Annotated in this window: 92 protein-coding genes, 2 tRNA genes, 4 pseudogenes and 1 riboswitch (1 of these 99 running past the window's edge); of the genes and pseudogenes, 45 read left to right on the top strand and 53 right to left on the bottom strand. The window is 63.9% G+C overall.

Going from position 1 to position 115,343, the window contains the following annotated elements:
* The 3 genes from CR103_RS07485 to CR103_RS07475 all read right to left on the bottom strand — a co-directional run.
* Positions 1 to 1,079, bottom strand: the 5' portion of a protein-coding gene (locus CR103_RS07485; RefSeq protein WP_099915362.1) for a tetratricopeptide repeat protein. 103 nt of this gene lie to the left of the window's left edge; the window shows 1,079 of its 1,182 coding nt (coding positions 1-1,079); it begins with the start codon at positions 1,077 to 1,079; its stop codon lies off the left edge, out of view.
* 86 nt (positions 1,080 to 1,165) lie between these two features.
* Positions 1,166 to 1,405, bottom strand: a complete 240-nt coding sequence (locus CR103_RS07480) for a hypothetical protein (protein ID WP_099915361.1) — start codon at positions 1,403 to 1,405, stop codon at positions 1,166 to 1,168.
* Between the two features lie 33 nt (positions 1,406 to 1,438).
* Positions 1,439 to 2,935 carry a DUF4331 domain-containing protein gene (locus tag CR103_RS07475; protein ID WP_370659427.1) on the bottom strand — a complete coding sequence of 499 codons (1,497 nt, stop codon included), beginning with the start codon at positions 2,933 to 2,935 and terminating at the stop codon, positions 1,439 to 1,441.
* Between the two features lie 126 nt (positions 2,936 to 3,061).
* On the opposite strand from CR103_RS07475, the gene ybiB reads away from it, so the two are divergent.
* The 9 genes and pseudogenes from ybiB (at position 3,062) to CR103_RS07430 (ending at position 12,427) form a co-directional block, all read left to right on the top strand.
* Positions 3,062 to 4,069, top strand: coding sequence for a DNA-binding protein YbiB (gene ybiB / locus CR103_RS07470; protein ID WP_099915359.1), 1,008 nt, complete (start codon positions 3,062 to 3,064; stop codon positions 4,067 to 4,069).
* Positions 4,053 to 4,513: pseudogene (locus tag CR103_RS07465) on the top strand (SAM-dependent methyltransferase). The gene ybiB and the pseudogene CR103_RS07465 overlap by 17 nt, the downstream one beginning before the upstream one ends.
* 394 nt (positions 4,514 to 4,907) lie before the next feature.
* Positions 4,908 to 6,128, top strand: a complete 1,221-nt coding sequence (locus CR103_RS07460; protein ID WP_099915358.1) for a BaiN/RdsA family NAD(P)/FAD-dependent oxidoreductase — start codon at positions 4,908 to 4,910, stop codon at positions 6,126 to 6,128.
* A gap of 127 nt (positions 6,129 to 6,255) precedes the next feature.
* Positions 6,256 to 6,468, top strand: a complete 213-nt coding sequence (rpsU, locus tag CR103_RS07455; protein WP_008451879.1) for a 30S ribosomal protein S21 — start codon at positions 6,256 to 6,258, stop codon at positions 6,466 to 6,468.
* Between the two features lie 138 nt (positions 6,469 to 6,606).
* Positions 6,607 to 7,050 carry a GatB/YqeY domain-containing protein gene (locus tag CR103_RS07450; RefSeq protein ID WP_099915357.1) on the top strand — a complete coding sequence of 148 codons (444 nt, stop codon included), beginning with the start codon at positions 6,607 to 6,609 and terminating at the stop codon, positions 7,048 to 7,050.
* Positions 7,051 to 7,154: 104 nt separating this feature from the next.
* Positions 7,155 to 8,951, top strand: coding sequence for a DNA primase (dnaG, locus tag CR103_RS07445; protein WP_099915356.1), 1,797 nt, complete (start codon positions 7,155 to 7,157; stop codon positions 8,949 to 8,951).
* Positions 8,952 to 9,489: 538 nt separating this feature from the next.
* Positions 9,490 to 11,682: an RNA polymerase sigma factor RpoD gene (gene rpoD, locus CR103_RS07440; RefSeq protein ID WP_370659426.1), complete on the top strand. Its 2,193-nt coding sequence runs from the start codon at positions 9,490 to 9,492 to the stop codon at positions 11,680 to 11,682.
* Positions 11,683 to 11,783: 101 nt separating this feature from the next.
* Positions 11,784 to 11,862: transfer RNA gene (locus CR103_RS07435), tRNA-Ile, on the top strand.
* 283 nt (positions 11,863 to 12,145) lie between these two features.
* Positions 12,146 to 12,427: a hypothetical protein gene (locus CR103_RS07430; RefSeq protein ID WP_099915354.1), complete on the top strand. Its 282-nt coding sequence runs from the start codon at positions 12,146 to 12,148 to the stop codon at positions 12,425 to 12,427.
* Positions 12,428 to 12,565: 138 nt separating this feature from the next.
* Here the strand turns inward: CR103_RS07430 and CR103_RS07425 are convergent, their stop codons facing one another.
* The 3 genes from CR103_RS07425 to CR103_RS07415 form a co-directional block, all read right to left on the bottom strand.
* Positions 12,566 to 12,772: a 4-oxalocrotonate tautomerase gene (locus CR103_RS07425; RefSeq protein ID WP_267873978.1), complete on the bottom strand. Its 207-nt coding sequence runs from the start codon at positions 12,770 to 12,772 to the stop codon at positions 12,566 to 12,568.
* 9 nt (positions 12,773 to 12,781) lie between these two features.
* Positions 12,782 to 13,546 (bottom strand): class II aldolase/adducin family protein, encoded by a 765-nt coding sequence (locus CR103_RS07420; protein WP_099915352.1) that lies wholly within the window; start codon positions 13,544 to 13,546, stop codon positions 12,782 to 12,784.
* A 224-nt stretch (positions 13,547 to 13,770) separates the two neighbouring features.
* The gene (locus CR103_RS07415; protein WP_099915351.1) at positions 13,771 to 14,367 is read right to left on the bottom strand and encodes a CHRD domain-containing protein; all 597 of its coding nucleotides are present in this window, start codon (positions 14,365 to 14,367) and stop codon (positions 13,771 to 13,773) included.
* Between the two features lie 354 nt (positions 14,368 to 14,721).
* Between CR103_RS07415 and CR103_RS07410 the strand changes: the two genes are divergently transcribed.
* Positions 14,722 to 15,309 carry an NnrU family protein gene (locus tag CR103_RS07410; protein WP_099915350.1) on the top strand — a complete coding sequence of 196 codons (588 nt, stop codon included), beginning with the start codon at positions 14,722 to 14,724 and terminating at the stop codon, positions 15,307 to 15,309.
* A gap of 34 nt (positions 15,310 to 15,343) precedes the next feature.
* Here the strand turns inward: CR103_RS07410 and CR103_RS07405 are convergent.
* The 3 genes and pseudogenes from CR103_RS07405 to CR103_RS07395 form a co-directional block, all read right to left on the bottom strand.
* Positions 15,344 to 15,601: pseudogene (locus CR103_RS07405) on the bottom strand (sensor domain-containing diguanylate cyclase); the annotation flags it as partial.
* Positions 15,602 to 15,742: 141 nt separating this feature from the next.
* Positions 15,743 to 17,146 carry a M20/M25/M40 family metallo-hydrolase gene (locus CR103_RS07400; RefSeq protein WP_099915349.1) on the bottom strand — a complete coding sequence of 468 codons (1,404 nt, stop codon included), beginning with the start codon at positions 17,144 to 17,146 and terminating at the stop codon, positions 15,743 to 15,745.
* 97 nt (positions 17,147 to 17,243) lie between these two features.
* The gene (locus tag CR103_RS07395) at positions 17,244 to 20,060 is read right to left on the bottom strand and encodes a TonB-dependent receptor (protein WP_099915348.1); all 2,817 of its coding nucleotides are present in this window, start codon (positions 20,058 to 20,060) and stop codon (positions 17,244 to 17,246) included.
* Positions 20,061 to 20,301: 241 nt separating this feature from the next.
* Between CR103_RS07395 and CR103_RS07390 the strand changes: the two genes are divergently transcribed.
* The 4 genes from CR103_RS07390 to CR103_RS07370 all read left to right on the top strand — a co-directional run bounded on the left by CR103_RS07390 (position 20,302) and on the right by CR103_RS07370 (position 22,687).
* Positions 20,302 to 20,784, top strand: coding sequence for an Lrp/AsnC family transcriptional regulator (locus CR103_RS07390; protein WP_099915347.1), 483 nt, complete (start codon positions 20,302 to 20,304; stop codon positions 20,782 to 20,784).
* Between the two features lie 347 nt (positions 20,785 to 21,131).
* On the top strand, positions 21,132 to 21,596 hold the full coding sequence (locus tag CR103_RS07385) for a cupredoxin domain-containing protein (protein ID WP_229442854.1): 465 nt from the start codon (positions 21,132 to 21,134) through the stop codon (positions 21,594 to 21,596).
* Positions 21,597 to 21,690: 94 nt separating this feature from the next.
* Positions 21,691 to 22,062: a P-loop NTPase family protein gene (locus tag CR103_RS23975; protein ID WP_307719687.1), complete on the top strand. Its 372-nt coding sequence runs from the start codon at positions 21,691 to 21,693 to the stop codon at positions 22,060 to 22,062.
* Between the two features lie 7 nt (positions 22,063 to 22,069).
* Positions 22,070 to 22,687 carry an LON peptidase substrate-binding domain-containing protein gene (locus CR103_RS07370; RefSeq protein WP_099915346.1) on the top strand — a complete coding sequence of 206 codons (618 nt, stop codon included), beginning with the start codon at positions 22,070 to 22,072 and terminating at the stop codon, positions 22,685 to 22,687.
* 54 nt (positions 22,688 to 22,741) lie between these two features.
* On the opposite strand, the gene CR103_RS07365 is transcribed toward CR103_RS07370, so the two are convergent.
* Positions 22,742 to 23,422 carry a hypothetical protein gene (locus CR103_RS07365; RefSeq protein ID WP_099915345.1) on the bottom strand — a complete coding sequence of 227 codons (681 nt, stop codon included), beginning with the start codon at positions 23,420 to 23,422 and terminating at the stop codon, positions 22,742 to 22,744.
* 103 nt (positions 23,423 to 23,525) lie between these two features.
* Entirely contained in the window at positions 23,526 to 24,869 is a 1,344-nt protein-coding gene (locus tag CR103_RS07360) for a S8 family serine peptidase (protein ID WP_229442852.1), read from the bottom strand.
* A 139-nt stretch (positions 24,870 to 25,008) separates the two neighbouring features.
* Between CR103_RS07360 and CR103_RS07355 the strand changes: the two genes are divergently transcribed.
* Together CR103_RS07355 and CR103_RS07350 are read left to right on the top strand one after the other, a co-directional pair.
* A complete protein-coding gene (locus CR103_RS07355; RefSeq protein WP_099915344.1) occupies positions 25,009 to 25,512 on the top strand; it encodes an RNA polymerase sigma factor in 504 nt (167 codons plus the stop codon).
* Positions 25,512 to 26,261, top strand: a complete 750-nt coding sequence (locus CR103_RS07350; protein WP_099915343.1) for an anti-sigma factor family protein — start codon at positions 25,512 to 25,514, stop codon at positions 26,259 to 26,261. The genes CR103_RS07355 and CR103_RS07350 overlap by 1 nt, the downstream gene beginning before the upstream one ends.
* A gap of 8 nt (positions 26,262 to 26,269) precedes the next feature.
* Here the strand turns inward: CR103_RS07350 and CR103_RS07345 are convergent, their stop codons facing one another.
* Entirely contained in the window at positions 26,270 to 29,413 is a 3,144-nt protein-coding gene (locus CR103_RS07345) for a ligand-binding sensor domain-containing diguanylate cyclase (protein WP_099915342.1), read from the bottom strand.
* Positions 29,414 to 29,490: 77 nt separating this feature from the next.
* On the opposite strand from CR103_RS07345, the gene CR103_RS22545 reads away from it, so the two are divergent.
* The 6 genes from CR103_RS22545 to CR103_RS07320 all read left to right on the top strand — a co-directional run bounded on the left by CR103_RS22545 (position 29,491) and on the right by CR103_RS07320 (position 35,847).
* On the top strand, positions 29,491 to 29,847 hold the full coding sequence (locus tag CR103_RS22545) for a hypothetical protein (protein ID WP_180279311.1): 357 nt from the start codon (positions 29,491 to 29,493) through the stop codon (positions 29,845 to 29,847).
* Positions 29,847 to 31,355 carry a DEAD/DEAH box helicase gene (locus CR103_RS07340; RefSeq protein WP_099915394.1) on the top strand — a complete coding sequence of 503 codons (1,509 nt, stop codon included), beginning with the start codon at positions 29,847 to 29,849 and terminating at the stop codon, positions 31,353 to 31,355. The genes CR103_RS22545 and CR103_RS07340 overlap by 1 nt, the downstream gene beginning before the upstream one ends.
* 183 nt (positions 31,356 to 31,538) lie before the next feature.
* Positions 31,539 to 32,519, top strand: a complete 981-nt coding sequence (locus CR103_RS07335; RefSeq protein ID WP_218968452.1) for a glycosyltransferase family 2 protein — start codon at positions 31,539 to 31,541, stop codon at positions 32,517 to 32,519.
* Positions 32,512 to 32,892, top strand: a complete 381-nt coding sequence (locus tag CR103_RS07330) for a GtrA family protein (protein ID WP_099915340.1) — start codon at positions 32,512 to 32,514, stop codon at positions 32,890 to 32,892. Before CR103_RS07335 ends, CR103_RS07330 begins: the two co-directional genes overlap by 8 nt.
* 38 nt (positions 32,893 to 32,930) lie before the next feature.
* Positions 32,931 to 34,991, top strand: coding sequence for an ArnT family glycosyltransferase (locus CR103_RS07325; RefSeq protein WP_099915339.1), 2,061 nt, complete (start codon positions 32,931 to 32,933; stop codon positions 34,989 to 34,991).
* Between the two features lies 1 nt (position 34,992).
* Entirely contained in the window at positions 34,993 to 35,847 is an 855-nt protein-coding gene (locus CR103_RS07320) for a class I SAM-dependent methyltransferase (RefSeq protein WP_099915338.1), read from the top strand.
* Positions 35,848 to 35,917: 70 nt separating this feature from the next.
* On the opposite strand, the gene CR103_RS07315 is transcribed toward CR103_RS07320, so the two are convergent.
* The 8 genes from CR103_RS07315 to CR103_RS07280 all read right to left on the bottom strand — a co-directional run bounded on the left by CR103_RS07315 (position 35,918) and on the right by CR103_RS07280 (position 47,377).
* A complete protein-coding gene (locus CR103_RS07315) occupies positions 35,918 to 39,724 on the bottom strand; it encodes a glycosyltransferase (protein WP_099915337.1) in 3,807 nt (1,268 codons plus the stop codon).
* Positions 39,724 to 41,043: a class I SAM-dependent methyltransferase gene (locus CR103_RS07310; protein WP_099915336.1), complete on the bottom strand. Its 1,320-nt coding sequence runs from the start codon at positions 41,041 to 41,043 to the stop codon at positions 39,724 to 39,726. Before CR103_RS07310 ends, CR103_RS07315 begins: the two co-directional genes overlap by 1 nt.
* On the bottom strand, positions 41,040 to 42,260 hold the full coding sequence (locus tag CR103_RS07305) for an ABC transporter ATP-binding protein (protein ID WP_099915335.1): 1,221 nt from the start codon (positions 42,258 to 42,260) through the stop codon (positions 41,040 to 41,042). The genes CR103_RS07310 and CR103_RS07305 overlap by 4 nt, the downstream gene beginning before the upstream one ends.
* Positions 42,260 to 43,060 carry an ABC transporter permease gene (locus CR103_RS07300; RefSeq protein WP_099915334.1) on the bottom strand — a complete coding sequence of 267 codons (801 nt, stop codon included), beginning with the start codon at positions 43,058 to 43,060 and terminating at the stop codon, positions 42,260 to 42,262. Before CR103_RS07300 ends, CR103_RS07305 begins: the two co-directional genes overlap by 1 nt.
* Before the next feature lie 103 nt (positions 43,061 to 43,163).
* Positions 43,164 to 43,931 (bottom strand): Crp/Fnr family transcriptional regulator, encoded by a 768-nt coding sequence (locus tag CR103_RS07295; RefSeq protein WP_099915333.1) that lies wholly within the window; start codon positions 43,929 to 43,931, stop codon positions 43,164 to 43,166.
* A 30-nt stretch (positions 43,932 to 43,961) separates the two neighbouring features.
* Positions 43,962 to 44,276 carry a VanZ family protein gene (locus CR103_RS07290; protein WP_229442850.1) on the bottom strand — a complete coding sequence of 105 codons (315 nt, stop codon included), beginning with the start codon at positions 44,274 to 44,276 and terminating at the stop codon, positions 43,962 to 43,964.
* Between the two features lie 42 nt (positions 44,277 to 44,318).
* Positions 44,319 to 45,545, bottom strand: a complete 1,227-nt coding sequence (locus CR103_RS07285) for a tetratricopeptide repeat protein (protein WP_099915331.1) — start codon at positions 45,543 to 45,545, stop codon at positions 44,319 to 44,321.
* The gene (locus CR103_RS07280) at positions 45,542 to 47,377 is read right to left on the bottom strand and encodes a CHASE2 domain-containing protein (RefSeq protein ID WP_099915330.1); all 1,836 of its coding nucleotides are present in this window, start codon (positions 47,375 to 47,377) and stop codon (positions 45,542 to 45,544) included. Before CR103_RS07280 ends, CR103_RS07285 begins: the two co-directional genes overlap by 4 nt.
* A gap of 258 nt (positions 47,378 to 47,635) precedes the next feature.
* Between CR103_RS07280 and CR103_RS07275 the strand changes: the two genes are divergently transcribed.
* The 5 genes from CR103_RS07275 to CR103_RS07255 all read left to right on the top strand — a co-directional run bounded on the left by CR103_RS07275 (position 47,636) and on the right by CR103_RS07255 (position 57,587).
* The gene (locus tag CR103_RS07275) at positions 47,636 to 48,958 is read left to right on the top strand and encodes a FecR family protein (RefSeq protein ID WP_099915329.1); all 1,323 of its coding nucleotides are present in this window, start codon (positions 47,636 to 47,638) and stop codon (positions 48,956 to 48,958) included.
* 400 nt (positions 48,959 to 49,358) lie between these two features.
* Positions 49,359 to 52,751, top strand: a complete 3,393-nt coding sequence (locus tag CR103_RS07270) for a beta strand repeat-containing protein (protein WP_099915328.1) — start codon at positions 49,359 to 49,361, stop codon at positions 52,749 to 52,751.
* A 365-nt stretch (positions 52,752 to 53,116) separates the two neighbouring features.
* Positions 53,117 to 54,874: a type I secretion system permease/ATPase gene (locus tag CR103_RS07265; RefSeq protein ID WP_307719686.1), complete on the top strand. Its 1,758-nt coding sequence runs from the start codon at positions 53,117 to 53,119 to the stop codon at positions 54,872 to 54,874.
* A 2-nt stretch (positions 54,875 to 54,876) separates the two neighbouring features.
* Positions 54,877 to 56,232: an HlyD family type I secretion periplasmic adaptor subunit gene (locus tag CR103_RS07260; RefSeq protein WP_099915326.1), complete on the top strand. Its 1,356-nt coding sequence runs from the start codon at positions 54,877 to 54,879 to the stop codon at positions 56,230 to 56,232.
* A gap of 2 nt (positions 56,233 to 56,234) precedes the next feature.
* The gene (locus tag CR103_RS07255) at positions 56,235 to 57,587 is read left to right on the top strand and encodes a TolC family outer membrane protein (protein WP_099915325.1); all 1,353 of its coding nucleotides are present in this window, start codon (positions 56,235 to 56,237) and stop codon (positions 57,585 to 57,587) included.
* On the opposite strand, the gene CR103_RS07250 is transcribed toward CR103_RS07255, so the two are convergent.
* Positions 57,584 to 58,483, bottom strand: a complete 900-nt coding sequence (locus CR103_RS07250) for a sulfurtransferase (protein WP_099915324.1) — start codon at positions 58,481 to 58,483, stop codon at positions 57,584 to 57,586. The two genes, CR103_RS07255 and CR103_RS07250, sit on opposite strands and share 4 nt — an antisense overlap.
* A 161-nt stretch (positions 58,484 to 58,644) precedes the next feature.
* Entirely contained in the window at positions 58,645 to 59,001 is a 357-nt protein-coding gene (locus CR103_RS07245) for a hypothetical protein (protein ID WP_099915393.1), read from the bottom strand.
* Between the two features lie 202 nt (positions 59,002 to 59,203).
* Here CR103_RS07245 and dnaE point away from each other — a divergent pair, with 202 nt between their 5' ends.
* Positions 59,204 to 62,749 carry a DNA polymerase III subunit alpha gene (gene dnaE, locus CR103_RS07240; RefSeq protein ID WP_229442849.1) on the top strand — a complete coding sequence of 1,182 codons (3,546 nt, stop codon included), beginning with the start codon at positions 59,204 to 59,206 and terminating at the stop codon, positions 62,747 to 62,749.
* A gap of 581 nt (positions 62,750 to 63,330) precedes the next feature.
* On the opposite strand, the gene CR103_RS07235 is transcribed toward dnaE, so the two are convergent.
* Positions 63,331 to 64,584, bottom strand: coding sequence for an O-antigen ligase family protein (locus CR103_RS07235; RefSeq protein ID WP_180279310.1), 1,254 nt, complete (start codon positions 64,582 to 64,584; stop codon positions 63,331 to 63,333).
* 266 nt (positions 64,585 to 64,850) lie between these two features.
* Here CR103_RS07235 and msbA point away from each other — a divergent pair, with 266 nt between their 5' ends.
* Together msbA and waaF are read left to right on the top strand one after the other, a co-directional pair.
* Complete coding sequence (gene msbA, locus CR103_RS07230; protein WP_099915391.1) at positions 64,851 to 66,575, top strand: lipid A export permease/ATP-binding protein MsbA; 1,725 nt, start codon at positions 64,851 to 64,853, stop codon at positions 66,573 to 66,575.
* On the top strand, positions 66,572 to 67,609 hold the full coding sequence (gene waaF / locus CR103_RS07225; protein WP_229442847.1) for a lipopolysaccharide heptosyltransferase II: 1,038 nt from the start codon (positions 66,572 to 66,574) through the stop codon (positions 67,607 to 67,609). Before msbA ends, waaF begins: the two co-directional genes overlap by 4 nt.
* A gap of 22 nt (positions 67,610 to 67,631) precedes the next feature.
* On the opposite strand, the gene CR103_RS07220 is transcribed toward waaF, so the two are convergent.
* The 7 genes from CR103_RS07220 to CR103_RS07190 are packed head-to-tail and all read right to left on the bottom strand — an operon-like array spanning position 67,632 to position 74,796.
* A complete protein-coding gene (locus tag CR103_RS07220; protein WP_099915389.1) occupies positions 67,632 to 68,333 on the bottom strand; it encodes an ABC transporter ATP-binding protein in 702 nt (233 codons plus the stop codon).
* Entirely contained in the window at positions 68,320 to 69,039 is a 720-nt protein-coding gene (locus tag CR103_RS07215; RefSeq protein WP_099915322.1) for an ABC transporter ATP-binding protein, read from the bottom strand. The genes CR103_RS07220 and CR103_RS07215 overlap by 14 nt, the downstream gene beginning before the upstream one ends.
* Positions 69,032 to 70,000, bottom strand: coding sequence for a branched-chain amino acid ABC transporter permease (locus CR103_RS07210; RefSeq protein ID WP_099915321.1), 969 nt, complete (start codon positions 69,998 to 70,000; stop codon positions 69,032 to 69,034). The genes CR103_RS07215 and CR103_RS07210 overlap by 8 nt, the downstream gene beginning before the upstream one ends.
* Positions 69,997 to 70,881 carry a branched-chain amino acid ABC transporter permease gene (locus CR103_RS07205; protein ID WP_099915320.1) on the bottom strand — a complete coding sequence of 295 codons (885 nt, stop codon included), beginning with the start codon at positions 70,879 to 70,881 and terminating at the stop codon, positions 69,997 to 69,999. Before CR103_RS07205 ends, CR103_RS07210 begins: the two co-directional genes overlap by 4 nt.
* A gap of 6 nt (positions 70,882 to 70,887) precedes the next feature.
* Positions 70,888 to 72,060, bottom strand: a complete 1,173-nt coding sequence (locus CR103_RS07200) for an ABC transporter substrate-binding protein (protein WP_099915388.1) — start codon at positions 72,058 to 72,060, stop codon at positions 70,888 to 70,890.
* Entirely contained in the window at positions 72,060 to 73,631 is a 1,572-nt protein-coding gene (locus CR103_RS07195; protein WP_099915319.1) for a class I adenylate-forming enzyme family protein, read from the bottom strand. Before CR103_RS07195 ends, CR103_RS07200 begins: the two co-directional genes overlap by 1 nt.
* Positions 73,632 to 73,641: 10 nt before the next feature.
* On the bottom strand, positions 73,642 to 74,796 hold the full coding sequence (locus CR103_RS07190; RefSeq protein ID WP_099915318.1) for an acyl-CoA dehydrogenase family protein: 1,155 nt from the start codon (positions 74,794 to 74,796) through the stop codon (positions 73,642 to 73,644).
* Between the two features lie 328 nt (positions 74,797 to 75,124).
* Here CR103_RS07190 and CR103_RS07185 point away from each other — a divergent pair, with 328 nt between their 5' ends.
* From CR103_RS07185 to CR103_RS07165, 5 genes are all read left to right on the top strand, one after another.
* Positions 75,125 to 76,756 carry an OFA family MFS transporter gene (locus CR103_RS07185; protein ID WP_099915317.1) on the top strand — a complete coding sequence of 544 codons (1,632 nt, stop codon included), beginning with the start codon at positions 75,125 to 75,127 and terminating at the stop codon, positions 76,754 to 76,756.
* A 177-nt stretch (positions 76,757 to 76,933) separates the two neighbouring features.
* On the top strand, positions 76,934 to 77,800 hold the full coding sequence (locus tag CR103_RS07180) for a formate dehydrogenase accessory sulfurtransferase FdhD (RefSeq protein ID WP_370659425.1): 867 nt from the start codon (positions 76,934 to 76,936) through the stop codon (positions 77,798 to 77,800).
* Entirely contained in the window at positions 77,800 to 78,507 is a 708-nt protein-coding gene (locus CR103_RS07175) for an ABC transporter permease (RefSeq protein ID WP_099915316.1), read from the top strand. The genes CR103_RS07180 and CR103_RS07175 overlap by 1 nt, the downstream gene beginning before the upstream one ends.
* Entirely contained in the window at positions 78,504 to 79,157 is a 654-nt protein-coding gene (locus CR103_RS07170; protein ID WP_099915315.1) for an energy-coupling factor ABC transporter ATP-binding protein, read from the top strand. Before CR103_RS07175 ends, CR103_RS07170 begins: the two co-directional genes overlap by 4 nt.
* Before the next feature lie 31 nt (positions 79,158 to 79,188).
* Entirely contained in the window at positions 79,189 to 80,046 is an 858-nt protein-coding gene (locus tag CR103_RS07165) for an ABC transporter substrate-binding protein (RefSeq protein WP_099915314.1), read from the top strand.
* Positions 80,047 to 80,289: 243 nt separating this feature from the next.
* Here the strand turns inward: CR103_RS07165 and CR103_RS07155 are convergent, their stop codons facing one another.
* The 9 genes from CR103_RS07155 to CR103_RS07115 form a co-directional block, all read right to left on the bottom strand.
* Positions 80,290 to 80,853: a DUF4402 domain-containing protein gene (locus tag CR103_RS07155; RefSeq protein WP_180279309.1), complete on the bottom strand. Its 564-nt coding sequence runs from the start codon at positions 80,851 to 80,853 to the stop codon at positions 80,290 to 80,292.
* 124 nt (positions 80,854 to 80,977) lie between these two features.
* Positions 80,978 to 81,065: riboswitch (cyclic di-GMP riboswitch) on the bottom strand.
* A gap of 797 nt (positions 81,066 to 81,862) precedes the next feature.
* Positions 81,863 to 83,326 carry a ribonuclease G gene (rng, locus tag CR103_RS07150; RefSeq protein WP_099915386.1) on the bottom strand — a complete coding sequence of 488 codons (1,464 nt, stop codon included), beginning with the start codon at positions 83,324 to 83,326 and terminating at the stop codon, positions 81,863 to 81,865.
* A 177-nt stretch (positions 83,327 to 83,503) separates the two neighbouring features.
* A complete protein-coding gene (locus CR103_RS07145; RefSeq protein ID WP_099915312.1) occupies positions 83,504 to 84,124 on the bottom strand; it encodes a Maf family protein in 621 nt (206 codons plus the stop codon).
* Between the two features lie 22 nt (positions 84,125 to 84,146).
* On the bottom strand, positions 84,147 to 84,617 hold the full coding sequence (gene rlmH / locus CR103_RS07140) for a 23S rRNA (pseudouridine(1915)-N(3))-methyltransferase RlmH (RefSeq protein WP_099915311.1): 471 nt from the start codon (positions 84,615 to 84,617) through the stop codon (positions 84,147 to 84,149).
* A gap of 4 nt (positions 84,618 to 84,621) precedes the next feature.
* Positions 84,622 to 85,329, bottom strand: coding sequence for a ribosome silencing factor (rsfS, locus tag CR103_RS07135; RefSeq protein WP_099915310.1), 708 nt, complete (start codon positions 85,327 to 85,329; stop codon positions 84,622 to 84,624).
* Positions 85,329 to 86,015, bottom strand: a complete 687-nt coding sequence (locus CR103_RS07130) for a nicotinate-nucleotide adenylyltransferase (RefSeq protein ID WP_099915309.1) — start codon at positions 86,013 to 86,015, stop codon at positions 85,329 to 85,331. Before CR103_RS07130 ends, rsfS begins: the two co-directional genes overlap by 1 nt.
* Positions 86,012 to 86,923: an oxygen-dependent coproporphyrinogen oxidase gene (gene hemF / locus CR103_RS07125; protein ID WP_099915308.1), complete on the bottom strand. Its 912-nt coding sequence runs from the start codon at positions 86,921 to 86,923 to the stop codon at positions 86,012 to 86,014. Before hemF ends, CR103_RS07130 begins: the two co-directional genes overlap by 4 nt.
* Positions 86,924 to 87,076: 153 nt before the next feature.
* Positions 87,077 to 88,345 carry a phosphoribosylamine--glycine ligase gene (purD, locus tag CR103_RS07120; protein WP_099915307.1) on the bottom strand — a complete coding sequence of 423 codons (1,269 nt, stop codon included), beginning with the start codon at positions 88,343 to 88,345 and terminating at the stop codon, positions 87,077 to 87,079.
* 7 nt (positions 88,346 to 88,352) lie between these two features.
* Positions 88,353 to 89,078, bottom strand: coding sequence for a YebC/PmpR family DNA-binding transcriptional regulator (locus tag CR103_RS07115; RefSeq protein ID WP_099915306.1), 726 nt, complete (start codon positions 89,076 to 89,078; stop codon positions 88,353 to 88,355).
* 263 nt (positions 89,079 to 89,341) lie between these two features.
* Between CR103_RS07115 and CR103_RS07110 the strand changes: the two genes are divergently transcribed.
* Together CR103_RS07110 and CR103_RS07105 are read left to right on the top strand one after the other, a co-directional pair.
* Positions 89,342 to 89,737: a methylglyoxal synthase gene (locus tag CR103_RS07110; RefSeq protein ID WP_099915305.1), complete on the top strand. Its 396-nt coding sequence runs from the start codon at positions 89,342 to 89,344 to the stop codon at positions 89,735 to 89,737.
* Between the two features lie 4 nt (positions 89,738 to 89,741).
* On the top strand, positions 89,742 to 90,716 hold the full coding sequence (locus CR103_RS07105; RefSeq protein ID WP_099915385.1) for a quinone oxidoreductase family protein: 975 nt from the start codon (positions 89,742 to 89,744) through the stop codon (positions 90,714 to 90,716).
* Positions 90,717 to 90,874: 158 nt separating this feature from the next.
* Here CR103_RS07105 and CR103_RS07100 read toward each other — a convergent pair whose 3' ends face one another.
* Positions 90,875 to 91,513, bottom strand: coding sequence for a DUF4136 domain-containing protein (locus CR103_RS07100; protein WP_099915384.1), 639 nt, complete (start codon positions 91,511 to 91,513; stop codon positions 90,875 to 90,877).
* Positions 91,514 to 91,788: 275 nt separating this feature from the next.
* Here CR103_RS07100 and pepN point away from each other — a divergent pair, with 275 nt between their 5' ends.
* From pepN to CR103_RS07085, 3 genes are all read left to right on the top strand, one after another.
* Entirely contained in the window at positions 91,789 to 94,431 is a 2,643-nt protein-coding gene (pepN, locus tag CR103_RS07095; RefSeq protein ID WP_099915304.1) for an aminopeptidase N, read from the top strand.
* Positions 94,432 to 94,473: 42 nt separating this feature from the next.
* Positions 94,474 to 95,475: a class 1 fructose-bisphosphatase gene (locus CR103_RS07090; RefSeq protein WP_099915383.1), complete on the top strand. Its 1,002-nt coding sequence runs from the start codon at positions 94,474 to 94,476 to the stop codon at positions 95,473 to 95,475.
* Positions 95,476 to 95,557: 82 nt separating this feature from the next.
* A tRNA-Thr gene (locus CR103_RS07085) sits at positions 95,558 to 95,633 on the top strand.
* A gap of 144 nt (positions 95,634 to 95,777) precedes the next feature.
* On the opposite strand, the gene CR103_RS07080 is transcribed toward CR103_RS07085, so the two are convergent.
* The 6 genes from CR103_RS07080 to CR103_RS23005 all read right to left on the bottom strand — a co-directional run bounded on the left by CR103_RS07080 (position 95,778) and on the right by CR103_RS23005 (position 101,014).
* Positions 95,778 to 96,977, bottom strand: a complete 1,200-nt coding sequence (locus CR103_RS07080) for an ATP-binding protein (protein ID WP_099915303.1) — start codon at positions 96,975 to 96,977, stop codon at positions 95,778 to 95,780.
* A 322-nt stretch (positions 96,978 to 97,299) separates the two neighbouring features.
* Positions 97,300 to 97,599, bottom strand: a complete 300-nt coding sequence (locus CR103_RS07075; protein WP_267873977.1) for a peptidylprolyl isomerase — start codon at positions 97,597 to 97,599, stop codon at positions 97,300 to 97,302.
* Positions 97,600 to 97,619: 20 nt separating this feature from the next.
* Positions 97,620 to 98,897 carry an NAD(P)/FAD-dependent oxidoreductase gene (locus tag CR103_RS07070; protein ID WP_099915301.1) on the bottom strand — a complete coding sequence of 426 codons (1,278 nt, stop codon included), beginning with the start codon at positions 98,895 to 98,897 and terminating at the stop codon, positions 97,620 to 97,622.
* A 4-nt stretch (positions 98,898 to 98,901) separates the two neighbouring features.
* Positions 98,902 to 99,882, bottom strand: a complete 981-nt coding sequence (locus tag CR103_RS07065) for a quinoprotein relay system zinc metallohydrolase 2 (protein ID WP_099915300.1) — start codon at positions 99,880 to 99,882, stop codon at positions 98,902 to 98,904.
* Positions 99,839 to 100,657, bottom strand: a complete 819-nt coding sequence (locus tag CR103_RS07060) for a quinoprotein dehydrogenase-associated SoxYZ-like carrier (RefSeq protein WP_218968451.1) — start codon at positions 100,655 to 100,657, stop codon at positions 99,839 to 99,841. Before CR103_RS07060 ends, CR103_RS07065 begins: the two co-directional genes overlap by 44 nt.
* A gap of 93 nt (positions 100,658 to 100,750) precedes the next feature.
* Positions 100,751 to 101,014, bottom strand: coding sequence for a hypothetical protein (locus CR103_RS23005; RefSeq protein WP_218968453.1), 264 nt, complete (start codon positions 101,012 to 101,014; stop codon positions 100,751 to 100,753).
* Between CR103_RS23005 and CR103_RS07055 the strand changes: the two genes are divergently transcribed.
* Positions 101,001 to 101,351 carry a LysR substrate-binding domain-containing protein gene (locus CR103_RS07055; RefSeq protein ID WP_229442845.1) on the top strand — a complete coding sequence of 117 codons (351 nt, stop codon included), beginning with the start codon at positions 101,001 to 101,003 and terminating at the stop codon, positions 101,349 to 101,351. The two genes, CR103_RS23005 and CR103_RS07055, sit on opposite strands and share 14 nt — an antisense overlap.
* A gap of 22 nt (positions 101,352 to 101,373) precedes the next feature.
* Here CR103_RS07055 and CR103_RS23270 read toward each other — a convergent pair whose 3' ends face one another.
* The 3 genes and pseudogenes from CR103_RS23270 to CR103_RS07040 form a co-directional block, all read right to left on the bottom strand.
* Complete coding sequence (locus CR103_RS23270) at positions 101,374 to 101,892, bottom strand: hypothetical protein (protein WP_229442860.1); 519 nt, start codon at positions 101,890 to 101,892, stop codon at positions 101,374 to 101,376.
* A gap of 124 nt (positions 101,893 to 102,016) precedes the next feature.
* Positions 102,017 to 102,477 (bottom strand): annotated as a pseudogene (locus CR103_RS07045) (dihydrodipicolinate synthase family protein); the annotation flags it as partial.
* 379 nt (positions 102,478 to 102,856) lie between these two features.
* Positions 102,857 to 103,204: a FadR/GntR family transcriptional regulator gene (locus tag CR103_RS07040; RefSeq protein ID WP_229442843.1), complete on the bottom strand. Its 348-nt coding sequence runs from the start codon at positions 103,202 to 103,204 to the stop codon at positions 102,857 to 102,859.
* 131 nt (positions 103,205 to 103,335) lie between these two features.
* Here CR103_RS07040 and CR103_RS07035 point away from each other — a divergent pair.
* The 4 genes and pseudogenes from CR103_RS07035 to CR103_RS07015 all read left to right on the top strand — a co-directional run.
* Positions 103,336 to 104,379: pseudogene (locus CR103_RS07035) on the top strand (UxaA family hydrolase); the annotation flags it as partial.
* Between the two features lie 35 nt (positions 104,380 to 104,414).
* Entirely contained in the window at positions 104,415 to 105,242 is an 828-nt protein-coding gene (locus CR103_RS07030) for an NAD-dependent epimerase/dehydratase family protein (protein WP_099915296.1), read from the top strand.
* A 616-nt stretch (positions 105,243 to 105,858) separates the two neighbouring features.
* Positions 105,859 to 106,389 (top strand): ElaB/YgaM/YqjD family protein, encoded by a 531-nt coding sequence (locus CR103_RS22540; RefSeq protein WP_180279308.1) that lies wholly within the window; start codon positions 105,859 to 105,861, stop codon positions 106,387 to 106,389.
* Between the two features lie 209 nt (positions 106,390 to 106,598).
* Positions 106,599 to 109,013 (top strand): catalase, encoded by a 2,415-nt coding sequence (locus CR103_RS07015; protein ID WP_099915293.1) that lies wholly within the window; start codon positions 106,599 to 106,601, stop codon positions 109,011 to 109,013.
* A 56-nt stretch (positions 109,014 to 109,069) separates the two neighbouring features.
* On the opposite strand, the gene CR103_RS07010 is transcribed toward CR103_RS07015, so the two are convergent.
* The 4 genes from CR103_RS07010 to CR103_RS06995 form a co-directional block, all read right to left on the bottom strand.
* Entirely contained in the window at positions 109,070 to 109,747 is a 678-nt protein-coding gene (locus tag CR103_RS07010) for a ribonuclease T2 family protein (RefSeq protein WP_099915292.1), read from the bottom strand.
* Positions 109,748 to 109,784: 37 nt separating this feature from the next.
* Complete coding sequence (locus CR103_RS07005) at positions 109,785 to 112,910, bottom strand: efflux RND transporter permease subunit (protein WP_099915291.1); 3,126 nt, start codon at positions 112,908 to 112,910, stop codon at positions 109,785 to 109,787.
* A gap of 9 nt (positions 112,911 to 112,919) precedes the next feature.
* The gene (locus CR103_RS07000; RefSeq protein ID WP_099915290.1) at positions 112,920 to 114,062 is read right to left on the bottom strand and encodes an efflux RND transporter periplasmic adaptor subunit; all 1,143 of its coding nucleotides are present in this window, start codon (positions 114,060 to 114,062) and stop codon (positions 112,920 to 112,922) included.
* Positions 114,063 to 114,130: 68 nt separating this feature from the next.
* The coding region (locus tag CR103_RS06995) for an efflux transporter outer membrane subunit (protein ID WP_099915289.1) at positions 114,131 to 115,343 on the bottom strand (1,213 nt) is incomplete at its 5' end.

Here is a 115,343-nt window from a genome sequence, read left to right as displayed (position 1 = left end):
CCCGCATGCAGCGCAGCTTCAAGCAGCACGCGCATGTCGGCCGATTCCTTTTGCACCGTCCAGTTTTTTTGCGCCAGCACGAGCGCCGTTTTGCTGTCGCCGCGCAGCTGCAGTTCATAGCGCGCCTGTTCGCGTTGGTGCACACTGTCGCCGCGCTGCATGGCGGCGCCGAAGCGCGCGCGCAATTCGTCGTCGGCGCGGCGCAATGCATCCTGCTGTCCGGGGATTTGCTGCAAAGCCAGCGCGTAGCGCAGCAGCAGGGCGTCGATGCGTGTCTGCTCCTGCACCAGCGGCAGTACGTCGCGCGGACGACCCTGGTCGAGCAGAAAGTCGCAGTAGGCGCCGACCAGGTAGCTGTCGCGCGGCGTCAGTGCCAGCGCGCGTCGGTAGCGCTGCTCGGCCAGTGCCGCCGCGCCGCGCCGGCCGGCCATTTCGGCCAGCAGCGTCAGCGACCACGACCGCACTGCCGGGTCGGCGTCGCCGCCGCGTTCGAGGGTGGCGTCGAGCAGCGCTTCACGGGCCGCCGCGCGCCCATTCATGCCCGCTACATTGGCGATGCAGGTGATGGCCACCAGTTCGTTGGCCAGCGATGACAGGCGCGCGCAGCTTGCGGTAGCAGCGGCGTACTCGCCGCGCACGGTCTGCACCGTGGCGCGCGTCAGCCATGCCTGTCCGTTGGCCGGATCGGCGGCGACGACAGCGTCAAGGTCTTGCATCGCTTCGGAGAAATGATGGGTGCTTTGCAGCAGCGTGGCGCGCAGCAGGCGCACCGCGTGCGGCGGTGCCGGGCTGCTCCACCAAGGCGCCAGCGCGGCCTGCGCGTAGCCAAAATAGCGCGGATCGGTTTCGGCGCGCGCGGTGACTATGTAGCGTTGGGCGATGCTGGTGGCCAGCTCCAGGTCGCGCGGCTTGGCCGCCAGTTGCGCGCGCAGCTGGCGCAGCGCCAGTTGCGCCGGATCAGTGCGCATTGGCAGTTGTTCGATGATGTCGTCGCCGCGCTTGGGCGTGTAGGGGGCGGCGTGGAGCGCCGTCGCCAGCAGCGTCAGCACACAGGCGAAGTATGCAAATCGGGTCGACATGGTGTATCCGGTGAATTTGGGAAGGGAAGGGAAGGGAAGCCAATACCGGCCGGGCAACGCTGCCCGGCCGGTCATGCTACTGCGCCTTACAGCGGCGCCGGCTCACTGTCTTCCGGCGCGGTCGCCACCAGAGCGTCGATGTTGCCCGCTTCGGTATCGTCCGGCGCCGCTGACACTAGCCCGCTGATGGCAGCGGAGAAGGCGTCCAGCATGGCGGCCAGCGGCACGCTCGGCGTCGGCGTTGGCGTCGGCGCGGTGTAGGTACCGCTGCCGCTGCCGCAGCCGGCGATCAGCAGCGCGGCGCAGATCAGGCTCAATTTTTTCATGGTGTTTTCCTGGTTAAGTGATTGATGCCGTCCTTATTTCTGCGGCGAGCCTGGCAACGGCGTCTTCAAATACGGAAAAGTCGGATTGAAGAACGTCTCGTCGAGATAGGCGCCGTCGGTAAAGCGGATGGCGCCGGCCGGCGCGTCGGCAGGCACGCAGCCGATGCTCAGCGTGCATAGCTTGCCCATTACCACGCGCAACGCGATGTCGACGACGTCGTCGCCCGGACGACGGCCGTTCGGAAAGCCAGCATTGTCGCCGCCGATCACGCCAAGGCGATGCTGTGCACCGACCGCGGTAGCGGCGATCGAGGTATTCAGGCGCAGCATTTCGGACGCTGTAACCGTCTTCGGCTGGTTCACGCCCTTGATCCCGGTGAGGAAGGCGGCCACCAGGTCATTGCGCGGGAAGTTGGTCGGCGCCTTGACGCCGGCCGAACCGTACAGTACTTCGACCAGCGCCGGCAGGGTCGGGTTGGTGACGTAGTCGGCGAACTGCGCATCGGCCGACGGTTTGCTGTGGTTGAACTTGTCCTTGTCTTTCAGGCCGATCACCACTTCATTCACCAGCGGCATGCCCAGGCGCGATACCTGGGTCCAGGCGCCGCCTTCGCGCGAAACGTCGGCGTCCGACTTGGGCGTCGGATTGATCAGGCGACCCTGGCGCAGGCTGGCAGTGGTCCAGCCGCCGATCACCGGGTCGCCGGCAGTGGCGCTGAGCAGGCAGGCGGTCGGCACTTCCAGTTCGATCGCGGTGACGTTCTTGAAGGCGAGGTCGTCCTTGGCGCCTTTCTCGGCATTAGCGTCGAACTCGACGGCCGGCGCCTTGATGTTGATAAGGTCGAACGTTTCGCCCAAGTTGACCGCGAACGAGTCCTTACGCTGGCCGACGAACATGCGCGCCGGCGTCGCGCAGCCGGGGATGTTGACGGCATACACGTGCTTGGCGGCATAGGCTTCGTAATTGGGAATGGACTTGTTGCCGATGTTGTCGATCGGCTTGTCGAAGGTGCTGCCGCTGCCGTCGGCGTTGGTGACGGCGGCGCGGCTGCCGGCACGGCGATCGCCCCGCACCACGCTGACGGTGTAGGTTTCGCGCAGGTTGACGCCAGCTGCATTGGGGCCGTCGATGGCGCCGCCGTTAATCACCAGCGGGATCGACACCTTCTTGCCGCCGATGGTGAACTGGGCATCCTTGTTGGTGTTCTTGAAGCGAAACTGGAACGTCAGGTCTTCCTTGGCGTCGCCATTGTTGTCGATGTGGATCTCGTAGAGCGCGTCCGGGTCCATCGAAAAATAGTTAGGGCCGCCGTAGGCATCTTGCAACGGCATGTAGTTGGCGACCAGCGTGGTGTACTCGGCGCGCCCAGTCTGGTAGCTGCGGAACATGTAGAAGTCGGTGCCGTCGACTTTCGGCTGGCGGGTAATAAACGGCGCTTCACGGTGGCTCGACGCCATCGCCGACGGTGCCAGTCCGACGGCCAGCAGGTTGCCGACGATCAGGGCGCCGATGCTGGCTCTTTTGCTCATCTGTTTCATTTATTGCTCCTAGAATGGTTTGGTCGCCGTGTGGTGGCGCCTGGTTATACGAGGTGGTTTAGGCAATGGATTCACTTTTTAACAAAAATATTGCGCCGCCCGGTGTAAGCTTTGTCCATGGACACTTCTTTTACTACCTCTGCTGACCCCGGTTCCTTTGCCGCCGCCCACTTCATCAAGGAAATCGGCCGCGGCAAAAAAGGCGCGCGCAGCCTGGCGCGCAATGACGCCCGCGCGCTGTACGGCGCCATGCTCGATGGCCGCGTGCTTGAGCTCGAAATGGGCGCCATCATGCTGGCCATGCGCATCAAGGGCGAGTCGGTCGACGAGATCGCCGGCTTTCTCGACGCGGCCGAAGCTTCCTTTCCCTTGCTGCCGACGCCGCCTGGCCCATACGCGCCGGTACTGATCCCGAGTTACAACGGCGCGCGCAAGATGGCCAATTTGACGCCCCTGCTGGCGATGCTGCTGGCGCGCGAGGGCGTGCCGGTGCTGGTGCACGGCGTCAGCCGCGACCCGGGCCGGGTCACCAGCGCCGAAATCTTCGCCGAACTCGGCTTAGGCCTGGCCGCCTGCGCGGCCGACGTCGAAGCGGCCCATGCACTCGGACGTCCATGCTTCATGCCGGTCGAGCAGCTGGCGCCTAAAATGGCTTATCTGCTGTCGCTGCGCCGGCGCCTCGGCGTGCGCAACTCGACCCATACGCTGGTCAAAATCCTGCAGCCATACCAGGGGCCGGCGTTGCGCCTGGTGTCGTACACCCATCCCGAATACCTGGCGACGCTGGGCGACTATTTTACGACTGCGGCGCCAAGCGGGCGCGGCGACGCCTTCCTGATGCGCGGCACCGAAGGCGAGACGGTCGCCAACGCCAACCGCGCCAACCAGATCGACTGGTTCCACGCCGGCGAGCGCACGATCCTGGTGCAGCGCGACGCGCCGACGGACGAATTGGCGCAGGTTCCGCCCGACCGCGATGCAGCCACCACCGCCGCGTGGATTCGCCGCGCCCTGAGTGGGGAGGTACCGGTGCCGCCGTCGATCCTCGAACAAGTGGCACAGTGTTTGCTAGTCTCCAAGGCAATACAGGCAAACACTGGCGGCAATCATGCAGAGAACAGCTAAGGTATGGCTGGTGGGGGCAGGACCGGGCGATCCGGAGCTGCTGACGTTAAAGGCGACACGGGCGATCGCCGCGGCTGCCGTTCGACCGCCCAGGATTTTATCGAGCGCCTGATGGTGCCGGAGGCGCAAGCGGGCCGCTGCGTGGTGCGGCTCAAGGGCGGCGATCCGTTCGTCTTTGGCCGCGGCGGCGAGGAACGCGCTTTTTTGATGGCGGCCGCAATCGAGGTCGAAGCGGTCAACGGCATCAGCAGCGGACTGGTGGCGCCGTCCTCGATCGGCATACCGCTGACGCACCGCGACTGGAGCTCGGGCGCGATTTTTGTTACCGGCCACGAGCGCCAGGATCAACACGATACATGTGATACATCTGATCGACGACCTGGCGGCCTCGGGGCTGGGCAGCCCGAGCATTATCGTCGTGGGGGACGTGGTGCGTTGCGCTGATCAGGCAAATGGGGTCCCCGCGTGCGCGAGGACGACGGCTATTGATGCCCTATGCCGGTCGTCCCCGCGTGCGCAAGGACGACGGCTATTGATGCCCTATGCCGGCCGTCCCCGCGTGCGCGAGGACGACGGCTATTGATGCCCTATGCCGGCCGTCCCCGCGTGCGCAAGGACGACGGCTATTGATGCCCTATGCCGGTCGTCCCCGCATGCGCAAGGACGACGGCAATTGATGCCCTATGCCGGTCGTCCCCGCGTGCGCAAGGACGACGGCAATTGATGCCCTATGCCGGTCGTCCTCGCGCACGCGGGGACCCCATTCAGCTCGCTTAGCCAACAAGCTCCGCGCAGTTTACAATCACGCCTTTAGTGATTAGCGGAATCGGCAGCAACCATGGCAAAACAATTCGATGTAGCGGTAATCGGCGCCGGCGCCGCCGGCATGATGTGCGCGGCTGTGGCCGCCCAGAACGGCAAGCGCGTGGTGTTGATCGATCATGCCGCCAAGCTGGCCGAAAAAATCCGCATTTCCGGCGGCGGGCGCTGCAATTTTACTAACATCAACACGGCGCCGGCCAATTTCCTGTCGGCCAATCCGCACTTCGCCAAGAGCGCGCTGTCGCGCTACACGCCGCATGACTTCATCGCGCTGGTGAAAAAACACCGCATCGGTTATCACGAGAAGCATCGCGGCCAGCTGTTCTGCGACGATTCGGCCGAATTGATCATCGGGATGCTCAAGGACGAGTGCGCCGCCGGCGGCGTCACCTGGCGCATGCCGACCAAGGTCGAGTCGATCGACAAGACGCTCGAGGGCTTTTTGCTGGCCACCGACACCGGCGACATCTTGGCCGACAACGTGGTGATCGCCACCGGTGGGCTGTCGATCCCGAAGATCGGCGCCACCGACTTCGGTTTGCGTATCGCCACCCAATTCGGCTTAGGCGTCGTCGAGCCGCGCCCGGGCCTGGTGCCGCTCACGTTTGACGGCCCGAGCTGGGAGACTTTCGCGCCGCTGGCCGGCATCGCCCTTGAAGTCGAGGTCGAGACCGGCTCCGGAAAAGGCAAGGGCAATGTAAAAGGCAAGTTCCGCGAAGACTTGCTGTTCACCCACCGCGGCCTGTCCGGCCCGGCCATCCTGCAAATTTCCAGCTACTGGCAGCCGGGCACGCCGATCATCGTCAACCTGCTGCCGGAAATCGACGTGGCCGAGGCGCTGATCGAGGGCAAGGCGACGCTGAAAAAACAGATGGGCAACATCTTGTCGCAGTGGCTGCCGGCGCGCCTGGCCGAAGGGCTGCTGGCAGCGCACGGCTTCGCCCTCGACGCGCGCCTGGCCGACATGCAGGACGCCCGGCTGCGTAAGCTCGGCGACGCCATCAACCGCTGGTCGATCGTGCCGGCCGGCTCGGAGGGCTACCGCAAGGCCGAGGTCATGCTGGGCGGTGTCGACACGCGCGAACTGTCGCAGCAGACCATGATGGCCAACAAGGTGGCGGGCCTGTATTTCATCGGCGAAGCGGTCGACGTGACTGGCTGGCTGGGCGGTTACAATTTCCAGTGGGCATGGGCGTCAGCCGCTGCCGCGGGGATTGCGCTGGCCGGCGAAAGGTGACACAAACCCGGCAAAACGGCGCCGCAACCAGGGGGCTATGGCAAAATAGCTCAGTAAAAAGCTTCCCCTGCGCGGAAAACGATGCTAGAATCTCGTTCCTCCCCTAATCTAACGGTTTGATTTTTACATGACCACTATTCGCCTTAAAGAAAACGAGCCGTTCGAAGTCGCCATGCGTCGCTTCAAGCGCACGATCGAAAAAACCGGTCTGCTGACAGAACTGCGCGCCCGCGAGTTCTATGAAAAGCCAACGGCTGAGCGCAAGCGCAAGCTGGCAGCTGCCGTGAAGCGTCACTACAAGCGCATTCGCAGCCAACAACTGCCTAAGAAATTATTCTAAGATTGCTAGTCCAGTGATCCGGTGACGGCGATTGCCTCCCCGGATGATGGTCTGAAGCGTCGCAGGCCCGCTCCGGTATAACCGCAGCGGGTTTTGCCATTTGTACTTCATCAGTAAGACTTTCAAAGTGAGGATGACATGAGCTTAAAAGAACAAATCACCGAAGACATGAAAACCGCGATGCGGGCCAAGGATGCCGGCAAGCTGGGCACCGTGCGCCTGATCCTGGCTGAAATCAAGCGCAAGGAAGTCGACGAGCGCATCGAACTGAACGACGAGCAGGTGCTGGTGATCCTTGAAAAAATGATCAAGCAGCGCAAGGATTCGATCACCCAGTTCGAAGCGGGCAACCGGGCCGACCTGGCCGACATCGAAAAGGCCGAACTGGCCGTACTGGCGACCTACATGCCGGCCGGCCTGTCGGAAGCCGAGATCGGTGCCGCTGTCGCCGAAGCAGTTGCTGCCTCGGGCGCCGCCGGTCCGCAGGACATGGGCAAGGTGATGGCGATCATCAAGCCGAAAATGCCGAAGGGTACCGACATGGGGCTGGTCTCGACCATGATCAAAAAGGCGCTGACGTAGGGGGCTGCCCCCTGGAAGCCGCCGGAGCCCGTCAGTTGTCCTAAATCAAGCTGATGCGACCCCGGCGGTATAGTCTGACTTTCAATAAAGACTGTTCATCGACCGTGATTCCACAATCATTTATTACCGATTTGCTCAACCGGGTCGACATCGTCGACGTGGTCGGCCGTTACGTCCAGCTGAAAAAGGGCGGCGCCAATTTCATGGGCTTGTGCCCGTTCCACAACGAAAAATCCCCCAGCTTCACGGTCAGCCCGACCAAGCAGTTCTACCACTGCTTCGGCTGCGGCGCCCATGGCACCTCGATCGGCTTCCTGATCGAATACTCCGGCATGGGTTTCGTCGATGCGGTCAAGGACCTGGCGCAAAACGTCGGCATGGTGGTGCCGGAAGCCGACGACAAGATCGCGCCGGCCCAGCGCGCCGCCAACCAGGCCCAGTCGCTGGCGCTGACCGACGCCATGACGCAAGCGTGCGACTTTTACCGTGGCCAGCTGCGCGGCGCCGACAACGCCATCGCCTACCTGAAGAAGCGCGGCCTGACGGGCGAAGTGGCGGCCCGCTTCGGCATGGGCTACGCGCCGAGCGGCTGGGACAGTCTGAAAGCGGTGTTCCCCGACTACGACGCGCTGGCCCTGGTCGAAGCGGGCCTGGTGATCGACAAGGTCGATGAAGACGGCGGCAACAAGAAGCGCTACGACCGCTTTCGCGAACGCATCATGTTTCCGATCCGCAACACCAAGGGCCAGGTGATTGGCTTCGGCGGTCGCGTGCTCGATCAAGGCGAGCCGAAATACCTGAACTCGCCGGAAACGCCGCTGTTCCAGAAGGGTTTCGAGCTGTATGGCCTGTTCGAAGCGCGCCAGGCGATCCGCGACGCCGGTTACGTGCTGGTCACTGAAGGTTATATGGACGTGGTTGCGCTGGCGCAGTTGGGCTTTCCGCAAGCGGTGGCCACGCTCGGCACTGCCTGCACCTCGACCCACGTGCAAAAGTTGCTGCGCCAGACCGATAGCGTCATCTTCAGCTTCGACGGCGACCGCGCCGGCCGCAAGGCGGCCCGCCGCGCCCTCGAAGCGTGCCTGCCGCAAGTGTCCGACAACAAGGCCATCAAGTTCCTGTTTTTGCCTACCGAGCACGACCCGGACAGTTTCGTGCGCGAGCGCGGCTTCGAAGCGTTCGAACAAGAAATCAATGAGGCAATGCCGTTGTCGCAATTTTTGCTGCGTGAGGTGGCGGGCGAAAACGACCTGACGACACCGGAAGGGCGCGCCCGCGCCCAGTTCGACGCCAAGTCCTTGTTGCAGGCGATGGCACCGACCTCGCTGCGCCTGCAGATCGTGCGCGGGCTGGCCAGCATGACGCAGTCAACCCCGGCAGAGATCGAAACGTTGTTCGAACTGGCAAAGCCGGTGTCGGTGGCGCGCCGGGCGCCGCCGCGCAAAGGCAGGCCGCAACCGGTCGGGCTCGAGCTGCAGATCCTGCGTATTTTGGTGGCCCACCCGCCGCTGTGCTTCGAGCTCGACGAAGCTGCCTTGCAGTGTTTTGACTTTTTCGGCGCCGAATCGGCGCAGCGGCTGCGGCAACTGGTAGCGACCGGCCAGGCACTGGGGCCGAATGGCGGCTTCGCTGCGTTTTCCCAGCACCTGAAAGAGGCAGGCGTCGAATACGACAGCCTGATCGCCGAAATCGCTTCTGAACCCGAATCGGACCTTGACGCGGTCAAACTGTGGCTGTCGGGCGCTGTGAGACAGATCAAACTGGACGCATTAAAACTGGAGCTCAACCAGTTGTTTTCTTCCGGACTGACCTCAGATCAGATCGGAGTTCGTTACCGCGAAATTACTGCCATGCAAGAAGAGCTGAGGCGCGAAATTGCTGCCGATATGACGCAGCGATAAGTTGCTAATTAGGTTGCTAACTAATTTGATAACTAAGTTGTAAAAATTGCTCCATATCAAGGGGTTGCCATGACTGGAAAAAGTTGGGCTGCATGCTATAATAAAACGATAAGTATTGTTTCCTTTGAAATGATCCTCTCTTTCAAAGCGACACGGTATGTCAGGCAGTTTGGCTCTTGATCAGCGCGAAACGGTGGCGTCGGCAGCTAGGGCAAGCTTTGGGCGCATTGGCGCAATGTGCAACAGCGGCAAACACGAGTTTGCCTCGCACCCAATCCGGCTCACGCCCCCAACCGCCGCTGTGTTGCAGTAGATTACTGCCGGAAACGGCAGCGCGGAACGTGTTTGCGATGTGATGTAAAGGTGTAAGAGTGCAGCAGTGCCAGGCTGGCCCGCGAGGGTTGGCCGGGAGACGTAGGCCCGGATAGGGCGGCAACAAACTTTATCTAATTCCACCGTAAAGCTAGTCGTTGTGACATCGAAAGCGCCTGTGCCAATCAAGAAACCCGAATCCAGAATGGCTGAAAAGCCAAGAAGCATGTCCGCCAAGGTGGATGATGCTCCAGACAAGACTGAAACTCGCACCGCGAGCACCACGCCTGTCGTCAGCCAGACCACCGACGCCGCCACCCTGGCCGCAATTGACACGTCCGGCTACGTCTTGCCGTCGGTCAAGGTGCCGGGCCGGCGCGGCCGCAAGCCGAAGGAATTCCAGCCCGAAAACGATGAAGTTGCCGCCCTGAACGCGGTCGAGCGCGCCGAACTGAAGGCGGTCGACAAGGCCAAGGCGAAAGACCGCAAGGCCAAGGAAAAGGCGTTGCTGAAAGACGCGTTCTCGTCGGACACCGAAGCGACCGAGGAAGAACTCGAGCGCCGCCGCCAAAAGCTCAAAACCCTGATCAAGTTCGGCAAGGAACGCGGCTTCCTCACGTATGCCGAGATCAACGACCACCTGCCCGAGAACATCGTCGATCCCGAAGCGATCGAAGGCATCATCGGCACCTTCAACGACATGGGCATTGCCGTCTACGAGCACGCGCCGGATGCCGAGACGCTGCTGCTGTCCGACAACGTTGCTACCGTCACCAGCGATGACGAAGCCGAAGCGGCCGCCGAAGCGGCGCTGTCGACGGTCGACTCCGACTTCGGCCGCACCACCGACCCGGTCCGCATGTACATGCGCGAAATGGGCTCGGTCGAGCTGCTAACCCGTGAAGGCGAAATTGAAATCGCCAAGCGCATCGAAGACGGCCTGAAAGACATGATCCAGGCGATCTCGGCCTGCCCGGTGACGATCGCCGAAATCATTTCCGCCTCGATCCGCATCCAAAACGACGAAACCAAGATCGACGAAATCGTCGACGGCATGGTCGACAACGAAGACAACGTCGCCGTCGTCGTGCCGCCGGTCGCATCCGACGACGACGACGAAGGCGAAGAGGGCGACGAAGAGGAAGAAGTCGAAGAAGAGGAAAACAACGCCTCCGGCGCCGCCGGCTTCTCGGCCGAACAGCTCGAAGCGTTGAAAGTGCAAGCGCTCGGCAAGTTCGAGATCATCTCGGTCCAGTTCGACAAGATGCGCAAAGCCTACGAAAAAGAAGGCTACAACTCGAAAGCCTACGTCAAGGCGCAGGAAACGATTTCCAACGAGCTGCTCGGCATCCGCTTCACGGCAAAGGTCGTCGAAAAGCTGTGCGACACCCTGCGCGGCCAGGTCGACGAAGTGCGCCACATCGAAAAGCAGATTCTCGACGTTGCAGTGAACAAGTGCGGCATGCCGCGCGCCCACTTCATCAAGGTCTTCCCGGGCAACGAAACCAATCTCGACTGGGTCGATGGCGAAGTCAACGCGGGCCACGCCTACAGCGCCATCCTCGGGCGCAACATCCCGACCATCAAGGAACTGCAGCAGCGCCTGATCGACCTGCAAGCGCGCGTCGTGCTGCCGCTGCCGGACCTGCGCAACATCAACCGCCAGATGGCTGCCGGCGAAATGAAGGCGAGAAAGGCCAAACGCGAAATGACTGAGGCCAACCTGCGCCTGGTTATTTCGATCGCCAAGAAATACACCAACCGCGGCTTGCAGTTTCTCGACCTGATCCAGGAAGGCAACATTGGCTTGATGAAGGCGGTCGACAAGTTCGAATACCGCCGCGGCTACAAGTTTTCGACCTATGCCACCTGGTGGATCCGCCAGGCCATCACCCGCTCGATCGCCGACCAGGCGCGCACCATCCGCATTCCGGTGCACATGATCGAGACGATCAACAAGATGAACCGCATCTCGCGCCAGATTTTGCAGGAAACCGGCGCCGAGCCGGACCCTGCCACCTTGGCCATCAAGATGGAAATGCCGGAAGACAAAATCCGCAAGATCATGAAGATCGCCAAAGAGCCGATCTCGATGGAAACGCCGATTGGCGACGATGACGACTCCCACCTGGGCGACTTTATCGAAGACAACAACACGCTGGCGCCATCGGACGCCGCCTTGCACGCCTCGATGCGCGGTGTCGTCAAGGACGTGCTCGATTCACTGACCCCGCGCGAAGCGAAGGTGCTGCGCATGCGCTTCGGCATCGAGATGTCGACCGACCACACGCTCGAAGAAGTGGGCAAGCAGTTCGATGTCACGCGCGAGCGCATCCGCCAGATCGAGGCCAAGGCGCTGCGCAAACTGCGCCACCCGTCGCGCTCCGACAAGCTGAAGAGCTTCCTCGAAGGAAACTAAGGCTTGACGCGGGCAGGGCAAACGCCCTATCCTCTCGCCACTTCGTTCCGGACCAGCGCCGGACGGTGGCGAGTTGGCGCAACTCCCGCCGCACCGATTTCGGGCCTCTAGCTCATGCTTGGTTAGAGCAGCGGACTCATAATCCGTTGGTGCCGTGTTCGACTCACGGGAGGCCCACCAGAATTAGCTTTGAAAATCAAATGGTTGCACGCTTGCGCTTGCAGCCATTTTTTATGCGTGCTCGATTGTCGGATGCCATGTAGCGGACGGGTAAGCAAATTCTTCAACGATAATCAACGCAGCGCTGCCGTCCATTTTTGGCGAGCGCCAGTGTGTATCTTCAAAAACGTTTTTGCCAACGTAGCGTCCAAGTCAGCGGCAAAGACTGTGACCTGTCGGGAACCGGCCTGCCTGCGCGGGCCCCTTTCGCTATACTGGCGTAAGCCAACCAAAAAGGAATTATATGCAAGAAATAACCACCGCCACCGCCGAGCTCGAGCAGCAGGAAGACTACGCTATCGCTGGCCTCGGTGCACTTCTGTTCAGATGGAAAAAAGAGCACGACAGCATTCTTCCTGCTATCGGCCTGCTTAGCGAACTGATGCAAGCCTTGAACGAGACTGCCAAGGAAGCCTACGAAATGGAAGGCACCGACGTTGAAAAGCTGGCCCGGGTTCGCTCCGCTGTTTGCCAGCGGATTGTGGACGAAATGGGGGCCAACGAGGACCCCGAGACCCCCGAGTAACGCTCTTTTTTGAACAAACCCCCGCGCTGAATCGCCCGGGGGGCTGGTATATATCTTGTTGCCGCTTCGTTTCGGACCAGAGCCGCACGGTGGTGAGTTGCCGCAACGTTCGCCGCAGTGATTTCAGGCCTCGATTTTTCAGTCGGACTCAGACCACAGCTTCCCCCCAGTCGCCCAGTTTTCCCGTTTGACATCCTCGATGATGATGTCGACCGATCCGGCGCTACACGCAAGCGTCGCCACCGTCGCCTCGGTGACGGCTTTGACGAAGGCACGCTTTTGTTCGACCGTGCGGCCTTCGAATAATTGAACGTTAATGGTTGGCATGGCTTTCCTTTTGTTTATTAAAAAATATTAGTTGCGATACGACGGCGACAGCACGTCGAGCATGCGCAGCAGCGCCGGCCATTCGAGGATGCCTTCTGGAGTGCCGTCACCGATCAAGTCCCGGTAAGTTTTTGCGCAGACGTCGGGCGGCTGCATATTCAATGGGCCGCCGCCGGATTGTGCTTTTAACTGGAAGGCGCAGGCTTTGTCCAATGTATCCATCAAGACGTACGCCTCCGCAATCGTCCGACCGCTAATCAAGGTGCCGTGATTACGCAACAGCATGGCCGGATAGTCGCCGAGGTGCTCGATCAGCCGCGTCTGCTCAAGCGGCGACAGCGCCAGGCCTTCGTAGTCGTGGTAACCGATCTGGCCGTAGAACCGCATCGCATGCTGCGACAGCGGCAGCAAGCCGGCTTGCTGCATGCCGACGGCGACGCCATTCTCGTTATGCAAATGCATGACGCACATGGCGTCCGCGCGCGCGGCGTGGACCGCGCCGTGGATGGCAAAACCGGTCACGTTCACACGGCTTGCCTGATCGCCGATGATGTTGCCTTGCAAATCGATTTTCACGAGCCTGGAAGCGGTGATTTCGTCGAAACGATCGCCGAATGGATTGATCAGGAAGTGGCCCGCTTCGCCCGGCACGGTGGCCGAGATATGGGTGTAAATCAGGTCGTCCCAGTGTTTTAATGCACACAGACGGTAACACGCGGCGAGGTCGACGCGCACCTGCCATTCGGCGGCGTCGATGGCGGCCGATGCAGGTTTGATGGATGAGATACTCATTGATGACCTTAAATGAATTCCGGTGTGGCCGTACCGTCCCGCGCCCGGGCGCGCGGCACCAGCCACTGACAAGCGAAATTATAAAGTCATTGCCCGCATTGCGCCGGCCAGGCGTCATGCCTTCACCCGGCTTGCATTGGGGGCATGCCGAGATTGCAAGTCAGAAGAGGCGAGACCGGTACCTCGGTACCTCGGTACCTACGCGTGGTGGTCCCGCCATGCAGCTACCGCCGGCGCCACCGGCGCACGCCCGCCAGGCCGGCCAGTCCCGCTACCCACATTGCCAGGTGGCCCGGTTCCGGTATGGGCGCTGCGACCAGGAAGCCGCGAATTTCGCCGGCCGGATAAGCCGTGCTGTGGAGGTTGAAGTAAGCGGTGCCCGCTATCAGTCCGGCCAAAAGGTCGGCTTCTGCCAGGGCCGGGGTGCCGCCACTTGCGCTGATAAACGCCGGGTTATACGTGCTTGCCGACAGCAGGTCGAACGTCATGTTGTATGTGCCGGTAACGACGCCAAGCGGAAACATGGAAAAAACCGGCAGCATCGTCGCCACCGACGCCGTGCCGCTCAAGGGTTCGGGCGTGCAGCAGTGGATATGGGCGGTGGTCGTGGTGCCGACGAGGCCGGAAAAACTCACGTTCAACTTCATCGTGTTGGCGACGTCGTCGATCAGCACTGCCACCGTGCCGGTGCCGGGCGAGGTGTTGGGCGGCGCTTCTTTGGCGCCGCTCAAGGTGGTGGTGTAGTTGGTAACGGTGGCCTGGGCGGCGCTGGCGACGCCGAGCAGGATAGTGACGAGCAAGGGTGACAGAAGGTGGCGCATGGAATTCCTCGTACAGTGAAGCGGGCCGGAACCCTGTGTGGAGAAGTGAAACATGCATCGTGCCCGCCGGCGCCAACAGACGACAAAAGCGCCATGGCGGCTCCTTTGTCCTCCCTTGCCGTCGGCATAACGAAAGACACTTGATTATTCGACCACCCTCTGGTGACAGCGTTCAGCTACCCGGCAGATTGAGGATATTCCCACACTAGCTGAACTGTCGAGCCACGCAGCTGCCGCTGGCACGGATCGCCCTGGAGCGAAACTGTCCCCGGCGCGATATGCGCGCAACATTGAAATGTTCAGTTGCCAACTTGGCCTTAAAATGAATAATCCGACAAACAAAAGGACGAAGTAATGACAATTTTAATGATCGGTTTGGCAATTTTCTTGGGCCTTCACTCGGTGCGCATGGTTGCCGGCGGATGGCGCCAGGCGCAGATCGCGCGCCGGGGGGAGGATTCCTGGAAGCTGGGTTTCTCGGTGCTGTCCGCCGTCGGCTTGGGGCTGGTCATCTGGGGTTACGGCGTTGCGCGGCAGGCGCCAGTGGTGCTGTGGAACGCGCCTGCAGGGATGCGCCATGCCGCCGGCCTGCTGACGCTGTTCGCTTTCATTCTGCTGGCGGCAGCCTATGTGCCGCGCAATCACCTGAAGGCGCGGTTTCATCATCCGATGGTGTTGGGCGTGAAAGCGTGGGCCGTCGGGCACCTGCTGGCGAACGGCACGCTCGCCGACTTGCTGTTGTTCGGCGCCTTCCTGGCCTGGGCGGTGCTGGCGTTCATCGCTGAACGCAGGCGCGATCGGCTCGCCGGCATTACCTATGCCGCCGGCACCGCACGCGGTACCTCGATGGCCATCGTAATTGGCGCCGTGGCGTGGGCGGTGTTCGCTTTCTGGCTGCACGGCGCGCTGATCGGGGTGCTTCCTTTCAGGTCGGGCGCCTGATAGCTAGACCGTGCCTATAAACAGTGTCCGCGTGCCGCGCCAGCAGCTTGCGGCAGCGCTCGGCCACGCTGCGGGCAGCTTCTTCGTCGGTGGCCGGCAGCAGCACGAATTCCTCGCCGCCGGTGGCGCGCGCCTTGGCCCATTCAACCGGATACAGGGTGTCGAACCTGCGGCGGTTGGCCACGCCGGTCAGGCTGTCGCGGTAGGACAGCACTTCCAGCTCGCGCTGCAACTGCAAAATCTTGTCTTCGGCCTGCTTGCGCGCGGTGATGTCGAACATGAAGCCGACGAGCGTGGAGTCGGGAGGTGGTGAAGGCACGCGCGAAAGGCGTCGAAAGGAAATGACACCATCGTGCACTGGAAACGCTAACTGCCGCCAAGAAATTATATGTCCGGGCGGCCCAGCAGCGGCCACCCGGACGCAGGACAGTTCCTAGCGAGCCGGCAGCGGATACGTCGCCACGCTGACGTTGCCATCCTTGTCGACCGCCTGTACGCCAAAAAACACATTGTCTTTCGACAGCGCCATCGTGGCCGACGTCACCTTGCCGACGAACTGGCTGCCTTGCCATTGGGCGGCGGTGGTGTCGCGCCAGACGACGCGGTAGCCGGCCAGGTCCGGTTCGACGTTGGCCTGCCAGGTCAGCTCGGTGCGGTTATCCAGCTTGGCGGTGCGCAGTTTGACTTCCTGCGGCGCCGCCGGCGCCAGCGCCAGCGACGCCAGCGCGGCGGCGTTGATGCGCGTTACTTGCGCGATGTAGGCCGGGTCGACGAATTCGAGCAGGTCGCCGTACTGCAGCGCGCCTTCCTTGCGCACGTTCTGGTGCTGGTGGTTGAAGTTTTCGGCCGGCTCGGTGAAGCGCAGGGCGGCGAAGCCGCGGTCGAGGAAGGGGGCGTGGTCGCCGCCGCGCAGGTAGCGGTCGCGCCGCGTGATGACGGTCACTTTGAAGTCGTCGACATAGCGTTCGCCAACCTCCTTGACGTGGCGCGCCAGCTGGCGCGGCAGCGAATCGTTTTCGCCGCCGGTGGCGATCAGGGTGCGCAGGCTGTCCGGCATGTCCTTGAGTGCCGGGATGCCTTCGGCGAACAGGCGCACCTGGGTATTGTCGCGCTTGCCTTCTTCGTTGTAAGAGCTGCCGATGATGTCGTTGGTGAACATGCCGGCGATGTTGAGCTTTTTCTGTTTCGCTTTTTCGGCATAGTCGGCGGCGCCGTACAGGCCTTGCTCTTCGGCGGCGACGGCCATGAACACCAAGGTCGCGTCGAACTTGTGACGCGCCATCACGCACGCCAGCTCGATCACGGCGGCGGTGCCGGAAGCGTCGTCGTTGGCGCCGGGGGCGTCATTGACGGCATCGTTCTCGTCGGTGTTGCGCGAATCGTAGTGGCCGCTGACGACGTACATGCGCTCGCGCGATTCGGCCTGCAAGCCGGGCAGGGTGGCGACGACGTTGACGATCTCGGTCGGGCGTGAGATGCGCCGGTCGACCGGATGCAGGTGGCTGTCGAAGGCGACTTGAAGGCGGCCGCCGGCGACCGCGCCGCATCGCTCGAACTCGGCCTTGATCCAGCGCCGCGCCGCGCCAATGCCGCGCGTGTCGGAGACGGTGTCGGACATCGTGTGGCGGGTGCCGAAGCTGACCAGCTTGTCGATGGTGGCCTGGATGCGCTGTGGCGAGATCTCGCGCACGATGGCGTCGATCTGGGCCTGGCGGGCGCCGGCGTTCGGTTCGGCGGTCGTGGTAGTTACTGTGCTAGTTACTGCGGCAGCTCCAGCGGCGCCGGCCGCGGCCAGCAGGACCGCCAGCAGCGATTGTTGGGAAACGGTGAGGGACATTCAAAAATCCTTAAAAGGCGATCGTGTAAAAAACCGGACGGGCAGGCCTGCTGAACCCGACCGGTCGGGTTCAGCAGGCCTGAAGATTACTCTACTATTACATGAACGAATAGGTTGCCGTCAGGTAGACGAAACGCCCGCGCGGGTCGGCATAGCTGACGTCGTAGCCGCCGAGGAAGTTCGACGTCAGGTTGGTGTACGGCGGCGTGCGGTCCGTCAGGTTTTTGACGCCCAGCGACAGCTTGGCCGGCTTGAAACCGTTGTAGGCCAGCTGCGCGTCGAAGGTCTGGTAAGCCTTGACCTTGCGCGGGGTCGAGCCGGCCGGTGCGCGGTTGCCCAGCACGTCGACGTAGCCCTTCTGGTAGTTCTGCGACAGCGACGCGCTAAACGGGCCAGTCTCGTAAGCAACGCTGGCGGTGTGCCTCCAGCGCAGCACCACGCCGCCGCCGGCGTTCAGTGCCGTGTCGAGCGCGCTGGTGTAGGCGCCGGACGGGCCTTGCACGTCGTATTTTGCGAGATAGGTGCCGCTGACGCGCGTCGTCACACGGTTGCCCGAGCCGAAACGCAGGCCGTACTTGGCGTCGACGTCGACACCGGCCAATTGCGTCTTGAACAGGTTGGCGTTGGTTTGCAGGATGCCGGTGATCGGGCCGACGCCGCTGGCGTTGCCGTCCGCCGCGCCGCGCAGGATGAACGCTTCGTACTGCTTGGCGCGCTCGGCGTTGGCGAGGAAATAATTCGACGACAGGCCGCCGCCGACGATGGCGTTTTTCAGGTTGACGCGGAAGGCGTCGAAGCTAACCGACAGTTCCTTGACCGGCTCGAGCAGCACGCCGACTGTGTAGGACAGCGATTTTTCAGGCTGCAGGTTCGGATTGCCGCCGGTGACGGTGGTGAACTGGAAGCTGCAGTCGCCCGGCGTACCGGTCTTGATGTCAGGACAGCGGATCGGGTCGCGCGTGCCGTTGGCCGTCACGCTGGTCGCCTGCGGGGTGTACAGGTCGGTCAGCGACGGCGCGCGGAAACCGGTGCCGACCGACGAGCGCAGCAGGAACGTATTGGTCGGCTGCCAGCGCAGCGACGCCTTCGGATTGACGGTGTGACCGACGCCCGCGTAATTGTCGTAGCGGACGGCCGCATCGAAGTCGAGTTTGCGCGCCAGCGGCACGCTCACTTCGGCAAAGGCCGACGACACGCGGCGCTTGCCGGTGACCGGGAAGGCATTGCCGCCGAGGCCGGCGATGTCGCCGGTCTGGATTGCCACCGACGGGTCGTAGGCGAATTTTTCCTGGCGCAGCTCGGCGCCAAGCGCCAGCGCCACCGCGCCATTGGCCAGCGTGAACAGCTCGCGCGAGCCCTTCAGGTCGAGCGAGGTCATCGACGTTTTGGTGGCGTAGCTGGTGCCGCGGAACTCGGCCGCCTGGGCTTGCGCCAGCGCGGTTTTATCAAGCGTCTCGCCGAACGGATTGATCAGGCCGCTGTTGAGGATCGGCAGCACTTTCGAATACTGCGCGTAGCCGGTCAACAGCTCCTCGTTGACCCGGCTCTCGCTGTAGAGCAGGGCCGCATCGAGGTCCCAGCCAAACTTGTTGCCGCGCACGCCCGTCATGAAGCGGGTACTCTCGGCGTTGTCGCGGGTCTGGCGCGCTCCGTTGGCGACGTCGCGGTAATTGAGCAGCAGCGGCTTGCCGGCCATGCCGTTGGCGGCGGCAAAGGCGGCAGGGTAATACGGGCTGGTCGGCACCAGCACAAAGCCGCCCAGTGCCGAAGCGGGCCGGGTGGCGAGCGCAGGGTATTGCGCGATCAGCCGCTTGTAGGCCGGCACATATGGGTTACTGGCGGTGGTGATCGCGTTGTAGGCGATCGGCACTGGCTGGGTGGTCGAGGTGATCTTGTTGTTGGTGTAGTTGGCCTCGAAATAAGCTTCGGCGTTTTGCGACAGGGTCAAACGGCCGTTGGCCATTACGCTCGCCTTGAGCGACTCTGGCTGGATCGACGCGAACGGGCTGTTGTCGAAGCTGCAGCGGGTCGGCGTATACGGCGAAACCTGCGACACCGGCCCGCAATTTGGCAGCCTTGGGTTGACCAGCACGCCGCTGCCGTACAGCGCGACGTTGGCCGGGAATGTAATCGACGACAGCAGGTCGTTCTGCTCGGCGACGTTAAGGCGGTTGGCGTATGGACGGTCGACGCCGAAGATCGGGTCGGTCTTTTGCACGGTAGCGCCGAAGGTGACGTTGTAGCCGTTCTCGGCCAGGTTGCCGATGCCGGCAAAGATGCCCGCCTTCTTGTCCTTGCCGTGGCCGCCGATGCCAGGCTGGCCGTAGGTGCCAGTCAGTTCGACGCCTTTGAAATCCTTGCGCAAAATGAAGTTGACCACGCCGGCGATGGCGTCGCTGCCGTACACCGCCGAGGCGCCGTCCTTGAGCACTTCGACCCGCTCGATGGCGGATAAGGGGATGCTGTTGATGTCGACCGACGAGCCGGCCGCGCCTGCCGAGCCGCCGCCGTACACTGCCACGCGGCGCCCGTTGACCAGCACCAGCGTACGTGCGCTGCCCAAACCGCGCAGCGACACCGTGGCGATATTGCCGCCGCCGAAGCCGGAGGCGTTGGCCGCTGTCGTCGAGCTGCCGTTGCTGCTCAGCGAACTGAGCTGCTTTACCAGCTCCTCGGTCGACGACGCGCCGATGCGGTCGATGTCCTCGCGCTTGAGGATCTGCACCGGCAGCGCCGTTTCACCATCGATGCGCTTGATCGACGAGCCGGTCACGATCACCCGCTCCATTTTCGGGGCGGCGGAATCACCCGCTTGGCCGGCCGCCAAAGCCGTTGCCGGCAGCAGCAGGCACGGCCCGAACGCGGCGGCGACCAGCATCACCGACGGCTTTAATTTGAATTTTTGATTCGACATAGGGTAGTACTCCTCAAAGTGCGATGGTTGAAAGATAGGGAATGGGACGGCGCAGCGGAGCGGGCGCGAAGTTGGAGCGGCGCGCGGTGGCGAAATCCGCTACGTCAATGACGGCTTTGCGGTGCGGACTTATTGCCCAAAGGTAAATTATATCTGTGGGGCACTGCAATAATTTGCTATATTTGCCAAGTGTGCACAACTTCTTTTGCAATGAATGTTTCAAAAATAGGAAAAAACCAGCATGAACGTGGCAAAAGTGAAGCTCGACCGTATTGATTTGAAAATTCTCGGCGAGCTGTTGTCGGATGCGCGCCTGTCCAGCGCCGACCTGGCCGAACGGGTGTCGCTGACGGCGTCGCCGTGCTGGCGCCGGGTCAAGCGGCTCGAGAGTGAAGGGGTGATCTGCGGTTACAACGCCCGGCTCGACTCGCGCAAGCTCGGCTACCAAGTAATGGCGTTCATCCATATTTCGCTCGAAAAGAACCACACCCAATATGTGCAGGAGTTCGAGCAGGCGGTGCTGGCGATTCCCCAGGTGCTGGCCTGCCATCGCATTTCCGGCCGCTACGACCACCAGCTGATGGTGGTGGCCGAAGACCTGGAAGCCTACGGCCTGTTTGCCGAAAAATACATTAACGGGCTGCCAAGCGTGAAGGAGGTCTACACTTCGTTCGTTTTAAAAGAGGTCAAGGCGACGGCCAATCCGCCGCTGCCAGCGGGGTAGGCCCGGCCTTTGTCGACGAACGGCGCCGCCGTGGGTGCACTGCAAACATGGTAAATATAACAACAAAGACAATAGTGTTCCGATCGCCGGAAGTCTGCTGGCTTGCCCGAGATAGTCGGTGCTGTAGATTTACTACAGGAAACACGCCGTAGTATACAATCGGCGCCAGCTTTTCCACCCGCATCCGGCCTTCGCAACGACCATGCCATGACTGTCGAAACTGCCGTTACCGACCGGCTGCCGCTGGCTGTGCCGTCACTTGCGCGCGCCAAGCTTGCCGACAGCGTGCATGACGTTCGCCTGTTGCTCAGCAACTAGATGAACAGCAACCAGGTAAACATTCATTAATGAACATGGTCCCGATCATGCGGCGCCACCCGCTCGCCTCACTGACAGTCTTCTGCCTGGCGCTGGCGCTGGCGTGGGCTGCGCTGGCGCCGCTCAAGTACGCCAACCGCGATCAATTATTCGATATCCCGAAAGGCACCCACGCGCGCCGGATGGCCGGCGACAAGGTCGACATCCTGCCAACAGTCGTGCGGCTGACGCTCGGCGTGCAGGACGTGCTGTTGCTGCGCAACAGCGACAGCGTGCCACAGCTGTTCGGCCCGGTCCTGATCATGCCCGGCCAGGATTTTCGGCTGCCGTTCGAGCAAGCCTCGGACTACCAGTTCGCCTGCACCGCCCACGCCAGCGGGCAGATGACGGTGTCGGTAGTGGCCTTGCCCGACCCCGGGCTCGAGCGGCTGAAGTGGCGCCTCGGCGCGCTCAGCCACGCGATCCGTTACTTGAAAAAACAATCGCCAGGATGAACAATGATTGGCGCCGTGCCGGCGCGGTGATGGATCGTCGTCGTGCAAACGGCCAGCGTGATCTTCCCGACGCCGTGGCGTGGTGGTGGTGGTGGTGGCCGAAATGATCGCGCCGCGCTCGGGCCTGGGCTACCTGATCATCGACTCGCGCAATGCCGGCAACCGCGACGACCTGGTAATCGCCGGCATGATCATCATCGGCCTGGTCGGCCTGAAGGGCTTTGAACACAGCTATCCGCGCGCGCTGCTGGCCAAGCCCGAGATCGTTTACATGGACGAGCCGTTTTCAGCCCTCGACGCGTTGACGAACCTGCGCGTGCGCACCGGGTTGCTGCGCATCTTGCAAGAAGAGCGCCACAGCGTGCTCCTGATCACCGACGATGTCGAGAGCTTTGTTCCTGGCCGAGCTCGGTATGCAAGCTTGATGGCCGATCGTGCGCCGGCCCGGTGCGCGATTCTGGCATGATGCGCGCATGACCATGATTTCCATTCCGTTGTTCCCGCTCGGTACCGTGCTGTTCCCCGAAGGCGTGCTGCCGTTGCAGATTTTCGAAGTGCGCTACCTCGACATGATCGGCACGTGCATCGCCAGCGGCAGCCCGTTCGGCGTCGTCATGCTGACCGAGGGGCAGGAAGTGCGCAAACCTGAAATGATGGAAAAATTTGTCCAGTCGGGCACGCTGGCGACGGTCGAAGAGAGCGGCACGCCATCGCCCGGATTGATGCAGGCGATCTGCCGCGGCGGCGCGCGCTTTCGCGTCAACGCCTCTAAGCGGCGCGGCAACGGCCTGTGGACGGCCGAGGTCGAGTTCGTCGTCGCCGACCTGCCGGTGCGCATACCCTCTGAACTGCAAGGCGCCGCCGATGCCCTCGAGCGCGTGCTCGCCTCGCTTGGCGACGTGCCCGAAGAGCGCTGGCCGGTGCGGCTGCCGTTTCAGCTCGACGATTGCGGCTGGGTATCGAACCGCTGGTGCGAACTGCTGCCGCTGACGATGGCGCAAAAACACGGCTTGCTGATGCTCGACAATCCGCTGATCCGCCTCGAACTGATGCACGACCTGCTCGACGAGCATGGCCTGATTACTTCGTGAACCCGGTAAAAAAGGCGCAGCTGCCTGCGCCTTTCGGTTCGCTCCGGTTGACGATTACCGCGTGCCGCCGCCGCCGCTCGCCGAGCCGCCGGCATCGGCGTTGCCGCTGATACCGGCATCGGCATTGGCCGATGGCGATACCTGCACTGACCTGGCGGTACTGACGGCTTTACCAAAGCCGCCTGCCGTGGCTTGGCCCGCACCGTTGGCGCTGGCGCGGCTATTGGCCTCGGTGGACTGTGCAAAACCGCGCGTGGTGTCCGCTTGCGAGCGCGCCCCGTCACGCGCCGACTGTGCCGCGCCGCGCATGCCGCCGCCAATGCCGTCGGTGCCGAGCTTGCCCGATGCGTTGCCGCCGCCCGAGGCCTGGCCATCGGCCGCGGCATCGGCTCGTCCGCCGCGCAGGTTACCACTCAGGTTGCCGACAAGACCGCCGGAACCGCTGCCGCTGGCATTGCCGTCGGTGTTGGCCGGCCGGCGCAGGCTGTCGGTGTCGACCTGGTGGCCGATCGATCCGCCGCCGCCGAGGGCGCCGCGCCCGCCCATCTGGCCCATCTGACCCATCGACCCCATGCTGCCGCCGCCACCGATCATGCCGCCGCCACCGATCATGCCGCCGATGCCGCCGCCGCCGCTTCCACCCAGCAGTTGCGCCTGTGCCGAAGCGGCAACGCCGAGCGAGATCACGATAGCGAGGTGTTTTGCGATGTGCTTGGCGAGTAATTTGTTCATCATGATAGTTCTCCTCTGGTTGTGCGGCCATTACGCCGCGGTTACAGGGATAACGAGCGAGCTCTTCAATTTAATCCATCGGCCGGAAAATAAATCAAATAAAAAATTATCGGACGCTGGCCGGGTCGATCCGCAGCGCCGCGCCGACGATGCCGTAACCGGTCTCGTTGCTGACGGTCGCGCCGTCGGCGCGGACGGCCTGCCTGGCCAGCGCGGCGATGGCGGCGGCGGCCTGCGCCTTGCTTGGGCCTGCCACCGATTGCGACAACAGCGCGGCCACCAGCGGTGCGGCGAACGAGGTGCCGCGCACCGGGCGGAAGGCGGGTGCGCCGGGCGCCGCGCTGACCATGTGGTTGCCAGGGGCGGCGAACATGACTTGCGGCCCGCGCGCCGCTTCCGGCAGCGTGCGGCCGTTGCGGTCGACCGCGCTGACGCCGACCACGCCAGGGTAGCTGGCCGGATACAGCGGCGGCGCGGCGGGGCCGTCGTTGCCGACCGCGGCGACCAGCAGGTGGCCGCGCTGCTGCAGCGCGCCGACGATGCGTTCGAGCGCCCCGTTGGCCGGACCCACCAGGCTCAGGTTGATGACCGCGACTTTTTCGCCAGCCAGCCAGGCCAGCGCGGCGGCAATCTTGTCGGCCGAGCCGCCGGTCGGGCTGTCGCAATAGATGTCGGCGGCGTACAGGTCCGCTTGCGGCGCGCCGCCCCGGAAGCGGCCGGACTGGCCGACCATCAGCGCGGCGACGGCGGTGCCGTGGGCGCTGGGGTGGGGCTGGCCGGCACAGCCCCAGCGTTCGATGCGGGCGCCCTGGAACACCGCATGGCTGGTGTCGACGCCGCTGTCGACCAGGCCGACGCGCGGCCCGCCGCGTGACGGGGCAACGCCGGCGCCGGCAACCGGGCTGGCAACCGAGCTGGCAACATGCGTCGCGCCTGCCGTCGTGCTGCCCGTCAAGCCTGCCGCGCTGCCGGTATAGATATGGTTGAAGTCGTAGACACCGCCTGGATCGAGCGCGCGCAGCCGCGCCAGCACGGTCGCCGTCTCGCTGCCGTCGGGCACGCGCAACACCAGCATGCGTAGTTCCGGCAACCCCGGCTGGTCGTCACCGAGCTCGCGTTCGATGCGCGATCCCTCGGCCAGCGCCGTCGCCAGCGCTGCCGGGTCCATACCCCACGCGAGGATCTCGCGCCGCACCACCGGCTCGCCCTGCGGATCCGCCTCCAGCACGTCGCGGTGCCGGCGCAACAGCTTGCCGACCTGGTCCAGCCGCAGCGAACGCACACTTGGCAGGTCGGGCAGGACGCCGTCCCTGATCGACGCGGCGCCGCGCTGGCCCAGTCGGTCGACGTCGATCCCGCCGATTGGCGATGACGAAGGTAAATTGATCGATGGCAGCCGCAGCTGCGCATGAGCGGCGCCAGCGCTTGCTGCGAGGGTAAGCGCTAACATCGAGCGCAAGTAATGGACGCGCAGTAGGGTGTGGCGAGGCTTCATGGGCGGATGATAAACTAGTTCATCGCAAACACCTGATCAATAAACGAACGGAGCCGGGATCAAATGCCATGGCTGCGGCGTTAACCCCCTATCCATGACACTTCCCGCCACCGCCCTCCATACCGACATTGCCGCCTTGCTGCCGCGGCTGCGCCGGTTCGCGCGCGCCATTACCTGGAACCGCGAAGATGCGGACGACCTGGTGCAGGTTGCAATCGAGCGCGCGATCGGCCGCGCCGGCCAGTGGCAGGCCGGCACCCGGCTCGACAGCTGGATCTTTCGCATCATGAAAAACGCCTGGGTCGACGAGGTGCGTGCCCGGATGCGGCGCGACCGCATCATGGTGCCGGCGGAGGCCGGCGAACACGTCGGCGACGAGTCGGCCGAGGCGCAGCAGCAGCGCATGGCAATCCAGAAAGCGATGAGCATGCTGTCGCACGATCACCGGGTGGTGATCGGCCTGGTGCTGGTCGACGGGCTGGCGTACAAGGAGGCGGCCGACGTGCTGGACATTCCAATGGGTACCCTTACCAGCAGGCTGGCGCGCGCGCGCGAAATGCTGCAAGGTTTGTTGTCGGATCAAGCGAGGACAGTATGATGAGATTTACCGATGAAACCCTGATGGCGTTTGCCGATGGCGAACTCGACGCTGGCACGCGGCACGAAGTGGAGCTGGCCATGCGCGTCGATCCGGTGCTGGCGGCCAAGGTGCAGCAGCACATCTTGCTGCGCCGGGACGTGTTCCGCGCCTTCGCCCGCACGCTCGACGAACCGGTGCCGCAGCGCCTGCGGCAGGCGGCGTCAAGCTCGCCGAAGGTGGTCCATCTCGACAGCGTGCGGGTGGCAAGGAAACCGGTCGTCATCGAAACGCCGCACCGCTGGTCGTGGCCGGAATGGGGCGCGATTGCCGCCACCCTGGTGGTCGGGGTGCTGGCCGGCACGCTCGGCTTGCACAGCGTGCAGGGCGAAACCACCTTCGCTTCGGGTGGCAGCAACGGTACGCTGACCGCGCGTGGCAAGCTCGACACGGCCTTGACGCGGCAACTGGCGAGCGCGCCGCCGGCCGCCGGTAGCGCCATCACGATCGGCGTCAGCTTCGTCGCCAAAGAGGGCCAGTATTGCCGCACGTTCGCAGTCGGCGGGGCGGCCGGGCTGGCGTGCCGGTCGGACGGCCAGTGGACCATCCCGGTGCTGACCGACAGTGGCGGTGGCGCGGCCGGCGCCTATCGCCAGGCCGGCAGCGCGATGCCGCCGGCGGTGCTCGATGCGGTCGACGCGCGCGCGGTAGGGCCGTCGCTCGACGCCAAGGGCGAGCGGGCGGCAGCGCAGCGCGGCTGGTCGCGCTAGGGCGGCCGTCAGCGCGCCTCGATATCGGCCGCATCGCGTGCCGCTTCAACGCTGACAAGCGGCAGCATCGCCCGGTTGCTCCCGGCCTGTTTGGCGCGGTACAGCGCCTTGTCCGCCAAGCGCACCAGCATGCCCGAATCGTTGTCGTCGGCCGGCACTATTGCCGCCACGCCGATACTGATCGTGACGACCCCGTACGGCGACTGCGCATGCGGCAGGGCCAGCCGTTCGAGCTCGCAGCAGATGGCCTGCGCCAGCGCCAGCGCGTCGGCGCAATCGGTCGCCGGCGCCAGTAGCGCGAACTCCTCGCCGCCGTAACGCGCCGCCATGTCGCCGGTGCGCCGGCCAAACGTTTCGATCAGTGCCGCCACCGCGCGCAGGCACTGGTCGCCCGCCTGGTGGCCGTAGAAATCGTTGTAGCTCTTGAAATGGTCGACGTCGAGCATCGCCAGCGCCAGCGCGTGATTGCCGCGCTTGGCGCGCCGCCATTCCGCCGCCAGCGCCTCGTCCAGCCCGCGCCGGTTGGTGATGCCGGTCAGCGCGTCGGTAGAGGACAAGGTCGCCAGCTTGGCATTACTCTCTTCAAGCTCGCCGGTGCGCGCCGCCACCAGCGTCTGCAACTGCAGCTGGCGCCGCGTCAGGCTGCGCACGCGGGCACGATAAACCATTGCCGGCAGGCCGATCGCCAGCAGCGCCGCCAGCAGGCGGAACCACCAGGTCTGCCAGAACGGCGGCAGGATGCGGATCGATACCTTCGCCGGCTGCTTGCTCCACACGCCCTGCTCGTTGGCAGCCTTGACTTCGAAGGTATAGCTGCCGGGATCGAGGTTGGTGTAAGTCGCCGTGCGGTGGCTGGCATCGGCGGCGACCCAGTCGCGGTCGAATCCATTGAGCCGGTAGGCGTAGGTGTTGCGCGACGGGTTGGTGTAGTGGAGGGCGGAAAACTCGAGCGCGAACACCGAATCGCGCACCGACAGGGTAATGTCGGTCGGCGCGGTTACCGTGCCGGTCAGCATCACGCCGGCGTGGCGCGCGCCTCCCGACAGCGAGCGGTTGAACACTTTGACGTCGGTAATGGCGGCGTGCGGCGCCACCGAGATCGAGCGCACCTTGTCCGGATGCACGCCCGTCATGCCCTTGACGCCGGAAAAATACAGTACGCCGTCGGGCGCCGCGTACGAGGCGCCGACCGCAAAACCCTCGGTCAGGCCGTCGGAGCTGCTGTAGCTGCCGGCCTTGCCGCTGGCCGGATCGAGCCGCAGCAGGCCGGCCGCGGTGGACAGCCACAGCATGCCGGCGCGGTCGCTGCGCATTGCCAGGATCTTGACGGCGCCGACGCTGCCACGGCCGGTGTAAGCGCGAAAGCTGATGGCGCCGTCGGCGCCCGTCATCACCTGGTTGACGCCCTTGGCGGTGCCGGCCCAGATGCGTCCCTGGGGATCCTGGAACAGGCTCGAGACGTTGTCGTCCGCCAGCGACGCGGGGTTGGCCGGGTCGTGGCGGAAATGGCGGAATTTGCCGGTGGCCGGATCGAGCAGGTCGAGTCCGCCGCCGCTCCAGTCCGATCCCATCCACACCCGTCCCAGCTTGTCCTCGACGATACAGGTGGTGCCGTTGACGCTGCGGCTGGCCGGGTCGAGCGGGTTGGCCGGGTTGGCCGGGTACCCGGTCCATTTGCCGCTGGCGATGTCGTAGCGGATCACTTGCAGCCCGGTGCCGAGCCACAGCTTGCCGCCGGCGCCGGGCGCGATGGTGTTGATGAAATTGCTGGCAACGCCGCCGAACTGGACACTGCGGAACGGACCGTCCTGGCGGTCGAGCCGGTTCAGCCCGGCCGAGGTGCCGACCCACAACGGCCCGTCGGGCTGCTGGTACAGGCTGTAGACGGTATCGTTGGACAGGCCGCCGGCGCGCTTGGGCTCGGCGTGCCAGGACTGGATGACGGCGCCATTGGCCGGGTCGAACAGCGAAAAGCCGGTATTGCTGCCCAGCCACAGCCGTCCGCCCGGAGCGCCGTCGATGTTTTGCACCGAATTGTTGGGTAATGTGTTGTCGGTGGCGGCGTCGAACGGGATAAAACGCTCGAACCCCTGGCTGTTCAGGTTGACCAGGCTGATGCCGTTGGTGAACGAGGCGACCCACAGCATGCCGCCGCGGTCTTGCATGACGGCGCGGATGTGGTCGGACTGCAGGCTGTGCGGATCGTTGGCGCGGTGCACGTAACGCACCGCACGGTCGCTGCCCTTGCCCTTGCCTTTGTCCCAGCGCAGCAAGCCGGCGGCGAGGGTGCCGGCCCATACCGCGCCGTGGCTGTCGCCGTACAGCGCATTGACCCGTACCGGCGGCGAGGCGATGCGCTTGCGCTCGGCCCATGGTGTTGACGTGTCCCATGTGACAACGCCGGTTTCGGTGCCGATCCACAGCCGGCGGTCGGCGCCGAAATACAGCGAACGCACAATGTTGAGCTTCTCGTTGGCGGCGTCGGGCCGGTCTACCCGCAGGTGCACAAAGCGCTTGGCGCCGGGCGCCAGGTAGTCGAGTCCACCCGGCCAGGTGCTGACCCACAGCCCGCCGTCCGGCGCCAGCGCCAGCGCGTTCAGGTCATTGCTGGCGAGGCTGTCCGGGTCGTTGTTGTCGTGTACATGGCGGGTGACGGCGCCAGTTGTGCTGTCGACATGCTGCAGCCCGCCCCAGGTGGCCACCCACATGCCGGCGCCGCCGTCGCCAATGATCGCCTTGACGATGCGCTGGCTGGACGGCCCGTCCGGCAGCGCCAGCGCGCTGAAGTCGCCGGTCTCGGGATTGAAGCGCGCCGCGCCGTTCTGGGTGCCGGCCCAGATACGGCCCTGTTTGTCCTCGAACAGCGCGCTGACGCGGTCGTTCGGCAGGCTGCGCGGGTTACGCGGATCGTGGCTGTACTTGACGGCCTGGTAACCGTTGTAGCGGTACAAGCCGCCGCTGTGGGTGCCGATCCAGATGAAACCCTGGCGGTCCTGCAGCATCGACAGGATCGACAGGTCGTCGGCGTCGAGCGAGTCGAGCCTCTTGAATCGCAAGTCTGAGGTCGGGCTGGACGAGGCGGCGCCGGCAAGGGCGAGCAGGCAGCCGATGGCGAGCAGGCGCAGCAGTCGAAACGAAATCAGGGGGAGCATCGGGGTTCCATGGGAAAAGCGGGCGCGCAGCGAAGTTACAATAATATCAAGACGAACTCTGCAGCTTATGGTGTTTCTTGTCAACAATTTCCAGAATTTACCGCGCCACAATTGTTGCATATAAAGCACGTTTTTACCGCTGTTGCGCGCCGCTGCAAGAATCGGAATATGGCAATATTGAACAGGCCCGCGAGAATGGCGTTATATACAGGGACGGCGAATTAGGGTATCGTGTAGCGTTCTGTAAAAGTATCGACGCCAGCCGCACGCCCGCCGCTTCCGGTGCCGCCCGCCAACGCGGCGCTCCCCATTCCATCTTCGAGCCGCCCGCAGCGCGCCGCTGCCGGCGATGCGCACGATGGCCAAGCGTGCGCCTGGCCGATGTCACGAATTTATTGAAGAAAGCAGGCGCCCGGTGCGCCAACCAAACCTGATGCCCGAAATCGACGTAAGCAACGTAATTCCCTCGCCCGAGGCCGACCAGGTCGTGGCGCGCTTTGACCAGTTCGGCCTGTCGCCGGCGATCCTGCGCGCGTTGACCGACCAGGGCTACATCCACCCGACGCCGATCCAGGCGCAGGCGATCCCGATCGTGCTGCAAGGGCGCGACGTGATGGGCGCGGCGCAGACCGGCACCGGCAAAACCGCCGGCTTCTCGCTGCCGATCATCCAGCTGCTGCTCGAGCACGCCAGCCCGAGCATGTCGCCGGCGCGCCACCCGGTGCGCGCGCTGATCCTGACGCCGACCCGCGAACTGGCGGTGCAGGTGGCCGAAAACGTCAGGGCCTACGCCCAGCACACGCCGCTGCGTTCGACCGTCGTCTTCGGCGGCATGGACATGAAGCCGCAGACGGTGATCCTGCGCGGCGGCGTCGAGATCGTCATCGCCACCCCTGGCCGCCTGCTCGATCACGTCGAGCAAAAGAACGTCAGCCTGGGCCAGGTGCAGATGCTGGTGATGGACGAAGCCGACCGCATGCTCGACATGGGCTTTTTGCCGGACCTGCAGCGCATCATCAACATGCTGCCCAAGCAGCGCCAGAACCTGATGTTCTCGGCCACCTTCTCGCCCGAGATCAAGCGCCTCGCCAGCAGCTTTTTGAACGACCCGGTGGTGATCGAGGTCGCGCGCAGCAACCAGACCGCCGACAAGGTCAGCCAGGTGGTCTACAAGGTGGCCGAGTCGAACAAGGTCGAAGTGGTCGAATTTCTCATCCGCGGGCGCCAGCTCAAGCAGGTGCTGGTTTTTTCGAACACCAAGATCGGCGCTTCGCGCCTGTCGCGCCACCTGGAGCAGAGCGGCATCAAGGCCACCGCCATCCACGGCGACAAGACCCAGCAGGAGCGCATGGCCGCGCTCGACGCTTTCAAAAAGGGCGAGATCGACGTGCTGGTGGCCACCGATGTCGCCGCGCGTGGCCTCGATATTTCCGACCTGCCGTGCGTGATCAACTACGACTTGCCGTACAACGCCGAAGACTACGTGCACCGGATCGGCCGCACCGGCCGCGCCGGCGCCTCCGGCGACGCCGTCTCGGTGTACTCCGACAAGGATGAACGATTGCTGGTCGACATCGAAAAGCTGATCAAGCAGACCATCGCGCGTGGCGAACTGGTTGGCTTCACGCCGTCCTCGTCCTCGTCTTCATCTTCCTACGGCTCGCCGCGCCCACCGCGCGACAGTGCCGCGGCGCCTTCCGAGCGCCGCACCCGCCGCCCGGAAGGCGAGTCGGCGAGCACGCCGCGCCTGCCTGAACGCGCCCCGCGCAGCAGCTCGGCGCCGCCGCCGCGCCGCGACAAGGTCGATCCGTGGTTCCTCAAGCCGTACGAGCCGGCCAATCCGGGTGCTGCGGCCACCACTGTCGCTGCCGCACCGTCTTCGTCGATCAAACCGGCCAGGCACAAGATCGCCGCATTGCTCGGCGGCGGGCCGAAGCACTAAGCCGAACCACTAAGCCGAACCACTAAGCCGAAGTACTAAGCCGAAGTACTAAGCCGGCCCAACGCGCCGGCCGCAGGCTGTCAGTGCTTGGCCAGACGCAGGGGCGTTGTCGTCTCGCCATGTATAATCATGGCAGTCCAGCGCCGGCTGAGCGAATTTCCCTTGTTAACTGGTCGATCCGCCATGACTGAAAACCCTGCCATTGCCGTCGTTATCCCCAGTTACCGGGTTACACGGCACATCCTCGAGGTGCTGGCGGCCATCGGGCCTGAAGTGGCGCGTATTTATGTTGTCGACGATAAATGCCCGGACGGCTCCGGCCAGTTTGTCCGCGAGCGCTGCCGCGATCCGCGCGTGGTGGTAGTGGAACACCCTGAAAACCAGGGCGTCGGCGGCGCCGTCATGAGCGGCTATCGGGCCGCGCTGGCCGATGGCGCCGTTGTGATCGTCAAGGTCGACGGCGATGGCCAGATGAATCCGGCCTTGATCCCGAATTTCGTCGGCCCGATTTTGGCCGGCGAAGCCGACTACACCAAGGGCAACCGTTTCTTCGACCTCGAAGCCGTGCGCAACATGCCGTCGTTGCGCCTGTTCGGCAACGCCGTGTTGTCGCTGCTGACCAAGCTGTCGTCCGGCTATTGGAACGTGTTCGACCCCACCAACGGCTACACCGCGATTCACCGCGACGTTGCGCGCCATTTGCCGTTCCACAAAATCAGCCAGCGCTATTTCTTCGAGACCGACATGCTGTTCCGCCTCAATACGATGCATGCGGTGGTAGTCGACGTGCCGATGGATGCCGTGTACGGCGAGGAAGTGAGCAACCTGAAAATCTCGAAGATCGTTACCGAATTTATCGTCAAGCACGCGGTCAATTTCTGCAAGCGCGTGTTTTATAACTACTACTTGCGCGATATGTCGCTCGCCTCGCTGGAACTACCGCTGGGCATGGCGCTGGTGTTGATCGGCGGCGGATATGGGATCATGCACTGGGTCATGTCGGCGCGCATCGGGTTGGCAACCCCGGCCGGCACCGTGATGCTGGCGGCGCTGCCGATCCTGATGGGAACACAGCTGATTCTGGCGTTCCTGGCCTATGACATCGCGTCATTGCCGCGCCGGCCGATCCACAAGAAGACGTGGTACGCTTCCCGCAATGTCTAGGTTTTTCGTGTGGGACGCCAGGCTTTTGGTGTATCTCGGCGGCGGTGTCGTGTCGGCGCTGGTTGATATCGGCATCATGCAGTGGCTGATCGGCGTCAGCGTGGCGCCGTTGCTCGCCACCAGCGTCGGCTTCCTGGTGGGCCTGTGCGTGAACTACCTGTTCCATTCCAGGCTGACGTTCCGGACCGCCGCGCGCAGCAACGGCAGTTTTCTGCGCTACCTGTCCGTGGTGGCGCTCAATTATCTGATTACGCTCGGCTTGGTGGCTGCCTCGGTCGCCTTGTTCCATCAGGCGCTGCCGGGTAAACTGCTGTCCCTGCCGCTGATCGCCATCAACGGCTACCTGCTGGGAAAGCATTGGGTCTTCAAGTGACACCTACTTCAAGCAATCACCGTTTCGTAATCACCTGCATGGTCGGTTTATTGCTGGCGCTGCTGTACATGGTGCAACGCGACATGGGGCTGTATCCGACCATTTTCGGCGACGAGTGGACCTACAGCAGCTTTTCCAGGCTGGTGGCGTACAAGGACACCCTGATCCCGAACTACCTGTATTTCAGCCTGTATGGCCTCACCAGCCAGTGCGGCGACAGCTTCCTCAACTGCGCGCGCATCGTCAATGCGATGTTGTTTGTCGGCGCCGCCCCGTTCATCTACACGATCGCGCGCCGGGTCACGACGCGCAATGTCGCCGCGGCAGTCGCACTGCTGTCGATCGCCGGCCCGGCGAACAGCTACACGGCCTATTTCATGCCGGAGGCGATGTACTTCCTCGCCTTCTGGATATTTTCAGCCGCGGTATTCGCCTTTCTGGAGAATGCGTCGCGGCGCTGGCTGGCCGCCAGTGCGGTCCTGCTCGGCCTGATGGCCATGATCAAGGTCCATGCGCTATTCCTGGCGCCCGGCTTTTGCTGCTTCTTGTTATATGCAGCCTGGTCCAAACGCTCCCAGCCTGGCGCGGCGCGCTGGTTCCTGCGTGGCCTCGGTTGGATCGCCCTGGCGCTGGCGCTGGCGCTGGTCGCGCGCATGGCCGGCGGCTACCTGTTCGCCGGCGGCCACGGCCTCGACCTGTTGGGCAAGATGTACAGCTCCCAGGCCGGCGCCAATGCTACCCTCGGCGCGCGTATCCCGCTGGCGCTGGACAACCTGCGCGGCCATGTGATGGCGCTGGCGCTGCTGGCAGGGATGCCGCTGGCGGCATTAGCCCTGGTTGGGGTCAACGCCCCGGTGCGCGGCCAGCCCGACAAGACCGTCGCCGCGTTGGCGGCCTATACCGTGCTGATGCTCGGCGCGCTGGTGGCCGTGACAGTGATGTTCACGGCCTCGGTGGCCGGCGCCGGCGACGAGAGCAATACACGCCTGCACATGCGCTATTACAATTTTGTCCTGCCGCTGTTGCTGATGTTCGCCGGCGCGCAAATCACGCGCACGCCGCCAGCATCCTCGCGCACCGGCAAGCTGCTGGTGTCGGTGCCGGTGGCCGCGCTGATCGTCTACGCCAACCTGGTGCTGCTGCCTGCGTTCCAGCCGAACTATATCGACAGTCCCGAGCTGTACGGCCTGAGCGCCGACAGTATCCTGTTCAACCTGCTCACCGTCATCGCGCTGCTGGCGCTGGCAGCATGGGTGTTCGAGGCACGGCGCGGCGCCCAGCTGTTCGTATTTGTATTCACGCCTTTGCTGGCCGTGGTGGGCGCTTACCAGGTAAATCTGGTGCTGGACGGCTTCAAGACGCCCGACCCCTACGTCAAGGCCGGGATCTTCGTGCGCCACTACCTGAGGCCGGATGAAATCAAGCGGCTGGTCCTGGTTGGCAATAGCGCGGGAATGCTGTTCAAGACCCGGTTCTTCATCGACGACACCAGCGTGCGCTTGCTGATCGTGCCGCACGGCCAGCCGATCGCCAGCCAGGCCCTGCCGGCCGGCCCGCACTGGCTGCTGTTGATGGGCGACTACCCGGTGCCGCCGAACATGGTCAGCCATGTCAAGCGGCGCAACTTTTCCCTGCTGCAAAGTCCTCCGGATCCGCGCGCCGCGCACTCCATCAATTTCGCTGTCCCCGAGGCCGATCCGGACCGCGTGAAGCTGACCGGGTTGTCCGGCTTCGAGCAATGGGGGCGCTGGTCGGACGGGAAAACCGTGCAGATCGAATTTGCCAAGCCACTGCCGCGCGACATGACCTTGCTGCTCAACGCCGCCGCCTACGGCCCCAATGTGCAGCAAGACTTTGTGGTGCGCATCGGGCCGGACGAACAGCGCGTCAGGCTGCCGTCGGAACATCGCACAGTCCGCCTCAGCTTTCATAGCGACGGCGCCGCCAGGCAGATCACGATCGACGTTCCCCATCCGGTCTCGCCCAGCCAGCTCGGCCAGGGGCCGGACAAGCGCACACTCGGCATCGCCTTGTATTCGATCGCGGTCGAGGACGGCGCCGCCGCGATCGAGACCGACCGCGCCCCGGTAAGGAAGTGAGATGAAATGCATCGTCTGTAACTGTGCCACCAGTGCCGGCCTGTCGCCATGGCACATGATTTGTCCCTCGTGCCATTACGAGTCGGCCGACCTCAAGCCGATGGTCAACCAGCAGCAGGCCCACGAGCAATTGAATGAACACGACCGCGAAATCGCTCTCAAGCATTTGCGGGCGGAAAATTTTAAGGCGATCGTCGAACACATCAGCGAGCTTGCCTCACCATGCGCGAAATCGCTACTGGACGTCGGCAGTGCCCACGGCTGGTTTCTGGAGCAGGCGGCCACACGGTTTCAGGTCACAGGTGTCGAGCCCGACGTGGCGGTCGGCGGCAAGGCGGCGGCGCGCGGCTTGCCGGTGCGAAGCGGCTACTTTCCCGATGCTCTCGCGCCTGGCGAAACCTTCGATGTGATCGTTTTTAACGATGTCATTGAGCATATTCCCGACATCGGCAGTGCGCTTGGCGCGTGCAACGCGCACCTCAATGCGGACGGTTTGCTGGTTCTGAACCTGCCCAGCAGCCGCGGATTTTTTTATAGCCTGTCAAAGCTGTTCGCACGCATTCACTGGAACGGCCCATTCGAGCGCATGTGGCAAAAAGGCTTGCCCTCACCGCATGTGCATTACTTTAACGACAGCAACCTGACAACCCTGGTCACCAGTCATGGTTTCAGCATAGCGCGTTCCTTTTCACTGGCGGCCTTGAGCACGAATGGCTTGCTCGAGCGCCTGCGCCTGGTTGGCAAAGTTAATCCGGTCGCGCTGTATGTGCAGTATGCGGCAGTGATATGTGCCATTCCGTTGGTGAAGCTGTTTCCAAGCGATATAGTCGTTTGCGTATTCCGCAAGCAACCGTAGCTGACGGCTCAAGCGGCAATTCTGACGGCCGCATCATGAAATTCCATGAAGCCGCCTGTCCCTGTCCTGCTCAGGCCGGACAACCAGCCGCGTGGAGCGTCGCACCGGGGTGGCCAAGCCCCTGGCCCAGCACCGCCAGCAGCACGCCGGCGTTCTGCGCCCACGTCATGCGGCCCATGCCGGTCGATTGGGGGTGGGCGCCCTGCAAGGCCAGCCAATCCCTGACCGCGCGCGCCAGCGCGCCCGCCTCGTCGGCGCGGAAGTAGAAGGCGGCCTCGCCCGCGACTTCGCGAAACACCGGGATGTCGCGCGCGATGATCGGCAGGCCGTAGTGCGCCGCTTCGATCAGCGGCAGGCCGAAGCCTTCGCCTTCGCTGCTCGCCAGCAGGCAGGCGCTGGCCTGGTAGACCTGCTCCAGCTGCGCGTCGTCGATGCCTTTCAGCCAGAACAGGCGCTTGCCAAGTTCAGGATGGCGGGCGATGCGCTCGACCGTCTGCGGGATGGTGCGGCGCTCGCCCGCCGGCAGTGGCTTCCAGCCCTCGTTGCCGACGATGACCAGGTTCGCCTTGGCGCCTTCGCCCCACAGGATGTCGAACGCGTCGATGGTTTGCAGGTGGCCCTTGCGCGGCTCGATCGTGCCCACCATCAGGAAGCTCGGCTCCGCCTTCAGCCTGGCCAACAGCCGGGCATCCTGCGATGCCGCTGGAATGTCCGCCATCGCGGACACCGCGGCCGTGGTGACGATATCGGCGCCATGGTGCACTACCGCAATTGCCGGCAACTTCGCGCCGCGCGCCGCCAGCCATGTCCGCGTTTCCTGCGCCACCGCCGCCGAAATGCAGACCAGCCGGTCGGCGTGCTGGGCGATGCAGGCCAGCCACTCGGCATGCCCGCGTTCGGCGCCAGGCGGGAAGAACTGCGGCTGCAGCACCGGCAACAAATCGTGGATCAGGAAGTTGAGCGTCACCCCACGCGCACGCCACTGTTCATAGATGCCGGCGTGCGCCGCTTCGATGGTGGCGGCCGGGGCGAAATCGGGAGCGTAATAGACGTCGCCCTGGTTGATGTCGAGCGCACAATCGCTGTGCGAGACCGGATCGATGCCGAGCAGCTCGCAGGCGTACTGCTGGGCGTAGCGGTAGTGGCTGCGCCCGCCCTCGTTCGACAGGTAGACCGGTTCGACCCGGTAGCCGCTGGCCGGATGACGCAGCAGTTCGAGCAGCTGCATGCGCACCACCCGCTCGATGCCGGTGCGCAGGTCGTTGCGCACGATGTTGGTGACGTCCACCAGCAGCTGGCGCGGCTGCGGATAACGCTGCGGCGCAAACGACAGGCAGTGCGCCATCTGCTGCAGCGACTGTTCGTCGCCCGGCAGGCGCTCGGCCACCGAGCGCACCAGCGCCGGCATCGCGCGCGGCGCATCGTTCCACACCTGGTCGAGCACTGCGCGATAGAGTTCGGCACTGTGTTCGGGGCGGTTGGTACGTTCGATTGCCTGCGCCGCGCGCTTGCCGAGCGCTTCGCGCAGGGCCACATCGCGCCGCAGCGTCACCAGCGCTTCGACCAGTTCCGGCAGGGCGAACTCGTCGCGCAGCTTCCACACCCCCTCGTCCGCCAGCGCCGCCATCGAGCCGTTGGCGTTGACGATGGTGGCCAGGCCGTAGTTCATGCAGTCGAGCACCGCGCCCGAGGTTTCGCCGCGCGTCACGCTGCGCAGCTGCACGCCGCCGTCCGCTGCCTGCAGGTACTGCTGGTAGACCGTGTCATTGGTCCAGCCGGCGATGCGGATGCGCTTGCCGGCGCCGGCCGCGGCGATAGCGTCGAGCATCTGCTGGCCATAGGCGCCGCCGTGGTTGGCGCCGACAAATACCAGCTCGCACTGCGGGTCAAGCGCCAGCTTCGACGCGATCCAGGCCTCCAGCAGGCGGTGGCTCAGTTTGCTCGAATCGACGAAGCCGAAGCTGCACACCACATACGCATCGGCGGCAATGCCGAGGGCCTGGCGCGCCTGCTCGCGGGCCCTGGCCGGCAGCACCGGCGCAATGCGCGGCAGCGGCACCACGTGCCAGTTGCGGTCGGCGCCAGGGCCGTACCACTGGTGCGCCAATGTCCGCGCATGGGCCGAATGGACGATCACCGCGCTGGCGCCCTGCAACACCGCGAGATTGCATGGGAAAGCGATCTTGGCCTGCTCGGCGTTTGCGGGCCGCTGCGCCGCCTGCACCGCAGCGTAGCCGTGCGAGTGGAACAGCGCATCGGTCCAGACGCGCGGCATGGCGCCGGTCATCTGCTCGTAGGACAGCAAGCTGCTCAGGTAGAAATCGTGCATCACCACCACGCCGGGATGCTGCTCGAGCAGGGCCAGCATGTGGCTGTGGAAGGGGCTGTTGCCGAACTGGTAGATCAACTGGTCGTAGCGCCCGACGTTGGCGCTGAACCAGGCCAGGTCGCGGCGCGGCAGGGCGTCCAGTTCAGGCGGCAGAATCACTTTCGGCTGGTCGGTCACCAGCTCGATGTCGAAAAGCTCGGACAGCGTCGGCAGGCACTGATTGGTGTAATCGGCGATGCCGGTGCGTTCCGGCGGCAGCGGCGAAATGAAGGCCAGGCGGCGCTTGCGGCGCACCGGTACCGGCGCCGGCGCAAGGACCTGGCGCGCGTGGTGGGCCTCGAGCGCCCGCAGCGCCCGTGTCGCCGTCACGTCCCATGAGAATTTGGCGGCCTGGGTGCGGCCGTGTTCGCGCAGGCGCTGCCGCAGCGCCGCATCGCCCAGCACCTGCGCGATGCGCGCGCAGATCGCCGCCGGGTCGGCCGCGTCAAACATCGCCTCGGGGTGGCCGATCACTTCCGGCAGGCTGGTGTTGTCGCCGCCGATGACCGGCGCGCCGCACGCCATTGCCTCCAGCGCCGGCAGGCCGAAGCCTTCATGTTTCGACGGGAAGACGAACAGGCCGCAGGCGCGGTACAGCGCGATGAGGGTGTCGTCGTCGACGTAATCGGTCAGCAGCAATTCGCCCGCGACCAGCCCGAGGCGGCTTCCCAAGTGTAGCAGGCGGTCGCGTTCGTCGATGTCGAGTTTGCTGGCGATGAGCAGCTGATGGGCCTGGCGTAGTGCCGGCGTCAGCATGCTGTACGCTTTCACCAGGCCGTCGATATTCTTGCGCGCGTCGAAGCCGCCCGGCGCGTACATCACGAAATCGCGCACGATGCCAAAGCGCGCGCGCAGCGCCGCCAGCTCCGCTTGCGGCTGGACCGCCGGATGGAAGCGCTCATCGACCGCGGTGGAGATGGCCACCACGCGTTGCGGATCGAGGCCGAGGGCGTTGATCGCTTCCTTGCGCGAATAGTCGGAAATGGCCAGCAGCAGGCCGGCCTGGCGCAGCGAATCGATCTTGCGGTCGTAATACGCGCGTTGGGTGTCGGTGCCGAGGTACGCGTCCGGATTGAGGAAGGGGATCAGGTCGTACAGCACCACCGCGGTATCAATGCCGTCGCGCCAACGCCCGACCGAGCACACGGCATCGTCGACGAAGCCTTCGAATAGGCTGGTGACCAGCACCGCGTCCGGCTGCAGCTGGTCGATGAAGTACTCGCGGATGGTTTCGTCGGCGCGGGTGCGCCAGTGACCGGTCGGATCCATTTCGGCGGCCGGGGTGGCGATGTCGAACACGCAGATGCGCTCTTGCGGCACCAGCGGAGCAAAAGCGGCGCGCAGTGCGCCGATCGCCGCCGGCAGGGCGTTGTTGAGGACGATCCAGACTTCATGCGTGTCGGCGTCGGCGTTGCGGGCCACGCCCAGCGCCAGCGCCAGCGAATAGCGGCCGATGCCGCGAAAGCGGCTGGCCGACTGGGCTCCCTGCAGGTCAATCACGATACGCATCAGTTTGCTTCCTTCTCGAGCGTCTGTTGTGCCTGTTTCAAGCCGGCGTACAGCCGCTGCGCGCGCGGCGACAGGTCGGCCAGCTGCTGGTTGGCCGGCGGCGGCGCGCCCGGCGCCACCGGCGCCTGAACCATCATCTCGCGCAGGCGCGCGCGCAGCGACGGCATGCGCGACAACACGGCGCGCGCGGCGCGCTTGGCGTCGGGATTGCGCAGCACCGCGCGGCCGAGGGCGCGCGCGGCGTTCTTGACGCGCGCCTTGAGCGATGCGCCGACAGTGCCGCTGCGCACCGCTTCGTGGAGCGCCGCGCGCAGGCGCTGGGCCTTGAGCGAAGCGTCGCGCAGCGGCGCGGTGATGCGCCACGAGCGGCTTGCCAACACCGCGTTGAACTCGCGCTGGAGCTCGTCGGCGCGCGCCATGCGCGCGTCGAGCCGGGCCGCAGCGTCGGAAATATCCTGGTGGTTCTGCATCACGTGGACCGACAGGCCGACCACGCTTACACGCACCGCCGCCAGCTGGTCGAGCGCCTGCAGCGCGTGCGAGCCGGCGGTGTCGAGCGCGCCGCGCTGGCGCGCCGCCTGGTCGTCGTAGCGGTGCGACAGCTGGCCGAGCGATAGACCGTAGGTCTTGCCGAAGACGGCGTCGAACCCTTTCATAAGCCCGGGCGGCGCGGCCTTTTGCGCCACCACCGCGTAGTCCGGGCTGACGCCCTCCAACACATGGCGCACGCCGATCGGCACGTTGCCGTGCAACTCGGGCGGCTCCTGCAGGCGCACCACCAGCTGGCGCGCGTAGCCGGCATGTTCGGCGGCGAAGGACAGCAATTCCGGCGGTAGCGGGCGCAGATGCGACGGGTCGCGGTAGAAACTGTTGGCGCCGACCCCGATGTTTTCCGGGTTAGGCGTCTCCAAGATCAACAGGCCACCCGGCTGCAGTACCCGCAGTGCCTCGGCAATCAATGCACGGACGTCGTCGAAGGCGATGTGCTCGACGACGTGGAAGGCCGACACCATCGCCAAACTGGCGTCGGCCATCGCGCGCAGCGTTTGCAGGCCGTCGGCGGTCCGCACCGCCAGGCCACGCTCGCGGCAGGCCGCCAGCATACCGTCGTCGATGTCGACCCCGAATGCCTCGAAACCGGCGGCGCCGGCCACTTCCAGCCATTCGCCGCGCCCGCAGCCGATGTCGAGCGCGCGCGCCGGAGCGTACAGCGCCGCCAGCGGTTCGAGGAACGGCAGGTAGGCACGCAGGCGCCCGGCGATGATCTCGCGCGAACCGCGGTAGCGGTCTTCGAATGCCTTGTAAAACAGGTCGCTCATCGGATGATCTCTACGGTCGGCTCCAGCCAGCTGCAGCCGACGAATTGTTTGCGGTTCATGTTCGTGACGATGAACAGGAAGGCCAGGTCGCGCCACTCGTAATTGTCGGCCAGGTGGGTTTCGCTGCTGGTGAGCGCGGTGGTTACCGAATAGCTGCCGGCGCCCAGGTTGAGCGGAAAGCTGAAGCGAAATTGCGCTTCGTCGCCGGCCTTCAGGTTCACCAGCGGGTTGTCCATGTGATGGGTGTTGGTGCCGTACATCTGCTGGCCGAGGCGATCCTTGATCATGTAGCCGAGCACCAGGCGCGCCACCGGCCGGTTCACCTTCACCTCGACGCACAAGGTGACAAAGGCGCCGACGTTGGCCACTTCGATCGCCTCGCCCTTGGCGTTCTCCAGCGTGATGCGGGTGACGCTCGCTTCGCCCGTGCCTGACGTGGTGGCGACGCGTCCCTCGTCGGTGACGACCTGCTCGACCTTGCCGCTGTCGCGTTCGCCCAGCAGGGCGTTATAGAAATCCATCACCTGTTCCGGGCTGCCTTCGCGCGCCACGCGGCCGCCGTCGAGCAGGATGGCGCGGTCGCAGATCGACTGGATGGCGGCGCGGTCGTGGCTGACGATGAGCAAGGTGGTACCGAGCTTGCGAAATTCGCGGATGCGCTCGAAACTCTTGTGCTGGAAGAAGGCGTCGCCGACCGACAGCGCCTCGTCGACGATCAGCACGTCGGGCCGGCGCACCGTCGCCACGCTGAACGCCAGGCGCATCTGCATGCCCGACGAATAGACCCGCACCGGCTGGTCGATGTAGTCGCCGATGTCGGCGAACGCTTCGATCTGCGGCATCAGGTGCGTGATTTCCTCGACCGCCAGGCCGATCAGCTGGCCGGCCATGTAGGCGTTCTGGCGACCGGTGAAATCGGGGTGGAAGCCCATGCCCAGTTCAAGCAGGGCCGAGACGCGCCCGGAAATGGCCACGCTGCCGGCGGTCGGGGCGGTAGTGCCGGTGATCAGTTTGAGCAGGGTGCTCTTGCCGGCGCCGTTGATGCCGATAATGCCGACCGCGTCGCCCGCCGCCAAAGCAAAGCTGATGTCGCTGATGACCCACTTGAGCTTGTGGCGCGGCCCACCCAGCGGCAGCATCCACTCGGCCAGGCGCGACCAGCGGTTAGGGTATTGTTTGTAGGCTTTGCCAAGGCCTTTGATCACGATGCTTCCCATTACAGTTCATCCACCATTTCGCCGGAGCGCTTGCGGAACAGGCGCATGCCGAGTACGCAAAACAACAGGCCGAGCACGCATACCGGCGCCAGGCTGCTCCACAGCGGCGCGCGGGCGTCGAGGATGATGCCCTGGTGGGCCGTCACCACCGCCGCCATCGGGTTCCACACCAGAGAATTGCGGATGGCCGGTGGCAGCACGTCGGTGACGTATACGATCGGCGTGAACCAGAACCAGAACTGCAGCAGGATGCCGAAGAACTGGCCGACGTCGCGGAAGAACACGTTGAGCACGCCCAGCACCATGCCAAGGCCGATGGCGAACACGATCTGCGCCAGCAGCACCGGCACGACGGCGGCGAAGACCCAGCCGGGGAACTGGCCCGTCACCAGCAGGAAGGCGATGAACAGGCCGAAGATGATGCCGAAATTGATCAACGCGTTGAGCACCACGATGATCGGCAGGCAAATGCGCGGGAAGTTCAGCTTCTTGATCAGGTTGGCGTTTTCGAGGAACACGTTCTGGCCGCGGCTGGTGATTTCGGCGAACAGCCCCCAGGTCAACAGGCCCGCGCACAGGTGGATGCTGTAGGCGAAGCCGGCGCTGTGGCCAGCCATCCGGCTGCCCATCACGTTGGCGAAGATGACGGTGTAGACCACGATCATGGCCAGCGGGTTGAGAATGGTCCAGGCGGCGCCGAGCAGCGAATTGCGGTACTTCGACTGGAATTCGCGCTGCACGCTGCCCATGATGAAGCCGCGATACTTCCAGACACCGGCCAGCACGGCGGGCGTCCTCATGCTGCGGCTTCCTGGCGGGTGGGATTCGTCATGGTCGATACGGGTGCGGCTCGGCAAATGGGCACGGATTATACCACGGGCATGTTGGCGTAATTGACAACAATCAAGCCTGCGCCAGCTTTTTGAGCGCGTCCGGGTTGACGATGATGAGCCGGTGCGTGCCCTTTTGAATGATGCCCTGTTGGGCCAGCAACAGCAAGGTGCGGGTGACGGTTTCGCGGCTGGTGTTGATCATGTTGGCGATGTCCTGGTGGGTCGGCAGGTTCTCCACCACGTCGACGTCGCCGGCCGATTTTTGTTTCAGCAGGTCGATAAAAGAGTAAATCCGCTTGGACGTGTTGTTAATGCTGAGCAGGGCACGGAACTGCGAATCGCGCTGCACTTTTTCGGCCAGGAAGCGCAGCATCTGGTTGGCCACCGATGGCGAGTGGGAAAACAGGTGCAGCGCGGTGGCGCGCGGCAGCAGCGCCACCAGCACCGGCGTCAGCGCCACCACGGAAGCGGAGCGGATCGAGCCGTTGATGACGGCGATTTCGCCGAAAAAGTCGCCCGGCGCCAGCATGCGCAGGCCGATCGCGCGGCCGTCCTCGGTAACGTCGAGCACCTGCAGCTGGCCCGACAGCAAAAACAGCAGGCTATCGCCAACGCCGCCTTTTTGCAGCACCACCTCGCGCCGGGCGTACTCGCGCACCCGTATGTCGGCGCGCACCCGCAGCATTTCCTCCTCGGTCAGGTTGGCCAGCAGGGGAATCTTGCGCAGGTGAATCTGGATGTTGGTCTGGGTGCCGGCTGCAGCGGTGCCCGGACTGTGTTCACTGTCCAGGCCATCGTCCGGTGCAGTCGTGCCGGCTTTGTTTTTCGGTTCAGTCATTGCCTTGTGGTTCCATCCATGCGTGTCGGTTCAGGGCGGTGGCAGCAGCGCAAGGCAGGCCCCGGCGCACAGCACGCCGGCCGCATTGGCCGCCATGTCGCGCCAGCAGAAGTTGCGGCCTGGCACCCACATCTGCAAGAGCTCGATGACCCAGCTTGCCACAAAAACAGCTGCCAGCGCCAGCCCCATCTGGACCTTGCCGTGGGCCAGGCGCCCCGCCAGCAACGCCATGCCGCCAAAACACAGGAAATGCAACACCTTGTCGTTTGGCAAAGGATGCGGCAGCCGGCTGTTGGGCAGCAGGCAGCCGAGCGGGATCGCCACCAGCCCGATCAAAAAAACCATCAACTCCCAGCGCATGCTCGCCCTTGCTCTATTTTTCTACTGTCAAAACCCGTTCCAGCGCCAGTTGAATTGAACCACGCGGCTGGCATACTGGAACAGGGAGATGTTTTCGTTGTTGCGTACGTTGCGCCACTCCAGCTGCACGCTGTGGTGCGGCGAGATGGCGGCCGTCAGCGCGGCGCGCCACTGGCGCGTGCTCTGGCTGCGCACCGTCTCGATCAGGTCGGGCGCGTAGATGTCCTGGCCACGCCAGTCCTGGCGTGTATAGCCGAGTTCGCCGTCCAGGCGCGCGCCCAGGCGGTGCTGCGCCTGCAAGCTGGCGTACCAGCCGCGGCGGTTGCCACCCAGCCGGCCCGCTTCGCCGCGGTCGGCCAGCACCCCGGCGGCAGCCTGGCCGCTGGTCGCCGCGCCACGGTAATTGAGCAGCGCCGACAGTTCGCCCGTATTGGTGTCGAACTTCTGGCGCGTCAGGTAGACGATATTGCCGAGCGCCACGGACACGGTCAGGTCAACATGGGGCGGCAGCGGCAGCGGCAGCGCGGTGCGCGCCTGCAACTGCAGCTGGCGCTGGTACAACTGACCGCCTAGGCTGACGAAGCTGACCGAGCCCATCGCGCGCGCGCCCCAGCCGGCCAGCTCGAACGGGTGGTCGGCCCCGAGCAGCACGGCGTTCGTGTCCTGTTCGCGCTGCCTGTCATGGCGCCGCGCGCGCAACTGGGCGAAGCCGACCGTGCCGCGCCGGTCGAGTTCGCGCGAGGTTTCGAATGCAGCCTGGACATAGCTGTCGCGGCGCGGCAGGTAACTGCTTGATAACAGGCTTTCGATGCGGTCCGCTCCGCTGCCCGTGACGAACACCGGGTTGCTCGCACCCTGATTGACGTTGGTGTCAAGGCCGCGCGAGAGCGTCATCGCCCGCACCACCTTCGGCTGGCGCGGCTGGCAGCCTTGCCGGCGGTGGCTGTCGATGACCTCGAGGATGCCGGCCGATGGCGCGAAGCGTACTTCGATCTCGCGAAACAGCCGCTCGGCCTCGGCCGCGCGGCCGAGCGTGCAATGGTTGATCGCCAGTTCGAGCCAGGCGCCGGCGTGCTGCGGCTCGATCGCGATCAGGCGCTCGAGCGCGGCGGTGGCCGCTTCATGGCGGCCCTGGGTCATCAGGGTTACTGCCTCCAGGTACAAGGCTTGCAGGCGATCGGGCGTTGCCGCCCTGGCATTTCCCGCGAGCAGGAGCAAGGTCAGCAGGGACGCCTTCAGGGCGCCCGGCTTCAAACGGCGTCCTCCAGCGTGTACAGGCTGGTCGGTTTTTCCTTGCCGCGCAACAGGCGCTCGCCCAGCAGCTTGAAACGGTGCCGCCGCGAACGCGCCACCGTGCCTTCGCCGATGATGACGTCGTGCGGATAATCGCGCGCCGCCTGTTCGAGGCGCGAAGCGGTGTTGACGCTGTCGCCCACTGCCGTGTAAATGCTGCGGAAGGCGGTGCCGTAGTCGCCGGCCATCGCCAGCCCGCTTTCGATGCCGATCCGCACCCGCAGCGGCGGGTAGCCGGCGTTGACGCGCTGGCGTGAAAATCGCGCCACTTCGCGCAGAATGTGCCGGGCGGCGTCGAGCGCCAGGTCGGCATGGTCGGGGTTCGGCAGCGGCGCGCCCCAGAACGCCACCAGGCCGTCGCCGGTGTACTTGTCGAGCGTGCCGCGCTTGTCGAGCACCGGGCGGGTCAGGCAGTCGAGGAAGTCGGTGGTCAGGCGGGCGGCGTCCTCCACCGGCAACGACTCGACCTGGCTGGTGTAGCCTTCCATGTCGGCGATCAGGGTGGTGACCTGCAGCTGGCGCGGCGCCAGCGGGTCGCGCATGTCGCTGCGCAGCAGTTCGTCAACCACTTCGGTGGCGACATACTGGCGCAAGGTGCCCAGCAGCTGGCGCGACCTCTGCTGCGTCAGCTGCCAGTGGAAAGGCACGGCCACGGCCAGCAGGAACAGGTTCGACAGCAGCGGGCCGCTGGCCGAAAATCCGGCGTCGTGGCTGCTGGCGGCGTACGCCAGCGTCAGCCAGGCCAGCGAGGCGCCGGCCAGCAGCGCTACGTTGGCCGCCGCCGACAGGCGCGGGAAGGTGTACCAGGCGGCGATCACCACCAGCAGGCAAAACAGCAGCGCCAGCAATGCGCCCGGCCATGGCGCGGGCGCCAGACCGGCCTGCTGGTCGAGCAGCGCCGACAGCAGCGAGGCGTGCACCAGCAAGCCGGCGGTGGAGACGCCGAGCGGACTCGCAACGCGGTCGCCGACGCTCAGCGCCGACGAGCCGACCAGTACCAGCTTGCCGGCCACCAGTTCCGGCGGCAGGCTGGCGTCGAGCACTTCGGCCGCGTGGGCGCCGGCAAACGCTTCCAGCTTGCGCGTGAACGGCACCCGCAACAGGGCAGGGGTAACCGGCCCCGCTGGGGTGCCGGTGGCCGGGCAGCAGTTCAGCAGCGCCAGCGCCAAGGTCGGGTAGCTGCGGCCTTCGAATTCGGTGTGCATCGGAATGCGGCGCACGGTACCGTCGCTGTCGGGGATCACACCGATGTTGCCGGCGTGGGCGCCGCGCGCCAGTCCGGGGTGGTTGGCGAGATAGCCGCTGGCGCGCGGTACGCCGGCAACCCCGCCGGCGCCGGCTCGGAGCGCCTCGCCACCGATAAGCTGGCCGGCGCGCAGCGGCTCGCCGGTACGGGTGTAATCAAAAAGCTGCGCCAGGACGACTGGCCCGTGTTCGGCCAGCATCGCCAATCGCGCGTCGCCGGGCGCGTCGCCCGGTTTAACCATGACAATGTCGAGGGCAACGCCACGCGCACCCGCTTGCACCAACCGCTCGACCAGCTCGGCCTGGCGCGAACGGGTCCACGGCCAAGGGTAGCGGGCCAGCGTAGTCTCGTCGATGTCGACCACCAGGATGCGGCTGTCCTGCGTGGCGACAGCCTTCAGCTGGATGAAGCGGTCGCGCAGCCATTCGTCGGCCAGCCGCGCCGAGGCCGGCTCTACGCTCCATTGGGCCCAGGCGGTCAGCATCACGGCAACTGCCGAAATGCCGAGGCGAAGCAGGGTCGCGGGGGAAGGAGCGGTCAAATTCATCGTGTGTCGAGGTCGAGCCGAATTGACGGCCTTGATTGGCACAATTCCAAGGATAAAGAGGCGACAAGTATAACGTTATGTTGTTGCAACTGCTAAATGAATAGTTCCGGGATATTTTTCCGGCACCCCGGCCGCAATAAATGTTCATGATCATGTTGCAACTTTGATGATTCCGGTTGATGATTCCATATTAGAATGTGATGACCGTCACAGCCTGACTTGCCGGTGGCCTGCAGAATCCGGTTCAAGGAGAATTTCATGTTGCGTGCTGCAATCGTTGCCGTTGGTTTAGTCCTGTGTTGCGCTTCCGCGCTGGCGGCGCAGGCCGGGCGCGTCGTGTTTATCGCCGGCGAGGCCTACATCGGCGCCCGTCCGGCCGCGCTCGAGATGGCGGTGCAGGAGGGCGACGCCCTCAATACCGGCGCCGATGGTTATATCTATATGAAGACGGTCGACGACGGTTTCCTGATCCTGCGCCCCAACAGCCGCGCCAGGGTCATCACTTACCATGTCGACACCGCCAATCCGGCCAACACCCGCGTCAAGCTCGAACTGCTGAGCGGGGTAGCGCGCAGCATTTCCGGCAACGCCGTCAAACAAGCGCGCCAACACTTCCGTTTCAACACACCGGTGGCCGCGATCGGCGTGCGCGGCACCGACTTCATCGTCCACACCAATGCGCACACTTCGTGGGTGTCGGTGGTGTCGGGCGGCGTCGTCGTCAGCGGTTTTGCCGGCGCCTGCGGCGCGGACGGCGGCGGCCCGTGCGAAGGCGGCGCCAGCCGCGAGCTGTTTGCCGGCCGCGCCGACGCGATGTTGCAGGTCCAGCGCGGCCAGCAAGTACCGCAATTGCTGCAAAACGCCACTATCGCGCCGGAGCTGAACGCGCCGCCGCGCAGCGACGAGCCGGGCGGCAAGCCGGCGCTCGGCGCCAAGGGCGGCTCGGCCGCGCTCGACGACGTTAGCCTGGTTCCGGCCAAAAGCACCGCGCCGTTGCTGGCCGGGCCGGTCAAGCTGCCTGATCCGGTCATGGTAGCGCCGCCGGTGGTGATCGTCCAGCCCGAGCCGGTCAAGCCGGCGCCGGAAATTTTATGGGGCCGCTGGCAGGCGGTCGCCGGCCAGCCGGCCGACCTTGTCATGATCGACAAGATCACTGCCGACGCGAGCAAAGTCCAGCTATTGGTCGGATCGTACGTGCTTGCGCGGCCGAATAACTCGTCCTTTGTGCTGCCGAGCGAAGGCAAGGTGTCGTTTGCGCTGACCGGAGGCGAAGCCACCCTCGCCAGAATCGGTGGCGAGCCCATGGTTGCCCGCATTGAAAATGCGCACCTCGATATCGATTTCGTCGATCGGACTTTTAATACAGGACTATCCGTGGTGAATGCGCTGGGCAAAGTGGATATGGCAGCGCACGGCGATGTGACCTTGCGGGGAACGCTTGAAAATTCGCCCTTGAATTCGCCAGGGTTCATCGTGCGCGGCGTACTCGGCGGGGCCAAGGCAACCGAAGCAGCATATACATTTAAAAGTACCGGCGCCCCGCAATTAGGCGCTGCCGGAATAACGCTCTGGGCGCGCTGATTACTGTCGACCCGCTTGCCACTTCGACAGCCGTCCGCCGAGGACGGTTTTTTTCGGCCGTATTTCCGCATAAAAACCTGGCATATAAAAACGGCGAATAGAATTGGATAGAATTGAAGCGCGAAAATACTGGTGATAATTCGAAGCAATCGAGTGATAGAATTTGATAGATTTGAACGCCTGTATTGATCAATGGCGAGCGCGCGGTGAAAGTTTTCACATTAATCTTTAAATATATCGAAGATACGGAAACTAATTCTACAATTGTGATGGCCGTCACAACATTCCGCATAGGGTCTGGCAATATACTCCCAGTTCTGCAAAAGGCCTGGTTGGCGCATAGCCATCAGGTTTCAATCGCAGTAAATTTAGTTAATGTCTTACCCTTAAAGGAAATATCATGGCTGCAGCAGATTACACAAGCTTAGTACAATCGATCTACATTTCGTATTTCGGCCGTCCAGCCGACACTTTCGGCCTGGCTAACTTCGCCGGCAAGCTGAACACCCTGAAAGCACCACTCACCGTCAACGGCCTGACCGCTGCTTACAAGACTTCGGCAGCCATCAAATCGCTGATCGACAGCTTCGGTACCAGCGATGAGTCGATCGCCCTGTACGGCAACGACACTGTTGCGTTCGTTTCGGCCATTTACAACAACGTGCTGAACCGCACTCCTGACTTCGATGGCCTGGTATTCTGGGTCAAGGAAATCAACGCCGGTAACCTCAGCAAAGCCAATGCATCGCTGGCAATCATGGCTGGTGCGGTCAACAACACCTCGCCACAAGGCCTGATAGACGCGCAAGTTCTGGCAAACAAAGTCATCATCGCTGGCAACTTCACGACCGCGATCGATACCGGCGTCGAGCTGGGCGCTTACTCCGGCAACACCGCCGCCGCCGCCGCACGCGACATGCTCAAGACTGTCACTGCGACCACCGTGCCAGCAACCTTCCAGGCAACCGTCGACGCAACCATCGTCGCCATCGTTTCCGCATCGATCCCAGTGGTCAACGTGGCGTTGACATCGAGTATCGCCGACACCATCGTCGGTGGTGCAAACAGCGAAATCATCAACGGCACCCTCGGCGGCACCGGCACCCTGAGCGGCTTCGACTCGGTCGACGGCGGCGCCGGCAACGACACGCTGAATCTGGTTGACGTTTCGATAAATGGCACCACGAAAATCGCCGCTTCGGTCGTCATCAAGAACGTTGAAACGATCAACGTTTCGTCGACGCAAGCTGTTGATATCGATACTAACGGCTACGCCGGCGTGACCGCGTTGAACATCCAGTCGACCGGTGTCGATATCGTGAAAGCGGCTGCCGCCACTTCGGTAAATGTCATCGATACCGCGGGTGCCGTAACCGTCACCGGCGGTAACAACGTCAGCGTCACCACCACTGCTGGCAAGGTTGAGGTCAACAACGCAGCTGGCAACGTCACCGTCGCGACCAATGGATCCGGCGTCGTCGCCATCGTCGGCGGCAAGAACATCGTCACCAATTCGGCCAGCGATGTCACCATCTCCAAGGTAAGCGGCAGCGTCGCTGTCACCACCACCACCGGCGCCATCAGCGTCCAAGGCGGTACCGATGTCAGCATCGTGTCGAAAGCCAACGCAGGCAATGTGAGCGTTGGTGCTGCTGTAGCCACCACAACGGATACCACGACCGGCAAGCAAACCATCAGCAACATCGCTGACATCGCCACCGGCAACGTCACGATCGCCAATTCGACCACGACCGCCGGCCTCACCACCTACGGCGCCTCCGCCACCAACGTGTACACCAACGGCGGGGCCAGCGTTTCGGTAAGCGGTTCGGCTGGTGGCGCCATCACTGACGTCGGTACCACGATGCTGGCCCCTTCGACTGGCGTTGCCGCAGTTGCCGGCACCAGCAAGCTGACCACCGTTGCCCTGACCGGCGTGAGCGGCGCGACGACCGTCACATCCGATGCCCTGGTTAACCTGGCAATGACGAAAGTCAGCGCCGGCGTCACCGCTACCGTGGCCGGCGCTCACGCGCTGACCATCGCTTCGGCAGCCAACGCGAGCACCGTGACCGATGCAACCGCGACTGCTGTCACCATCACCACCTCGGGCACCGCAGCTGACATGCTGGCATTGACCGCAGAAAAAGCTGCCGCGCTGACCGTCGGCGGCACCGGTGCGGCATTCACCCTGGGCGCCTTGGCACTGGGTACCGCCGCCAGCGTCACCGCTACCAGCTTGACCGTGAACGGCTCGGTTGCTGCCGATCTGGGCAACCTGTCCGCACAAACCAAGTTGAGCGGCGTCGATGCTGCCGCCAACACCGGCGGCGTTACCGCTGTCATGGGCACCACAGCGTCGTTCACCGGCGGTACGGGTGCTGACATCGTCACCGTTGGCGCCACCACCAAGGCAATCGTCACCGGCGACGGCAACGACACGGTCATCATGACGTCGGCTACCGTCGGTACTGGCGGCTCGATCGCCGGCGGCGCAGGCACCGACACGCTGTCGATCAGTGCCGCGTCTGCCGCAGCCGCTTCGCTGTCAGCTGTGTTCGCCACCAAGGTAACCGGTTTCGAGCACCTGACCTTGACCGCTGCCTCAAACGAGACGGTCGATCTGTCGGTACTGGGCACCTACAACTACGTGTCGGTTTCGGGCGCTGATGGCCTGACGCTCAACAACGTGACCAGCGGCGTTACGCTGGCACTGACCGGTGCCGGCGCTGCTTACAACGTCAACGGCGGCAGCCCGTTCATCACCGGTGTAAGCGACGTCCTGAACGTAACGCTGACCGACGGTTCGGGCGCTGGCGTCGTATTTGGTGCAGTAGCCGCGCTGAACGTGGAAACCATCGCGATCACTACGGCCGATACGCAAGCGAAAGCTTCCGGTACCTTCAGCGATTCGTTCGCAGTGTCGGGCAATTCGGCAAAATCAATCACCGTTGGCGGTAACGCCGGCCTGGTCTTGACTGCAGACGGCGCCGCCTTGACCTCGGTCGATGCAAGCGGCATCACCCTGGGCGGCTTCGCGTTCACTTCGGGCGCCCTGGCAGCAGCAGCGTCGATCAAGGGTAGCGCAAGCGGTACCAACACCGTCAACTTCGTCGCAGCGACCAAAGCCGTCACCTACACCGGTGGCGCAGGGAATGACGTCGTCACCGCAGGCAATACGTCGAACGTCATCACCCTCGGTGAAGGCGCCAGCAACAGCGTCAACGCCGGCGACGGTAACAACACGATCACCGGCGGCGCGAAAATCGATTTCGTCACGGTTGGCTCGGGTAACAACACCGTTTCGCTGGGCAATGGTTCGAATACCTTTACCGCAACGTCGGGTAACAATACCTACGTCGGCGGCACGGGCGTGGACACGATCTCGGTTGGCGGTGGTGTCAACACCATCACCACCGGCACCGGCGCCGATGTCATCAACTTCACCGCCTCTGCGGCAAACGGCAACTCGTACAGCACCATCATGGATGCGCACGCTGGCATGAAGATCAACTTCGGCGCGGGTGCAGGCGCTCTGAACAAGGTCTCGCTGACGCTGGCTGGCACCGCAGTGTTCCAGGATTACCTGGACGCGGCTACTGCCGGTAAAGGTGAAGTTGGCGTTGCAGCCGGTGCATTGGCGTATTTTGTCTTTGGCGGCAACACCTACGTCGTCACTGACCATTCCGATGCCACTACGTACCAAAATGGCGCAGATAGTGTCGTCAAACTGGTCGGCATCGTCGATATGAGCGTCTCTACGGTCGCATCCGGTATTGTCACGCTGCACTAAGATTTGTTCGTAGTCTGAATCACGGGCGGCAGCCAGTTAATGCCGCCCTGCGAGGGGCCAAGCGCGAGCTTGGCCTTTTTTTATGGTGTCGGCCACGCCGAAATTTTTAATTCATTAATACTTTTACGGCAGAACATCACTAACGCGCGTTTCTTGTTCAATTTGTGACGGGTATCACATTTTTTGCTCATTTTCAGCGATAATGTCTCCGCTCTGATTGTTTCCCGATGCGGGCCGCCGGTTTCTCCCCCGCGCAGCTGATCCCCCGCCAGGCGAGATCCACGCTATTCAACGCAGTCCTGTCCACCGCAAATATGAAATCAAAATCTTCTCCCGTCCGGAACGAAATCGAGCAAACGCTCGCCATGTTCAAGAACACTTTCTTTACCATCGGCGCGTTTAGCGCCATCAGCAATTTATTGATGCTGGTACCGTCGATCTACATGCTGCAGGTATATGACCGGGTGCTCGCCAGCCGCAATGAGATCACCCTGCTGATGCTGACGCTGATGATGCTGGGTGCCTATCTGGTGATGAGCGCACTGGAACTGGTGCGCAGTTTTATTCTGGTACGGGTCGGCGTCCAATTCGACATGAAACTCAATAAACGCGTGTACACCGCCGCTTTTGAGCAAAACCTGAAAAAGGCTGGCGGCAATGCTGGCCAGGCCTTGTCCGATCTGACCAATATTCGCCAGTTCCTTACCGGTAACGCCCTGTTTGCGTTTTTCGACGCGCCATGGTTTCCGATCTACCTGCTGGTCATCTTCTTTTTCGAGCCCTCGCTCGGCCTGTTCGCGCTGGGCGGCACCGTTGTCCTGGTGGTACTGGCGTTTATCAATGAGCGCGTCACCCACAAGCCGCTGGCCGAAGCGAATGCGATGGCGATCGCCTCGACCACGCTGGCGACCAACAACTTGCGCAATGCCGAGGTGATCGAGTCGATGGGCATGCTGCCCAACTTGCTCAACCGCTGGTTCAAGCTGCACGGCAAATTCCTGCAACTGCAGGCTGAGGCGAGTGAAAAAGGCGGCATGGTCGGCGCTGTCACCAAGTTTGTCCAGGTGTCGCTGCAGTCGCTGGTGCTCGGCTATGGCGCGCTGCTGGCGATCGAGGGCAAAATCACTCCCGGCATGATGATCGCCGCCTCGATCCTGGTCGGCCGCGCGCTGGCGCCCGTGCAGCAGGTGATCGGCGTATGGAAAAGCTACAGCACCACGCGCAGCGCCTACGAACGCCTGGTGGCGCTGCTCGGTGCCAATCCGGAGCGTTCGGCCGGCATGGAGCTGCCCAAGCCGCTTGGCGCAATCACCGTCGAAGGCGTCAGCGCCGCGCCGCCGGGTTCCCAGGTGGCGGTGATCAAGGGCCTCAACATTGGTATCGCGCCGGGAGACGTGGTCGGCGTGATCGGCCCCAGCGGCTCGGGCAAGTCGACCCTGGCGCGCCTGCTGGTCGGCGTGTGGCCGGCATTCGCCGGCAAGGTGCGCCTTGACGGCGCCGATATTTTTACCTGGAACAAGGGCGAACTGGGGCCGCACATCGGCTACCTGCCGCAGGACATTGAACTGTTCGGTGGCTCCGTCAGCGACAACATCGCCCGCTTCGGCGAAGTCGATCCGGAAAAAGTGGTGCAGGCGGCCAAGCGCGCCGGCGTCCACGAGCTGATCCTGCATTTCCCGCAAGGCTACGACACGCTGCTCGGCGACGGCGGCGCCGGCCTGTCCGGCGGCCAGCGCCAGCGTATCGGCCTGGCCCGTGCCATGTACGGCGATCCGTCCGTTATCGTGCTCGACGAGCCGAATTCGAACCTGGACGAAGTAGGCGAAGCGGCGCTGGTGCAGGCGATTAACGATTTGCGTCAGCGTGGCAAGACCATCGTGCTGATCACGCACCGCACCAGCGCGATCGGTGTGACCAACAAACTGCTGTTGTTGCGTGACGGCGTCGCCGAAATGTACGGACCGACCAACCAGGTGCTGGCCGCCCTGCAGGAAACGAACCAGAAGCAGGCCGCTGCACAGCAAGCTCATCAGCAAGCGCAACAGCAGCAGCAGCAGGCCGAACAAGAGGCCCTGGCAGCCCAGCGCGCCCAGGATGCCGTCGCTACAACGGAACAGGAATGACCATGAAGCTTTTGAAAAACGAACCGGCCCTTGACGTCATTGCACACGACGTCGCGCCGCTGACGGTAAACACCGACGCCGGCGCTTACAGCCGGGTCGGATGGTGGATCGTGCTTGCGGGCGTCGGCAGCTTCCTGCTGTGGGCGCTCTGGGCGCCGCTTGACAAGGGCGTGCCGGTGTCGGCCACCGTGACCAAGGAAACCAACCGCAAGGCGGTGCAACACCTGGCCGGCGGCACGGTCGACGACATCCTGGTGCGCGAAGGCGACGTCGTCAAGGCCGGCCAGGTACTGGTGCGGATGAACGGCGTACAGGCCAAATCGCAGGTCGACATTACCCGCGCCCAGTACTTCAATGCGCGCGCCACCGAAGCGCGCCTGCGCGCCGAACTGGAAAACCGCAAGAGCGTGGCATTGCCGGCGGCGCTGGCGCAATTTAAAGGCGACCTGCGCGTGGCGAGCGTCATGGCACTGCAAAACGGCTTGCTGTCGTCGCGCCAGTCGGCGCTGCAAAGTGAGCTTGGCGCGGTCGATGAAAACATCGCCGGGCTCAAAATCCAGGTCCAGGGCCTGCAGGAATCGCGCGACAGCAAGAAGCAGCAGATGGCGATCCTCAAGGAACAGCTCGACAATATGCGCGACCTGGCAAAAGACGGCTACATCGCCCGCAGCCGCCTGCTGGAAATCGAGCGCACCTACGCGCAGACCAGCGGCATGCTGTCGGAAGACATCGGCAATATCGGCCGCGCCCAGCGCCAGGTAATGGAGATGGGCCTGCGCCGCAACCAGCGCAGCCAGGAATACCAGAAGGAAGTGCGCTCGATCCTGTCGGATATCGAACGCGAGGCCGAGGCGCTCAGCGCACGCATGACCGCCCTCGATTACGAACTGGCCAATGCCGACGTCAGGGCGCCGGTCGACGGCACCGTCGTCGGCCTCAACATCTTCACCCGCGGTGGCGTGGTCGGTGCGGGCTTCCGGCTGATGGACCTGGTGCCGACCGACGACCCATTGATCGTCGAAGGCCAACTGGCGGTCAACCTGGTCGACAAGATCCACCCCGGCCTGCCCGTCGAGCTGATCTTCTCGGCGTTCAACGCCAACAGCACGCCGCACATTCCGGGTGTCGTCACGCAAGTGTCGGCCGACCGTACCGTCGACGAGCGCAGCGGCGCCGCGTACTACAAGATGAAGGCGAAAGTGACACCGGAAGGGGCGAAATTGATCGCCGCCAAAAAACTCGACATCCGTTCGGGCATGCCGGTGGAACTGTTCATCAAGACCGGCGAACGCACCATGATGAGCTACCTGCTCAAGCCGCTGTTCGACCGCGCAAAAACCTCCATGAGCGAGGAGTAAGGATGAAGCCAGATTTGAAACCGAATGGCCTGAAAACGCTGCGGCGCCTGGTCGGCGTGGTGGCATTGATGAGCAGCGCCGGCGCCGGCGCCGTCAGCTTCAGCGAAGCCTACCAGGCCGCGCTCAAGAACGACCCGACCTACCGGATGAACTACTACGAGAACGAGTACGCCCGTGAAAACGTGGCTATCGGCCGCGCCGGCCTGTTGCCCAGCATCGGCGCCAGCTACTCGACCAGCCGCAACCGGGTCGACCTGAACAGCGAGGATTTCCTTGGCCGCCCGACCCTGACGCATCCGCAATACGTCAGCCGCTCGGCCTCGGTGTCGCTGCGCCAGCCGCTGCTCAATCTGGAGGCAATCGCGCGCTACCGCCAGAGCCGGGTGCAGGCGAACGCCAGCGAAGCGCAGCTGCGCACGCATGGCGGCGAAGTGGTGCTGCGCGTGGCCGGCGCCTACCTCGACGCGCTGCTGGCAAGCGACACGCTGGCGCTGGCGCAGGCCCAGCGCGATTCATACGCCGAGCAGTCGAAGGCCAACGCGCGGCTATTCGAAAAAGGCGAGGGCACCCGCACCGAGATGCTCGAAACGGCGGCCCGGCTCGATCAGGCCGAGGCCCAGGTGCTCGAAGCGCGCGACGCCGTCGACGTCAACCGCAATGCGCTGGCGGTTGTCATCGGCATGGATCCGGGCGTTTTGCAGCCGCTGGCCCCGCTCTTTCGCTTCGCCGTGCTGACCCCTGCCGGTTTCGAAGAGTGGAAGGCGATCGCGCTGGCCAACAACCCGGACCTGCAATCGGCGCAGCTGATGGTGGAATCGGCCAGGCTGGAAATTCAGAAGGCGCGCGCCGGCCACGCGCCGCGGATCGACTTGGTCGCCGCCTATTCCAAGAACGATGCGGAAACCGTCAACACCTATACCCAAAACAGCGTCAACCGCTCGGTCGGGGTGCAGGTCAGCGTACCGCTGTATGCGGGCGGCCAGGTCAGCGCGCTGTCGCGCCAGGCGGTCGACGGTTACGAACGCGCCAAGGCTGACCTGCAGGCGCGCACCGACCGCGTGACGATCGAATTGCGCAGGTCGCACAGTCTGGCGCACAGCAGCGTGGCGCGCATCGAGGCGCTCGACAAGGCAGTGACGTCGGCCAAGCTGCTGATCAAGGCGACCGAGCAGAGCATCAAGGGTGGCGTGCGCATCAACCTCGACCTGCTCAACGCGCAGCAGCAGTTGACCGGCGTCCAGCGTGACTTGGCGCAGGCGCGCTACGGCTACCTGATTGCGCTGCTGCGCCTGCGCGCCGCCGCCGGCACGTTGAGCCCGGCCGACGTCGGCGAGGTGGCGGCTTACTTCCGCTAACGGGCGTCGCCTTCCGGCGCGCACTGCGGGCATGACACCTCGTACACATACTGCGGCGACAACTGCTGGCGCGGCGTCACCACCGCGCGGCAGGCGAAGCACTGCACCGTGACGGTCGGCTCGAGCTGTGGATTGAGCGCGGTGCGGTAGTCGAACACGAAGCAGTCGCCCGTGTAGTGCGCGCCGCCGACGTCCTCGAAGTACTTCAGGATGCCGCCCTCTAACTGGTACACGCTGTCGTAGCCGATGTTCTGCATGTGGATCGCCGCCTTCTCGCAGCGGATGCCGCCGGTGCAGAAGGTGACCACGGTCTTGTCGGCCAGCGCGTCCCTGTTCGCCGCGATCGCTTGCGGGAACTCGGTGAACTTGGCGATGCGGTAGTCGATCGTATTGTTGAACGTGCCGACGTCGACTTCGAACGCGTTGCGGGTGTCAACCATCACGACCGGCTTGCCGTTGTCGTCGTGGCCCTGGTCGAGCCAGCGCTTGAGGGTGAGTGGCGCCACCGCCGGCGCGCGCCCCAGCTCCGGTTTGATCAGCGGCATGCGCATGGTAATGATTTCGTTCTTGATCTTCACCAGCATGCGCTTGTGCGACTGCTCTTCCGAATAACTTTCCTTCACTTCGATGTCGGCAAAACGCGGGTCGCTGCGCAGCCACGCCAGGAAGTTGTCGATCTGCGAGCGCGGGCCCGACAGGAACAGGTTGATCCCTTCGGGCGTGAGCAGGATGGTGCCTTTCAGGCCCAGTTCCATGCACAAGGCCTGGTACTGCGGGCGCATCGCTTCGATGTTGTCGAAGGTGACGAATTTGTAGGCGGCGATGTTGACGTGCGCGGCCGCGGCGGCGATGGCTTGCTCCTCGGCGGACGCAGCGTGATCGATGGTGGCTTGCATAGTGGCTAACGGAAGAGGCGGGGACATCCGCTATTATAAGCCCCACGCTTGCGACGCAGCCTCACCCGCTGCTGGTCGACACGCCGCGCAAAAAAAGCGAAAAAAAGACAGGGCGAACCCTGTCTTTCTTACATTCGGCGTTTGGCCGCTTGCTTAACCAATTACTTGGCAGCGACTGGCGCGGTAGCGCTCACTTCAGCGGTTTCCGCTTTGGCTTTTGCCTTGGGCTTGGCCTTGACAGCCTTGTGCTCGGCGTGGGCCTTGGTTGCTGTGGCATCGGCCTTGGCGACGGCGACGTCGGCTTTGGCATCGGCGGTGGCGACGGCGACTTTGGCGTCGGCCTTCACTTCGGCTTTGGTCAGTTTCGCATCGGCCTTGACGTCGGCTTTCACTTCCTTGGTGTCAGCCTTGACGACGGCGGCGGTCTGCTTGGCTTCGGCCTTCACCACTGCAGGGGTCTGGGCGAAAGCGGCGGTGGCGAACAGGGTAGCGATCAAAGCGGCGGTAACGTTTTTCATGGTGGTGTCCTTGGCGTGGTTGAATGAATTTGTGTAACTGATCCATAAACGCCACGGCACAAATTTGCGTTGACGATACTTACATGTGCTTACAGTTAGACAATCAGATGCAAGCAAAGAAGCCCCCCGAAGCCGTCCGCCCGGTCGCGGTAAAATAGCGCTTCTTCGCACAGCAGGTGATTAGCAAATGAGCATGGATGTCATGAACGCCAGTGAACACGGTACGGCAGCTGTGGCAGCGTTGGACAAACCGGCGGCGCCACGGTTTGTCCACCTGCGCGTGCACTCCGAATACTCGATCGTCGACGGCCTGGTGCGGATCGACGACATCATCAAAGCCGCCGCCAACGACAGCCAGCCGGCGCTGGCGATCACCGACCTGGTCAACCTGTTCGGCATGGTCAAGTTCTACAAGGCGGCGCGTGGCAAAGGCATCAAGCCGGTTATCGGGGTCGATGTATGGATCACCAACGACGACAACCGCGACCGGCCTTCGCGATTGCTGCTGCTGGCGAAAAACCACACCGGCTACCTGCAGCTGTGCGAACTGCTGTCGAAAGCGTGGCTGACCAACCAGCACAAGGGCCGCGCCGAAATCCACCCGGACTGGCTGGCAGCGCTGGCCACCAGCGAATCGACCTTGCACCCCGGCCAGTCGCAGGCGAATGGCCTGATCGTGCTGTCGGGCGCCCATTTCGGCGACGTCGGCATCGCCATCGAAAACGGCAACTTGGCGCTGGCCGAGCGTTGCGCGCAGCGCTGGGCGGCGGTTTTTCCCGGCCATTTTTACATCGAGGTGCAGCGCGCCGGCCAGCCGAACCAGGAGCCGCAGGTGCGTCACGCGGTGGCGCTGGCGGCCAGGCTCGGGTTGCCGGTGGTCGCCACCCATCCGGTCCAGTTCCTCTCGCCCGACGAATTTATCGCCCACGAGGCGCGCACCTGTATCGCGGAAGGCGAAATGCTGGCCAACGCCAAGCGGGTCAAGCGCTTCAACGAAGAGATGCGCTTCAAGAGCCAGGCCGAGATGGCCGAGCTGTTCGCCGACTTGCCGGCGGCGCTGGCCAACTCGGTCGAAATCGCCCGACGCTGTAACGTGGAGCTCACGCTCGGCAAGCCGCAGCTGCCGAATTTCCCGACCCCACCCGGCATGACGATCGACCAATTCCTGGTTGCCGAATCGAAGGCGGGCCTGGAGCAGCGGCTGGTCCAGCTGTATCCCGATCCGGTCAAGCGCGAGGCCGAGCGCGAGCGCTACGAGTCGCGCCTGAAGTTCGAGACCGACACCATCTGCAACATGAAGTTTCCCGGCTACTTTCTGATCGTGGCCGAGTTCATCAAGTGGGCCAAGGAAAACGGCGTGCCGGTGGGCCCTGGGCGCGGCTCCGGCGCCGGCTCGCTGGTGGCCTACTCGCTGTTGATCACCGACCTTGATCCCTTGCAGTACAACCTGCTGTTCGAGCGCTTTCTCAATCCGGAACGGGTGTCGATGCCCGACTTCGACATCGACTTCTGCCAGGAAGGGCGCGACCGCGTGATTCAGCACGTCAAGGATTTGTACGGCAAGGAGGCGGTCTCGCAGATCGCCACCTTCGGTACCATGGCGGCCAAGGGCGCGATCCGCGACGTCGGCCGGGTGCTCGATTTCGGCTACAATTTCTGCGACGGCATCTCCAAGCTGATCCCGTTCAAGCCGGGCAAACCGGTGACGATTGCCGACGCCATCGCCGAGGAGCCGCAACTGGCCGAGCGGCTGGAAAACGAGGACGAAGTGAAGCAGCTGCTCGACCTGGCGCAGCAGGTCGAAGGCATCGCCCGCAATATCGGCATGCACGCCGGCGGCGTGCTGATCGCGCCCGGTAAGCTCACCGATTTCTGCCCGCTGTACACGCAGGGCGGCGACTCGGGCGTGGTGTCGCAGTACGACAAGGACGACGTCGAAGCCGTGGGCCTGGTCAAGTTCGACTTCCTGGGCCTGACCACGCTCACCATCCTCGACCGCGCGGTGCGCTACATCAAGCAGCTCGACCCGGCCAATGCCGATTTCGACCTGGCGCGCCTGCCGCTCAACGACCGGGCGTCGTACGACCTGCTGACCAAGGCCAAAACGGTTGCCATCTTCCAGCTCGAGTCGCGTGGCATGCAGGGCATGCTGAAAGACGCGCGGCCCGACCGTTTCGAGGACATCATCGCGCTCGTGGCGCTGTACCGTCCGGGCCCGATGGACCTGATCCCGGACTTCTGCAAGCGCAAGCACGGCGAAAAATTCGATTATCCCGACCCGCGCACCGAGGCCATCCTGTCCGAGACGTACGGCATCATGGTTTACCAGGAGCAGGTCATGCAGATGGCGCAGATCGTCGGCGGTTACTCGCTCGGCGGCGCCGACATGCTGCGCCGGGCGATGGGCAAGAAGAAGGCCGAGGAGATGGCCGAGCACCGCGAGATTTTCCGCGCCGGCGCCGCCAAGGACGGCCTCACCGCACAAAAGGCCGACGAGATCTTCGACCTGATGGAAAAATTCGCCGGCTACGGCTTCAACAAGTCGCACGCTGCCGCCTACGCCCTGCTGTCGTACCACACCGCGTACCTGAAAGCCCACCATACCGCCGCGTTCATGGCGGCCAACCTGTCGCTGGCGATGGACGACACCGACAAGATCAAGATCCTGGTCGAGGACGCGATCGACGTCTGCAACCTGACCTTGCTGCCGCCCGATATCAACCACTCCGACTACCGCTTCACGCCGGAAGGGGCGGCGCCGTCGATCACCGGCAAGCGCGTCACTCATATCCGCTATGGACTCGGCGCGGTCAAGGGATCGGGCCAGTCGGCGATCGAAGCGATCATCGCGGCGCGTACCAGTGGTGGGGCGTTCACCGACCTGTTCGATTTTTGCAAGCGGGTCGACCGCAAGCAGATCAACCGCCGCACCATCGAGTCCTTGATTCGCGCCGGCGCGATGGATTGCTTCGGCGTCGACCGCGCGATCCTGCTCGCCTCGGTCGCCTTTGCGGTGGAATGCGCCGACCAGGCGCACAAGGCGATCAACCAGGTCAGCCTGTTCGGCGACGACAACAGCGACCTGGTGGCGCCGCCCGAGTACGTCAAGGCGGCTGCGTGGACCGAGAAGCAAAAGCTGTCCGAAGAAAAAATCGCGCTCGGCTTTTACCTGTCGGGCCATATGTTCGATACCTATGCGCCGGAAGTGCGCCGTTTCGCGCGCACCAAGCTGGCCGACCTCGACCCGTCGCGCGAGCCGCGCATGCTGTGCGGCGTGATCACGGGCGTACGCAGCCAGATGACGCAGCGCGGCCGGATCCTGATCGTTTCGCTGGACGACAAGACCGCGGTGGTCGAGGTCACCGTCTACAGCGAAGTCTTCGACGCCAACAAGAACATCTTCAAGGAAGACGAGTTCCTGCTGGTAGTGGGAAAAGTGTCGGAAGACCGCTTCAACGGCGGCTTGCGGATTACCGCCGAGAAGGTGTTCGACATCGCGATGTCGCGCATCCAGTACGGCCACCGGCTGGCGATGTCGATCGCCTGCACGGTAAGCCCGGCAAAGGTGGCCGAAGTCTTGCTGCCGTACCGCAATGCCGACGGTCTGCCGGTGGCCATGCGCATCAAGCCGCAGGGCGTGGAGTGCACGCTGCAGTTGGGCGACGAGTGGCGGGTGGCGCCGTCAGACGCGCTGGCATTGGCGCTCGAGCAGGTGCTGGGGGCGAAGGAAGTAGCGGTCGAGTACTAGGTCGGCGTCCTCGCGCATGCGGGTGTCGCAACAGGGCGAATGGCCCCAACTGACACGTCGTCCTCGCGCACGCGGGTGTCGCAAAAGGGCGAATGGCCCCAACCGACACGTCGTCCTCGCGCATGCGGGTGTCGCAACAGGGCGAATGGCCCCAACTGACACGTCGTCCTCGCGCACGCGGGTGTCGCAAAAGGGCGAATGGCCCCAACTGACACGTCGTCCTCGCGCATGCGGGTGTCGCAAAAGGGCGAATGGCCCCAACTGACACGTCGTCCTCGCGCATGCGGGTGTCGCAACAGGGCGAATGGCCCCAACTGACACGTCGTCCTCGCGCATGCGGGTGTCGCAAAAGGGCGAATGGCCCCAACTGACACGTCGTCCTCGCGCACGCGGGTGTCGCAACAGGGCGAATGGCCCCAACTGACACGTCGTCCTCGCGCATGCGGGGACCCCATTAGCGCGAAAATCGGCAGCTTCTATCGTAGCAAGCTGGCGCCGTCGCCAAGCGAAAGCCGGCATCGGGCTGCCACATGTGCCGCATCATCGCGGCAAGCGCTGTTCGGTGGCAACGATCAGCGATATCAGTATGTTGCGGCAGCGCGGCGCCGCCGCGCGCCCACGTACAGGCAGCCCGCCAGCAGCAGGAACCAGTGCGCTTCGGTGGTGTCCCACAGCAGGCTGTTGAACATCGAGGTGACGACATAGATCACCAACAGCAGCGCCAGGCTGTCGGCCTCGATGCCGCGCCGGCCGAGCGCCGCGCTGCCGAGGCTGGCGAGCATGGCCAAATACACCAGCGTGCCGAGCAGGCCCAGTTGCACCGCCACCAGCACGAACTCGCTGTGCGGCTGGTGCCGGGCGTGCGCCATGTCCGAGCCGGCCGGCCAATCGGCCAGCGCGGTCGGCGCGTAGGCCTGGGCAAACGCGCCGGTGCCAAGGCCGATCAGCGGATGGGCCACGAACTGCTGCAGGCCGACGCGCATGAAACTGAGGCGCACGCCGTTCGGCGTGCGCGGGCGCTCGGTGCGGATTTCCGTCACCAGGTCGTCGGTACGCAATTTGACGTTTGGCGACGCCATGTAGATGCCGGCCGACAGCAGTGCGATCGCCGCCACGCCCCCGAACGTGCGCAATGGCGTGATGCGGGTGCGCAGCAGGAACACCGTAAGGGCGCCGATTAACAGCGCCACATAGCCGGTGCGGCCCTGGCTGAGGAACACGATCGGCACGGCGAACGCGATACCTGCGGCGATAGCAACGGCGCGCGTGCGCATGGTGGCGCAGTAGCTGGCGCCCAGGAAGCAGGCGTTGGCGGCGAAGCCGAGCAGGATGCCGATCGTGATGTGGTTCTTGAAGGCGTAGGCATCGCGCGCGTCGGTGCTGACGCGCCACCACCCCAGGCTCGACTGGGGCATCTTGCCGATGCTAACCAGGTAGCAGGACAGCGCCAGCACGCCGGCGCCGGCCATGAACCAGCGCAGCGCGCGCGTCGGCAGCGTCGGGTCGCGCCAGCTCAGCGCTATGGCGATCGGCAAGACCAGCAGGCGCGAGTATTTTTGCAGCGCCGTGCGGATATCGTCGTGCGGTGCGATCGACCAGCTTGAACCAATGATATACAAAGCGAGCAGGGCCAGCGCGAGCAGCGCCGGCGGCGTGCGCTGCACCCCGCGCAAGTGAGCGCTGGTGCACAGCGCTGCCACGAAACCGATATACGACAGGACGACGAAGATGTTGGTCAGCGCGGTTGAAAACGACACCGAAAACAGTGCCAGCAGCAGCAGGTAGCGGACCACGTTCTCGGTGCGCGTCAGGGGAAAATCGGGTGGGTTTGTCATGGTGATTCTGCGGGCGCGCCATCGAAGGTTGTTCAGTATTCTACAACACGGGCGTGCCGCCATTTTTGCGCTGAGCCGGGTCGGCTGGGCGGACGGCGCCCCCGTTGTTGCGCGGATTCATGTAAAGTCCGGGGAACCGATGGCGGCTCACCGGCACCCATGCGAGAATGTCGCGCCTGGCCAGGCACCCGCCGGCTCACCACGTAGAAGACACGCAAACGCACACGCACACGCACACGCACACGCACACGCACGAAAGAGGCACGATGGAAAATAGTAGCATCGCCAGGCGCCTGTTTGCGCTGGTCCGGCCGTACCGCGCGCGCGCCTTGCTGTCGCTGCTGGCGATGGCCGGTACCGCCGCGACCCAGCCGCTGCTGGGCAAGGCGCTCGAACTGCTGCTCGACAAAGGTTTTACCAACAAGGTCGAATTCAACCTGTGGCTGGTGCCGGCGATCCTGGTGTCGCTGTTCGTCGTGCGCGGCGTGTTTACCTTCGCCACCGCCTATCTCAACAACTGGGTCATGAGTCGCGTGCTCAACGACCTGCGCGGCATGGTGTTCGAACGCCTGCTGCGCCTGCCCGTCGTGCGCTTCCACGAAGAGTCCACCGGCAAGATCATCAACACCGTGATCGGCGACGTGCGCCAGGTAGTCGACATGATCAACTCGGTGTTCCTGGCCTTCGTGCGCGACACGCTGGTGGTGGCCGGCCTGCTGATCGGCCTGATGATGCTGAACTGGAAGCTGACGCTGATCGCGCTGGTGGTGGTGCCGCTCACCGCCGTCATCGTGCGCACCACCACCGCTCGCCTGCGGCGCCTGAACCGCGACAACCAGCGCGTCACCGGCGAGATGACGCAAGTGGTCGAGGAAGCGGCGCGCGGCCACCAGGTAATCCGCGTGTTCTCGGGCGAAACCTACGAGCGCCGGCGCTTCGAGGCGCGCAGCGAGGCCCTGCGCGGCTTCTCGCAGCGCATGACGGTGGCTGCCGCGGCCACCGTGCCGATTACCCAGATCGCCACCGCACTGGCGGTGTCGGTGGTGATCGTGATCGCGATCCGCTCCGCAATGAGCGTGGGCGAATTCACCAATTTCATCACCCTGATGCTGATGCTGCTGCAGCCGTTAAAAGCGCTGGTCGAAGTGAACGGTCCGATGCAGCGCGGGCTGTCCGCCGCCGAAACGGTGTTCGAAATGATCGACGCGCCGCTCGAACACGACATCGGCACCAAGGTGCTGGACCGCGCCAACGGTCATCTGGAACTGCAAGACGTGTCGTTCCGGTATTCCGTCAACAATCCGCTGGCACTGTCCGGTGTGTCGCTCGAAGTGTTGCCGGGACAAACCGTGGCGCTGGTCGGCGTATCGGGCGGCGGCAAGTCGACTTTCGTCAACCTGGTCACGCGGTTTTACGCGCCGCAGTCGGGCCGGTTGCTGCTCGACGGCGTGCCGTACGACGACATTGCGCTGACCAGCCTGCGCGCGCAGTTGGCCATGGTGAGCCAGAACGTGGTGCTGTTCGACGATACGCTCGGCGCCAACATCGCCTACGGCGCCGAGCAGGCCGACCCTGCCCGGCTTGCCGCTGCGATCAAGGCCGCGCACCTGTTTGACGTCGTCGCCGCGCTGCCCGAAGGCGTCGACACGATGATCGGCGAGAACGGCATGCGCCTGTCGGGCGGCCAGCGCCAGCGCGTGGCGATCGCCCGCGCCATCTACAAGGACGCGCCGATCCTGATTCTCGACGAAGCCACCTCCGCCCTCGACAACGAATCGGAGCGCGCGGTGCAGGCCGCGCTCGATGCCTTGATGAGCGGGCGCACCACGCTGGTGATTGCGCACCGGCTGTCGACCATCGAACGGGCCGACCGCATCGTCGTGATGGACCAGGGGCGCATCGTCGAGTCGGGCCGGCATGACGAACTGCTCGCCGCCGGCGGCATCTACGCCAACCTGTACCGGCTGCAGTTTTCGACGGAGGCGGCATGACCGGCGCCGAGTCGACACTGAAACGCACGCTGGTGATTTCGCCCAACTGGATCGGCGACGCCGTGATGGCCCAGCCCTTGCTGCAGCAGCTGAAACACCAGTATCCCGAGCGCGCCATCGACGTGTTGGCGCCGCCAGGCGTGGCGCCCGTATGGCGCGCGATGGCGGAAGTCGACAGCGTGCTCGAAACGCCATTCCGGCATGGCGCGCTGCAGTTGAAGGAGCGCTGGGCGTTCGGCCGCCAGCTGCGCGCACGCAATTATGGTTCCGCCTACGTGCTGCCGAACACGCTCAAGTATGCGCTGATTCCGTGGTTCGCCGGGATTGCAAAGCGAGTCGGGTACAAGGGCGAGATGCGCTACGGCCTGCTCAACGTGATGCACCACGACGAGCTGCCGGCGCGGCCGATGGTGCCGTTTTATGCGGCGCTGGCGCACCACCCATCGATGCCGCTTGGGCCGGTGGGGCGCCCGCGCCTGCTGGCCGGCAGCGAGCAGATCGCCGCTGTGTGCGCAAAGACCGGCATCGCGCCGGATCGTCCCCTGGTGGTGTTTGCGCCCGGCGCCGAATTCGGCGCCGCCAAGCGCTGGCCGGCCGCGCACTTTGCCGAGCTGGCGAAGGCGATCTTCGCGGCGGATCCGTCGGCGCAGGTGGCGCTGCTCGGCTCGCCCAAGGACCGCGAGGCGTGCGATGACGTGGTGGTCGCTAGTGGCGGCGGCGCCATGTTCAACCTGGCCGGTGCGACCAAGCTCGACGAAGCGATCGCGCTGATCGCCCGGGCCGACGCGGTGGTGGCCAACGACTCGGGCCTGCTGCACATCGCATCGGCGCTGGACCGGCCGGTGGTGGCGCTGTACGGACCGACCGACCCGGATCACGCGCCGCCGTTTTCAAGCGTCGCAACATCGATATCGCTGCGGCTGGCATGTTCGCCGTGCCGGCAGAGGGAGTGCCCGTTGGGACATCACGATTGCATGAACAAGATGGCGGTAAATTTGGTGTGGCGGGAGCTGCAGCCGATGCTGGCGAAGTAGCTTGCCCGGTAATCCGTCACCCTTAGCGGGCGAAGTAGAGCCCGTGCAAATGCTCCAGATTTACCTCCGCCGCCGCCTGCGACAGCACCACTTTCCCGCTCTGCATCAGGTACACGTGATCGGCCACCGCCACCGCGCGCTGCGTGTTCTGCTCGACCAGGATGATGGTGCGCGAGCCGTCCTTCAGCCGCGCCAGGATCTCGAACACCTCGTTCACCACCAGCGGCGCCAGCCCCAGCGATGGCTCGTCGACGATCAGCAGCTTCGGGTCCGACATCAGGCCGCGCGCCATCGCCAGCATCTGCGCTTCGCCGCCCGACAGCGAGCCGGCAAGCTGCCGGCGCCGCTCGCGCAGGCGCGGGAACATCGCATATGCTTCCTCCAAACGCCTGGCCACGTGCGCGCGGTGCGCTTTCGGAAACCCGCCCATGATCAGGTTTTCCTCGACACTCATGTCGCGAAACGTCATGCGCCCTTCCGGCACCATCGCCACCGACAGCCCGGCCATGCCCCAGGTCGGCATGCCAGCCAGCGGTTTGCCGTTCAGCGTGATGGCGCCGTGCGACACCGGCAGCAGTCCCATGATCGCGCGCAGCAGCGTCGTCTTGCCGGCGCCGTTCGGTCCGATGATGGTGGTCAGGCTGCCGGCGGCAACCGCCAGCGAGACGTCCCACAGCACGTTGATGGCGCCATAACCGGCGCGCACCTGCTCAAGTATCAGCATGGTCGGCTCCCGTATAGCTCTTGATGACGGCCGGATCGCGGAACACCGCATCCGGCGTGCCGTCGGCGATCAACTGGCCGAAATTGAGCACCGCCACGCGTGGACACAGGGCGGTGATGGTTTCGATATCGTGCTCGATCATGACGATGCCGACGCCGAACCTGGTGTGCAGTTCGCGCAGCATGCCCATGAAGCGCCGCTTGCCGCTCGTCTCCAGGCCCGCCAGCACCTCGTCCAGCAGCAGCAGCTGCGGATCGGTCGCCAGCGCCTTGGCTACTTCCAGCGCTTTGAGTTCCGTCAGCGCCAGTTCCGTGGCGGCGTGGCGGTTGGCCTTGTCGGCCAGGCTGGTGAACGCCAGGATGTCGTCGATCTTCTTGTGGTCGACGCGGCCGGTGCCGAAGCGCTGCGCCACCAGCAGGTTTTCGCGCACGGTCAGTTCGTGCATTGGCTGCGGCACCTGGAAAGTGCGGCCGATGCCGAGCCGCGCGCGCAGGTACATCGGCGCGCGCAAAATGTCGCGGCCGTCGAAGCGGATGCGGCCCGTACTCGGGCGCACCAGGCCCGAAATGGCGTTGAACAGCGTGGTCTTGCCGGCGCCGTTCGAGCCCACCAGGCCGATCACGTCGTGGCTACCGATCTTCAGGCTGACGTCGTTCACCGCCGTCAGCCCGCCGAAGCGCACCGACACGTTTTCAAGTTCAAGCATGGCGGGCAGTCCATTTTTTAAGCAAGGGCATCAGGCCGGAAGGACTGAACACGATCATCATTACCAGCAGCACGCCGAGCACCAGCTGGTGCCCGGTCGGCATCAGCGCCTTGAAAACCAGCTGATCGGCCATGTACACCACCAGCGCGCCGATCACCGGGCCTGAAATGGTGCGGTAGCCCCCAAAAATGGCGGCCACGACCGGCAGCGTGACCCACAGCGCGTTGAAGGCATAGTCCGGTTCGAGGAAGTTGATGTAGTGGGCGTTGAGCGCGCCGAACACGCCCGCCATGAAGGCCGACACCATCAGCATCGCCGCTTTCAGCACCGTGCTGTTGACGCCGACGACGCGGGTGGCGTCCTCGCTGTCGTGCATGGCGCGCAGGGCGATGCCATAGTAGCTGGCGCGGATGCGCGCGTAGGCGAACGCGAACACCAGCACCAGGGTCAGGGCGATCAGGTAAGCGCCCATCTTGGTGCCGAAGTCGAAGCCGAACACGGTGGGAAAACCGGGGATCCCGGACACCCCGCCCGAGCCGCCGGTGACCGAACTCCATTCGGTGGCGAGGATGCGGAAGATGTGCGCGTACGCCAGGATCGCCAGCGCAAAATAGGGGCCGCGCAGGCGCAGCACCGGCATCATGACGATCGACGCCAGCACCGCACCGACGCCGCCCAGCGGCAGCGCGAGCAATACCGGTACGCCCAGCTTGACGGTGACAAGCGCCGACACATAGGCGCCGACGCCGAAAAACGCCGAGTGGCCGAAACTGACCATGCCGCCCAGGTTGCCGAGCAGGGCCCACGACAGCGCGACGCCGCCGATCACCAGCGCGGCGACGATCATGCTCATGATGTAGTTGTTGGCGCCGAGCGCGAACGGCACCACGGCGTAGCCGGCGACGATCAGTGCGACCAGCGTCTTGTTGATTTTTATCCCCGCGTTGATCGCGCCGCTCATCCGCGCCGCCGCGCCGCGCCAAACAGGCCGTTGGGCATCACGAACAGCACCAGCAGGAACAGCGTCATGCCCGCCAGTTCCTGCAAGGCGGAGCTGGCCAGGGTGACGGTCAGTGCTTCGGCCACGCCGAGCAGCACGGCGCCGAGCAGCACGCCCGGAATCGAGCCGACCCCGGCCAGCACGGTGATGATGAAGGCCTTGACGGTCAGCGCGCCGCCGTAGGCCGGCTGGATCACGCCGTAGCTAAACAGCGCCACGCCGGCGAAGGCGGCCAGTACGCCGGCGACGATGAACGACACCAGTTCGGTGCGGCCCGGGTCGATCCCCATCAGTTCGGCGGCGTCGCGGTTGGAGGACACCGCGCGCACCGCGCGGCCATACCAGCTGCGCGCGAGCCACCACCACAGTGCGCCCATCAGGGCGACGCTGACGCCGAAGAAAATCAGTTCGCTGCGCATGCTGTAGAACGGCCCGACGACGAATGCCTCCTGCAGCCAGGTCGAGTTCGTTGAGCGCACGTCGGCGTGCCACACCAGCAGGATGAGGTTGGTGAGGATGACGCCGATGCCGTAGGTAAGGATCAGCGAATTGATCTCGCGATCAATCTTGATGCGGCTGACGACGAAATAGACCGATACTGCGGCGATGCAGACCACCACCAGCGCGATCGGAATGGCGAAGATGGGACCGAAGCCTGATCCCAAACCCAGGCCCGACTCGACCGCGTAAGCGACATAGGCGGCCAGCAGCACCAGTTCGCCGTGCGCCAGGTTGATCACCTTCATGGTGCCGAACACCAGCGCCAGGCCCAGGGCGATGAGGGCGTACGAGCCGCCCTGCAGCAAGCCCGAATACAGCGCCTGCAGTATCAGTTCAGTCATGCCGGCTTACCAGGGCGTGGCCGGATAGGCCAGCTTGCCGGTGGCGGTTTCCTTCGGCCAGACGATGACGATTTTCTTGTCCTGATGCTGGCCCATGCGGTGCACGAAGTTCAGGTTGTCGCCGTTGGCGCTGAACTGCACGCGGCCGATCAGGGTCTCGCGGTCGGTCTTGCGCATCTCTTCGGCGACGCCGCCTTTCTTGAGCGTGCCCTTGTCGGCTGCGCGGGCGATCGCTTCGAACAGCAGCATCGATTGGACGTAGCCGAACTGGCCCAGGTAATCCGGCTCTTTTTTGTACAGCGCCTTGTAGGCATCGGCGAAGGCCTTGCCGTCGGCGGTCTTGAATTGGGCCGGGAACGGCAGCAGGGCGGTGCCGTACACGTTCGGCATCAGGTCCGGAAAATCGGACGCCATTTTCGGGGTGGCGAGCGACCAGACCCCGACCATGGCCTTGACGGCGGGTTTGAGCACCCGCGCGGCGCGCAGGATGCCGACGTAGTCGTTCTCGTAGCCGACCATCGCGATCACTTCCGACTTGTCCTGGATCTTGATCTTGTTGATGATCGGCTTGAAGTCGGTGATCGCCGGATCGAACGAGTGCATCGTCACCTTGACGCCCTTGGCGGCCAGCGCCGTTTCGACGTCCTTGGCCAGGTTGGCGGTGGCGTCCTTGGTCGAATAGACGATCGAGACCGATTTGGCACCGACGTCGCCGAGCATGCCGACCATCGCTTTTTCGTAACCGGCCGAGTTATTGATGCGGAAAAAATTCTTGCGCCCGGCGTTGACCAGGCTGTCGTCGACGCCGCCGGAGGTGATGTAGACCAGGCCGAGTTTGTTGGCGGCGTCCGACGCCGGCGAGATGTTGTTGCTGCCGTAGCCGCCGGTGATCGCGACGACACCGTCGCTGGCCAGCTTTTCGACCGCGGCGATGGCCTTGGCCGGCGCCGACTCGTCGTCGATGGTGATGATCTTGATGGTGTGCTTGCCGTTGGTCTTGTTGAATACGTCGGCCGCGACCATGATTCCTTCCTGCATGCCGGCGCCGACCCTTGCCAGCGACCCGGTCAGCGGCAGCTCGGCGCCGACCTTGATCTCTTCAGCGCCGGCGCTGCCGCCACCCATCAGTGCTGCCGAAGCAAGGGCTGCCAGCCCGATAAGCTTGAACCTGGTCGTCATCATGTGTCTCCTGTGGTGTCATTTTGTGTGACTTCATTTGGTGGCATGCTTTGCGCCAGTGCTTTCAACTGGCCTTTCAAAATTTTTCCGGTCGCCGCCGCCGGCAGCGCCGCCATGATCACGATCTCGGACGGGCACTTGTAGGCCGACAGGCGTTCTGCCAGGTAGTGATGCAATTCCTGCGGGCCTGGTGGATTGCCGCAGTCCGCTTCGACGAACGCCACCACCTCTTCGTTGCCGGCGCCCACATTGCGCCCCACCACCGCCGACTGGATCACGCCGGGGTGGGCGTTGAGCACCGTCTCCACCTCCAGCGGATAGACATTGAAGCCCGAGCGGATGATCAACTCCTTGGTGCGCCCGACGATGAACAGGGCGCCATCGCTGTCCTGGCGCGCCATGTCGCCGGTATTGAGCCAGCCGCCGGGGCGCATTGTCGCCGCTGTTTGCGCCGGGTCGCGGTAATACCCGCGCATGACGTTCGGGCCGCGCACCCACAGTTCGCCGGTGTCGCCAAGGTTGACGCCGGCGCCGCCGGCGTCGACGATGCGCACCTCGACGCCGGGAATGGCGGTGCCGACCGAGGTGTCGGCGCGCGGCGCATCGAGCCTGGTCTGGCTGATGGTCGGCGCGCTTTCGGTCATGCCGTAGCCGTTATGCAGTGGCAGCCCAAGCAGCTGCTCGACCTGCTGTTTCAGGTTCGGGTCGAGCGGCGAGCCGCCGGCGTAGATGAAGCGTAGCGTTGAAGCGAGCGGCGCCGGCAGCGGCGCCGTCAGTTCTACCAGCCGTGCGTACATCGCCGGCACGCCCTGCAAAATCGTCAGCTTGTCTTCGCTGATGGCGCGCAGCATGGCGGCGCTGGAAAAACGTGGTGACAGATACAGGCAGGCGCCCGCGTACAAGGTGCCGAGCATGACCGACGCCAGGCCGTAGACATGCGAGATCGGCAGCACGCCGTAAGCGCGGTCTTGCGGCGCCAGGCCGCGCAGGGTGCTCGACACGGCGGCGATGAAGAGCAGGTTGCGGTGCGTCAGCATCACCCCCTTCGGCTGGCCGGTGGTGCCGGTGGTATAGATCAGGGCGGCGACCTGGCCGTTGCCTGGCTCTACCGGTTCGGCGCTGCATTGCTGGTTCAGCGGGCCGGCGGACAAGCCGGCCATGCCCCCGATCGCGGCGGCGGCGTCGCGCTTGGCGTGCATCCCGGCTTCGGCTGAATCGGCGACCAGGTACAGCACGCGCCGCGCGCCGCTGTGCTGGCGAATGGTCGCCACTTCCGCGTGCGACAGGCGGGCGTTGACGTTGACGATCCAGGCGTCGAGTTCGGCCGCCGCGAAAATCAAAGCGACCTGAGCGACGCAGTTTTCGCCGATCACCATCACCCGGTCGCCGGCGCGCACGCCGAGCTGGCGCAACAGCGCCGCATGCGCGTCGACCTGCATCGCCAGCTCGGCGTAGCTGCAGCTGCGGCCAGCCTGATGCAGGGCCGGCGAATGGGGCGTGCGCGCGGCCTGCGCGCGCACGATGGCGCAGATGCGGGCGGGCAGGGCGCCTGCCAGCGCAGGGGTATTCATGACCACTTCATCACTTCTGCGCCGCCCGGATCATGTTGCGGGCGATGACGATCTGCTGGATCTGCGACGTGCCCTCGTAAATACGGAACAGGCGCACGTCGCGGTAGAAGCGTTCGGCCGCGTAGTCGGCGATGTAGCCGGCGCCGCCGTGGATCTGCACCGAGCGGTCGGCCACGCGGCCGCACATCTCGGAGGCGAACAGCTTGCAGCACGACGCCTCGAGCGCGACGTCGGCGCCGTCGTCGCGCATGCGGGCGCAATCGATTACCATGCAGCGGGCGGCGTAGATCTCCGTTTTGCTGTCGGCCAGCATCGCCTGGATCAGCTGGAATTGAACGATCGGCTGGCCGAACTGCTGGCGCTCCATTGCGTAGCGCAGCGCGTCGTCGAGCATCCGTTCGGCCGCGCCGACGCACACCGCGGCGATGTGCAGCCGGCCCTTGTCGAGCACCTTCATGGCCGTCTTGAAGCCGACCCCTTCCTTGGCGCCGATCAGGTTCGCCGCCGGCACGCGGCAGTTGTCGAAATGGACGTCGCAGGTGTGGGCGCCGCGCTGCCCCATTTTCCTGTCGATTTTGCCCAGCGACAGCCCGGGCGTGTCTTTCTCGACGATGAAGGCCGAGATCGCGCCGGCGCCGCGCTTGGCCGGATCGGTGCGCGCCATGACGGTGAAGATGCCCGCTTCGGGCGCGTTGGTGATGTAGCGCTTGCTGCCGTTGAGGATATAGAAGTCGCCGTCGCGCACGGCGCTGGTGCGCAGCGACGCCGCGTCGGAACCGGACCCCGGCTCGGTCAGCGCAAACGCGCCGATGATGTCGCCGGCCGCCAGTTTGGGCAGGTAATGCTGCTTTTGCTGCTCCGTGCCGTCGATGACGATGCCTTGCGAGCCGATGCCGTTGTTGGTGCCGATCAGCGAGCGAAAGGCGGGCGAGGCACGGGCGATTTCAAACGCGACGCGCACTTCTTCCTCCATCGTCAGCTGCAGGCCGCCGTACTGCTCGGGGATCGACAGGCCAAACAGGCCGAGCGTGCGCATCTGCGCCACGATCGCTGGCGGCATTTCGTCGGTCTCGGCAACCAGGTTTTCGTTGGGCACCAGTACGTCGCGCACGAAACGCGAAACACTGTCGAGGAGGAGCTGGAGGGTTTCTTGGTCGCGGATCATCGGTGTGTGGCTGGCATCATGGAAGTACTCGGCGTGTCCCCAGCGTTGATGGTTCACCCTTGGTTCGCATGGTCGGGCCAAGTGTGCCAATCCGTTGATGCCTTGTCAATTGCTTTTCAAAACATGAATTTGCAAGGCACACGCAGACCGTCTGCGCTCAGGTCCTGCCACTGTCGTGGACCGTAATTTGCCATCGCCGGCAACTGCGTATGTCGATGAAGTGCACAAAACATGCCGGACCGTGGTACTCTCGGGCCACAAAAAAGTTGGGGGTGCAATATGCTTTTATTTGCATATTGTTGTTTTTATAAAAAATTATGAGTAAATAATGTCTTTTCTTGATAAAGAACGCACGATTGCCGGGCCGGGTTTTAACCGCTGGCTGGTACCGCCAGCAGCACTGGCAATTCACCTGTGCATCGGCATGGCGTATGGTTTTTCAGTGTTCTGGCTGCCGCTGTCGCGCGCCATCGGCCTGACCCAGTCGATCGCGTGTAGCGCCGACATGGGCTTTTTCGCGCAGATTACCGCTACCGGCTGCGACTGGAAAATTTCCATGCTGGGCTGGATGTATTCGCTGTTTTTCGTGTTCCTTGGCCTGTCCGCGGCGCTGTTCGGCGGCTGGCTGGAACACGCCGGTCCGCGCAAGGCCGGTGTCGTCGCCGCAGTGTGCTGGTGCGGCGGCCTGGTCATTTCTGCCTTGGGCATCTACACCCACCAGATCTGGCTGATGTGGCTCGGCTCGGGCGTGATCGGCGGCTTCGGTCTTGGCCTCGGCTACATTTCGCCGGTGTCGACCCTGATCAAATGGTTTCCTGACCGCCGTGGCATGGCCACCGGCATGGCCATCATGGGCTTTGGCGGCGGCGCCATGATCGGCGCGCCACTGGCTGTTGCGCTGATGAAGTTTTTCGCCACCCCGGAATCGGTCGGCGCCTGGCAGACCTTCCTGGCGATGGCTGCGATCTATTTCGTGTTCATGATGGCCGGCGCGCTCGGCTACCGGGTGCCGGCGTCGGGCTGGAAGCCGGCCGGCTGGACCGCGCCAACCAAGGCGGGCAATTCCATGATCACCAGCCGCCACGTGCACGTCAGCCGGGTCTGGGGCATTCCGCAGTTCTGGCTGCTGTGGGGCGTGTTGATGCTGAACGTATCGGCCGGTATCGGTATCCTCGGCATGTCGTCACCGTTGCTGCAGGAAGTGTTTGGCGGCGCGCTGATTGGCGTCGACATTCCTTTCAATGACCTGTCGCTGGCGCAAAAAGGCCAGATCGCGGCAATCGCTGCCGGCTTCACCGGCCTGCTGTCGCTGTTCAACATCGGCGGGCGCTTCGTCTGGGCCAGCTGCTCGGACTACATCGGCCGCAAGAACACCTACTTCGTGTTCTTTATCGTCGGGCTGGCGCTGTATGCTGCGATTCCGACCTTCGCCCACAAGGCCCAGCTGGCGTTCTTCGTCGCCTCGTTCTGCGTGATCCTGTCGATGTACGGCGGCGGTTTTGCCACCATCCCGGCCTATATTGCCGACCTGTTCGGCACCCAGAACGTCGGCGCCATCCACGGCCGCATCCTGACCGCGTGGGCAACTGCCGGCGTGCTCGGCCCGGTGCTGGTCAATTACATCCGCGAATACCAGATCGCCAACGGCGTGCCGAAGGCGCAAGCCTATGACGTGACGATGTACGTGCTGGCCGCGCTGATCCTGGCTGGCCTGGTCTGCAACGCACTGGTGCGTCCAATTGCCGACAAGCATTTCATGAACGAGCAGGAACTGGCTGCCGAGCGCAAGCTGGCCCATGAGCGCGATTCGGTCAGTGCGAATGGCAATGGCGACAACTCCGGCAACGGCGTCAGCGCTACCAGCCCGGCGCTGGTCGTGCTCGCCTGGGCGGCAGTCGGCATCCCTCTGGCGATCGGCATCGGCATCACCGTGCAAAAAGCGGTGATTCTGTTCAAGTAAAGCTGTTGACCTGATCGGCAACGATCAGAATCTCGCAGAAACCCACAAAACTGCGCCGGGCTCACGGCATGACCTGAGCCCGGCGCAGCGCCGACCGATCCATCTTCGGCCAGTATTTCCCAATTCCTTCCAGTGTCCGCCCTGTCCCTGCAAAGGAGATATGGCACAATATCGCGCATGATGCCTTTTTCCCTACTCCGCCCGCAATTGTCGCAGGCGAGCGCCAACCTTACCCACGATGTCGAAGTCGTCGATGAGCGCGGCCGCCGTTCCCTCATTGCCATTCCGGCCGAACGTCCCTTGACGCTGTACGTCGACAAGCGCGAACTGGTCACCCTGATGACGCTGGGCGGCGCCCCCGAGGCGCTGACGCTCGGCTACCTGCGCAACCAGCGGCTGGTCAAGTCGATCGAGGAAATCGAATCGGTGCAGGTCGACTGGGCAGTCGACGCGGTCGCCGTCGTTACCCGTAACGGCATCGCCGACGTCGAGCAGCGCACCTCCAAAAAAGTCGTCACCACCGGCTGCGGCCAGGGCTCGGTGTTCGGCGGCCTGATGGACGAGATCGACCAGATCGCGCTGCCGCCTGACGCGCGCCTGCGCCAGTCGGTCGTCTACAAGATCGTCGACCAGATCCGCACCCAGAAATCCATCTACAAGCAGGCCGGCTCGGTGCACGGCTGCGCGCTGTTTTCCAACCAGGGCGAACTGCTGTATTTTTTTGAAGACGTCGGCCGCCACAATGCGGTCGATGCGATCGCCGGGCGCATGTGGCTCGACGACGTGGCCGGCGGCGACAAGGTGTTTTATAGCACCGGCCGGCTTACTTCCGAGATGGTGATGAAGGGCGCCCAGATGGGCATCCCGTTCCTGCTGTCGCGCTCCGGCACCACCCAGATGGGGCACATGGTGGCCGAACGGGTCGGCATGTCGCTGCTGTCGCGCTGCTCCGGCAAGCACTTCCTGCTGCTCGCCGGCCAGCACCGCCTCGTGTTCGAGCCGGAATCGCTAGAACCGTTTGAACCGTCTGCGCGCCCGGCCTGATGTCGCTGCTCGAGGCGATCCGCGGGGCGTTCGGGCTGCTCCTGTCGGGTGATGCCGCGCTGTGGCGCATCATCTGGATTTCCCTTAAAACGAGCTTGATCGGCCTGGCGCTGGCGACGCCGCCGGCGGTGATGCTCGGCTACGCCATCGCCGCGCACCGCTTTCGCGGGCGCCGCATCGCGATCTGGCTGGCGCAGGCCGCGCTGTCGCTGCCGACCGTTCTCATCGGCCTGCTGCTGTACCTGATGCTGTCGCGCGCCGGCCCCCTGGGCGGCCTGAACTGGCTGTTTTCGCAGCCCGGCGTGGTGGCCGGCCAGTTCGTCATCGCCATGCCGGTACTGGTCGCCTTCACGCTGACGGCGGTGCAGGCGGCCGATCCGCGCTACGCCGAAACGGCGATTGCGCATGGCGCGGGAGACTGGCGCTTGATGGCTACCGTGCTGCATGAAGTGCGCTTCGGCGTAATGGCGGCAATCATCAGCGGCTTCGGCCGGGTGATCTCGGAAGTCGGCTGCGCGCTGATGGTGGGCGGTAACATCGCCGGCGAGACGCGCACCATCACCACCGCCATCGCGTTAGAGACGAGCAAGGGCGAATTCTCGCAGGGCATCGCGCTCGGCATGGTGCTGGTGGCGATCGCGCTGTTGATGAACGGCGCGCTGATGCTGCTGCAGGGTGACGCCCACATGGCGCGGGGGCATACGTGAGCGCGCTGCTGGTCATCGACAAGCTGCGCAAGCAGTTCGGCGAACGCCGGTTGTTCGACATCGAGCGCTTCACCCTGGAGGCCGCCAGCGCCTACGTGCTGACGGGCGTCAATGGCGCCGGCAAGAGCACCCTGCTGCGCGTGCTGGCCGGCCTTGAGCCAGCTGAGGCTCAGGCCTTGTCGTTCGACGGCAAGGCGCTGGCGCTGGCGCCGTATCCGGGCGCGATGCGGGAGGCGGTGGGCTACGTCCACCAGCACCCGATCATGTTCTCGACCAGCGTGGCGCACAATATCGGCTACGGATTGACCGCGCGCGGCGCGGCGAAAGCGCAGGTGGACTTCGAGGTGGCGCAGGCGATGGCGTGGGCCGGCGTCGAGCACCTGCGCGCGAGCGACCCGGTGAGCCTGTCGGGCGGCGAGAAGCAGCGCGTGGCGCTGGCGCGCGCCAAGGTGCTGCGGCCACGCCTGCTGCTGCTCGACGAGCCGACCGCCAATCTCGACGGCGCCGCGCGCGAGCAGGTCATCGCGCTGATTCCGACCTTGATCGCAGCCGGCAGCAGCGTGGTGATGGCGTGCCACGACCCCGACCTGATCGGGCTGGCCAACGTGCGCCGGCTGAAACTGCGCGATGGGCACATTGAGTATCGTTAGTCCTGTTATCTTCATTTTTCAAGGAGCCAGCATGAAACGCCGTACCCTGCTATCCCTCATGATCGCCGCGTCTTTGCCAATCGCCTCTTCTCTGCTGCCGGGCATTGCCGGCGCCGCCGATGCCGCCGATGTGATCCGGTTGTCGACCACGACCAGCACCGAAAACTCCGGCCTGCTCGGCTACCTGCTGCCCGCGTTCGAGGCAAAAACCGGCGCCAAGGTCCACGTCATTTCGGTCGGCACCGGCAAGGCGCTCGAACTGGCGAAAAACGGCGACGTCGACGTCATGCTGGTGCATGCGCGGCCGATGGAAGACAAATTCGTCGCCGACGGCTACGGCATCGACCGGCGCGACGTCATGTACAACGACTTCGTGGTAGCCGGGCCGGTGTCGGACCCGGCCAAGCTGCGCGGCGGGCGCGACGTGCTGGCGGCGTTTCGCAAAATCGCTTCGAGCGGCGCCAAATTCATCGCGCGCGGCGACAATTCGGGCACCGACCTGATGGAGAAAAATTACTGGAAGGCGGCCGGCGTGATGCCGGCAGGCGCCCGCTACATCTCGGCGGGCCTGGGCATGGGTGAAGTGCTCAACATGGCGGCCGAACTGCAGGCCTACACGCTGACCGACCGCGCGACCTATGGCGCCTACAAGGCCAGGACCGGGCTGCAGATCGTCGTCGAGGGCGACAAGTCGATGTTCAATCCGTACGGCATCATCGCGGTGAACCCGGCGCGCCACAAAGACATCAACCACAAGGGCGCGCGATTGCTGATCGACTGGATCACGTCCAGCGAAGGCCAGCAGCGCATCGCCGCGTTCAGGCCTGGCGGGCAGCAGCTGTTTTTTCCATCGGCGGCTGGCGCAAGCCCGCTCACCCCGGCACGCTAATAGAAGGAACATCGTAAATGACTTCGACGCCTGTTTTTTCTGCATCGGCGGGACCGCGGCCGGGGTGTCGGAGCAGAAGTACACGCGCTTGACATACGACCTGACCCCGGCCGTTGCGGCCGCTGCTGCGGGCCATGCTGCCGGCGGTGCGCAATGGCGCGCCAAAACGGCTGCTGGAAAACCCCGGCATCAATGCGCTCAGCAAGCACGCTGAAGTAAAGTGAATGTAAGGGAAGTCGCCGGCTAGTTGTATTCGACGGTGACGGCGAGGGTGCCGGAGTAGGAGCCGCCGGCCTGGCCCGCACCAACGTCCAGGGTCGCGCCGATGTAGATGGTCTGGGAACCGTTATTCAAGACGCTTCCCGGGGCGGCGTTGGTAGTCCCATTGGCGGCACCAGCGGCACCACCGGCACTCGATTTTGTCATCAACATCGTATCCACGCCGCCGAGGCGCGACAAGGTCGCGGTGCCGCTGTGCGTGATGCTGTAGGCGGCGCCCGGCGCGCCGGAGACGACGAACGCTGCCGCCGTCATGGCGGGGCCGTCGGCGAAGGCCAGCACGCCGCCGCTGACGCTGCGCGTGCCGCTGGTGCTGATGGTGATGCTGCCGGCCGTTCCGGCGGCGAACTTGCCGAACGACAGGTCAGCGGTTTTGGTCACCACGACCGGCGTGGCCAGTACCGCGGCGCTGGCCAAGGCCGTGTCGTTTCCGGCCTTGGCCATGACACTTTGGGTGACCATGACCAGGGCGCAGGCAAGCGCCGCCAATGGGCGTTTTGTGCGGCTGAAGTGAAAATTGGTGTTCATTTGCAGCGCCTGGTTCATCCATCAAGCCGTACCACGATGTGGTGACGGTGCCTCGATCGTCGAAACGCAGAACCGGAAAAAAGGGCGCGCGAGGTCAAGGGAAAACGCTCCCTCGCAGATCACTTTCGGCGACCCTGCCGTCATAGGCGTCAGACGCCGTTAGACCAGTGGTTTTGCGTCCCCGGCTTTCGACGGGTTTGCCATTATCGAGTTACCTCGCCATAGTACTACTTTTCCGACAATTTTACTTCTCGTAAAGCAAGTTTCATTTATCTAAAGCAATACTATTTATCTTATGATAAGTGCGTATCTTGGATAGAATGCGGCGCTTGTTTCTTTGAATTATGAATATATATTCATTTCTGTCGGTCACGCTTTTTCCTTCGCCTGGGACCAGTTCGACAACGCGGCGCGGGTGGCCGCGCTCGGAGCCGGAGATGGCCGCAAAATACAAGGCGACCTATGCCGGTTAGCGCCGCGTACGCTGCCATCCTGATGGCTGGCGGCAAGCGCAAAACCGCGCAATCGCAAGGCGATCATCGTGGTAATCTGCAGCGGCATTTCCATCGCCGGATACAGCCCTCCGGGCGGCTTTGCCTGGCGGCGGCGATACTATCGCGGTGTTGTTCAGTGTTAACAAAAGCCCAGGCGTGGCAAAGCTTTTATATTTTGCAACAGCTTCGTTGGCACCGTCTTGTGTCAATAGGCGACAGTTGCGCACTAACAACTCGTCGAGAATGCGGGTCGGCGCCATGCGCCTGCGTCGAAAGTCAATCTCCGGTGAAATTAGAAAACACATATTTACTCAAGGGACTTTCGATGATTCACCGGCTTAAAAAATATGCGTGCACGCGCTGATCACTTCGTTTGTGTTGGTCGCAGGCGGCACGCGATACGCTGGCGTCAATCGAGCTTGCAGAGAAAAGCCGGAAGCCCTGATACGATCCGGGCGGCCACAGAAAAGGTAGATTTACCTGGTTTAAGCACGAGGCGTTGAGCGGAAAATTCGCTACATCAAAATCACGTCGTACTGCTCCTGATGATACGTATTCTCGACCTGCAGCGAAATCCGCTTGCCGATGAAGTCGCCCAGCAGCGCCAGGTGCTGCGACTCTTCTTCGAGGAACAGGTCGACCACTTCTTGCGAGGCGAGGATGCGAAATTCGCGCGGGTTGAACTGTTTCGCTTCGCGCAGCAGTTCGCGCAAGATCTCGTAGCAGATGGTGCGGCTGGTCTTGACCTGGCCTTTGCCGGCGCAAGCCGGGCACGGTTCGCACAGGATGTGGGCGAGCGACTCGCGGGTGCGCTTCCTCGTCATTTCCACCAGCCCGAGCGCCGAGAAGAAGCTGACCGACACCTTGGTGCGGTCGCGCGACAAGGTCTTTTTCAGCTCGGTCAGCACGGCGTTGCGGTGCTCGGCATTGTCCATGTCGATGAAGTCGAGGACGATGATGCCGCCCAGGTTGCGCAGCCGCAGCTGGCGCGCGATCGCTTGCGCGGCCTCCAGGTTGGTCTTGAAAATCGTGTCGGCGAAATTGCGCCCGCCGACAAAACCGCCGGTGTTGACGTCGATCGTCGTCATCGCCTCGGTCTGGTCGACGATCAGGTAACCGCCCGACTTGAGGTCGACGCGCCGGCCCAGCGCGCGCAGGATTTCTTCTTCCACGCCGTACAGGTCGAACAGCGGCCGCTCGCCCGAGTAGTGCTGCAGGCGCGCCACTTCGCTCGGGGTGTAGGCCTTGGCGAATTCGACCAGCGCCACGAAGTTTTCGCGCGAGTCGACCTGGATGGTGGCCGTCTCGTCGTGCACGAAATCGCGCAGCACGCGCTGGGCCAGGTTCAGGTCCTGGTACAGCAGGCTGGTGGCGGGGCGGGTGCGCGCGCCGAGGCAAATCGCGCCCCACGTCTTGCGCAGGTAGTCGACGTCGGCGGCGAGGTCGGTATCGGACGCTTCCTCGGCCATCGTGCGCACGATGTAGCCGCCTTTTTCTTCCTCCGGCAGCAGGCTTTGCAAGCGGTTGCGCAAGCGGTCGCGGTCGGACTCCTTTTCGATTTTCTGCGAGATGCCGATGTGGCTGTCCTGCGGCAGGTAGACCAGCATGCGCCCGGCGATCGAGACCTGGGTCGACAGGCGCGCGCCCTTGGTGCCGATCGGATCCTTGATCACCTGCACCGTCAGCACCTGGCCGTCGAACAGGATTTTTTCGATCGCGGTCGGCGCGACGGTCGGGCCGTCGTGGGTGCGCGCTTCCCAGATATCGGCCACGTGCAGGAAAGCGGCGCGCTCCAGGCCGATGTCGATGAACGCCGATTGCATCCCCGGCAGCACCCGCACCACTTTCCCCAAGTAGACGTTACCGGCCAGCCCGCGCGTGAGCGTGCGTTCGATGTGCAGTTCCTGCACGGCTCCCTGCAGGATCAGCGCGACGCGCGTTTCCTGGGGCGTGATATTGATAAGGATGTCTTCGTTCATAGCTGCGATGATACACGCGAGCGCGTCCGGCGGGGGGCTGATCCGGGGCGTCATGCGCTTCTTGTCGTCCGCGCCAATGCGGGGATCCAATTTGCGCGATGCACAATTGCCGGCGCCGTTTGGCGCTAACGATTTTTCGCAGTAATGCGGTCCCGCGTTCGCGAGACGACAGCAAGATCAAGCCTGCGGCAGCCCCGCCTGCCGCAGCAGTTGCGCCGTCTCGAACAGCGGCAATCCCATGATGCCGGAATGGCTGCCGTCGATGTGCTCGACGAACAGCGCGGCAAGGCCCTGGATGCCGTAGCCGCCGGCCTTGTCGTACGGCTCGCCCGTGACGCAATACGCCTTGATCGATTGCGCGCTCAAGGTGGCGAAGCGCACCTGCGAGACCTGGGTGAACTGCCCGGTGAAGTTTTTGTGGTGGACCGCGACCGACGTCAACACCTGGTGGGTGCGGCCGGACAGGCGTTCGAGCATGCGCACCGCTTCATCGAGGTTGGCCGGCTTGTGCAGGATCTCGCCGTCGAGGGCGACGGTGGTATCGGCCGCCAGCACCGGGCGCGCCGGCAAGCGCCGGCACTGCACCACGTGCCATGCGAACGCCGCTTTTTCGTTGGCCACCCGCGCCACGTAGTCAGGCGGTGCCTCGCCCGGCAGCTCGAGCTCGGAGACGTCGGCGCCGCGCGCGGCGTCGCTGCGCAGCGACAGCAGCTCGAAATCGACGCCGATCTGGCGCAGCAGCTCGCGCCGCCGCGGGCTTTTTGAGGCCAGGTAGATCTTCTTGTCGATCAGTTTCATCGTAAAGTAAAAATAGGGTAGGTCAGACCCGGTGATAGGGGTGATTTTGTGTGATCGACCACGCCCGGTACAACTGCTCGGCCAGCATGACACGCACCATGCCGTGTGGCAGCGTCATGCTCGAGATGCGGATCAGCCCTTCGGCCTTCGCCTTCAATACCGGATCGAGGCCGTCGGCCCCGCCGATCAGGAAGGCGGTGTCGCGCCCGTCCTGCTGCCACTGCATCAGCTGCCGCGACAGGCCGACGCTGGTGAGGTCAAGGCCGTGCTCATCGAGGGCGATGATGCGCACGTTCTTCGGCAGCGCTTGTTCGATGCGCTCGCGCTCGAGCGCCATCGCGGTGGCGGCGGTCTTGCTGCCGGAACGCTCGACCGGCTTGATTTCCTTGAGTACGACGCGCAGCTCGGGCGGCATGCGCTTGGTGTACTCAACAAACCCGGTCTCGATCCAGGCCGGCATCTTGTGGCCGACCGCAGCGATAATGAGCTGCACGGATTTACTGCTCGACGGCTTTTTTGGCGACCCGCTTGATGACCTTTTTTTCCGGCACGGCGTCGGCCGCAGGCTTGGCTGCCTTGACCGCGGCAACGCGCTTGGCCGGCTGCGCCTTGAGCGCCTTGACGGCTGCCACTTCGGTCTTGGTCGGCGCGATTTTCACCACTTTGCCGACTGCTTTCGAGGCCTTCTTGACCGCTGGCTTCTTGGCGGCGACGGCTTTCTTGGCCGCTGCTTTTTTCGCTGCGGGCTTGCGCTCGTTGACCGGCTTGACTTCCGGCGCTTCCTGGGTCGAGGCGAGGTGCTTCGACTTCGGCTTGGCGGCCGACTCCTTGACCTCGGACGCCTCAAGGGTGCCCTTGCGCTTGGCGGCGCCGAGCTTGACCGGCTTGTCGCCCCAGATTTCTTCAAGACGGTAGTACTGGCGGATTGCCGGCTGCATGATGTGGACGACCATGTCGCCCAGGTCGACCAGTACCCATTCGCCGGTGTCTTCACCTTCCATGCCGATGACGTCGCCGCCGGCGTCTTTGACCTTGTCGCGCACCGAGGCGGCAAGCGCCTTGGTCTGGCGGTTCGAGGTGCCGGAAACGACGGCGATGCGGTCGAACAGGCTGGTCAGGTGTACCGTGTCGAATACGGTGATGTCCTGGCCTTTGACGTCCTCGAGTGCGTCAACGACGAGGGTTTGCAGTTTTTTAATATCCATTAGGCTTTGTATAAATTATGTTGTTGAATGTAGTCTAGCACTACCGGGGAGATAAGCGAATTTACCTGCTCTCCACGTTGTAGCGCAGCACGAATCTGGGTGGCTGAGATGTCCACTGCCAGCGCCTCGGCCAGGAAAACCCTGCCGGACGGTGTAGTACGTAGCTGTTCCAGGCTCCCCTGGCGTGTTTCAATTTCTTGCGCGACGGCGCTGGGCAATTGTGCTTGCGTCAGCGCCAGCGAATATCCGGGCCGCGCGCCGACGCCGATATGGGCGTAGTCGAACAGCGCGCGCCAGTCGCGCCAGCTGTCAAGCTGCGGCAGCTGGTCGGCGCCGACCAGGAACACGATCGATGCGGCGGGCCCCAGTTCGGCGCGCAGCTGGCGCAGTGTGTCGATGGTGTAGGTCGGCGCGCCGCCGCCGTTGTCTCCATCGTTACCTTTACTGCGATCGATCTCCTGGCGGTCGACCATGACGTCCAGCCCTGCTTCGCGAAACGCCAGTTCGATCATCGCGATGCGCTCGCCGGCGCTCGCCTTCAGCCCGGTTTTCTGCCATGGATTGCCGGCCGGGACGACGCGCAGCTGGTCGGGGTGAAGCAGCGCGCCAAACAGTGCGGCCAGCGCCACGTGGCCGCGATGAACCGGGTCGAAACTGCCTCCCAGCAGTGCGACGCATGCGGTCACGTCGCCAGCCAGTCTTTATGCACCAAGAAGTCCGAGTACAGCGCCGCTTCGGCGCTGCCCGGTTCCGGATGCCAGTCGTAGCGCCATTTGACGATCGGCGGCATCGACATCAGGATCGCCTCGGTGCGCCCGCCCGACTGCAGGCCGAACAGCGTGCCGCGATCCCACACCAGGTTGAACTCGACGTAACGGCCGCGCCGGTAGGCCTGGAAGTCGCGTTCGCGCTCGCCGTACGGCGTGCCTTCGCGGCGCTGCAGGATCGGCAGGTAGGCCAGCAGGAAGGCGTCGCCCACGCTTTGCGTCATCGCGTAGCTCTGGTCGAAGCCGGCTTCGTTGAAGTCGTCAAAAAAGACGCCGCCGACGCCGCGCGGCTCCTTGCGGTGCCTGATGTAAAAATACTGGTCGCACCAGGCCTTGAAGCGCTCGTGCAGCGCGCCGCCGAAGGGCGCGAGCGCATCGTGGCAGGCCTGGTGGAAGTGGCGCGCGTCCTCATTGAAGCCGTAGTAAGGCGTCAGGTCCATCCCGCCGCCGAACCACCAGACCGGCTCCAGTCCTTCGGCGACCGCTTCGAAAAAGCGCACGTTCATGTGCACCGTCGGCGCATATGGGTTGCGCGGATGAAGCACCAGCGAGACGCCCATCGCTTCCCACGCGCGCCCGACCAGCTCGGGACGCGCGGCCGCGGCCGAGGGCGGCAGGCTGGCGCCGGTGACGTGCGAGAAGTTGACGCCGCCGCGCTCGAACACGTTGCCGTCCTCGATCAGGCGCGAGATGCCGCCGCCGCCCTCGGGCCGCTGCCATTCGTCGCGCGCAAACGGCTTGCCGTCGACGCCTTCGAGCGCCTGCACGATACGCGATTGCAGGTCGAGCAGCCAAGCCTTGACGGCGAGAGGGGAGGGGGATGACATCGGGCGGGGTTCGGGGATTAAAAAAGTGAGGACAGATTGTACACTGACGGTGGGTTTTATGATATGGACCGGAGGGGTCAGACCCCGCTGGTTCAGTTGGGGGTCTGACCCCGGAGTTGCAGGCACCACCTCGACCGGGGTCTGACCCCTAGCTCAATGCTTCAATCCCCGCCACCCGATATCGCGCCTGAACTGCGCGCCATTGAAGCGGATCTTGTCGACTGTTTCGTACGCCTGCTTCTGCGCCGTCTTGATGCTGTCGCCCAGCCCCACGACGCACAGCACGCGCCCGCCGTTGGTCTGCAGCGTGCCGTCCACGATCGTGGTGCCGGCATGGAAGGTGACGCACTCCGGCGTTTCAGCCGGGATGCCGTCGATGACGTCGCCCTTGCGCGCGTTGTCCGGGTAGCCAGGAGCGGCCATCACCACGCCCACCGCGGTACGGCGGTCCCATTCCAGTTCGACCGTATCGAGCGTGCCGTTGATGGCGTGCTCCATCACGCTGACCAGGTCGCTCTTCAGGCGCGCCATGATCGGCTGTGTTTCCGGGTCGCCCATGCGGCAGTTGAATTCGAGCGTCTTCAGATTGCCCTGGGCGTCGATCATCAGGCCGGCGTACAGGAAGCCGGTGAAGACAGTGCCGTCCTTGGCCATGCCGTTGATGGTCGGGTTGATGACCTCGCGCATCACGCGCGCATGCATCTCCGGGGTGACGATCGGCGCCGGCGAATAAGCGCCCATGCCGCCGGTGTTGGGGCCTTCGTCGTGGTCTTTCAGGCGCTTGTGGTCCTGGCTGGTGGCCAGTGGCAGGACGTGTTTGCCGTCGCACATGACGATGAAGCTCGCTTCTTCGCCGGCCAAAAATTCTTCGACGACGATGCGCGCGCCGGCGTCGCCGAGGCGGTTATCGAGCAGCATCAGGTCGGCCGCGTCGTGCGCTTCCTGCAGCGTCATCGCGACGACCACGCCCTTGCCGGCGGCCAGGCCGTCGGCCTTGATGACGATGGGCGCGCCTTGCGCATCGATGTAGGCGTGGGCTTGAGCGACGTCGGAAAAAGTTTTGTAGGCGGCGGTCGGAATGCCGTGGCGCTGCATGAAGGCCTTGGCGAAATCCTTCGAGCTTTCCAGCTGCGCCGCTTCTTTCGTCGGCCCGAAAATTTTCAGGCCGCGGGCGCGAAACAGGTTGACGATGCCCGCCGCCAGCGGCACTTCGGGGCCGACGACGGTAAAGGCGACGTGCTCGGCGACGACGAAGTCGGCCAGTTGCGCCGGGTCGGTTAGGTCGACGTTGACGAGCCGGCCGTCGCGCGCCGTGCCGCCGTTGCCGGGCGCGACATACACCATCTGGATGCGCTCCGATTGGGCCAGTTTCCAGGCCAGTGCGTGTTCACGGCCACCAGAGCCGACTACCAGGATTTTCATAATCGTCTTACTCTTCGATCAAAGCGTTGGTAGAAACTTCTTGCACGTCGTCGAGGTTTTCGAGCGCATCGAGGATTTTTTGCATCTTGATGGCGTCTTCGCCGGCCAGCACCGTCTCGGCGTCCGGCTTCCAGATGATTTCGGCCACTTCGGCCTTGAAGCCGGTTTTTTCCAGCGCGTCCTTCAAAGCCGCGAAAGCGAACGGGTCGCACAGCACTTCGAAACCGCCTTCGTCGTCCTGCACCACGTCGTCGGCGCCGGCGTCGAGTGCCGCTTCCATCAGCTTGTCTTCATCGACGCCGGGGGCGAACAGCAACTGGCCGCAATGCTTGAACATGAATGCGACCGAGCCTTCGTTGCCCATGTTGCCGCCGTGCTTGTTGAAAGCGTGGCGCACTTCGGCCACCGTGCGCACGCGGTTGTCGGTCATGCAGTCGACGATGATCGCCGCGCCGCCGATGCCATAGCCTTCATAACGCACTTCTTCGTAGTTGACGCCTTCGAGGCCGCCGGAGCCGCGCTGGATCGCACGGGTGACGTTTTCTTTCGGCATGTTGGCATCAGCAGCCTTGTCGACCGCCAGGCGCAATCGCGGGTTGGCCGCGACGTCGGCGCCGCCGAGGCGCGCGCCCACCGTGATTTCCTTGATCAGCCGCGTCCAGACCTTGCCGCGCTTGGCGTCGGTGGCAGCCTTCTTGTGCTTGATATTGGCCCATTTGCTGTGTCCAGCCATGATGGATCTTTCTTGGAGGGTATGCGAGAGTGGCGCACATTTTAGCATAGCGGCATCGGGGAATCGAGCGTGGAAGGGCGACTCCAAAGGAGCCGTCGTCCTGGCGAACGCGGGGGCGACAAGAATCCGGCGCCGTCAACCGCCTTTTGCAATTCCCTCTACAATTGCTTAATGAACAAAACGGCAGCCGCCCATGCCCCTACCGTCGCAAGCCGGCACCTGGCTGCGGTCGAAAAAAACTTAACCTAGAAAGCGCCGCTCGCATGAAACCACGTATCGCCCTGATCGCCCACGACGAGAAAAAAGACGACATGGTGTCGTTCGCGGCGGAATATCTCGACTTCCTGCGCGGCTGCAGTTTGAGCGCCACCGGCACCACCGGCGCGCGCCTGGCCAACGAGCTCGGCCTGGCTGTCGAGCGCAAGCTGTCCGGTCCGTACGGCGGCGACCTGCAGATCGGCGCGGCGCTGGTCGAAGGTTTGATCGATGCCGTCATCTTTCTGCGCGACCCGATGACGCCGCAGCCGCACGAGCCGGACATCAATGCCCTGGTGCGCGCCTGCGACGTCCACAACGTGGCCTGCGCCACCAATTTATCGACAGCCCACCTGGTGCTGTCGCAACTGCAGCTCGTCTCACGCTCAAGCAAAGGAAAATAACATGATGACCAAAGCGATTCAGTTCAGCCGCACCGGCGGCCCTGAGGTGCTCGAGTACGTCGACATCGAGATCAAAGCGCCCGGCCCGGGCGAGGCACAGGTGCGGCAGCAGGCGATCGGCGTCAACTTCATCGACGTGTACTTTCGCACCGGCCTGTATCCGCAGCCGCTGCCTGGCGGCTTGGGCAAGGAAGGCGCCGGCGTCGTCGAGGCGATCGGCGAGGGCGTGACGGAAGTAGCGGTCGGCGACCGGGTGGCGTATGCGGGCGGGCCGACCGGCGCCTACGCGCAGGTGCGCAACGTGCCGGCGGCGGTGCTGCTGCGCCTGCCAGACGAGATTTCCTTCGAGACTGGCGCGGCGATGATGCTGCAAGGGATGACCGTGCAATACCTGCTCAACCGCACCTACAAGGTCAAGCCGGGCGACACCATCCTGTTCCATGCGGCGGCTGGCGGCGTCGGCCTGATTGCCTGCCAGTGGGCCAAGGCAATCGGCGCCACGCTGATCGGCACGGTGGGTTCGGAAGAGAAGGCCGCGCTCGCCAAAGCGGCCGGCGCGGCGCACGTCATCAATTACAACACCGAAAATTTTACCGAACGGGTGCGCGAGATTACCAACGGCGAGATGGTGCCGGTAGTCTACGATTCGATTGGTAAGGACACGTTTATCGGCTCGCTCGACTGCCTGCAGCCGCTCGGATTGATGGTCAGTTTCGGCAGTGCCTCGGGGCCGGTGCCGCCGTTTTCGCTGGCCGAACTGGCCTCGCGCGGCTCGCTGTTCATCACCCGGCCGTCGCTGTTTTCCTACTGCGCCAAACGCGTTGATCTCGAGGCGTTGGCCGCCGACCTGTTCCAGATGGTCGCGTCCGGCAAGGTCAAGATCGACATCAACCAGCGTTACGCCCTGGCCGACGCGGCGCGCTGCCATATCGAACTGGAAGCGCGCAAGACGACGGGGTCGTCGATTTTGCTGCCATAAAGCCTGGTCGCCGTCGCGCACGCGGGTGTCGCAAAACGTCGAATGGCCGCAATTGCCACGTCGTCCTCGCGCACGCGGGGACCCCATTTATCGCATCCAGCAAGCACCCGGGGCCGCACGCGAATGGGGTCCCCGCGTGCGCGAGGATGACAGCTTGGTTACCCGTTGCCCTGCTTAAGCTCGACGCGGCGGGCCCCGCCGTTCGGGCCGGGAAATCCTTCGAAGGCGCTTTGTACCAGCGCCGGCATCAGCGCCGGGGTCGACAGCTCGCCGCTGTTGTTGTGCACGGTGACGTCGAACAGCCGGCGGTTGTCGCCCGCGGCGCGGATGCCGACCTGCAGCTCGCGCTGGTAGACGTGCCGTTCGACGACCTCGTAGCGCGGCAGGCCGCCCCAGAACGGGTCGTAAAATGGACTGTACAGGCCGCCGCCCCAGTAGCCGCGCCGGTGGTACGGCCCCATATAGGCAAACCGCGCCGACGGCGAAAAGAACGGATCGACCGCCTGCACCACCCGCACCGGCACGTCGGTCGTGGTGAAACGCATCGACACCCTCAACGCCGGCGTGGCGGCCGCTTCCTGGAAACCGAGTTTGCCGAGCTGGGCGCGCACCAGGTTCTGGTAGCTGCGCAGCTCGAGCGTGTCGTCCTGCGGCGGCGGTGCGTCAAAGCTGTAGGTCTTGTCCTGCAACTGCGCCGGCCACTGGTGGAAGGTGGTGACGTCGCTGCGGATGGTGGTGGCACAGCCGCCGAGCAGCAGCGCGAGGGCGGCAGTGGCTGTCAATACAATGCGTTTCATGTCGAACTCCATCGGAATCGTTTTTTCCCAACTTCAGTGTAGGAAAAACACTGCGGTTTTGTAAAATCTTTACAGAATGTTACCGCAGAACACACATTGATACATTGGTTTTTACGTCGATCCGAAGGCGAGCCCGGCGGCGGCGTGCCGAACACGTCGGGCGCTTACCTAACGCCAACGGGCGCGAATCGGGCGCGAATCGGGCGCGAAGCAGGCGATCTAGCAGCGGTGTTGGTAAAATAGGCATTCGTCCATCAAATCCTCACCGATTCGCCATGCGCACAGACACCTCCCAGACCATCTACCGGAACGACTACACCCCACCGAGCTACCTGGTCGAGACCGTCGAACTCGGTTTCGATCTCGATCCGGCCCGCACCATCGTCGCCAACCGCATGACGATGCGGCGCAACCCCGGCAGCAAGCGCGCCGGCATCGAACTGCATGGCGAGAACATCGAACTGGTGGCCCTGCGCATGAACGGCAAGCTGCTCGGCAAGCGCGATTACCGGATCGACGGCAGGTTGCTGCGCATCCCGAACACGCCCGACGACGTGACGCTGGAAATCGAAACGCTCACCGCGCCGGAAAAGAACACGACGCTGAGCGGCTTGTACGTGTCGAACGGTAATTTTTTCACGCAATGCGAAGCCGAGGGATTTCGCAGCATCACGTTTTTTCCTGACCGTCCCGACGTGATGGCGAAGTTCACCGTGATGCTGCGGGCCGATAAAGAAAAATATCCGGTGCTGCTGTCGAATGGCAACCTCGTCGAAGAAGGCGAGCTCGGCGACGGCCGCCACTTCGCCCTGTGGGAAGATCCGTTCAAGAAACCATCTTATTTGTTCGCACTGGTCGCAGCCAGGCTGGTGTGCCAGGAAGAGCGCTTCCGTTTGAAAGACGGTCGTGACGCGCTGCTGCAGGTATGGGTCGAAGAAGGCAACCTCGACAAGACCGACTACGCCATGCAGTCGCTCAAGAACAGCATCCGCTGGGACGAGGAGCGCTTCGGCCTCGAACTCGACCTCGACCGCTTCATGATCGTCGCGGTCGGCGACTTCAACATGGGCGCGATGGAAAACAAGGGCTTGAACATTTTTAATACCAAGTTCGTGCTGGCCAATCCGCGCGTGGCGACCGACGTCGATTACGCCGGCATCGAGGCGGTCGTCGGCCACGAATATTTCCACAACTGGACAGGCAACCGGGTGACCTGCCGCGACTGGTTTCAATTGTCGCTCAAGGAAGGCTTGACCGTGTTCCGCGATCAGGAATTCTCGGCCGACATGATCGGCACCGACAGCGGCCGCGCCGTCACCCGCATCGACCAGGTGCGCACCTTGCGCCAGGCCCAGTTCCCGGAGGACGCCGGTCCGATGGCCCACCCGGTACGGCCCGACTCCTTCGTCGAGATCAACAATTTCTACACCGTCACCGTGTACGAAAAAGGCGCCGAAGTGGTGCGCATGATCCAGACCCTGGTCGGGCGCGAGGGTTTTCGCAAAGGCATGGACTTGTACTTCGAGCGGCATGACGGCCAGGCCGTGACGTGCGACGATTTCCGCGCCGCGATGGCCGACGCCAACGGGCGCGATTTGAACCAGTTCGAGCGCTGGTACAGCCAGGCCGGCACCCCGGTGGTGGGCGCCGTCGGCCGCTACGACGCCGAAGCAAAAACATTCGACCTGACGCTCTCGCAAAGCTGCCCGCCGACCCCGGGCCAGACCGACAAGCTGCCGTTCCATATCCCGGTGGCGGTCGGCTTGTTGGGCGCGGACGGCAACGACATGCAACTCGGCCAGGGCGGCCTGAAGGGCGCAACTGCCGTGCTGGAGTTGACCGAACAATCGCAGACGTTCAGCTTTACCGGCGTACTGGAAGCGCCGACGCCTTCGATGCTGCGCGATTTCTCCGCGCCCGTGGTGCTCGAGTACGCCTATACGGACGACGAACTGCTGCATCTGTTCAGCCACGACAGCGACCCGGTCAACCGCTGGGAAGCCGGCCAGCGGCTGGCGATGGCGCGCCTGTCCAGATTGGCAGGGGCGTTGGCGAATGGCGGCAAGCTCGACCTCGACGACACCTTCATCGACGCCATGCGAAAAATACTGGTCGACGCTACGCTCGACCCGGCCTTTCGCGAACAGGCCTTGCTGCTGCCGTCGGAAACCATGATCGCCGAGAAGATGGGCGTGGTTAATCCGCAAGCCATCCATGCCGCGCGCCAGTTCGTGCGCGCCTGCATCGGCGCCTGCCTGCGCGCCGAGCTCACCTCGCAGTACCACGCCAATCTGACGCCCGGCCAATACAGTCCCGACGCGCTGTCGGCGGGCCGGCGCGGCCTTAAAAACCTGGCGCTGTCCTACCTCGCCGCCGCGCCCGACGCCGACGGCGTCAACCTGGCGCAGGCGCAGTTCGACGGCGCCGACAACATGACCGACCGGGTCGCCGCACTGGTTGCGCTGATCCAGGCCCGCGCCGACGCTGCGCCCGCGGCCCTGCATGATTTTTACCAGGACTTTAAAAACGAGGCGCTGGTGATCGACAAGTGGTTTTCAATGCAGGCCGCCGCACCCGACACCGACGTCAAGGCAGTGCGCGCGCTGATGCAGCACAGCGCCTTCAACCTGAAAAACCCGAACCGCGCACGCAGCCTGGTGTTCAGCTTCTGTGGCGGCAACCCGGCGCAATTTCACGCGATCGATGGCAGCGGTTACGCCTTCTGGGCCGAGCAAGTCATCGCCCTCGACGCCATCAACCCGCAGGTGGCGAGCCGGCTGGCGCGCTCGATGGACCGCTGGCGCCGCTACGCGCCGGCCTTACAGCTGAACATGAAAAAAGCGCTGCAGCAGGTCGCCAGCCTGAAAAAGCTGTCGAACGACGTGCGCGAAGTGGTGAGCAAGGCGCTCGCCAACTGATTTTGCTTGACCGAGAAATTCCAACATAACAAAAAGGATGTCATGAAACGCGTCAGTCTCACGCAACACCTGGTTGAAGAACAACGGCTGCACAATTCCATTCCGGCCGAGCTGCGCCTCTTGATCGAAGTGGTCGCGCGCGCCTGCAAGACGATCAGCCACGCGGTCGGCAAGGGCGCCCTCGGCGACGTCCTCGGCAGCGCCGACACCGAAAACATCCAGGGCGAAGTGCAAAAGAAGCTGGACGTGATTTCGAACGAGATCCTGCTGGAAGCGAACGAGTGGGGCGGCCACCTGGCGGCGATGGCGTCGGAAGAGATGGAGTCGATCCACCCGATCCCGAACCGCTATCCGATGGGCGAATACATGCTGTTGTTCGACCCGCTCGACGGCTCGTCGAACATCGACGTCAACGTCTCGATCGGCACCATTTTTTCGGTGCTGAAGGCGCCCGATGGCATGGGTGCGCCAACGGAAGCGGATTTCATGCAGGCCGGCAGCATGCAGGTCGCCGCCGGCTACGCCGTCTACGGCCCGCAGACGATGCTGGTGCTCACCACCGGCAACGGCGTCAACTGTTTTACGCTGGACCGCGAAATGGGCTCCTGGGTGCTGACGCAGCGCCACATGATGATCCCTGAACAAACGAAGGAATTCGCCATCAACATGTCGAACCAGCGCCACTGGTTTGCGCCGGTGCAGCGCTACGTAAGCGAGCTGCTCGACGGCGCGGAAGGCCAGCGCCAAAAAGATTTCAACATGCGCTGGGTGGCCTCGATGGTGGCCGACGTCCACCGCATCCTGACCCGCGGCGGCATCTTCATGTATCCGGCCGACACCCGCGACGCCTCGATGCCGGGCAAACTGCGCCTGATGTACGAAGCGAACCCGATGGCGATGCTCGTCGAGCAAGCCGGCGGCGCCGCCACCGACGGGCGCATGCGCATCCTCGACATCGCCCCGCACAAGCTGCACCAGCGCGTGCCGGTGTTCCTCGGCTCGAAGCACGAGGTGGACGTGGTGACGCGCTACCACGCCGAGTAAGATAATATTTTGGCAAAAATTGGCGCAAACGCAGATTCGCACTAGCAAGATTCGTCGATTGTTTGCTAAAATGCGGGACTTCGCCGCTTTAGCTCAGTTGGTAGAGCAGTTCATTCGTAATGAAAAGGTCGCCAGTTCGATTCCGGCAAGCGGCACCAAGAAATTAGCAGGAAAATCAAAGACTTACTTGCTTCGGCTGGTAGGTCTTTTTTTGTTTTCCGCTCATTTTTCGGGCCATGGTAGTTTTCGTTGAGTCGACACTGCCGCCGACTGGACCGATCTTTGCCATTTTTCTTCGATGGTCAAGCGTCAGCTTGCATCCACGCTTCACCAGGCATAATACGTTTCATAAATTCATCAAACAGCGGTACCGTGAACGCAGTATCACCATGCGTCGGACTCCATATCATCCCTTTGGCTATGAGGTTACTTCGTACCGGACCAAGTGATGAACTTTCGCGCCCCAGTTTCGCGGCAATGTCCCCGGAACGATGTGGTCCGCTGCCAAGTTCCGCCATCGCGCGAAGGTATCTTTTTTCCGCTGGTGTCAGCCGGTCGAAACGCACCCGGAAAAAGCTCTCGTCGAGCGTGGCGATGGCTTGCCTCGAAGCGGTCTCGACATCCAAGCGTGTGATCGGGCTGGCGGCGGCAACGTCCCATGCGTGTTTGCCCCATTCTTGCAGAAAGTAGGGGTAGCCTTTGGTGTACGTGACGATCAGTGTTACTGCGTCTTCATCAAAGTCGACGCCTTCATCGTGTGCAGGCTTGACGATGGCGTCGGCTGCGTCGGCTGCGTCGAGCGGCCCGATCGCAGGGAAGTCGAACAAGCGCTCGGCATATGACTTCGCCTCACCCATCCGTCCCCGCAATTGGGGCAAACCGGCACCGGCCACAACGAGCGGCAACTGCAGTTGCGCACAGCGGTGAAGCGCCGAAATCAGGGCGGCCATCTGTTTTTCGGGAACATATTGCAATTCATCGATGAAGATAGCCACTAGCGTCTCTCCTGCAAGCGCCGCCTTGCCCACCTGCTCAAGCAGCATTGTGAGATCGCCTTCCAGGTCGCCGTTATCAGCCAACCCCGGTTCTGGCTCATAGTCGAGCCCCACTTCGATGTCGTTGAACGTGACCTTCATCTGGCCCACGAAACCGGCCAGCGCGCGCAGCCCGCGGATGGCCATGTCCTTGGCTTTCTCCGTTCGACTCAGCTTAAGCAATCCCAAGCGCAATTGCGGCGCCAGCACGGCAGGCAACGATCTACCCTCGGGCGCCTCGATCCGGATCGTAACTACGCCAGATGCCTCGGCGTCCTTCATCATCTGATCCAGCAAGACGGTCTTGCCTACCCCCCTGAGACCGACCAGCATCATGCTCTTCGCCGGCTTACCGCGACGAAGTCGCTCGATACACAAGCGCATTTTTTCTCTCACTGCATTACGGCCTGCGAGCTCAGGCGGGGGACTGCCGGCACCAGGAGCGTAAGGATTAAAAATGGGATCCATATATACGCTTTTTAGTCAATTTATGTAAAAACGATAAATTACCTAATGTCTGTAGCGATGTCAAGAGTTCGGTCGGCGTGACAGGTCAGGTAGGACGCTGCGGACCCTTTTATCGAGCGAACAAGGCTGCAGCAGAGCGCAAAAACGTGGGGCGTGCCGTTGACTATTGTCGAGCGCAGGGCGCTGTGCGCAAACTGAAGGGTCGGGGCTGCCGTTCAGACGCGGCCTCGACAGTGCCTCGATTTCGCCGCCAGCACACCTGTTTTTCGTCGTGCCAAAATCAAGTCCGCTTGTTCTGACCCTCTTGTTCCGCTTCGATTCACTATTCGATCTTGACGGGCAACATGACATCACAGACGTTTAAATTTGCTGCTTTCTCATGCCGGACCTTATCGATGAACGCGCTTAAGGCTGTGTCGGTCATGATGCTGACCTTGGGCAGATCGGCCAGCAAGTGCACCGATTGCATGGTGTCCGAATTGGCGGGGGGCTCCCGCTGCTTTAGCGCCAGCAAGACGTCCACGCCGACGACCACCCGTCCAACCACGGTGTACGCGTGGTCCATGTCGCGAGCGGCCCCGAGCATGAAATAGAACTCGCTGTTCGCCGGCGGTCTTGGTATGGTTGGTTAGCGAGCCTCGGCTAACGCAGCACATCGCCCCAGATCTGCTGCGCCCACGCCTCGGCATCCACGCCTTCCTGCGCCGATGGATGGTCCGACAGGATGCTGCCTTTGTCAGACTGCATGCTCCTTTTCGCCGCATCGTAGCGGTACAGTGTCGATACATGCATCGCCTGCCTGTCGTCGATATAGCTGTAGCACGTATTGGCGAACGCCGGTGCCGGGTCCGGCGCTTGTCCCTGCATCAGCGCCACGACAGCACGCGCGCATATCTTTGCCTGGGCATTCGACATATGTGCCGATTTGGGCAAGCCGGAATCGATCGCATCGCCAATCACATGAACGCGCGGCAAGACGGTCGATGCGTAACTGACAAAGTCGACTTCGCACCAGCGCCCCTCCACATTGGCCAGGCCGCACTCTTGCGCAATCCGGCCCGCGCGCTGGGGTGGAATGATGTTCAGCACATGTGACTTGACCGTATCGAACGCGGTCTTGACGGTCTTCGTTGCCACCTCGACTTGCTGCAACTCGCTGCCCGGTACGTACTCGATCATGCCCGGATATAGATCGCGCCATGCCCGTTCGAACAGGGCGCGTTTCGACGTGATGACGGGATTGGCATCGAGCACCATGATTTTGGCCCGCGGATTGTGCGTTGTTAAATAAAAAGCGACTTGGCACGCGCGCTCGTAGGGCGCGGGCGGGCAGCGGTAAGGCTGCGCTGGCACCACGATCGTGAAGACGCCGCCAGCGGGCATGGCGATCAGCTGCTGGTGCAAATTGCGCGTTTGCGGCCCCGCTTTCCACGCATGGGGAATTTGCTGCTGTGCGCCGGCGAGCGTCGGAAAGGCGTCAACAATGAAGTCGATGCCAGGGGCGACGATCAGCCGGTCGTACGACAGTTTTTTGTCCTGTTTTTTACCCTCAATCACAATGTGCGACTGGTCCGCATCGATCGCCGTCACGCGGCCTTGCATGAATTTGACGCCATGGTTTTGCCGCAGCGAATCGTAACCAAACGTCAGCTGTTCCAGCGTTTTTTGGCCCCCCAGCACGCGGTTGCTGACCGGGCAAGAAATAAAATCGGGGTTCTGGTCGACGAGGATGACGTCGATGCGCCCGCCGCTCAATATTCTCACATACTTGGCGGCAGTGGCGCCGCCGAAGCCGGCGCCGACCACGACGACACGCCCCAGGCTGGTTTTGCGCGACTGAGCGCCAGTGCCGGCGGCGGCGGCCATCGATGACCAGGCCGATCCGGCCAGTGCCAATTCAAGAAAATCCCGCCTGCGCATCGTGTTACTCCCATTCCAAAGCTGGGTAGAGCAGGTTGACATTGCGTTGGTTGACGACATCAAACAGTTGCCAGCGCGCTCGTTCAGCGGCAGCCGCCGTTGCCATCGTCGCCGTCATGTCGTCGCCCTGCCGGATGCTGGTTCGCACATCGTGCAGCAAGGTCGTCAGGTAATCGCGCTGCCTGGTCAGCGCCCGGTTTTTATCGCCGGTGACGGGGCCGTGTCCGGGGACGGTCATGGTAGCCGGCATTTTTTTCAATGTATCGATGGCAGAGAGCCAACCTTTGATGTCGCCATCGATGGCGGGCGTGCGCTCGATGAAGAGCAAATCGCCGGTCCACAGCGTGCCGGTGGCGACATCGAACAGCGTCACATCGTTGTCCGTGTGCGCGCTCGGCCAGGCTGTCAATTCCAGCTTTCGGTTGCCCAGGTCGAGCGTCAGGCGATGTTGCACGGTCCGGCCGGGCGGGACCAGCGTGCTTTTATCAGCTTTGTTGCCCAATTGCTTTTTCAAATTGCGCAGATAGGCTTCGCTGCGCAGCGCCATCGCCGCAGGTAGCCTGGCGTGACCGATCAATTGCGGTGGCGCGTTCGCTTCGGTGGCATCGGCAGTCATGAAGGCGGCGTTGCCGAACACATGGTCGGGATGCCCATGCGTATTGATCACATAGCGGATCGGCAGCCGGGTGATTTTGCGCAGCGCTTGTTTCAAGGCCATGCCGACGGCATACGAGCCGCCCGTATCGATGACGGCGACCGCGTCGGTGCCGATCACAAAGCCGATGTTGGCGATATCGCCATCGTAACCGTCCTCGAAATCCTTGTGCTGCCCGAGGTGCACATATACGCCTGGCGCGACTTGATCGACGCGCAGCGGCGCCGCGGCAATGGGTGTGGCAGCGGCGGCAGCCAGCCAGGCCATGAAGATCAGGCGCCGCAATCTAGCCTCGAACGTCCAGCGATTGGCGGAAGGTGCCGCCTTCATTGTCGTGGATGACGATTTGCAGCGCGCCGGGCTGGTCGGCGACGAAGCCGAACTGGAGGGAGGGATTTTCGCTGATGCCGATAAACGTGTCCGCCGTCATCACCGGCTTGCCGTTATAAGTGACTTCGATCTTGTTGATGAAAAAAGCCGGCCGAAATGCATTCGTCGACAGATTGCGCTGCAAACCGGTGTACATCGGATGCCTGATCAACAGCCTGGCCTGGTTGACGTCGCCGAGTTTTACTGGCCCGTCGAGCGCCATTTTCATTTTCCCTGCCGCCGCCATCACCGCCGGATCATCGCCTGACGTCGGGCCGCCGCAACCGCCCGACGCCTTCACGGCAATCGCATTGACATAAAACCTGCCATCGCTCGATTCGGCGACGACGTGCACCAGCGAATCGGATTCGAAGCGGATTCTGCTGGAAATTTCCGCTTTTCCGCTCGCAGGGTTAAAGTGAAAAACCGCCGTCAGGGGTACCGGATTGGCATCGACGAATAGGGTGACCGACTTGATGTAGCGCTGTGCCGTCATCGGATGATCGATGCTGAAAGCGAAAGGGACTTGCTCGCCGCTGGCCGCGCGCTCGGGCGCAGTCAGGCGGATGAACGGCGCCGCTTCCAGTTTTTTGCCGTCGAAATACGATTTTTGCAAGGCTGGCCACAGCGTATCGACCGCTTGTGCCGTCGCCTGCAGCGGGCATGCCGACAAGGCCAGCATCGCCAGGCCGGAAAAAAAATACCAGCGCCGCGAATTATGTATACGATTTTTCATCACATCCACCTTTGTTATGTGCTGATGCACGACGTTCTGCCGACGCCGGCGTGCTGTTTTCCCTTTGAGCTTCAGTATAGTGCCGTTTTTGCATCAATGCCGACAGCGTCCGGTAAATCTGCCGCAGTTCACTGCAGTGGCGAGCGGCTTGCCTTTTTCGAGCACGCACAGGCCGACGAAGCGCAGTGGCACCGCGCCGGCGTTACGCGCAGCATGCGCCGCACCAGCATGGCATAGCGCCCGGATTTCGCGGCGAACCTCGCGCATGTGGGCGGGGATCGTGCGCGGCGACTGCGCCCAGGCCCACAACACCGGCACAGTTCGCATTAGCGCCAGCACACCCGTGGCAGTGCACATTTTCCCGCTCATCCTGGCGCGCATGCGGCAGGTGCTGCCGGACATTCAGGTGGAACTGGTCGCCAGGAAGATCGGCTATGCGGCCAGCAAAGACTTGTTTGCGCTGCGCACGGACGACCTGATCGTGCAATGGGAAGCCGTGCGCGCGGGTTTGGGCATCGGCTTCGTGGCAAATTACTTGGCCCGCTCCGATGCCGATATTGTGCAGGCGCTGCCCGACGTGCTGCGCATTGCGCCCCTGCCGATGTGGCTGGTGGTGCATCGGGAGATTCGCACCAGCCGGCTCATCCGCGCTGTAGTTGATGTTCTGGCCGGTGCGCTGCCGGGCGCCATTTAGGCCGACCGCGGCGATCGCCAGGTCAGCGCGCCTTTTTCTTGTTGGACGTTGCCGTCGTTGCGTAAAAGGCGGCAGGTTTGCGTGCCACCCATGCGATGAAGACGTGGATGTCCGGATGGCCCTGCAGCGCGGCCCAGGTGTGATATTTCTGCAGCAGTTCGCGTTCGGTAAAGACCGAATGAATCTTGCGATGGCAAATCTTGTGGACGAAGAATTGTTCCTTGCCTTTAAAGGTTTTCGGGACAAGGTGGTGTCTGTCGACGTTGACATCGCCAAGCGTTCTTCCGCACAAGGGGCACGTTTCTTCCGTCATGGCGGTCATATGGAGACAAGGCTCGGCGGATGCAAGGGTGCGCTGGCCAGTCAGGCGCTGGGCCGCCGGATTGCGCCGCGTAATGTGCGCCCGTTCCGCTGCCGTTTTCAGGCGCGCGAACAGCAGTTCGCGGTCGTCCTGGGCGTCTTTCAGATCCTGGAGCGCAACGCCGACGCCGTGCAGCGCAGCGTGCCCGTCGTCGCCGTCGCGCCGCCACTGCGCGCGCATGCCGTTTCCACACGGTAGCAAGGGCAAGGGAAGCACCTCGGTAAAATGGGGGGGAGTGGTAAAACGGTTGCCCGGAAACAGCTCTCTTTCCCCCGTTAAAATGAAGTCCTGCCTGATGTTCGCATTCCTGCGCGTTTAAATCGGTCAACGGCGTACGCACCGGGCCGGCGCTGTGGCCTTGACGATGCTGACCGCATAGCCGGCCTGCTTGTTGCGGATATCCAGGTACGGCAGGAAAAAGCTGTCGATCAGGCGGCCGGTGGTAGCGGTGTCGTTGGTGCGCACTGCTTCGTAAAACGCGATCGGCGTCTTCGGAATGAAATTGAACACTGCCGACGAGTACACCGGAACGCCGAGCGCCTTATACGCTTCCGCATACACCTCCGCAGTCGGCAGGCCGCCCAGGTAAGTAAAACGGTCGCCCAGCTTGCGGCGGATGGTGACCATGGTGTCGATTTCGCCGACGCCGTCCTTGAAGCCGATCAGGTTCGGACAGCGATCGGCCAACTTCAGCAGCGAGGCGGCGTTCAGCTTGCAGACGTTGCGGTTGTAGATGACGACGCCGAACTTGACCGATTTGCAGACGGCGGCGCCGACGCCGCGCGGATCCTTCGCCTGCGGCGCGACGTTGGTGACCTGGTACGCCAGCAGCTTGCCGGCCGCGTCCTTTACCGCGATCTGCTGCAGCAGCGCGCCCGGCAGGTACTGGTTGACGCTGGCCCAGGCGATGACGATGGTCTCGGCCGGCCGCGCCAGCGCGCCGGTATTGGTGACGGCAACGGTGAGCTGTTCGCTGGCGCTGGCGCTATGGCAGGTGCCGGCGGCGGCGGCGAAGGTCGCAGCATGCAGGTAATGGCGAACGGTCATGTGCGATGCCTATCTTCGATCAGGTGAGTGCTACCTTGTTACGCCGACATCGCATGCTTGCAGAAGATGTTCTGGTTCTGCTTGATATCTGTATTGATTAACCGCGCGAGAACGTGCGCGTGACCCGTTCCAGGTGGGCGCGCATCGCCCGCTTGGCCTCGGCCGGGTCGCGCGCGGCGATCGCTTCGACGATGCGGCGATGGTCGGCCAGCGTCGCCTGGCGCAGCTCTTCAGTCTGGAAATGCTCTTTCAGCTTGTGCCACAAGTGGCCACGCTGGTCCCACAGGTAGCCCATCACGCCCACCAGCGCGCTGTTGCCGGTGGCACGGGCGATCGCGAGATGAAAATTGCGGTCGGCCTGCTCGTTGCTCGACTTGTCGGCGTGCTGGTGTTCGATCTCTTCGACCGCGCGAAAGATGGCGTCGATTGCGCCGTCGGTTGCCATGCGGGCGGCGCGCCGACAGCACTTCGAACGGGCCGGAACCGGCTTCCTGCAGGCTGCGGTGCGAGTCGGTTGGCGCGCTGACATACACGCCCGAGCCGCCGCGCACTTCGATCGCGCCGCCCAGCTCGAGCGCGTACGGCTGCGGCGTGGCGATCGACGCGCCAGGCGCCGAAATCCCGATCCGCACGCTGCGCAACATCAGCATGAACCCGAACTTCGGCGGCCAGGCGCTGGTCGTCAGCTTGGGGTGCGAAAAACTGCAGCCGGCGCGCCTGTTCCCGCGCGGCGCGATCTGGATCGCCGGCAATGGCGGCCAGCCGTCCCTTGTTTGCCTGCAGGACGCGGCCCATGTCGGCTTCATGTCGATGATCGACGCGATCGTGAAAACGGCCGACCTGCAGCTGGCCCGGCTCAACCTGCGCCGGCGCGAAACCTGCCCGGCTGCCGAACTGACGGTCGGCATGCAGTGCGGCGGCAGCGACGCTTTTTCCGGCGTCACCGCCAATCCGGCGCTTGGCTTCGCCACCGACCTGTTGGTGCGCGCCGGCGCTACCGTAATGTTCTCGGAGACGACGGAAGTGCGCGACGGCATCGACCAACTGACCGCGCGCGCCGTTGATGCCGACGTGGCGGCAGCGTTGATCGCGCAGATGGCCTGGTACGACGACTACCTCGAGCGCGGCGGCGCCGACCGCAGCGCCAACACCACGCCCGGCAACAGGAAGGGCGGCCTGTCGAACATCGTCGAGAAAGCGATGGGCTCGATCGTCAAGTCCGGCAGCTCGGCCATTTCGGGGGTGCTGGCGCCGGGCGAAAAACTGACCCGCAAAGGCCTGATCTACGCCGCCGCGCCGGCCAGCGACTTTATTTGCGGCACCTTGCAGCTGGCGGCCGGCAGGAATCTGCACGTTTTTACGACCGGCCGCGGCACCCCTTACGGCCTGGCCGCCGTGCCGGTGATCAAGGTGGCTACCCGCACCGAACTGGCCAAACGCTGGCACGACCTGATGGACCTCGACGCCGGGCGCATCGCCAGCGGCGAAGCCACCATCGCCGACGTCGGCTGGGAACTGTTCCAGATGCTGCTCGACGTCGCCAGCGGCCGCAAGACCTGGGCCGAGCAGTGGAAGCTGCACAACGCGCTGGTGCTGTTCAACCCGGCGCCGGTGACCTGATTGCGCGACCAATGCGACCTCACACTTTGACGACCATGACAATTGAGCCGATAGGCAAGCCCTTCAAACGAATTTTGCTGACCGGCGCCGCCGGCGGCCTGGGACGCGTGCTGCGCGAGCGCATCGGCGCATGGGCGGACGTGGTGCGCCTGTCCGACATCGGTATCGATGCGCTGGGAGCGGCGCGCGCAAGCGAAGAGATCGTCGCCTGCGACCTGGCCGACAAGGCCGCCGTGCTGGCAATGATGGACGGCGTCGACGTCGTGCTGCACTTCGGCGGGCTGTCGACCGAATACGCATTCGACGACATCATGCAGGCTAATATCCTCGGCACCGCCAACGTCTACGAAGCGGTGCACAAATGCGCCGTCAAGCGGGTGGTGTTCGCCAGCTCGAACCACGCGGTGGGTTTTTACCGCACCACCGACGTCATCGACGCCGACGCGCCGACCCGGCCCGACACCTTCTATGGTGTCAGCAAGTGCTTCGGCGAGTCGCTGTCGCGCTATTACTACGACCGCCTGGGTATCGAGACGGTCTGCGTGCGCATCGGTTCGTCCTTTCCCGAGCCGCGCAACCGCCGCATGATGACCACGTATTTCAGCTATGACGACCTGGTTGAACTGCTGCGCTGCTCGCTGTTCGCGCCGCGCGTCGGCCACACCATCGTGTTCGGCCAGTCCGACAATGCCGGCAGCTGGTGGGACAACACCAAGGCCGCGCATCTGGGCTTCAAGGCAAAAGACAGTTCATCGAAATTCGCCCACCTGTTCCCGGCCAGCGGCGAGTATCCGGCGGTCGACGACGTGGCGGCGATTTACCAGGGTGGGGCGTTTTTGCTGAATGGGCCGCAGTACAAATAGGCGGCGAAGACTGGAAAATGCGAAGGGCCGCGTGCAAGCGCGGCCCTTTTTTGCTTTGTGGATTACGCCAGCTAAACGCATCGTCCTCGCAGTGAGCACGGCGGAATACCAGCTGGAAAGGATGAGCAGACAGGTCAGGCGGTTCATGGCGTCCCTTGGCAAAAACGGTTGTTGCATTGAAACGCGTGATCCAGTCTGTGCAATCAGCTTAGTCATATTTACGAGGAAAGAAGAGGCGCGCCCGGAGTCATACGCCGGCCTCGCAGCGAGCTTGTGACGAAATTATCAGCAGGAAACGCGATCTTGGCGACATTTACCGCTTTGTTAGTCACCGCACGGTAACCAGATTGCAGTTCCTATAATTTCGGGTTCAATGCAAACACTTGCTTGAGTTCTACTGGGCCAGACCAGCATTTGCGAAGTAATTGAACTTTTATGCCGTGTTTAGGTAAGCGATAAAAATTGTTGATCCGTCCGGTGGGTACAGGGATGCGCTTGATGCAGCGCAGGTCCGTCTCGTACCTTCGTTTGTTTTGGGGCGCAATAAGGGAAGAATAAGGTAGTGAAGGCCGGGAATGCTTCACGCCGTGTAATTAAATTTTTTTAGGAAAAAATCATGGAAAACCAAAAACCAAACGACGGTAGCGCACGCGACCTGGGCCGCGAGGGCGCAGGCAGCAGCATGGGCAAGGATATGAACCAAGACGGCGGCAGCACGGGCAGCACCGGCAGCGGTGGCGCCGCTATATCCGGCAGCACCACCACCTCTGGCATTCCCGGCGCCTCCAGCAGCGCCAGCACGGCCGGCAGCGTCATCGACAAGGCCAAGGACATGTCCAGGGACGTGCCCTCCACCGCCAGCGACATGTACAAGACCATCGACAAGACCATCGACAAGGCCGCCGAGGCAGCCCAGCCAATGGTCAACCGCCTGGCCAGCACGGCGCACGCCGGGGTCGACAAATTTTCCAGCGCCTTGTCGGGCGTGGGTGGAAGCATGGACCAACGAAGCCGCCAGCTGGCCGACGCGGCGCGCACCTTTGCCGATACCGGCCGCGAGTATGTTCGCACCAGCCCGGGAACCGCGGTGGTGGCAGCCCTCGGTGTGGGATACCTTCTCGCCAAATTGCTGGGCAACCGGCGTTGATTCGGCACCGGTTCGGCCACGCCAGATTCCGGCCGGCCTGGTGCCGGCCAGGTCGCTCTCGCGCAAAGATTGATCATCGAATTGCCAAGGGGTAGTCAGGTTGGTGTCAATGGCCGGTTTGGAAAGTTGTGTCCTTCCGATCGTGACCTTGCCTTTTTCGCTCGCTCGCTACGGGCGTTTTTCATTCTTGATGTTGTGTGGGGTGTCCAATGGTTACACGTAAGAAAAATGGCCGGTCGGTCGACGGTGCCGGTTCCATCCTCAGTACTGTGTCCGGTCCGTCGACCGCGCAGCCGCCGTCCAGTCTCGGTAGCGAGAACCCGGTGGCGGCACAGCTGTTGCAAAAGACTGTCGCCGGCCAGCAGCTGGCGGCGCAGATGCCGTTCAATCCAAACAAGGCCGGCGAGCATGGCAGTGCCGCTACCACGCCCCAGCCTGGCGCCACGCACGCGCCGTCGATCCCTGCCGCCACCGCCAGCACCAGCACGGAAACCATCGCTTCGGCGAAGGTCGGATCCGGCGTGCCGCCGGTCGGCGTCGATCCGATCGCCGGACCGCTCGACCGCGTACGGGCCGACGCCAGCGGGCAGCGCCTGACCACCAACCAGGGCGTGCCGATCGCGGACAACCAGAACTCGCTCAAGATCGGCCTGCGCGGCCCGACCGCGCTGGAAGATTTTATCTTGCGCGAAAAAATCACCCATTTCGACCATGAGCGCATTCCCGAGCGCGTGGTGCACGCGCGCGGTTCCGCGGCCCACGGCTATTTCGAGGCGTACCAGGATTGCAGCGAGCTGACGCGCGCTGCGCCGTTGGCCCAGGCCGGCAAGCGCACGCCGGTGTTCGCGCGCTTCTCCACCGTCGTCGGCGAGCGCGGCTCGGCCGATACGGTGCGCGACGTGCGCGGTTTCGCCGTCAAGTTCTACACCGACGAAGGCAACTGGGATATCGTCGGCAACAACATGCCGGTGTTCTTCATTCAGGACGCGATAAAGTTCCCCGACCTCGTGCACGCGGTCAAACCGGAGTCCCATCACCAGATGCCGCAGGCGTCCAGCGCCCACGATACGTACTGGGATTTCGCCTCGCTGATGCCGGAAACGACCCACATGCTGATGTGGCAGATGTCGGACCGGGCGATCCCGCGCAGCTATCGCACGATGCAAGGTTTCGGCGTGCACACCTTCCGCCTCGTCAACGCTGCCGGCGAGTCGCGCTTTTGCAAATTCCACTGGAACCCGGTGCAAGGCACCCACTCGCTGGTGTGGGACGAGGCGGCCAAGATCATCGGCGCCGACCCCGACTTCCACCGTCGCGATTTATGGGAAGCGATCGAAGCAGGCGAATTCCCGCAGTGGGAACTGTGCCTGCAAGTATTTACGGAAGAGCAGGCGGCGGCGTTTGAATTCGACGTCCTCGATGCCACCAAGCTGGTGCCGGAGGAAATGGCGCCGTTGATGCCGGTGGGTAAGATGGTGTTGAACCGCAATCCGGATAACTTCTTTGCCGAAACCGAGCAGGTCGCCTTTTGCTCCGCCCATGTCGTGCCCGGCATCGATTTTTCAAACGATCCGCTGCTGCAGGGCCGTAACCATTCCTATCTCGACACCCAGATCAGCCGCCTCGGCGGGCCGAACTTCCACGAGATCCCGATCAATTCGCCGATCGCGCCGGTGCACAACAACCAGCGCGACGGCATACATCGCCAGGCAATCCATCGCGGCCGCGTTAACTACGAACCGAATTCGCTCGGCGGCGGTTGCCCGTTCCAGGCCGGCATGCAAGGTTTTACGAGTTTTCCCGAACGCTCGGCCGAAGACAAGGTGCGCGGCAAACCGGAGATGTTTGCCGACCATTATTCGCAGGCCCGCATGTTCTGGAACAGCCAGACGGCGCCCGAGCAGGCCCACATCGCCGCCGCTTTCCGCTTCGAGCTGACGCGCGTGCAAACGCCGGCGGTGCGTGAGCGGGTGGTGGCGACTTTGGTCAACGTCAATCCGGTGCTCGCCGCCGCCGTCGCCCACGGTCTCGGCATCGACGTGCCGGCGCCGCTGCCGTTGGCGACAAATCGGCCGATTCCCGAGTTCAAGCCGTCGGCCGCGCTATCGCTGCTGGCCCGTCCGGGCAACACCGGCATCCATACCCGCAAAGTTGCGATCCTGGTGGCGGCAGGCGTCGACGGCGTCGGCGTGCGCGCGATCTATGCGTCGCTGCTGGCCGACGGCGCCGTGCCGCGGGTGGTCGGCACCCATCTCGGCAAGGTCAAGACTGCCGACGGCGGTTCGCTCGACGTCGAAATCTCGCTGGAAGCGGGGCCGTCGGTGTTGTATGACGCCGTGGTGGTGCCCGATGGCGAAATGGCCGTCAACGCCATGAGCGGCGACGCCAACGCCCTCGACTTCGTGCGCCAGCAGTATCGTCACTGCAAGCCGATCATGGTGGTGGGGGCCGGCGCGGCGCTGTTGCAGGCGGCCGGTGTGCCGGCGACCTTGCCGGACGGGTCGGCCGACACCGCCCTGGTGAGCGCAGACAGCGAAGCGCTGCCGAAGGCGCTCGCCGCCTTCAAGCAAGCGCTCGCCGGCCATCGCTCGTTCGCGCGCGAAACCGATTTGCTGCCGGCCTAAAACTGCCAGCGTGTAACAGTCCAAACGGCGGGCAATAGCGGCCTGCCACACGCTCCTCAGCGCACGCTTTGCATCAAAAACGTTGGCTGGCGGCAGGTATTGGCGGAACGCCGGATTTCGCTCTGCCCGCAGCCTGTCGACACGCCGCGCTTGTCGTAGCAGACGTGGATCTCCCTCAGGAAGCGGCCGCCGCTGGCGCAAAACGGCAGCACGGCGTTGTGCGCCAGGCGCGGATTGGCGGCGCGGAACGCCTGCGCGAACTCGCCGTAACTGGTACGCACCGGTTCCAATGGGCGCTGGTACGGCGCGGGAATAAGCAACTGGCCGCGCAGCTTTGCCGACAATTCAAAATAGGCGGACGGGTTCAATCCCGAGCAGGTGCCGTGTTTTTGCCACTCGTGGCCGATCATCTTTGGCGACGGGAACAGCGCGGCATATTTTTCACGCGTTGGCAAAGGCAATCGTTCGGTCGAACATTGCTGCGGGTAGCCTTGCGCGTATTGCGGCCACAGCCCGTGCAGCACAAAGCCGTTTTGCCGGCCGCGCGCGCATTGGTCGGGGTCGCCACGGGTGGCGCAGTAGGCCGGCGACCAGCTCAGCGCGACGGCGTAATAATCGAAGCGGCCGGGTTCGTCGTCGCCGCGGCTGTGGCGCGGTTGCCCGGCGTTGGCGTTGGCGCCGGCGCTGACGGCGGCGCACAACAACGTGCGCAACAACAGGCTACGTGCATTCATCGGGCGCTCCCGCGGCGGGTGTTGGTTGGTATCCTGGTCATATGTGGTTGTGCACCCGCTCGGCCATGACCGGCGCCAATGGCGCCGGCTTTTGCCCGCGCATCCGGCGCGCCGTGCGGCCGAGCCAGTGCTCGAGGTCGTCGATGATGGTAAACACCGCCGGCACCACCAGCAGGCTGAGCAGGGTCGAGGTGATCAGGCCGCCGATGACGGCAATCGCCATCGGCGAGCGGAAGCTCGGATCGGCGCCCCAGCCAAGGGCCAGCGGCATCATGCCGGCGCCCATGGCGATGGTGGTCATGATGATCGGCCGGCTGCGCTTGTGGCAGGCGTCGACCAGCGCGTCGAAGCGCGCCATGCCGGCCTGGCGCGCGAGGATGGCGTAATCGACCAGCAGGATCGAGTTCTTCGTCACGATCCCCATCAGCATGATCAGGCCGATCATCGACGGCATCGACAGCGCCCGCCCGGTGATCAGCAGGGCGACGAAAGCGCCGCCGATCGACAGCGGCAGCGCGGCCAGGATCGTCACCGGCTGCAAGAAGTCCTTGAACAGCAGCACCAGTACGCCGTAGATGCACAACACCCCGATCAGCATCGCCACGCCGAAGCTGGCGAACAGGGCCTGCATTTCCTGGGCGTCGCCCAGTTCGGCGATTTTTACCGATGCCGGCAGGGTGGCCATCGCCGGCAACGCGCGCGCTTCGGCATTGACCTCGCCCAGCGAGCGGCCGGACAGCTCCACTTCGAGCGTGACGTTGCGGCTGCGGTTGAGCCGGTCGATCTGGGCCGGGCCGCTTTCCATCGTGATGTCGGCGACGTTGGCCAGCATCACCGGGCCGTTTTTGCCGGGCACCGTCAGCCGGCCGATGGCCGACAGGTCGGCGCGCACGGCGTCCGGCAACTTGACGCGGATCGGCACCTGGCGCTCGGACAGATTGAGCTTGGTGAGGGCGACGTCGTAGTCGCCGGCAGTGGCCACGCGCACCGTTTCGCCGATCGACGACGCCGTCACGCCGAGGTCGGCCGCCTTGGCGAAATCAGGCCGCACGATGATCTCCGGGCGCACCAGCGATGCGCTCGAACTGACGTTGCCGATGCCCTGCAAGGTGCGCATTTCGCGTTCGACTTGGCGCGCCGACGTGTTCAATGCCACCGCGTCTTCGCTGCGCAGCACCAGTTGCATCTTGACGCCGGTGTCCGGCGGGCCGACGTTGAAGCGCGCACCCGGGATCTGGTCGAGCCGGGCGCGGATCTGGCGCTCGAGCGCGTCGAGCGATTCCTTGCGGTCGGTGCGGTGGACGGTGGTGAGCGTCAGCACCGCGCGCCGCGCTTCGGCCGCCGCGCCGGGGGCGAAGGCGTCGCCGCTGGAGCCGCCGCCGATCGAGCTGAACACGCTCTTGATGCCTTTTACCTGCATCGCCGCCAGCCTTGCCTGCTCGGCGACGACGCGCGTTTCGGCCAAGGTCGAGCCGGGCGGCAGTTCGAGGTTGATTTGCGTCTGGGCGCGGTCGGCCGCCGGCACGAAGCCGGTCGGCAGTAGGAACACCAAGCCGATCGAGGCGACGAAAAATACGCCGGCGCCGAGCGCGGTGATCCAGCGGTGCTTCAGGCACCATTTCATCGTCGCGATGTAACGCGTCATCAGCCAGCCGTCTTTTTCCTCGCGTTGATCGGTCGGCTTGAGGATGTAGGCCGCCATCATGGGCGTGAGCAGGCGCGCCACCAGCAGGGAAGCGAGAATCGCCAGCACCGCGGTCCAGCCGAACTGCTTGAAGAATTTGCCGGGAATGCCGCCCATGAAGGCGGTCGGCAGGAACACCGCCACCAGCGCAAACGTGGTGGCGATCACCGCCATGCCGATTTCGTCGGCAGCTTCGAGCGAAGCCTGCATCGGCGTCTTGCCCATTTTAAGGTGGCGCGAAATGTTTTCGATCTCGACGATCGCGTCGTCGACCAGCACGCCGACCACTAGCGCCAGCGACAGCAAGGTCACGGTATTGAGCGTGTAGCCGAACAGGTACTGGCCGAGGAAAGTGGGAATCACCGACAGCGGCAGCGCCGCCGCCGCCACCAGCGTGGCGCGCCAGTCGCGCAGGAACCACCACACCACCAGCACCGCCAGCAGCGCGCCCTCGTACAGCAGCTCCATCGAACCGGCGAAGTTTTCCTCGACCGGGAAGGCGTTGTCGATGGTTTCCTTGAGCACGATGTTGGCGTGCTCTTTCTGCAGCTCGGCGATGGCCGCGCGCGCCCCGGTTGCGACGTCGATTTCGCTGGCGCCCTTGGTACGGAAGATTTCGAAGCCGACGACGCGTTTGCCGTCGAGTTCGGCCACCGAGCGCGGCTCGGCGACGGTATCGGTCACCTTGGCGATCTGGTCGAGGCGCACGCGGCGCCCGTCGGCCAGCGGAATGTCGAGCGCCGCCAGTTCGGCGGCCGTCTTGACGGTGCCGATGGTGCGCACCGATTGCTCGGCGCCGCTGACGTCGCCGCGGCCGCCCGGCGCCTCGCGCTGCACGCTGCGCAGCTGGCGCGAGACGTCGATGGCGGCGACTTTGAGCGCCGCCATGCGGGCGTCGTCGAGTTCGACCCGGACTTCGCGCGACACCCCGCCGACCCGCTTCACCGCGCCCACGCCCGGCACGCTGAGCAGGCGCTTGGATACCGAGTTGTCGACGAACCAGCTCACTTCCTGGTCATCTAACGGGACGCCGCCGTTTTGGGCGGCGGTGGCGATGAACGTCAGCACGACCCTGCCGGCGTTGCTTGCCTTCGTCACTGTCGGGTCGCGCATTTCGGCCGGTAGGTCGGCCTTGATCCGGGCCACCGCGTCGCGCACGTCGTTGACGCCTTCGCTGATGTTTTTTTCGAGGATGAATTCGACGGTGACGGTGGCCACGCCGTCGAGCACCCTGGTGTAGATGTTTTTGACGCCCTGCAAACTGGCGACCGAATCCTCGATCTTGCGCGCCACTTCGGTTTCCAGTTGGGCCGGCGCGGCGCCGTCGAGGACGGCGGTGACGGTGACGATCGGCAGTTCGATGTCGGGAAAGTCCTGCACCTTGTTGGCCTTGAAGGCGAGCAGTCCCGCCAGCGACAGCAGGATGAACAGCATGATCGCCGGGACCGGGTTCTTAATGGAAAGGGCTGAAAAATTCATGGCGCTTCCTTATTTGGCTGCAGTTGCCGTATTTACCGCTGCGACATTGCGCACCAGGTCGCCGTCATTGAGGAAGCCGGCGCCGCCCACCACCACCAGCGTATCGGGCGTCAGGCCATTGATGACTTCGATGCGCTCTCCCAGCCGGCGCCCGGACTGCACCTTGATCTGGCTGACGCGGCCGTCGGCGTTGAGGCGGAACACGTAACTGAAGCCGTCGCGCACCACGACCGCCTGCTGCGGCACCGTCATCGCGTTCGATGTCCCAAGTTCGAACTGGCCGCTGGCGAACATACCGGCCTTGAACGGCGCGTTCGCGCCCATCGTCGGCGGCAGGTCGACATACACCAGCGCCGAGCGGGTCTGCAGATCGATGGTCGGCGCGATCATGCGCACCTTGCCTGTCAGTTCGGTCCCGTTGGCCGCTTTGACTATCGCACTGGTGCCCGGTTTCAACCGGCTCAAGTCGGCCGCGATCACTTCAGCGCGCCACTCGAGCCGGCCCTGGCGAATCATGCGAAACAGTTCGGCGCCGACGCCGACCACGGAGCCGACGGTGGCGTTGCGCGCCGAGATCACGCCACTGTCGGGCGCCACCACTTGCGTGTACTTCAGGCGCAGCTGCTGCGAGGCCAGCGTTGCCTGCGAAGCGGCGATGCGCGCATTGGCGGTCTGCTCGGCCGTCAAGTACTGGCTGATCTGCTGGGCGCTGAGCGCACCCGAACTTTGCAGCGTGCGGGCGCGCGCCGCATTAGCGGTCGCTTCGGCCGCCGTTGCGCGCGTTTCCTGCAGCGCGGCGCGCGCTTGCGCGACGTCGGCATTGACGCTGTCGGACGCGAACACGGCCAGTACCTGGCCCTTTTTGACGATGTCGCCGACGTTGACGCGCACTTCGTTGAGACGGTAGCCGCCGGTCTCGCTGCCGATGATCGCTTCCTGCCAGGCGACGACGTTGCCGTTGGCGGCCAGCTTGATCGGCAGCTGGGCATTTGACGGGCGCACGGTGGTGACGGTCAGCGCCGGCTTGGCGGCGGTAGCCTTCTTGCCGTCGGCGGCGATCGATGCGGGCGCGGCCATCAGGGTGGCGGCGCCGGCGGCGGCCAGCGCGCCAAGCACGAGGGCGGAGGTAGGATTGAGCAGCAGGTTTTTCATGTCTTGGTTCCGTGGTCGGTTCGCGGGGTTCGCGCGATGATGCGCGTGGAAGGTTCGTCTCGGTGTTTTCAGTTGCGGACGGCGCTGTTCCAACCGCCGCCGGCGGCGCGGTACAGCGCGATCCAGGCGGCGTTGCGTTCGCGCTGCAAGGTAACGACCGCGTTTTCCGCTCCCAGCCGGGTGCGCCGCGCGTCTTCCAGCTGAAGCAGGCTGGCCAGGCCGTTCTTGTACAGGTCTTCGGTGGCGCGGAACGAGTAGCGGTAGCCCTCCAGCGCCACTTGGGCGTCGCCGCCACGCAGGGCAGTGCTGTTCAGGTTCACCAGCGACTCCTCGACTTCGCGCACCGCCTGGCGCGCCACGGCGCGGTAGGTGATGACGGCGTTGTCGTAGCGCGCCCTGGCAGCTTCGACGTCGGCCTTGCGCTGGCCGGCGTCGAACACCGGCACCGTCAGCGCCAGCGGGCCGATGGTCCAGGTATCGAGCTTGGTGTTTTCTCCGCCGGTGCGGAAATTGGCCGCGCCGACCGAGCCTTGCAGCGACAGGCGCGGATAGCGCTCGGCCTGGGCGCTGCCCACCTCGAAACTGGCGGCCGCCACTTCGCGCTCGGCGTTGAAGACGTCGGGGCGCTGTGCCAGCGTTTGGGCCGGCAAGGTGCTGATGACGATCGGCGCCGGTTGCGCAGCCTGGGCGGACCCGGCTGCCGCCAGGTCCTGGCGCAGTTGCGGTTCGGCCATCGCCGTCAGCACGACCAGCGCCTTGATGTCGATGTCGCACAGCGCGCGCTGGCCGGTGGCCCGGCTTTGACCCTCGGCGGCGCTGGCGCGCGCCAGGGCGGCGGTGGCCGGCGACTGGAAGCCGGCTTCGGTGGTCAGTTGGGTCAGGCGGGCGGTATCGAAGCGCGATGCGGCGTCCTGCTCGGCCACCGCCAGCAACTGGCCGCAGGCGCGCAGCGCGTAATACTGGTTTGCCGCTTCGGCGGCGACCGAGACGCGTGCCTCATGCCAGCCGGCCTGCGCCCCGGCCAGCCGTTCATCCGCAGCGCGCCGTTCGGCGCGGCGGCCACCGAACAAGTCGATCTCCCATCTCGCCTGGAACGCCGCCTGCGTCGTGGTCCCCGTCGGCAGCGCGCTTTGCTGGTTCGAGCGGCTGGTGCTGGCGCCAGCGTCGACCGACGGCAGCAGCGCCGCGCCGGCGGCCGCGCGCTGCGCGCGCGACTGCTCGATGCGCGAGCGCGCCGCCGACACGTTCGGGCTGGCTGCCTGCGCCGCATCGATCAGCCGC

The organism is Massilia psychrophila (assembly GCF_002760665.1).
Classification (GTDB): domain Bacteria; phylum Pseudomonadota; class Gammaproteobacteria; order Burkholderiales; family Burkholderiaceae_D; genus JAFCUW01.
Note: the sequence above shows the minus strand (reverse complement) of the source record. Positions and strands in the feature narration are given on the sequence as shown.

Bases quoted from the DNA above. Each gene is read 5' to 3' on its own strand.
- CR103_RS07480 (WP_099915361.1), bottom strand. From the start codon at position 1,405: ATGAAAAAATTGAGCCTGATCTGCGCCGCGCTGCTGATCGCCGGCTGC.
- CR103_RS07475 (WP_370659427.1), bottom strand. From the start codon at position 2,935: ATGAGCAAAAGAGCCAGCATCGGCGCCCTGATCGTCGGCAACCTGCTG.
- ybiB (WP_099915359.1), top strand. From the start codon at position 3,062: ATGGACACTTCTTTTACTACCTCTGCTGACCCCGGTTCCTTTGCCGCC.
- CR103_RS07460 (WP_099915358.1), top strand. From the start codon at position 4,908: ATGGCAAAACAATTCGATGTAGCGGTAATCGGCGCCGGCGCCGCCGGC.
- rpsU (WP_008451879.1), top strand. From the start codon at position 6,256: ATGACCACTATTCGCCTTAAAGAAAACGAGCCGTTCGAAGTCGCCATG.
- CR103_RS07450 (WP_099915357.1), top strand. From the start codon at position 6,607: ATGAGCTTAAAAGAACAAATCACCGAAGACATGAAAACCGCGATGCGG.
- rpoD (WP_370659426.1), top strand. From the start codon at position 9,490: ATGTCCGCCAAGGTGGATGATGCTCCAGACAAGACTGAAACTCGCACC.
- CR103_RS07430 (WP_099915354.1), top strand. From the start codon at position 12,146: ATGCAAGAAATAACCACCGCCACCGCCGAGCTCGAGCAGCAGGAAGAC.
- CR103_RS07420 (WP_099915352.1), bottom strand. From the start codon at position 13,546: ATGAGTATCTCATCCATCAAACCTGCATCGGCCGCCATCGACGCCGCC.
- CR103_RS07415 (WP_099915351.1), bottom strand. From the start codon at position 14,367: ATGCGCCACCTTCTGTCACCCTTGCTCGTCACTATCCTGCTCGGCGTC.
- CR103_RS07410 (WP_099915350.1), top strand. From the start codon at position 14,722: ATGACAATTTTAATGATCGGTTTGGCAATTTTCTTGGGCCTTCACTCG.
- CR103_RS07400 (WP_099915349.1), bottom strand. From the start codon at position 17,146: ATGTCCCTCACCGTTTCCCAACAATCGCTGCTGGCGGTCCTGCTGGCC.
- CR103_RS07395 (WP_099915348.1), bottom strand. From the start codon at position 20,060: ATGTCGAATCAAAAATTCAAATTAAAGCCGTCGGTGATGCTGGTCGCC.
- CR103_RS07390 (WP_099915347.1), top strand. From the start codon at position 20,302: ATGAACGTGGCAAAAGTGAAGCTCGACCGTATTGATTTGAAAATTCTC.
- CR103_RS07385 (WP_229442854.1), top strand. From the start codon at position 21,132: ATGAACATGGTCCCGATCATGCGGCGCCACCCGCTCGCCTCACTGACA.
- CR103_RS07370 (WP_099915346.1), top strand. From the start codon at position 22,070: ATGACCATGATTTCCATTCCGTTGTTCCCGCTCGGTACCGTGCTGTTC.
- CR103_RS07365 (WP_099915345.1), bottom strand. From the start codon at position 23,422: ATGATGAACAAATTACTCGCCAAGCACATCGCAAAACACCTCGCTATC.
- CR103_RS07360 (WP_229442852.1), bottom strand. From the start codon at position 24,869: ATGTTAGCGCTTACCCTCGCAGCAAGCGCTGGCGCCGCTCATGCGCAG.
- CR103_RS07355 (WP_099915344.1), top strand. From the start codon at position 25,009: ATGACACTTCCCGCCACCGCCCTCCATACCGACATTGCCGCCTTGCTG.
- CR103_RS07350 (WP_099915343.1), top strand. From the start codon at position 25,512: ATGAGATTTACCGATGAAACCCTGATGGCGTTTGCCGATGGCGAACTC.
- CR103_RS07345 (WP_099915342.1), bottom strand. From the start codon at position 29,413: ATGCTCCCCCTGATTTCGTTTCGACTGCTGCGCCTGCTCGCCATCGGC.
- CR103_RS07340 (WP_099915394.1), top strand. From the start codon at position 29,847: ATGCCCGAAATCGACGTAAGCAACGTAATTCCCTCGCCCGAGGCCGAC.
- CR103_RS07335 (WP_218968452.1), top strand. From the start codon at position 31,539: ATGACTGAAAACCCTGCCATTGCCGTCGTTATCCCCAGTTACCGGGTT.
- CR103_RS07330 (WP_099915340.1), top strand. From the start codon at position 32,512: ATGTCTAGGTTTTTCGTGTGGGACGCCAGGCTTTTGGTGTATCTCGGC.
- CR103_RS07325 (WP_099915339.1), top strand. From the start codon at position 32,931: ATGGTCGGTTTATTGCTGGCGCTGCTGTACATGGTGCAACGCGACATG.
- CR103_RS07320 (WP_099915338.1), top strand. From the start codon at position 34,993: ATGAAATGCATCGTCTGTAACTGTGCCACCAGTGCCGGCCTGTCGCCA.
- CR103_RS07315 (WP_099915337.1), bottom strand. From the start codon at position 39,724: ATGCGTATCGTGATTGACCTGCAGGGAGCCCAGTCGGCCAGCCGCTTT.
- CR103_RS07310 (WP_099915336.1), bottom strand. From the start codon at position 41,043: ATGAGCGACCTGTTTTACAAGGCATTCGAAGACCGCTACCGCGGTTCG.
- CR103_RS07305 (WP_099915335.1), bottom strand. From the start codon at position 42,260: ATGGGAAGCATCGTGATCAAAGGCCTTGGCAAAGCCTACAAACAATAC.
- CR103_RS07300 (WP_099915334.1), bottom strand. From the start codon at position 43,060: ATGAGGACGCCCGCCGTGCTGGCCGGTGTCTGGAAGTATCGCGGCTTC.
- CR103_RS07295 (WP_099915333.1), bottom strand. From the start codon at position 43,931: ATGACTGAACCGAAAAACAAAGCCGGCACGACTGCACCGGACGATGGC.
- CR103_RS07290 (WP_229442850.1), bottom strand. From the start codon at position 44,276: ATGGTTTTTTTGATCGGGCTGGTGGCGATCCCGCTCGGCTGCCTGCTG.
- CR103_RS07280 (WP_099915330.1), bottom strand. From the start codon at position 47,377: ATGAATTTGACCGCTCCTTCCCCCGCGACCCTGCTTCGCCTCGGCATT.
- CR103_RS07275 (WP_099915329.1), top strand. From the start codon at position 47,636: ATGTTGCGTGCTGCAATCGTTGCCGTTGGTTTAGTCCTGTGTTGCGCT.
- CR103_RS07270 (WP_099915328.1), top strand. From the start codon at position 49,359: ATGGCTGCAGCAGATTACACAAGCTTAGTACAATCGATCTACATTTCG.
- CR103_RS07265 (WP_307719686.1), top strand. From the start codon at position 53,117: ATGTTCAAGAACACTTTCTTTACCATCGGCGCGTTTAGCGCCATCAGC.
- CR103_RS07260 (WP_099915326.1), top strand. From the start codon at position 54,877: ATGAAGCTTTTGAAAAACGAACCGGCCCTTGACGTCATTGCACACGAC.
- CR103_RS07255 (WP_099915325.1), top strand. From the start codon at position 56,235: ATGAAGCCAGATTTGAAACCGAATGGCCTGAAAACGCTGCGGCGCCTG.
- CR103_RS07250 (WP_099915324.1), bottom strand. From the start codon at position 58,483: ATGCAAGCCACCATCGATCACGCTGCGTCCGCCGAGGAGCAAGCCATC.
- CR103_RS07245 (WP_099915393.1), bottom strand. From the start codon at position 59,001: ATGAAAAACGTTACCGCCGCTTTGATCGCTACCCTGTTCGCCACCGCC.
- dnaE (WP_229442849.1), top strand. From the start codon at position 59,204: ATGAACGCCAGTGAACACGGTACGGCAGCTGTGGCAGCGTTGGACAAA.
- CR103_RS07235 (WP_180279310.1), bottom strand. From the start codon at position 64,584: ATGACAAACCCACCCGATTTTCCCCTGACGCGCACCGAGAACGTGGTC.
- msbA (WP_099915391.1), top strand. From the start codon at position 64,851: ATGGAAAATAGTAGCATCGCCAGGCGCCTGTTTGCGCTGGTCCGGCCG.
- waaF (WP_229442847.1), top strand. From the start codon at position 66,572: ATGACCGGCGCCGAGTCGACACTGAAACGCACGCTGGTGATTTCGCCC.
- CR103_RS07220 (WP_099915389.1), bottom strand. From the start codon at position 68,333: ATGCTGATACTTGAGCAGGTGCGCGCCGGTTATGGCGCCATCAACGTG.
- CR103_RS07215 (WP_099915322.1), bottom strand. From the start codon at position 69,039: ATGCTTGAACTTGAAAACGTGTCGGTGCGCTTCGGCGGGCTGACGGCG.
- CR103_RS07210 (WP_099915321.1), bottom strand. From the start codon at position 70,000: ATGAGCGGCGCGATCAACGCGGGGATAAAAATCAACAAGACGCTGGTC.
- CR103_RS07205 (WP_099915320.1), bottom strand. From the start codon at position 70,881: ATGACTGAACTGATACTGCAGGCGCTGTATTCGGGCTTGCTGCAGGGC.
- CR103_RS07200 (WP_099915388.1), bottom strand. From the start codon at position 72,060: ATGACGACCAGGTTCAAGCTTATCGGGCTGGCAGCCCTTGCTTCGGCA.
- CR103_RS07195 (WP_099915319.1), bottom strand. From the start codon at position 73,631: ATGAATACCCCTGCGCTGGCAGGCGCCCTGCCCGCCCGCATCTGCGCC.
- CR103_RS07190 (WP_099915318.1), bottom strand. From the start codon at position 74,796: ATGATCCGCGACCAAGAAACCCTCCAGCTCCTCCTCGACAGTGTTTCG.
- CR103_RS07185 (WP_099915317.1), top strand. From the start codon at position 75,125: ATGTCTTTTCTTGATAAAGAACGCACGATTGCCGGGCCGGGTTTTAAC.
- CR103_RS07180 (WP_370659425.1), top strand. From the start codon at position 76,934: ATGATGCCTTTTTCCCTACTCCGCCCGCAATTGTCGCAGGCGAGCGCC.
- CR103_RS07175 (WP_099915316.1), top strand. From the start codon at position 77,800: ATGTCGCTGCTCGAGGCGATCCGCGGGGCGTTCGGGCTGCTCCTGTCG.
- CR103_RS07165 (WP_099915314.1), top strand. From the start codon at position 79,189: ATGAAACGCCGTACCCTGCTATCCCTCATGATCGCCGCGTCTTTGCCA.
- CR103_RS07155 (WP_180279309.1), bottom strand. From the start codon at position 80,853: ATGAACACCAATTTTCACTTCAGCCGCACAAAACGCCCATTGGCGGCG.
- rng (WP_099915386.1), bottom strand. From the start codon at position 83,326: ATGAACGAAGACATCCTTATCAATATCACGCCCCAGGAAACGCGCGTC.
- CR103_RS07145 (WP_099915312.1), bottom strand. From the start codon at position 84,124: ATGAAACTGATCGACAAGAAGATCTACCTGGCCTCAAAAAGCCCGCGG.
- rsfS (WP_099915310.1), bottom strand. From the start codon at position 85,329: ATGGATATTAAAAAACTGCAAACCCTCGTCGTTGACGCACTCGAGGAC.
- hemF (WP_099915308.1), bottom strand. From the start codon at position 86,923: ATGTCATCCCCCTCCCCTCTCGCCGTCAAGGCTTGGCTGCTCGACCTG.
- purD (WP_099915307.1), bottom strand. From the start codon at position 88,345: ATGAAAATCCTGGTAGTCGGCTCTGGTGGCCGTGAACACGCACTGGCC.
- CR103_RS07115 (WP_099915306.1), bottom strand. From the start codon at position 89,078: ATGGCTGGACACAGCAAATGGGCCAATATCAAGCACAAGAAGGCTGCC.
- CR103_RS07110 (WP_099915305.1), top strand. From the start codon at position 89,342: ATGAAACCACGTATCGCCCTGATCGCCCACGACGAGAAAAAAGACGAC.
- CR103_RS07105 (WP_099915385.1), top strand. From the start codon at position 89,742: ATGACCAAAGCGATTCAGTTCAGCCGCACCGGCGGCCCTGAGGTGCTC.
- CR103_RS07100 (WP_099915384.1), bottom strand. From the start codon at position 91,513: ATGAAACGCATTGTATTGACAGCCACTGCCGCCCTCGCGCTGCTGCTC.
- pepN (WP_099915304.1), top strand. From the start codon at position 91,789: ATGCGCACAGACACCTCCCAGACCATCTACCGGAACGACTACACCCCA.
- CR103_RS07090 (WP_099915383.1), top strand. From the start codon at position 94,474: ATGAAACGCGTCAGTCTCACGCAACACCTGGTTGAAGAACAACGGCTG.
- CR103_RS07080 (WP_099915303.1), bottom strand. From the start codon at position 96,977: ATGGATCCCATTTTTAATCCTTACGCTCCTGGTGCCGGCAGTCCCCCG.
- CR103_RS07070 (WP_099915301.1), bottom strand. From the start codon at position 98,897: ATGCGCAGGCGGGATTTTCTTGAATTGGCACTGGCCGGATCGGCCTGG.
- CR103_RS07065 (WP_099915300.1), bottom strand. From the start codon at position 99,882: ATGAAGGCGGCACCTTCCGCCAATCGCTGGACGTTCGAGGCTAGATTG.
- CR103_RS07060 (WP_218968451.1), bottom strand. From the start codon at position 100,657: ATGAAAAATCGTATACATAATTCGCGGCGCTGGTATTTTTTTTCCGGC.
- CR103_RS23005 (WP_218968453.1), bottom strand. From the start codon at position 101,014: ATGTGCACTGCCACGGGTGTGCTGGCGCTAATGCGAACTGTGCCGGTG.
- CR103_RS23270 (WP_229442860.1), bottom strand. From the start codon at position 101,892: ATGCGCGCGCAGTGGCGGCGCGACGGCGACGACGGGCACGCTGCGCTG.
- CR103_RS07040 (WP_229442843.1), bottom strand. From the start codon at position 103,204: ATGGCAACCGACGGCGCAATCGACGCCATCTTTCGCGCGGTCGAAGAG.
- CR103_RS07030 (WP_099915296.1), top strand. From the start codon at position 104,415: ATGACAATTGAGCCGATAGGCAAGCCCTTCAAACGAATTTTGCTGACC.
- CR103_RS22540 (WP_180279308.1), top strand. From the start codon at position 105,859: ATGGAAAACCAAAAACCAAACGACGGTAGCGCACGCGACCTGGGCCGC.
- CR103_RS07015 (WP_099915293.1), top strand. From the start codon at position 106,599: ATGGTTACACGTAAGAAAAATGGCCGGTCGGTCGACGGTGCCGGTTCC.
- CR103_RS07010 (WP_099915292.1), bottom strand. From the start codon at position 109,747: ATGAATGCACGTAGCCTGTTGTTGCGCACGTTGTTGTGCGCCGCCGTC.
- CR103_RS07005 (WP_099915291.1), bottom strand. From the start codon at position 112,910: ATGAATTTTTCAGCCCTTTCCATTAAGAACCCGGTCCCGGCGATCATG.
- CR103_RS07000 (WP_099915290.1), bottom strand. From the start codon at position 114,062: ATGAAAAACCTGCTGCTCAATCCTACCTCCGCCCTCGTGCTTGGCGCG.